The organism is Acinetobacter portensis (assembly GCF_023158935.1).
Classification (GTDB): domain Bacteria; phylum Pseudomonadota; class Gammaproteobacteria; order Pseudomonadales; family Moraxellaceae; genus Acinetobacter; species Acinetobacter faecalis.
Window position 1 is genome coordinate 804,916 of the sequence record NZ_CP096120.1, and the last position, 115,343, is coordinate 920,258.

Sequence of the window (115,343 nt, forward strand, 5' to 3'; positions counted from 1 at the left end):
AAAGTAAATACTAATTAAAATTGTCTTATATTTAATAATATGAAAAATCAGGCAAATAAAGAATAAATTGACAAAGCATCGGCATATATTTAGTCTTTGTCACACTTGAGGTGCTTCTAATTTAGAAGTGAAACTGGGAAGTTAGTACAGAAATGTGAGCTAACGCTGCCCCCGCAACGGTGAATAGAATATTTAAAATATTCTTAAGTCCGGAGACCGGCCTGAAGTAGACCAAAATAATGCGGTGGGCGTTTATAGGGGTTGTCTTAATTTTATTTGAACTTATTCAATTTACTTTTGCGCGCCTATTGCATCTTCTGCATAATCCATTTCAATATCACACGGGGCGTGTGTTTAGGTAAATTATGCTGACATTCCAAAAAATTAATATATTTCCTCCCATAAATTATTTTCCTTATCCGTTCCATAGTTGCAAATAGAATCGCGACCAATTTATCCGTATAAATTTAAGTATCTTTAATTTATATAAAACAGTTTTTCTCTCCCTATATATTTAAATAAATACATTTTTTTGTATTTATTTTAAAATGATGAATTAAAAAAATGATGACAAGTAATACCACTCAAGCGACAAAAAAACAGTATGCAAACAATAAAGCAGAGCATATTGGTAGTTTTTTAAGAGCGCTTAAATTAAAAAAAGCACGTTATGATTTTGCAGATCGTGTGATTTATGAAGAAACTTTACGTCAAGTTGAAAATGCAGAAATTGATAACTTAATTGATATTCAATTGGATTTAGACTGCACCGTAATGACAGATGGTGATTTTCGTCGTGCTTGGTGGCATTTAGATTTTTTAGAGCAGTTTAATGGTATTGAAGGTCATAAAATACGTGACGGTTTAAAGTATAAAGATGCAATTAGTAAGCCTTATGATGTTCGAGTAACTGGCAAAATTTCGTTTAATGAAGATCATACTTGCCTAGCGCATTATCGATATTTGCATGAAGCAATAGATGGCTTTGCAACCGCAAAATTTTGTTTGCCAAGTCCAAATATGATGCTGTACCCATATTTAAGAAATAATCGCACCTATACAGAAAAATTAGATGAATATGCACAAGATTTAGCTTTAAGTTTTAATCAAGCAATCATGGCTTTGTATGCAGAAGGTTGCCGTTATATTCAAATTAATGATCAGTTTTTGGCATATTTATGCGATGAAAATTATCGTGCCAAAGAAATTGAGCAGGGATTGAATCCTGAAGATTTAGCAAAGTTGTGCGTAGAGGTTTTGAATAAAACTTTGCAAGATAAACCTGAAGATTTATTTATTGCGTTGCATATTGACCGTGGGAATTTCAGTTCAAGCTGGCTTTATAGTGGTGGTTATGAATTTTTGGCAGATCATGTTTTTGAAAAACTAACGAATATTGATCGTTACTTATTAGAATTTGATACAGAACGATCAGGTAATTTTGAGCCTTTAGAAAAATTAAAAAACTCACAAGCAGATGTCTTTTTAGGCTTAATTTCAAGTAAAAAAGAAATGCTTGAGACGAGTGATGAAATTATTGAACGTATTAACACTGCGACAAACTTTTTACCTTTAGAGCGCCTAGGATTGTGTTTGCAAAGTGGCTTCGCTTCAATGGAAGAGGGCAATAAAATTTCCTACGATACGCAGTGGAAAAAAATTAAATTAATGAACCGTGTCGCGCAAGAAATATGGGGCTAATTTTGTTATGAGTTTTGTTTCTGATGCTGTCTATTCGGGCAGTGTCAGATGGCGTTTTAACAGAATTAATTTATAATTTGGAACTTTCATCTATTGATGATTGTAAAACTGCCTATTTATGTCACAACTATCTTCCTATTTTCAGCAAAATCAATTTTGTGTACTCGTGGAATACCTCACGTCATTAACAGAGGTTTTTCCAACTAAAACTGTATTTGCAGGATATCCGGCTGTAATGACATTAGCAGATCGAGTGCATTCAGATCATGATATTTTGCCATTAGAAGCGAGTGAAAACTATTCAAACTCAGTTGAAAAAGTGATTCATTTTTCAGGCAAAGGTCGAGATATTAAAGACTTTGAATTGTTTTTAAAGCAAGCGAAAACAGCACATATAAAAAATCTATTATTGCTTACGGGCGATAAATTAAAAGAACATGAAGATGGTAAAAATGGCGCTTTACGAAGCCGTTATTTAGAATCTGTAAATGCAGTGATGGCAGCCAAAAAGCAAGGTGATTTCAATATTGGCGTTGCATTTAATCCTTTTAAATATGCAGAAGCCGAGCGCGATGCACAATATTTGAAATTACATAAAAAAATAAAAGCAGGTGCAGATTTCATTATTACCCAATTGGGATATGACATTGCAGCATTAAAACAGGCGCAATTATTTTTAAAGAAATATGATTATTCACAAAAAATACTTGCTTGTGTAATGCCACTCAATTTGGCACGTGCGAAGTTTATGGTAAAGCATAAAGTTGCAGGTATTGTTATTAGTCCGCACATGCTGAAAGTTTTAGAGCACGAGAAGCAACAAGGATTATCGAATAATGCTCATATGCGCTGCGCTTTACAAATTTTGATTTGTAAAAAAATAGGTTTTGCTGGTGTGCATTTATCTGCATGTCATAAGCCAGAAGAGCAAATATTGCTTGAACAATATATTGATGAATATCGTGATTTAGAGTTGTCTGAACTTGAATTACTTTGGAATGAACTTTGGCAAATAAAAACAGGTGATGAATTTAAACCTGAATTAGCTTACTTTTCACGTGCTGTGACATCTTCCGAAAGAATCAAATATCAACAATTACATTTAATGCATGCTGCTTTGTTCGAATCTAAAGTTGCCAAAGGATTTGGACGTTTTGTGTTTGATGCACCACTTTGGAAAAGTAGAACTGCAACCAAGGCTTTAATGAAAACAGAGTTTTTAACAAAGCATGGTGTAGTGGGCTGTGAAAGTTGTGGGCAGTGCAGACTAGGCGATACTTTATATATTTGCCCTGAAACTTGTCCTAAAGGTTTGGCGAATGGACCTTGTGGTGGAACGAGTTTAGATAGATGTGAATTTGGTGATAGAGAGTGCATTCATTCTGTAAAGGCTCGATTAGCACAAGCAGTTGGGCAAACTAATATTTTAAAAGAGAAACTGATTCCAACAGTTGCTATTGAAGTTCGTGGAACCAGTTCTTGGAAAAATTGGTATGTAAATGGAAGCTAAATTTATTGCTCATCATCCATAGCATTTGAATAAAATTTAACGCCAAGTTTTATTCGGTCACGACCTTGGCTTTTACGCCAACGGTTGGTATCTCGAAGTGAATATACGCAACCACAATATTCTTGTTGATAGAATTCTTCTTTCTTACTAATTTCTAGCATACGTACAGCGCCACCGTGTTTACGCCAGTTATAATCCCAGTAGCGAATGCCTTCATAATGTGAAGCGGAACGATGTCCACAATCATTAATTTGCTGCATATTTTTCCAGCGTGAAATACCTAATGAGCTGCTAATTAAGCTAAAGCCATTTTCAGCTGCATATAATGCGGTACGTTCAAAGCGCATATCAAAACACATGGTGCACCGAATACCTTTTTCAGGTTCATTTTCCATGCCTTTAGCACGTTCAAACCAATTGTCTGTGTCGTAGTCACAATCAATAAATGGAATGTTATGTTTTTGCGCAAAGCGAATATTTTCTTCTTTACGAATTTCATATTCTTTAACAGGATGAATATTGGGATTGTAGAAAAATATTGAAAAATCTATACCAGATTCTATTAATGTTTCCATTACTTCACCCGAGCACGGAGCACAACATGAATGAAGTAAAAGTTTGTCATGACCTGTAGGAAGGCTTAGTTTTTGTCGTTCAAGCTTGTTAGACATAATCATAAAATTTATAAAAACAACGTATATTTTAGGACTATGAACGAGTGTAAAACCTGTGAATATGCTGATATTTTCTAAGTTTAAAATGAAGCAAATTCATGATTGTTGATAATGATTGTTTCTTTTGAATAAATGACAATTAGTTTTCTACTTTATTTGAATGTTTGCTGAAAATATTGTTAGATTGAAATTTTTCTCATGCTTAAAAATAGCGAACATGAATATCTCTCATGTTTTGTTGAATTTATATCGTTTTACTCATGTTTTGAATCAAGCTTAAATACACCCATACAGAAATTTAGCTTTTTATAAAAATTTAGGGTGTATCTCCATGAGTAATAAGTTTGAATGTTCAATTAAGCGTATTCGTTTTGATGAGAACTACGAGCCAGCAAACAATACGCGTTTAACCACGAACTTTGCCAATTTGGCGCGTGGTGAAAGCCGTGAGGAAAACCTTCGTCGCACAATTGCAATGATCAACAACCGCTTTAATTCTTTAGCAAGTGTAGATAATCCTAAAGCAGACCGTTATTCACTTGAAATTGATATTATTTCTGCGGAAATTGACATTGAAGGTAATGGCAAAACTTTCCCATTTATTGAAATGCTCAAAAGCACAATTACAGATCATAAAACCAATGAACGCATTGAAGGCATGATTGGTAATAGCTTTTCATCTTACGTACGTGATTATGACTTTAGCGTTGTATTGCCTCAATTAGGCTGTGGCGTAGGTGAAAAACCTGAAGACTTTGGTGATTTACATGGCAAGCTTTATCAGCATTTAGTGAATTCTGAAGTATTTAAAGCTGAATTTAGCAAACAACCTGTAATTTGTTTAAGTGTTTCAACATCTAAAACGTATTTCCGTACTGCAAATGTGCATCCTGTGTTAGGTGTTGAATACACAAATGATGAATATTCACGAACAGATGAATACTTTGCAAAAATGGGCTTACGTGTACGTTACTTCAAGCCAGAAAATGGTAATGCACCTTTAGCATTCTACTTTGCTGGTGATTTATTACGTGATTACACAGATTTCGAATTAATTAGTGCAATTAGCACAATGGAAAGTTTCCAAAAAATTTATCGTCCAGAAATTTATAACACTAACTCTGCTGCAGGATTGGTTTATCAGCCAAGCTTAAACTACCAAGATTATTCATTAACACGAATTGTTTATGACCGTGTTGAACGTGGTCAATTGGCAGTAAAACAAGGGAAGTGGACAGAAGAAAACTTCATTAAGCCTTATCAAGAAATTCTTGAAAAATGGGCTGCGAATTTTACTGTAAATAACACGAATCAAAGCGAAGCCGCTTAATTTACCAAATATTGACTGAACACGAATATAGAAGATTTTTAAATGGCAATTTTATTACCAACATCAACAGCGGGCAGCTTACCAAAACCATCTTGGCTTGCAGAACCAGAGAAACTTTGGTCGCCTTGGAAATTAGAAGGCGAGCAATTGCTCGAAGCGAAACAAGATGCTTTGCGCTTGTCATTACAAGAACAAGTGCATGCAGGCATTAATATTGTGAGCGATGGTGAGCAGACTCGTCAGCATTTCGTGACCACATTTATTGAGCATTTAGATGGTGTGGATTTTCAAAAGCGCGAAACAGTTCGAATTCGTAATCGTTATGATGCAAGTGTGCCGTCTGTTGTGGGTGCTGTATCTCGTCAAAAGCCTGTATTTGTTGAAGATGCTAAGTTTTTACGTAGCCAAACAGATCAACCGATTAAATGGGCGCTCCCTGGTCCAATGACTATGATTGATACTTTGTACGATGGTCATTATAAAAGTCGTGAGAAGCTGGCTTGGGAGTTTGCAAAAATTTTAAACCAAGAAGCGCGTGAACTTGAAGCGGCAGGTGTAGATATCATTCAGTTCGATGAGCCAGCATTTAACGTATTCTTTGATGAAGTAAATGATTGGGGTGTTGCTACTTTAGAGCGTGCGCTAGAAGGTCTTAAATGTGAAACTGCGGTTCATATTTGCTATGGCTACGGTATTAAAGCAAATACAGATTGGAAAAAGACTTTAGGTTCAGAGTGGCGTCAATATGAAGAGGCTTTTCCTAAGCTTCAACAGTCTAAAATTGATATCATCTCACTCGAATGTCAAAACTCACGTGTACCGATGGATTTAATTGAATTAATTCGCGGTAAAAAAGTGATGGTGGGTGCAATTGATGTTGCAACAAACCAAGTTGAAACACCTGAAGAGGTTGCAAATACACTTCGTAAAGCACTTCAATTTGTAGATGCAGATAAACTGTACCCATCAACAAACTGTGGTATGGCACCATTAGCGCGTGAAGTTGCACGTGGCAAATTAAATGCTTTAAGTGCAGGCGCAGAAATTATTCGCAAAGAATTAACAGCTTAATTCTGGCGGATCTCAAGAGGCATAAAGGTGGTTTGTTCTTTAACTAAAAACACCTTTATGTCATCTAGAGATAAGTGATCGTAAATTTAGGATAGTAGAGATGATTGAAGCAACAGACTTTAGAAATGCAATGTCTTTGTTAACAACTGCGGTGAATGTGGTGACAACAGAAGGTGCATCGGGTCTTCATGGTTTTACTGCTTCTGCGGTATGTAGCGTTACAGATACACCACCGACATTATTGGTTTGTATGAATCAAGCATCTCGTTCGCATGCACATTTTATTGAAAATAAAACGTTGTGTGTCAATGTTCTAGGTACACAGCACGAACAAATTTCTAATGCATTTGCATCAAGTAAATTAAGTTCGGAAGATCGCTTTAAGTTAGGTGCATGGACAACATTGGAAACAAGTTCACCTGTTTTAGAAGATGCTTTGGTTAGCTTCGATTGTGAGATTGAACAAATTCAAGAAGTTGGAACACATAGCGTTTTTATGTGTCGTGTTGTTGCAATTAAACAAAGTCAGCAAGATGAAAGTTTGGTTTATTTTAATCGGGCTTATCATCAAGTTGGTCAACTCGAAACCGCTTAAATTTGTAGATGCATAATCATCTACAAAATCATTAAAACTCATCTTAAATCGTGAAGTTATTATTTCGTGGAACTTATTATTTTCTTAGCCATTGGTGCGCTTGCAGGATTTGCAGCAGGACTTTTTGGTGTTGGTGGTGGAACGATTATCGTACCGTTGTTATTTATTGTTTTTACCCAAATGGACTATAGCCCTGATGTTATTATGCATTTGGCTTTAGGAACATCGTTAGCGACTATTGTGGTCACATCTATTAGTTCGTTAATGGCGCATCATAAAAATGGTGCAGTGATTTGGCCTGTATTTAAAAATCTTGCTCTTCCAATGGCAATAGGCTGTTTTTTTGGAGCAGGACTTGCAGGTTGGCTTTCAGGAATTCATCTTCAACTAATTGTAGGCGTGTTTCTAATTTGGGTTGCATATACCATGTTTGTAGGTGCTAAAAAGGTAGTGGATTCCACAAATACATTACCTTCATCGGCTAAGCAAGTTATGGCGGGTTCGGTGATTGGTGGTGCTTCTGCAATATTTGGTATTGGTGGTGGTAGTTTAACTGTGCCTTATTTAACTCGTTATGGTGTGGTTATGCAAAAAGCAGTAGGCACATCTGCTGCATGTGGTTTACCCATTGCGATTGCAGGCGCATTAGGCTTTATGATTTTTGGTATGAATCAGCAAGTAAATATTCCTAACACCATTGGCTTTGTACATATCTATGCCTTTTTCGGCATTAGTGTTATGAGCTTCTTTACTGCCAAATTAGGTGCGAAAGTAGCACATGCATTATCGCCACAAATACTCAAAAAATGCTTTGCTGTATTATTGGTGATTGTTGGAACTTTCTTTTTGGTTAAAGGTTTAATTTAAAGTAGATAGTCATTATTTTAAAAAATTAAAGCTCACGAAATGTGGGCTTTTTTATATTTAATAAAAAATAGACGTATAACAATAATTTAAATTTGGAATGAATTTAGGAATTTTAAAATGAAGGGAAATTAATTGATATGGAAATTTAGAATAATTATAAAAATAAGGCTCCGAAAATGCCGCTGCATGTCGTTACCCTGAACCCGATGAGTTCAAGGTGGACAAGGCCATATACTTGCTGGGTTTCCTACACAAGGCAGGCATACACTCTAAATATATAGACCGTATCCGGAGATATAAGTATCGGCAGGGATATAGACTCACTGGCGAACATCTCAGAGTAAATCCATTATAACGAATAAAGCCCGCTGATTAAACTAAACGGGCTTTATTCATGTAAACATACGTTTCAATTGCATAGTCTTTATGCAATAAATCTATTTATTAAGAAAATTCTTTAACATCTTCTAAAATAGTCGAAAGTAAACGTTCGCAATGTTCATATTCTTGAATAGATTTATTCATTGCTAAAACTTCTTGCATGAGTTCCAAAGCAACCATAATGGTGAGTTTACTTGGTTCCATACGTGGAGCTTTACGACGAAAATCATTATATTTTTCATTCAATAAATCAGCAGCACGTTCTAAATCAGCTTGTTGATCACTTGTCGTTGCTAAACGAAAACTATGACCTAAAACTTTAAGATCGATAGGAATTTGCTCGCTCATTTATGCTTCCTCGCTTGCATCGGACGGGTGGGCAAGTTGCTGAATTTCTTGTGCGTGTTGATCTTGCGCTGTACCTAAAATAGAAAGACGTTGAATAATGGCTTCTACTTTCGCTTTTGCATGTTCATTTTTTTGTAATAAACGATCACGTTCATTTTTCAAAGCTTGAATTTCTTGATTTGAATGACGTTGCTCATTTTGCAATTTCTCTTTCACAACACGTAATTCATTACGCTCAGCAAGAATTTCTTGAAAACGATTTTTTAAATCTGTGCAGCTTTTTTCCAAACGGCTATAACGATCTGCAAGCGTTATTGCATCATCATTCAACTGTTTTAATTGCGTTTGAGAAGAGCTTAATTGATCTGTAAGACTTTTTATCTCTTCTTCTTTGCTGTTTATAGTTTCATTTTTTTGCTCAATTTGAGCCTGATGCTGTTGATTCGAAGTTAACTGAGCTTCAGATAAAGTCTGATTTTCAGATTCAAATTCAGCAAGTCGTGTTTTAAGAACACGAACATGCGCTTGTAGACGCTGTAATTCTTCTAACATATCGTAGTCGCACAGTGTTGCAAACAAAGGTAATATATAAGAAGTATAGAGATTGGATAAACGAATGCAAGACGATATTTCAGGTTGGTCAGATTGGGACCTCAATTTTAAGGGTATTGAAGAGATTTCTAGCCCAACTGAGTTACACGGTTTATTGACAGGAATTGTGTGTATTACACAAGCACCTACACGTGAAGAGTGGATTAAAATTCTTGAAACTTTAGAAGTTCCAGAGCTTAGTCCTGAAGCTTTAGAGTTACTTGAAACTGAAGGTGAAGATGTTTCGCATGCTTTATCTGAAGATGAACTCGACTATTTACCAATGCTACCAGATGATGAACATGCATTATCTGAGCGTGTGCAAGCTTTAGCAGACTGGTGTGCGGGCGTTGTACTCGGTTTTGGCTTGGCATCTGGGCATATTCGTACAGATGAACAAGAACTTATTGAAAACCTTCAAGACGTTGCTGCTGTTGAGTTTGAAGATTCAGACGACGATGATGAAGGTGAAGAAAGCTACCAAGAGTTATACGAATTTGTGCGTTTAATTCCTGTAAGTTTAGCAATGGGTCGTAAAAAAGTTGCAATTGATGAAACACCATTATTGCAAAACTTTCCTGCTAAAAAATCACAAGCGAAAGCAGCAGATATTACAAATGCAGTTGAAATGTTTACGCCAAATCGTCCTAGTTAATTTAGTAAGTTTTTAATGTATTTTGTTGCATGATTATTCATATTTTTAGCACTATTTAAAGTGTGAATTTAATTGCAACAAAATATATCAACAATTCAAAAAAAGAAGTGACTGTAAATGAAGAAATTGACTCAAGAACACTTTCAAGAGCGTCGTGACATTCTTGCAGGTGAAATGGGGTTGCGAAGTATTGCGATTATTGCAACAAGTCCCGTTGCTATGCGTAATAACGATGCCGATTATAAATACCGAGCAGACAGCAGTTTCTTTTATTTAACAGGTTTTGCTGAACCTGAAGCTGTTGCAGTTATTGAAACTTTTGATACAGAAGAAGAGGGTTATTGTTATAGCCTTTTTTGTCGCGAACGAAACCGTGAAATGGAAATTTGGAACGGTTACCGCGCAGGTATAGATGGCGCAATAGAAAATTATGAAGCAGATGAAGCTTTTGCTATTGAAAGCTTAGATGAAGAAATTATTGGAAAACTAACAGATAAAGATAAAGTTTTTTACCGTATAGGACACGATGCAGACTTTGATATTCGTGTTGCAAAATGGGTTAAAAAAGCTGAAGAACAACAGCGCGGTGGTTTTAATACACCTGCACGTTTAATTCAGTTAAACCGAATTGTTGATGAAATGCGCTTGCATAAATCTGCCGATGAAATTGAGCTAATGCAAATTGCATCAGACATTAGCGCAGAAGCACATACACGTGCTATGAAAGCCGTTAAACCCGGCATGATGGAATATGCTTTAGAAGCAGAATTAAATTATGTATTTGGTAAAAATGGTTGCGTACCTGCATATAACAGCATAGTTGGTGGCGGTGAAAATGCATGTATTTTGCATTATGTAGAAAATGATCAAGAACTCAAAGATGGTGATTTAGTGTTGATTGATGCGGCATGTGAATATCAACTTTATGCATCTGACATTACACGTACTTTTCCTGTAAATGGTAAATTTAGTCCAGAACAAAAAGCTTTATATAATATTATTTTAGATTCGCAAATTGCTGCAATTGATGCAGTCAGAATTGGTAATTCATATAAAGAGCCACACAATGTTGCGGTAAAAATATTGGTTCAAGGTTTACTTGATTTGGGCATTATGCAAGGCGATTTAGAACAAATTATTGCAAGTGAAAGTTATCGTCAGTTTTATATGCATGGAACAGGGCATTGGTTAGGCATGGATGTGCATGATGTTGGTTCATATAAAATGAATAGTCACTGGCGTAATTATGCCGAAGGTATGGTGGTTACGATTGAACCTGGTCTTTATATTGCCCCTGATGATTCAACTGTAGATGAAAAATGGCGTGGCATTGGTATTCGTATTGAAGATGATGTTGTGGTAACCAAAAATGGTCCACTCGTTTTAACAAAGAATGTGGTGAAGACTGTAGAAGAAATAGAAGCTTTGATGGCGTGATATTTGTTATTCCCAAGTAGAAATGTCCTACCTAATAACCAAATAGAAATGTCCTATACAGGACTTTCCAAGTCAAGCACAGGATTCAGATTTCGTTCTTTGATTGCTGTTTTCTGTGCACGTCTACGTGGCATCTTTTGAGAACGATTACGTTTGTTTTGCTGTTCCAATTCTTCATGCTGTTGCTGGATATGAGCCAAGACTGAACCCAAACGTTTATTCTCAACGATCTCTCGCTGGTTGAGCTGACTTAACTTATCGAAGATGCTGTAATTGATCTTCCGACCTTGATGCTCAATCGCTACCGTACCATCAGGGTATTCCAGAAATTCAAGATATTTACCGATTAGCCTCTGATTTTCCTCTGTATTCTCCAGGAGATATACGCATTTATCATAAGTAATGGTCAAGCTATTCGTGACTCTACGGGGTTCACGCCAGGTAAAAACATCATCTAATTCCTCAGCTGTTTCAGTGACAGTCCGGTGTAGATCCTTGGGATTAAAAGCCATCTTGGCAAATTTACGATTAAACTGCTCGATAAAGTAGGGTAACCACTTATTCGCATCTGCAATCGAATTGATACCCTCCAGGCGCATTTCCTTGATCAGACGGTCCTGAAGGGTTCTGTTGGCACGTTCTACGCGACCTTTGGCCTGGGGTGAGTTAGCGAAGATGATATCGATATTGAGGGTACTGAGTACGCGTCCAAACTGGGTAATCTTGCTGTCTTTCTTGCTGCTTTGATTCACCCTAAAGACTGAATGTTTGTCGCTGTAAAACGCTAAAGGCTTACCATGCTGTTCAACATACAAGCGTGTCGAAATCATATAGTCAAAGGCTGATTCTGATTCACAGAAGCGTAAATGCTGCAATTTGCCTGTGGCATCATCGATAAAGACTAGCAGACAGCATTTAGCGGCTCTTCCTTCAAACCAGTCATGGTGTGAGCCATCGATTTGTACCAGTTCACCATAACAATCTCGGTTATATCGAGGCTGATATGGGCGTTTCAGGCGCTTGGAGCGAGGAATCCATAAATCGGCTGCAATCATCCAGCAACGCAGGGTTTCCACTGAAAGATCGAATCCATGAACGGTAGTGAGCTTTTCATGCGCTAAAGTGGGTCCGAAACCATGGAGTTGATCCGAAACAATATTGAGGCACTTGAGTCTGAGTTCTTCAGGAAGTTTGCAGTTGCTGGTTTGGCCACGACCAGCATGGGCTAATGCAGCTGGGCCTTGAGCTTTGTATTTCTGCAGTAAGCGTCTGATCTGACGTTCTGAAATATGAAGTAGCTGAGCAGCCTGGGATTGAGTTATGCGTTGATCGCAGATTTCCTGCAAGACCGACAATCGTTTAAGTTCTTTATCCGACATAGACACCAACATATCAAACCGTCCGCTTCAATAATCGCAAAAGTGCATATTCTAAAAGCGGACATTTTTACTTTGGAGAAACCGGACATTTCTATTTTGGGCTTACAATATTATTTTGTATAAGAAATTTTATGTTAAATGAAGCGGATTTATTAAATCCGCTTGCCATCTTTATTAATGATGATCTCACCATCTTCTTTGATAAAAGCACCAAGTTGAGGTGCAGACAAAATATCTAAAACGAGTTCAGATGGTCGACATAGTCTTACGCCTAACTCAGTCACCACAAATGGACGATTAATCAAAATTGGATACTCAAGCATAAAATTAATGAGCTGTTCATCTGTCCAGTGTGGCTGATCCAATTTATGAGTTTCAAAAGGTTCTACATTTTTACGAATAGCTTCATGTACAGAAAGACCTGATTTTTCAATTAAATTAATCAGTTCTCTCTTGCTCGGAGGGTTGAGAAGATACTCAATAATTTCAGGTTCCTCTCCGGTATTTCGAATTAAAGCCAGTGTATTTCTTGATGTTCCGCAAGCAGGGTTGTGATAGATCTTAACTTTTGATGACATTGGATTAACTCAGAACTTAATAATATTGCATTTATATATGGATATGCGTATATTCGCAATAGCATATATTAGAGTGTAGATTATGAATCAAGCAGATTTCTTTAAATGCCTATCTGACCCGACACGTCTAGATATTTTAAAAATTATTTTAGCAAGACAAAATGTATGTGTTTGTGAAATCACAGAGATCTTACAACTGAGCCAACCCAAAATTTCTCGTCACTTGGCTTTACTCCGTAACCTCTCAATTTTGCTAGATGAGCGTAAGGGACAATGGGTGTATTACCGTTTAAATCCAGATTTACCAGTATGGGCAACTTCTATCCTTAATGTTTTAAAGGATGAGGTATTGAATATACCTTCGAGCAATTTATCTATTTCTATGCAATGTGAGTAATTGAATGTCCGCATCCAAACTCTCATTTTTAGATCGTAACCTTACGTTATGGATCTTTATTGCCATGGCATTAGGCGTAGGTGTTGGGGTGTTTTTCCCTCAAATATCTGTGGTGCTCGATCAATTAAGCATTAATTCAGTAAATATCCCTATCGCTATAGGGCTTATTTTGATGATGTATCCACCACTTGCCAAAGTAGACTATGCGACCTTGCCTAAAGTCTTTGAGGACAAGCGAACCCTTACATTGTCTCTTATTCAAAACTGGCTAATTGCACCTTGCTTAATGTTTGGTTTGGCAATTATTTTTTTGCACGCCTATCCCGAATACATGACTGGTCTCATTCTGATTGGTTTAGCCCGATGTATTGCGATGGTCTTGGTTTGGAATAACTTGGCAGGTGGGGATAATCAGTATGTGGCAGCCTTAGTGGCATTTAACAGTATCTTCCAAATTTTATTCTTTAGTACCTATGCTTGGTTGTTCTTGACCTTCTTACCACCATTTTTTGGGGTAGAAGCACAAATTATTGATGTGGGTTTTTGGACAATCACCCAAGCTGTACTGATTTATCTCGGCATCCCGTTCTTACTCGGCTTTTTAACTCGATTAATTTTAGTTAAAAACAAAGGTTTGAATTGGTATCAAGATAAATTTATTCCAAAAATCAGCCCAATGAGTCTTATCGCCCTTTTATTCACCATTGTGGCGATGTTTAGCCTGAAAGGTAGCGAAGTCGTCAGCCTTCCTCTAGACGTGCTTAGAATTGCTATTCCTTTGACGATCTATTTTGTTGCAATGTTCTTCATCAGCTTCTTTATGAGTAAGTGGATGGGCAATGATTACCCTAAAACGACTGCTATTTCCTTTACTGCGGCAGGCAACAATTTTGAATTAGCACTTGCTGTAGCCATTGCCACTTTTGGATTAGCTTCACCTGTCGCTTTCACTACCGTGATTGGCCCACTTGTAGAAGTACCTGTATTGATTGCTTTAGTGATCGTATCACTATGGCTGAGAAAAAAAGTATTTAAATAGGCATGAGTTGAATGAACTTACCCAATATTGATCTTAGTCTTTTAGAAAAACCGAGTTTAGAAAAAGTTCAGGCAAAGAAGCTTGAACATCCACCAAGAATACTGCTTCTGTATGGCTCAAATCGTGAGAGATCATATAGCCGTTTAGCTGTTCAGGAAGCTGGTCGAATCCTTGAGTATTTTGGTGCGGAAGTGAAAATTTTCCATCCTAAAGGGCTACCTCTCCCTGAAGATGGTGATATGCAACATCCAAGGGTGAAAGAACTACATGAACTCTTAGCATGGTCAGAGGGCATGGTTTGGTGTTCTCCTGAGCGTCATGGCTCAATGAGTTCAATATTGAAAGCTCAAATTGATTGGATTCCATTAGCAGCAGGTGCAATACGTGCAACGCAAGGTAAAACTTTAGCTGTGATGCAAGTATGTGGCGGTTCACAGTCGTTTAATGCTGTAAATCAATTGCGTATTTTAGGACGTTGGATGCGTATGATTACGATACCCAATCAGTCCTCAGTTCCTAAAGCATTTCTTGAGTTTGAAGAAGATGGTCGTATGAAACCTTCTTCTTATTACCAAAGAATTGTAGATGTAATGGAAGAACTTTATAAATTTACGCTTTTAACCAGAGGGCAGTCAGCATATCTCACTGATCGTTACTCTGAACGTGTAGAAAGTGCGGAAGAGCTTTTAAAACGTGTGAATCAGAAGAGTATTTAGATTTCCTAAAATTAACATAATACACCTTATACTAAATGCTATTGTAAGCCCAAAATAGAAATGTCCGGTTTCTCCAAAGTAAAAATGTCCGCTTTTAGAATATGCACTTTTGCGATTATTGAAGCGGACGGTTTGATATGTTGGTGTCTATGTCGGATAAAGAACTTAAACGATTGTCGGTCTTGCAGGAAATCTGCGATCAACGCATAACTCAATCCCAGGCTGCTCAGCTACTTCATATTTCAGAACGTCAGATCAGACGCTTACTGCAGAAATACAAAGCTCAAGGCCCAGCTGCATTAGCCCATGCTGGTCGTGGCCAAACCAGCAACTGCAAACTTCCTGAAGAACTCAGACTCAAGTGCCTCAATATTGTTTCGGATCAACTCCATGGTTTCGGACCCACTTTAGCGCATGAAAAGCTCACTACCGTTCATGGATTCGATCTTTCAGTGGAAACCCTGCGTTGCTGGATGATTGCAGCCGATTTATGGATTCCTCGCTCCAAGCGCCTGAAACGCCCATATCAGCCTCGATATAACCGAGATTGTTATGGTGAACTGGTACAAATCGATGGCTCACACCATGACTGGTTTGAAGGAAGAGCCGCTAAATGCTGTCTGCTAGTCTTTATCGATGATGCCACAGGCAAATTGCAGCATTTACGCTTCTGTGAATCAGAATCAGCCTTTGACTATATGATTTCGACACGCTTGTATGTTGAACAGCATGGTAAGCCTTTAGCGTTTTACAGCGACAAACATTCAGTCTTTAGGGTGAATCAAAGCAGCAAGAAAGACAGCAAGATTACCCAGTTTGGACGCGTACTCAGTACCCTCAATATCGATATCATCTTCGCTAACTCACCCCAGGCCAAAGGTCGCGTAGAACGTGCCAACAGAACCCTTCAGGACCGTCTGATCAAGGAAATGCGCCTGGAGGGTATCAATTCGATTGCAGATGCGAATAAGTGGTTACCCTACTTTATCGAGCAGTTTAATCGTAAATTTGCCAAGATGGCTTTTAATCCCAAGGATCTACACCGGACTGTCACTGAAACAGCTGAGGAATTAGATGATGTTTTTACCTGGCGTGAACCCCGTAGAGTCACGAATAGCTTGACCATTACTTATGATAAATGCGTATATCTCCTGGAGAATACAGAGGAAAATCAGAGGCTAATCGGTAAATATCTTGAATTTCTGGAATACCCTGATGGTACGGTAGCGATTGAGCATCAAGGTCGGAAGATCAATTACAGCATCTTCGATAAGTTAAGTCAGCTCAACCAGCGAGAGATCGTTGAGAATAAACGTTTGGGTTCAGTCTTGGCTCATATCCAGCAACAGCATGAAGAATTGGAACAGCAAAACAAACGTAATCGTTCTCAAAAGATGCCACGTAGACGTGCACAGAAAACAGCAATCAAAGAACGAAATCTGAATCCTGTGCTTGACTTGGAAAGTCCTGTATAGGACATTTCTATTTGGTTATTAGGTAGGACATTTCTACTTGGGAATAACAGCTATTTTTTATTTTATATAAATCATATTGTTATGTTTGTATAAGAAGTCCAGACCTATCGATCTGGGCTTTTTATGGATTCATCATGTTTAACGATCAATTGTTAAAGACGGTTCCACAATTTTTATAAAATATTTTAGAGAATCAAAAAATCTTCTTTGCAGGAACCATTATTAAAAACCTCATCTTTAAGGTAATATAAAATCCATTAAAGATTTTAGGTATTTCGAGCCAAAACCTCGAAAACAGCATAAGAAGGATACAGGCATGCAACAAGAAGTAATCATTGTTGGTGGTGGTATGGTGGGGCTAAGTTTATCCCTAATGTTAGCTAAACAAAACATTGCAGTGAAGCTACTCGAAGCCATTAAATATCCAAATTATGACGATGCAAATCTTGCACCATATCATTCGAGTTTTGATGCACGAAACAGCGCACTTTCACGCCGTAGCGTACAAATTTATCAAGAACTTGGTTTATGGGATTCACTACAAGAACATGCAACACCAATTTTACAAGTTCATATTACAGAACAAGGTAGCTTTGGTAAGGCACGTTTAAAAGCAGAACAAGAAAAAGTAGAAAGCTTTGGACAAGTCATTGAAAATGCATGGTTAGGTCGCGTGTTACTTACTCAAGTTCAAAAAGAAAAAAATATTGAACTGATTGATGGCGTAAAAGTGACATCCCTTACGCAAACTGAAAATGAAGCAAACATTGAAGCAGAGCGAGATGGCGAAAAACTATCGCTTACTGCAAAACTTGTTATAGCAGCAGATGGTCGAGATTCTTTCTGCCGTAAAGCACTAGGTGTTGGTGCATCTGTACATGATTATGATCAAGTTGCCATAGTGACAACTGTTCAAACATCAAAACCTCACGATCATGTTGGTTTTGAGCGTTTTAGCCATTTAGGACCTTTAGCATTACTTCCTTTACCAGGTGAATACCGTCGCTCAGTAGTTTGGCCTGTAAAAAAAGGTACAGAAGATGAATGGTTGGGCGATGAAAATGATCAACACTTTTTAGATGCCTTACAAGAAACCTATGGCGACCGCGCGGGTAAATTTGAAAAAACAGGCAAACGTTTCTGCTTCCCACTTTCACAAGTACTTGCAGAAAAACAAGCGGTAGGGCGTGTTGTGCTAATGGGTAATGCTGCTCATACCATTCATCCTGTTGCAGGGCAAGGTTTTAACTTATGCATGCGTGATGCTTATGTATTGGTGCGTTATTTAACAGAGCAACTGGCTAAATCGGAAGATATTGGTGAACCATCAATGCTTTTAGATTATGAGAAATCACGTTTAACAGATCAACAACGTGTGATTAAATTCTGTGATTCTGTTGTGCGTGGTTTTAGTAATCAAAATCCAATCTTAAAACTTATTCGCAATACCGGTTTGCTCGCTTTTGACCTTATTCCAGGTATTAAGCCATTAGTTGCAAACTACGCAATGGGGCTAAAAGCATGAGTAAAACCGAAAAAATACTAGATGTTGTCATTATTGGCGGTGGTTTAGTTGGTGGTTTAACCGCTTTATTACTTGCCAAAGGTGGCGTACAAGCCACGGTTTTAGATGCAGCCCCAATTTTAGATACTGAAAAAACTTTGGCTGTAGCAAATCCACGTGTTTTGGCATTAAGCCAAGCAACCATTCATTTACTTAAAACAGCCGATGTTTGGGATAATCTTGCACGCCAAATGCCTTATAGCGGTATGCAAGTTTGGAATAAAAATGGCTACGGCGAAATTAATTTTGGTGAACAATCTGAACAAGCGCCAAATGTAGAGCAAGCTTTAGGTTCAATGGTTGAACCAAGTATTTTGAATTTAGCCATTCAGAAAAAAATGTTAGAGCAAGTTCAAGATTATAGAACACAAGTGAAAGTTGCTCGTATTGAACAAGGTGTGGGTGTTTGGAATGTTCAACTTGCCGATGGTACAGAACTTCAAACCAAACTATTAATTGGCGCAGATGGTGCAAACTCATTTGTACGTGATCAGGCATTTATTGGTTTAGATATTTTAGATTACAAACAGGCGGGCGTAACTTGTGCAATTCGAACAACACAGCCACATCAGCATGTTGCGCGACAAATTTTCTTAGAAACTGGTCCTTTGGCATTTTTACCAATGGCAAGTTTAAAAGCAGAGCAAGACGGTTATTGGCAGTCAATTGTTTGGACATTACCAGACGATTATGCAGATGAATATGCAGCCTTAAGTGATGATGATTTTAAAGCTTTATTAACACGTGAAAGCCATCATATGTTGGGTGAAATTTTAGAAGCAACACCACGCGCTAAATTCCCGCTTAAAGCACGTGCTGCTCAGCAATATGTGAAAGAAGGTTTAGCAATTATTGGTGATGCTGCACACGTGATTCATCCGCTTGCAGGGCAAGGTGTAAATATTGGTTGTTTAGATGCAGCTATATTATGTGATGTTTTATTACATGATTATAAGCGTGGCGTTTGGGCACACGAGCAAACCCTAAAGCGTTATGAACATTTACGTAAAGGTCAAAATGACGCCATGATGCATGGAATGTCGGCAATTGGATGGTTGGAAACAACAACACTTTCCCCAATTGTTTGGGCGCGTAATTTCGGCTTAAAACAGGTAGAAAACCAAGCTGTCTTAAAAGATGTATTTATGGCACAAGCCAATGGTTTACAGCTTCTTAAAAACACACGTTATGCTGCATAAAAGCATTTAGCTATTTTTTAATCGGTTGTTAATAAAAAATTACCAATTTGATTATAAATTAGACTAATTTCCGACATTTGACACTATGCGAAATGCGAAGAGATTGCTAAATTTCTTCGTAAATCATCACCAATAAAACTGGTTGTGAAATGCACGCAATGTGGGGATACGAAAATGACTGATATGAATGATTATGATGATGTAGAAGATTCTACTGTCGATGATGATGAAGCTGCCGCTGCCGAAAAAGGTGCAGTGAGTGGTGATGAAAAAGCGACAGATGTTGATGTAACTGAAGCTGAAACATTAACCATTACAGCGAAGTTAAAACAACGTCAGTCTTTGGAAGAAGAACTTGCGGCATTTTTTGCAAAAGGTGGAAAAATTACAGAAGTTCCGCCAGATGAATCTGCAAAAGACTAAATAAAATAAACCCCATGAAATTGAAATTTTATGGGGTTTTGTTTTGTGACTAAGCAAAAATATTTAAGCTTTATCACTAAGTTCTAAAGCACGTTGATATGCAATTTTCTTTTTAATACCTGTTAAATCTGCTGCAAGTTGAGATGCTGCTTTCACAGATAAATCTTGTAGTAGGCGAGTCAAAAGTTGATCGAGCTTTTCTTGCTCCATATCTTTTTCAACGCTTGCACCACCAATAACTAAAACAATTTCACCTTTTTGTTGGTTTGAGTCATTTGAAATAAATTCAACCAATTCGCCCAAAGTCATTTTCTTGATGGTTTCAAATGTTTTAGTAATTTCACGTGCAAAACCAACAGGTCGATCTGCACCAAAAACATCCGCCATATCTTTCACACATTCTAAAATACGGTGAGGCGCTTCATAAATAATTAAAGTTTGAGTTTCATCTTTTAAACGATTCAAATGCAGTAAACGCTGAGATTGTTTAGAAGGTAAGAAACCTTCAAAACTGAAACGATCGCTTGGTAAACCTACAGCACTTAAAGCAGCAATTGCAGCACATGCACCAGGTACAGGAATCACTTGAACACCTTTGGCTTGAGCCGCACGTACAAATTTGAAACCAGGGTCGCTAATCAGTGGCGTGCCAGCATCACTAATGAGCGCCATGTTTTCGCCTGCTAATATGCGTTCAACAAGATGATTTACTTTGTCGCTTTCGTTATGGTCATGGCAGGCAGTTAAAGGCGTATTGATACTAAAATGTTTAAGTAGTTTTGCAGATGTACGTGTGTCTTCGGCTGCAATAAGCTTTACCGATTTTAAAACTTCAATAGCACGGTAGGTAATGTCATCTAAATGCCCAATTGGTGTGGCTACAACGTATAACTGAGCACTCATTTTCAATCTCCAAAGGGTGTGCTGATGTCACGATAATTTTTTATCATCGTAACGAATAATCCGCTATTCTACCCGAAATTAGCCTTTCAATGGCGATGTGAAGCTTATCTTTGGCTTTATTGCTTGAATCATAAACATATAAAAACAGCATAAATAAAATGAAAAATATAAATAAAGATAAAACAAAATTAGGCGATTGGGCAGAACAACAAGCTGCTGTGTTTTTACAATCACATGGTTTTCAAATTTTGCATCAGAACTATCACTCTAAATTTGGTGAAATAGATTTAATTGCAAAAAATGTACAAGACTTAGTTTTTGTTGAAGTTAAAGCGCGCTCTAAAACTCAATATGGTCAATCTTCAGAGGTTGTATCTATAACTAAGCAACAGAAAATTATAAAAACTGCGCTAACATATTTATCGAAATATCCTGAAATGAATGATTTATATTGTAGATTTGATGTAATTTGTTTTGATTTTCAACAACAATTTGCAAAAACTGTACAGCATGACTTTTCACAATTCCTTTATGATCTGAATTGGATAGAAAATGCTTTTACTTTTGATCCAGAGTTTATTAATCTCTGAGCAATAAGTTAAACATGCTTAAATGTTTGAATACTAAATAAAGATAGAAAATTGAATAAGGAGTCTTGCCGAGTGTTGAACCGTATTGCAATTACCATGCTATGTGTCGCAAGCTTATCGGGCTGTGCAAGTTTTATTTCTGGTGGTACAGGTACTGCGCCTGTAGGTACTGAAAGTGGTGCAAGATCACTAGGGCAAGTTTTTATTGATAATTCAATTGAGCGCACAGCAAAAATTAATTTATATAAGCTCGATTCTAGATTTAAACAATCTCGTGTGAATATTGAAAGTTTCCACAGTAATGTTTTATTGACAGGTCAAGTGCCTGATCAGAACTTAAAACAACTTGCAGAAGATAATGTTCGTGCAATGAGCGATGTGAAAACCGTACATAACTACATCACTGTAGGAAATCAAATTGGTTATTCAACCATTATGCAAGATACAACTGTAACAGCAAACACACGTGGGCTGATTATGAAAGCCCCTGTGGTTTCTGATAGCAAACTACGCATTCATACAGAAGATGGTGTTCTTTACGTAATGGGACGTTTGAATACAGCAGAATCGACAGATTTAAACCAAGTGCTACAACAAGTAGGTAATGTGACTAAAATCATTACGCTTATTGATAACACAGATACTGCAAATACAAATAACGTGAATCCTATGATTCAGCCTGCGGTACAAACTCCTGTTGCAATTGATCCAAATGCAGAGCCTGTAAATGCTCAATAATGCTAAACCTTTGCTTAAAAAGTTAAGTTTAAAGACGCAAAACCTAAAATATATTTACGAAGAATTTCGAATTTATGATTTTGGTAGTTATGCGCTAAATCGTTTAACGCCTAAAAAAGGTTATTCGATTCTTGAAAATATTGCTTATGGTTTAGCAGCGCGTCATCGTTTTGATTTATATCGAACAGCATCACCAAGAGCAAACAGACCACTTATGGTGTTTGTTCATGGTGGTGCTTGGTCACATGGTGATAAAAAAGATTATCGCTTTGTGGGTGAGGCATTTGCTAAAGAAGGTTTTGATGTTGTCATTATTAACTATAATTTAGCGCCACAACATATTTTCCCTAAGTATATTGATGATTTAAGTCTCGCTTTAAACTATTTAGATTTACATCAAAATAAGATCAATATTTCAACAGAAAATGTTGTGCTGATGGGGCATTCGGCAGGGGCATTTAATGTCATGTCTGCTGTTTATCATCCACAAACTTATGATATTCGTTGCAAAATGAATATTAAGGCGTTGGTTGGATTGGCAGGGCCATATCATTTCGATTACAAAGGTGATCCTTTATGTGCAGATGCATTTAATCAGGAAGAGCCTTATCAAAATGTAATGCCATACTATTTTGTGGAACCCAACGAGATTCAGCATTATTTATTTATTGCTGAAAATGACAAAATTGTGCATTTAAATAACGCGATAGACTTTGACCAAAAACTAAAAGAACTGGGTAATCATAGTGAAATGGTGATTATTCCTAAAACAGGTCATGTCACTTTAATGGGTTCTGTTTCTAGTATTTTTAGTCGCTTTTACCGTACTAAATCTGAAATTATGAAAGTATTAGATCAAGTTGTTTAAGCAATTTTAGCCTTAATGTTAGCCTGCTTAAAGCCACGATTTAGTATCATCAGCAACTTTTGAACCTTCAGTCACATGCATAATCATTGCATGTGCAATACTGCCTTTAAATGGAATTTCAGGCAGTGCATCAAATTTGAAAAATTGAGCATCACTAATTTCTTCTTCTTGTAATTTTAGATCGCCATCTGCATATTCTGCTTTAAATGCAATCATCAAATTACTTGGAAAAGGCCATGGTTGGCTTGCTAAATATTGAATGTTTTTAACTTTTAAGCCAACTTCTTCTTCAGTTTCACGACGTACAGCTTCTTCAAGCGTTTCACCAACTTCAACAAATCCTGCAATTAAGCCGTACATATTTCGGGTGTTTTTTGCATTCTTAGCAAGTAATATTTCATCATTTCCACGTGTAATAACTGTAATTACACAGGGCTGAACACGAGGATATTGATGATAGTGACAAGCAGGACAAATCATGGCGAATTCAGTTGGATGAGATTCTGTTTTTCCACCACAATGACTGCAAAATTTATGATTGCGACGCCACTCTAAGAGCTGAATTGCTCGACTGGCTTGCTCAAATTGTTGAGTATTCCAATATTGAAGTAATTGGCGAATAGGGACGAGTTGTAAGCCATCTGGAATAGCTTCACTGTTTTGAAGATCACGGGCAACCACTTGATCACCCGTGTTAAAACTTAAATCACTTGCTAGCTTTTCTACCTTGGGTAGTTGAAAGTTTTCATCTACAAGAAGTTGTTGTTGATGGAAAATATAAGCAAGTGATAATTCAGTCATTAGGCTACAGATTTAAGTTTTTCGCTACTTACTAATGCTACATCAAACATTGACTGTAATACAGGTTGTTTGTTCTTTAAATTTTCAATCAGCATGTCTGCACTTGCTAATGTATCGAAAACACCATGCACTTGAGCTGTAGAAAGTGGTTTTTCAGCTTTAATTTGTTTTGCAACAAAATCCGCAGAATTTTTTAAAGCATTTTGACCAGTAACAACGTTCAAGAATAATAAAGCGCCAGCAACTTCTTCTAATTTTGCTGGAATATTTGCAAGAGGTTCTAATTCTTGATCTTTTAGATGTTGTTCTAGCGTGAAGGTAATTAAATCAATCGTTAACTTCGCTTCATTTAATAAAGTTGCATGTGCATCATCTAAACGATCAAGCGCAATATTACGGTTATTCACACGAAGCTGTAAACGATTAGACGTATGATGACGCTCTAAAATACCAATTGCATTCATCGCTGCAAGTAGTTCATTCATGAGTTTTTGAGCGAAGTTCTCATCTTTTAATACGTCAACATTATTGAGTTCTTGCGCTTGTGCAATTAAAGACGTGTGCGCTTCTGTTAGATTCAACACATGGAATATATTGGCAATATCCTTAATTTTCGCTTGTAACTCTTGCGTTTTTTCAGGACTCATTGTTTGGTAGTTGTATTCAATATCAACACGCAATTGTGCCATTTCAGTAGATAATAATTCACTGATTGTATGAATAGTATCGTGATCTGGGCCATACAAATGGCGGCTAAATACTTGAAGCTGTAAGTCTGTTAATAGCGTATCGCCAATATTAAGTTGCTCACGAATATGTTGAGAAGTGTTGTCTTCTTGGCGAATTGCTAAACTTAAAATATTCGATAAATTATTTAAGTTTGCTTTGAAGCATTCTGGATTTTCAAAATATTGACGAATATTACTTTCAATTTCAATGAATGTACGCAAACGCGGTTCATTAATAATAAGTTGTTCAATATTTTCAAAAACGTAGTAAACCAAATTCCAATATTGTTTACTTGGATTATCTTGTGAAAGACCTGCCAAATAAGCCCCAATAATTTTAAATGCTTGTAAATCTAAAGGGGTTTCTTCTTGCTTGAGAAGTTTGCTTAAAGCAAGTTTATATAAACGATGAATATATTGAGATTTCTCTAAAGAAGGCGCTTGAGGTAAATCAAAATTTGGGATGATATCACCAAGTAAACCATTAATTTGGTAACCTTCTTGAGTGATAGGTTTGCCCAAAGCAATTTCTAAACGATTTAATGTATCAAGTAAAAATTCTGGAACTTCAACTTCACGTAAGCAAATAAATTCAATGTAGCGTTTCAACATATTTGTGCCTTCACTTAAGGCAATAATATCTTGTGTATTGATTTCGCTTGGGTTCCCCATGATTTTTCGCATTAACTGAGCAGAATATTCTGCTGTTTTTGCAAGATTACTCATTCCAATTAAATTCAATACTTGAGCGCATTGTTCTAACTGCAATAAAGAATCATCAATCCCAAAAGGTAAAGCTTGATCTTCTGCTAAGGTACTCACTGCAGTTTCAACTTGTGAAATTGAGTTATCAACCTCATTTTTAATTATAAGTAATGCAGTTGGATCAAAGTGTATTGAGGTTTGGTAAGACATCTATCTGCACCTATCCTAAGTTATAGCTGTATTTCGGATGCTCAAAATGAGCAAAATCTTTATTACTTACTATAACTTAACTATTCACAGTTTAAATATAAAAAACAGAAGTCTAGTCAAATATTATTTGGCAAAAAGGCAAGGCTCGCCATGTTTTTCTTCAAATTCTTTGACCCAATTCTCATGTGCGGATAATTCTTCTTCTGAAGGTAATATCGCAGCCAATTGAATATCAACATCACGACGTGTCGATTCGCCTTCTAAAACTTCAGTGTTAGAGAGGGCATCAATATCAAAAGATACTTGCCCACCTGTCATTGCTAAATAAACATCAGACAGAATTTCAGCATCGAGTAATGCACCGTGGAAGGTACGATCACGTGCAGGAATCTCATACCGACGAACTAAAGCATCAAGCGAATTTTTCTGCCCAGGATGCTTATTTTTCGCCATGGCTAAAGTATCGGTAACTTCGCACACGGCAGAAAGCTTACCTAGACCAACACGCTCAAACTCCATATTTAAGAAGTTCATATCGAACGTTGCGTTATGGGCAATAATTTCTGCACCCTTTAGGTAATCAAATAAAACATCTGCAATTTCTGCATATTTGGGTTTATCTTTTAAAAACTCATCTGAAATACCGTGAATATTTTCAGATTCGCCAACTTCTTTTTCAGGATTAATATAAATGTGAATTGAACTGCCCGTAAGTTTACGGTTAATCATTTCAATTGCACCAACTTCAATAATACGGTCTGTATCTTGGAAGTAAAAACCTGTGGTTTCTGTATCTAGAATAAGTTGGCGAGGGCCATGTGCTTCTATTGTTGCAGGTGTAATCACAATATGTGGATGGCTTTGTGTATTCGGTTTATTTTCTACAATTGATTCTTCAGCTTCATCGGCTATTTCAGCTTCAAGCTCAAGCGGAGCATCTTCAATTATTTCTTCAGTCTCTTCTGAATCATCTTCGGCTAAATCGAACCCAAAGGGATCATCTAGAAGCCAGTCATTTTCAGCTTTTTTTTTATCTTGCATAGGATTATTCAGCTTCTTTTCAGTTTCATCTGCGCCTTGGTTTGCAAGTTGATCTGCCATTTCATTTCCTGCATGACCTGCGTGACCTTTAATCCAATTCCACTCAATTTCACGCCCTTGGCATGTTGCATCAAGTTCTTTCCATAAATCTGGGTTTTTAACATCTTTCCAGTTTTTCTTTTTCCAACCATGAATCCACTCTGTAATACCTTGTTTTACATAGTTAGAATCTGTCCAAATAATTAATTTGGCACTGCTTGGGCAAGCTTTAATACCTTCAATTGCCGCAGTAAGTTCCATGCGGTTGTTTGTTGTATGTTCTTCGCCACCACAAATTTTACGCTCTTCATTGCCTTCAATAATATATGCTCCCCAACCACCTAAGCCAGGATTGCCACGACACGCGCCATCTACGTAAAGTGTGATTGATTGAGACATAAGTCATTTCCAAAATTTGAGTGAAACAAAAACAGTGCTATTGTATATCGCAAATTGACCGATTAAGTCTTTTAAATCTTAATTTTTTAATTTCTTGTAACATTTATGCATAAATAGCATTAAATTATAGCCTTGTGTCGCAGAGATGCTTCACTACAATGTCTATATTAAAAATAATTTATACGATGTTTGGATTCCTTATGTATAAACCAACCACGCAAATGTGGCAACCGACAGTACCATCAATATTTAAAATTACAGCAGTAGGGGCTGCACTTGTTGCTTTAGGACTAATGACGGGGTGTGCTTCAACTCAAAGTACAACTGGTTCGTCTAAGTCAAAACAACTTGGTGGCGGTTATTTAGATGCAAATAGTTTAGATTCTTTAGAAGACTTATTATCTGCTACAGATATGCGTGCAGTAGAAGGGGATCGTTTACTCATTTTAAAACACGGTGATGTGTGGAAGCGCATGAGCGTTGGTTTTAAAATGGATACAGATCAATGGAATCCACGAATTGATGCACAGCGTAGTTGGTTTATGTCGCGTCAACCGTATATCAACCGTTTAAGTGCGCGTGCTTCACGTTATTTATATCATACAGTAAAAGAAGCTGAACGCCGTGGAATGCCTACGGAATTAGCATTATTACCTATTATCGAAAGCTCGTATGACCCAGCTGCAACAAGTAGTGCAGCCGCAGCAGGTTTATGGCAGTTTATTCCAAGTACAGGTCGTATTTACGGATTAAAGCAAACAAGTTTGTATGATGGTCGCCGTGATGTAGTTGAATCAACACGTGCTGCTTATGAGTTTTTAGGTGCGCTTTATAATCAATTTGGTTCTTGGGAATTGGCATTGGCTGCATATAATGCAGGTCCTGGTCGTATTCAGCAGGCAATTAACCGTAATAAAGCAGCAGGATTACCAACAGATTATTGGTCATTAAAATTACCGCAAGAAACAATGTACTATGTGCCACGCTTTATGGCTGTTGCACAAATTATTAAAAATCCGAGTAAATATGGCGTGCATTTACCGCCAATTGCAAACCGTCCTCACTTTAGAGAAATTACTGTTGGTACTGCAAATTTAAGTGATATTGCATCGTTAACAGGTTTAAGCCGTGCGGAGTTGTATGCATTAAATCCTGCACATCGTGGTGAAAAAATTGATAGCGCAAGTCCAATGCGTGTGTTAATTCCTGCCGATGTGAGCCCATCTATTGATGCAAAATTGAAAAAATTGGGTGGTGTGAGCGCATCGTCTGATACCTTGTTGGCAGCGTCAAATACTAAAACTTCAACAACGACTAAAACAACTTCTGCTGCTAAAACTACCGTAGCGCCAAAAACTGTAACAACACCTGTAGCAACGACTCCCGTCTTAACTGCAAGTAGTAAAAAACCTACACATTTAGCTGTTACACCTAGAGGCTCAAATGCTTTGGCATCATTTGCAAATAATGCAGATATTCCAAGTGCGCCACGTATTCCTGTTGCTGTAACACCTGCGGTAAATGTGAAGCAGGTAAGTGCAGAGCCACCAATTTCGGCTGCTGAACGTGAAAAAATTGCTGCTGCATTAAAAGCTGAAGATGCATCGAAAAATGTAGAAGATATTCTTCAGCCTGTCGCATCACAAGCAGAGCAAGACCAAGTCATTGCAGAGCTTAAGCGTCTTGCACCACAAGGTACTGAAATTGTCGATCCTTATGATGGCAAAATTAAGTTAACGGCAATTCAAACAAGTTTGTCGGTTGCTGAACAAGAAGGTAAAGAATTAACCAAAGGTTTCGCTTATCCTAAAGCTGTTGCAGATAATACAAAGCCAGATTCTGACGAAGCAAAGCGTAATGAAGGTAAAAACTTTATTAAGACAGAATCTGATGTAGTTGTTGTTGCACCAAAAGGTAAACGCAGTACTTACAATGTTGTTTCGGGTGATACCTTAGCAACAATTGCTTTAAAAAATGGTGTGAACTGGCGTGATGTTGCGAAATGGAACCAAATTGATCCAAATGCAACGTTATATGCAGGAACAACCATCTATTTATATGATGCAAAACCTATTGTAGCGGCTAAACCGAAAACTCAACCAGAAACTTACACAGTTCAACCGAATGATTCTTTAACCACAGTTGCTGCTGAGTTTGGCTTATCTGTGAAGCAACTTGCTGACTTTAATGATTTATCGACTACAAGTAATTTGCGTGTGGGTCAGAAGCTATCACTTAAAGATAATTCAAGTAATAAGCGAGATACATCGACATCAAATAAAACAGCAAAAGTTCAAACAAAACCCTATGTTGTTAAACGTGGTGAATTTTTAAAACTCATTGCAGACCGTTATGCATTGTCTAATCAGGAGTTGGCAGATTTAACTCCTGGTTTAAATGCGGGTAGTAGCTTAATGGTAGGGCAAAAAATTAATGTGCCTGTAAATGAAGTTTCTGCACTAAATGTAAAAGCAGATGCTAAAGAAGATAAAGCGTCTTCTTCACCAAGTTATAAAGTTGAGAATTACACTGTTCAACGTGGCGATACGCTATATAGCATTGCATCGCAATCTAAAATTAGCCTTTCTGAATTAGCAATTTTAAATAACATTGCAGTTAGCCGTGGTTTGCAAGTAGGGCAAACTCTAAAAGTGCCTGAGGGTTTGAATGTTCCAGATACTTATACAGTTCAATCTGGCGATTCTTTATCTGCAATCTCGAATAAGTACAACTTGGGTATGGACTACATTGCCAATATTAATGGCATGAGTCGTAATACAAATTTACGTGTAGGTCAAAAGCTTAAGCTAACAGGTGATGAGCCAAAATCGACTTCTAGAAGTGAAGCTGTTGCAGATAAAACACTAGATACTCACGTAGTAAAATCGGGTGAAACTTTAAGTAGTATTGCGCGTAAATACGATTTACAAACTCGCCAATTGGCAGAATTTAATGATATTTCGTCTAATGCGAGCTTACGTGTAGGTCAGCGCTTAAAACTTCAAGAGTCTGGTTCATCTTCAAATACAGCAACGAAAAAGCAAGATGCTGAAACTTCTAGAAAAAGTACAGTTAAATCGAGTAAAAATACCGAGAAATATAGCGTAAAATCGGGTGAGTCACTAAATGTAATTGCGAGCCGTTTTGACATAAGTGTTGCCGAACTTGCTGCAATGAATGATTTAACACCACGTTCAGGTTTACAAGTTGGTCAGTCGATTAACGTGCCAAAATTGGTTGTGTCGTATAAAGTGAAGCGAGGTGATACCTTAATTGGTTTGGCTAAGCGTTATGATACAGACACTAAAACACTTGCAGATATGAATGATATGCAACCAAGTGCTGCGCTTCGTATTGGTCAGGTGATTAAGGTGCCAAATTTGTAAAGATGAGACTGAAAAAGGAATGACTTTTTGATGATGGATCGATTGGCAAAACTATTTTGTTTTGCCGCAAGTCTTTTACTTTCAACACAATATGGGTGGTCTGCATTGCAGACCACTTCTTATATTGCCATTCATAATACGCCTAAATATGCAAATTTATCTGCCATGCCTTATGCAAATCCGCATGCGCCAAAAGGTGGATATATTAGTCTTTCAGGTAAAGATACATTTGATAATTTAAATGCAATGAATGGCAAGGGAAGTGCTGTTGAAGGTATAGATTATATTTTCGATTCACTGATGAAAAATTCACTCGATGAACCGGGGGTGATGTATCCCTTAATTGCGGAAAAAGTCACATTCGATCCTGTCAAAACCAAGTTTGTAATTTATCATTTAAATAAAAAAGCACGTTTTAGTGATGGCAGTGCTTTAACTGCTGAAGATGTAAAATTCACATTGGATACTTACCAAACCAAGTCAAATCCTGGTTTGCAAATGTATATTGCAGATTTGGAAAAGACGGAAGTTTTGTCTAAGCATCAAGTGAAAATGACTTTTAAATCTGACAGTAATTCAGAAATGCCATTAATTTTGGCAACCTTGCCTATTTATTCTAAAAAAGATTGGGAAAAACGTGATTTTACTAAAGTTACGATGCAGCCCATTTTAGGTTCTGGCCCTTATACCATTGAACGTATAGATGCAGGACGAAGTATTACGTATAAGCGCAATCCAAATTATTGGGCAAAAGATATTCCTTTAAATAAAGGAAAATACAATTTTGACCGTATAAAATATGTGTACTACCGCAATTTAGATGTGGCATTTGAAGGATTTAAGTCTGGGCAATATACCTATCATGAAGAATATATGGCGCGTAAATGGGTAACGGGTTATAAATTTCCTGCAGTAAATTCAGGTTTGGTGATACAACAAAAATTTAAACATCAAAACCCAGCAACCACACAAAGTTTTGTATTCAACACGCGTAAAAAACCATTTAATGATATTCATTTTCGTCAGGCTTTAAGTTATGCCTATGACTTTGAATGGCAAAATAAAGCTCTGTTTTATAATCAATATCAACGTTTAAAAAGTTATTTTTCAAATAGTGAATTAGAAGCCAAAGGTGTGCCAAGTGCAGCCGAACTGCAAATCTTAAAGCCGCTATTATCCAAATTACATCCTATACAAAAGCAGGGTGTTTTAAGTTCTTGGAAATCCCCTGTCTCTGATGCAAGCGGTTTTAATCGGGAAAATTTATTGATTGCAAGACAGCTTTTATTAAAAGCAGGTTATCAATATAAAAATGGAAAATTATTGGGTTTAGATGGTCAACCCATCGAGTTTGAGTTTTTAATTTTTCAAGAAAGTTTGCAACGTACGCTGATGCCGTTTGTACGCAATTTAAAACGCTTAGGAATACAGGTGAATGTACGTCAAATTGATGTGCCTCAATATATTGAGCGTATGCGTCGTGCAGACTTTGAAATGACTACAAATGCCTTGCCACAATCATTAAATCCGGGTAATGAACAAGCCCAATTTTGGGGAAGTGCTGCGGCAGATCAAGCAGGGAATTATAATTATGCAGGAATTAAAAATCCTGCCATTGATGAGGCAATTAAGCTCGTGATTAATGCGCCAAATCGAGAGCAACTTGTGATTAGAACCAAAGTTTTAGATCGTTTATTGCGTTCGGGTTATTATCAAATTTTAACCTATGGCAAAGGTGAAAATTGGTTGGCATATTGGAATATGTATGAGCAACCTAAAGTAAAACCAAAGCTTTCAGTAGGCGTCGATTATTGGTGGAGTAATCCTGTAAAAGCCAATAAAGTGACGCAATATTTGCGTAAGCAATAGCATGTCATCATTTGGGGATTGAACATGGGCGCCTATATTTTTAAACGATTATTGCTGATTATTCCGACATTATTTTTTATTTTGCTGATTAATTTCGTGGTCGTACAAATTGCACCAGGTGGTCCTGTAGAACAAGCAATTCAAAAGGCAGAGGCTTTTCAAGGTGTTGGACAATCTGCTTCTGTAGGCGAAACGGTAGATCAATCGAGTCAATATCAGGGTGCAAAAGGTTTAAGTGATGAAATGGTGAAAAAAATTGAAGCGCAATATGGCTTCGATAAACCTGCACATGAACGCTTTTGGTTAATGTTAAAAAGTTATGCTCAGTTCGATTTTGGCACCAGTTTTTTTAAGGATAAACCCGTAACACAATTGCTTTGGGAAAAATTGCCTGTTTCATTGTCTTTAGGGCTTTGGAGTACGTTATTAATATATTTAATTTCAATTCCTTTAGGCATAAAAAAAGCAAAAAAGCATGGTTTAGCTTTCGATAAAGCAAGTTCAATGTTATTGGCAATTGGTTATGCAATTCCGGCCTTTGTTTTTGCACTTTTGCTCATTGTATTTTTTGCAGGTGGAAGTTATTTGCAATGGTTTCCGCTACAAGGCTTAGTGTCTGAAAATTTCCAAAGTTTAAGCTTTTGGGGACAAATTAAAGACTACTTTTGGCACATGACTTTGCCTTTGCTTGCCATGGTGATTGGTGGATTTGCAGGACTTACATATTTAACGAAATATTCCTTTATGGAAGAACTCAGTAAGCAATATGTACTGGCTGCGCGTGCAAAGGGTTTAACAGAAACTCGTGTTTTATATGGACATGTATTTCGTAATGCGATGCTCATTGTTATAGCAGGCTTACCCGAAGCGCTGATTGGTATTTTCTTTGTAGGAAATCTATTTATTGAAATTATTTTCAATTTAGATGGTTTGGGATTGTTAGGTTTTGAAGCGATTGTTCAGCGAGATTATCCTGTTATTTTTGGTACATTATTTTTATTTACCTTGTTAGGATTATTACTTCGCTTACTCAGTGATGTGCTTTATCAAATAATTGATCCTAGAATTAATTTCGATTCGAGAGGTGCAAAATAATGTCACCACTTATGCGAGCTCGAATTGATAAATTTAAAGCCAATAAATTGGGTTTTTCGTGTTTAATTATTTTTCTAGCAATTTTTATTTGCTCATTGTGTGCAGAATTTATTGCTAATGATAAGCCGTTGTTAGTGAAATACGATCAGTCTTATTATGTTCCTGTCTTAAAAGAATATCCTGAAACGACATTTGGTGGCGTATTTGAAACAGAAGCAGAATACAAAGACCCCGCAGTAATTCAGCTAATTGAAGAAAAAGGTTGGGCAATTTGGCCTTTTATTGAGTTTTCATACCAATCTCCAAATTTAGATTTAGCCGTACCTGTACCATCTGCACCAACATCTCAAAATTGGCTAGGAACAGATGACCAAGGACGAGATGTACTTGCACGCATTTTATATGGTCTTCGCTTGTCACTTTTATTTGGCTTTGCTTTAACGTTTGCTTCGGCTTTTTTTGGAATTATAGTAGGTGCAATTCAGGGCTATTATGGTGGTTGGATTGATTTACTTGGTCAGCGCATATTAGAAGTGTGGGGCGGTTTGCCTATGCTTTTTATGGTGATGATTCTGGTCAGTATGTTTAGTCCAAGTATCTATTGGCTATTTCTCATTATGCTTATTTTTGGTTGGCCTACATTGGTTGGATTAGTTCGCGCAGAATTTCTAAGAGCGAGAAATTTTGACTATGTTCGGGCTGCAAGAAGCTTAGGTGTGAATGACAGAACCATTATATTTCGTCATATTTTACCGAATGCAATGAGTTCAAGTTTGTCGCAACTTCCACTAATGCTGACAGCGAATATTACAGCATTAACTGCGTTAGACTTTTTAGGTTATGGATTGCCACCCGGTACAGCATCTTTAGGTGAATTGTTATTACAAGCAAAGAATAATTTAAATGCGCCTTGGCTTGCACTTTCAGGCTTTTTTACTTTAGCGATTGTTCTATCTTTACTTATTTATATTGGGGAGGCGACGCGTGATGCATTTGATCCAAGACGTCAATAATCTTCCAGTTTTATTAAGTGTTGAACATTTAAAAATTAAACATGATGAACAATATTTAGTTGAAGATTTAAGCTTTAAATTACATGAAGGTGAAACTGTTGCCATTGTAGGTGAAAGTGGTTCAGGCAAATCTATTAGCAGTTTGGCGATATTGGGTTTGTTGCCTCAAAACTTAAAAACAGATGGACAAGTTTTTTTAAACGAACAAGAATTACTAAGTCTTTCTGAGGTAGAAAAACGACAAATTCGTGGACATAAAATTGCCATGATTTTTCAAGAACCAATGACAGCATTGAATCCATTGCATTGTGTTGAAAAGATTGTTGGTGAAACTTTGTGGTTGGCAGGCTATTCGAAACAACAAACACGTGAGCGCGTTATAGCACTGTTAAATGATGTAGGTATACCTAAGCCAGAAGATAAGTTAAAACGCTATCCATACGAGCTCTCAGGCGGTCAGAGACAGCGTGTGATGATTGCAATGGCACTTGCCTTAGAACCAGATATTTTAATTGCAGATGAGCCAACTACGGCTTTAGATGTTACGTTACAAGCTCAAATTTTAAAACTGTTAAAGTCTTTGCAGAAAACCCGCAATATGGCGATGATTTTAATTAGCCATGATTTGAATTTGGTGCGCCAATATTCAGACCAAGTGATTGTGATGAATAAAGGGAAAGTTGAAGAACAAAACACGGTAGCAAATATTTTTAAAAATCCACAAACGGATTATACGAAAAATTTGCTGAATCATAATTTTGGTAAAGCACTTAAGTTAAATGAATCCGACACATTATTAAAACTAGAAGATGTTGTGGTACGTTTTCCTATTAAGAAGGGGTTGTTCAATAGAGTTAAAGATTATGTAATTGCAGTTGAACCACTTCAATTACGGCTTGAGCAAGGACATTCGATAGGTATAGTAGGAGAAAGTGGCTCGGGTAAAAGCTCTTTGGCTTTAGCAATTGCGCGTTTAATACAATGTGACGGTAAAATTGAATTACTTGGGAAAGATTTAAATCAGCTATCAGAAAAAATACTTCGACCATTACGTCATGATTTTCAAATTGTATTCCAAGATCCTTTTAGTAGTTTGAATCCGCGCTTAACTGTAGAGCAAACAATTGCTGAAGGTTTGTATATTCAAAAAATATCTCAAGCTAAAATCATAAGCTTAGTAGAGGAAGCTTTGGAAAAAGTAGATTTGCCAATTACTTTTAAAAACCGATATCCGCATGAGCTTTCAGGTGGGCAACGTCAACGTATTGCATTGGCACGTGCTTTGGTTTTAAAGCCTAAATTATTAATTTTAGATGAACCTACGTCTGCTTTAGATAGAACAACACAACGATCTATTGTGAATTTATTGCGACGTTTACAGCAAGAAGATGGCATGAGTTATTTGTTTATTAGCCATGATTTACAAGTGGTGAAAGCATTGTGCCAAAAAGTATTGGTTTTACATCATGGGCGAGTTGTAGAAATACAAGAAACAGAACAATTATTCGAACATCCACAAAATGAATATACACGAGAATTAATTGCTGCAAGTCAGTATTAGATAATCATTAAATTTAAGATAAAAAAAAGCCCAAGTCGAAATGCTTGGGCTTTTTTGTGAGAATATTAAATAAATTTAGCATCTCGAATATGGCGTCCCTACGGGGATTCGAACCCCGGTTACCGCCGTGAAAGGGCGATGTCCTAGGCCTCTAGACGATAGGGACAGTATGAAGTAATTATTTGTAAAACCATTCTCTTTCAAGTGAAAGTTTGTGGCGTCCCTACGGGGATTCGAACCCCGGTTACCGCCGTGAAAGGGCGATGTCCTAGGCCTCTAGACGATAGGGACTAAATACAAACATTACTTCTGAAATTGGCGTCCCTACGGGGATTCGAACCCCGGTTACCGCCGTGAAAGGGCGATGTCCTAGGCCTCTAGACGATAGGGACGTTTCAGAGGTGGGCGTATATTAGGTCGAAATGATGGGGGTGTCAAACGCTTTTCAGCAAAAAAATAATGATATTGATTTGAATGGATAATTTATCAACATAATTTATAGAAATATTGAAAAAGTGCTGTGAATTGCATCAATAATGAAAAATTATCTTTAAATAAGTTGAAAACTACCAAAATAAAATTTTAAAAATAATGATGCAAAAAAAAGAGTAACCGAAGTTACTCTTTTTAGAGTTTATTCAGATTTATTGTGATACAGCCCGTAATAGCTTGCATAACAAATACCAATAAATGCTAAACAGCCAAAGAAGCTAATGCGTAATGATGGGTCGAAAACCATACTTACACAGGTAATAAAACAGAATAAGAAACCTAGAATTGGCACAATAGGGAAAAGTGGAGCAGCAAAGCCTAACTCTTCTTTTGTACGTCCTGCTTTATACCATTGGCGTCGGAAATTGAATTGGCTTAAGCAAATACTCATCCAAACAACAACCATGGTAAATGCAGCAATACCAAGTAAGTTACTGAAAATTGTTTCTGGTGCAAATTGCTCAGAAAGTAAACCTGGTAAACCACCAATCATTGTTACAGAAACTGCAACGTACGGAATACCGCGTTTGTTCAATTTAGAGAATACAGCAGGTAATTGTTTCGTATATGAAAGTGACCACATCATACGAGATGCAGCAAATAAACCAGAGTTTGCCGCAGATAATAATGCCGTGATAATTACAAAACGAATAATATCTTCAGCATAAGGAATACCAATGTGCTGAAATACCGTTACGAATGGACTGCTACTTACACCTTCAGCATTTAGACCTGCTTCTTGATGTGGTAGAAGTGAAGTCACAACGATAATGGTACCTACAAAGAAAATTAATAAGCGGAAAATTGCAGTATTAATTGCTTTGGGAACATTTTTAGCTGGATCTTTAGTTTCACCCGCAGCAACACCAATTAACTCTGTGCCTGAGAAGGCAAAGTTAACAATTAACATGGTTGCAAAAATAGGGAATAAACCCTCTGGGAACCAACCTTGAGCAGTTAAATTAGTGAAAAGTGGTGCAGATTCGAAGCCGCGATAACCAAGTACACCAAATATTGCAAGTAAACCTAAAAGAATAAAAGCAACAACGGTAATAACTTTAATTAATGCAAGCCAAAATTCAGATTCAGCAAACCATTTGGTTGAAATCATGTTTAAGGTAAACACGAAAGCACCAAAGATGAGCGTCCACATCCACATAGAGCTGTCTGGGAACCATTCCTGCATTAAAAGTGCGGCTGCAGTAAATTCTGTTCCAAGCGTAACTGACCATGTAAGCCAATATAACCATGTAATGGTATAACCAGTTCCTGGACCAATATAGCGTTTGGCATAAGCGCCAAATGAGCCAGATTCAGGCATGTGTACAGCAAGTTCTCCTAGGCATAGCATTACCATGTATGCGATAACACCACCTAAGAAGTAAGAGATTATGGCACCTACTGGCCCCGTTTGTGCAATGACTTCACCCGATCCTAAAAATAGGCCAGTTCCGATTGCGCCACCAAGCGAAATCATAACTAGATGTCGAGTACTCATAGCGCGTTTTAAAGGCGCAGAATTGCCCTGATGCGAAGCATCATTCGGAGATGAGTGCATAGGATTGTTAAAAATAAATAATAAATGAAGCCGACCATTGTAGTGAAAAACTACAAATCTGCAATTAAATTATAATGATTTTGTTTAACGAGTGATCGCATGGTGCGATAAATGGCGTCCCTACGGGGATTCGAACCCCGGTTACCGCCGTGAAAGGGCGATGTCCTAGGCCTCTAGACGATAGGGACGTTTTGAGGTGATGCGTATGTTATTGGGTTTTTATAAAGCTGTCAAACTGCAAACTTAGTTATTTTTGTATAAATGAACTGATTGTTTATTTTTTGGTAAATATATTAAACATAAATGAATTTATATATTTATTAAGACTGTAGCGAAGTAGATTGTGATGAGTAAAGGTGGGTGTGAGTTAAGCTATATTGATTAATTTTACTAATTTAAAAACTAACTAAAGAGTGCAGCCTTTTATACCTTGGTGATATTTGACGTTATTTAGATAAAAAAGAGTCCGGTAGGACTCTTCTGTAGAACTTAAAATTTAAAAGTAATATCGGCAATAAATTGGCGACCTATTTCAGATTTTAAATAGTAGTCGGTATCTAAGTATTTATTGTGTCGATTCGTGACATTATTAATAGTTAGTCCCCAGATAGCATGAATATTTTGAGATATTTGGTGAGTATAGCTTGCTCGCATATCCCAACGAACGACACTAGGAATACTTGTGTCGTTATAACTATAAATTACGGGTAGATTGTTTATATGAGTGTATGGTTTAGCTATGCTGCTAGATTTAGTTAATCCTTGGAAGGTTGGTTTGTAAACCAAGAAATTACTAATATTTAATCCAGCTAAAAAATTTGGTGTAAAGTCCCAACTTATACGAGCAGTTAAAGGGACATTAAAATCACTGGCAGGTAGGTTATTCGGAGTGATGAGTTTTCCATTATATAAAACGTGGCTATATTCTTTAGTTTCAGAATCATTGGCATTATTATAGTCGCGCTTAGTATCTGAATAGCTCACAGCTAAACTCATGCGATGCTTAGTATTTAGAATGTCAAATGGTAAAATATTACCGACATCTAAAGTTATGTTTTCCGAGCTATAGCTTTTATTATTGCTATATTCACGAGTCCAAATATTATTTGGATCTGGATAAATTAAATGATATTGATCTTTATATTCACGGTTAACATATTTGATTTGCGTGCGAATGTTTTTGAATTCACTGCTCAGTGCGAGCATCCATTCATCTGCATAAGGTAAATCTAAATCACTTCTTTTAATATTGTTTTTGTTTGGCGATACTTTGGGTGTCCAATCGCTATTTAAGTCTGTTCGAGTATATTGATTTTGAAAATTTAAAATTCCATCTTGTAAGTCGAAATTATATAAATAACGGGTGGTGTTTCCAAAAGTATGCTGAAATTAAATGAAGCCATTATTGATATAAAAGAAGGTTAAGTCGAAGGCTTTAAAATGGTTTTCAAGCTTTTTCGAAAAATTACAACTTTTCCTAAAACTACGTCTAATTCGATGCCTTATTTTACAATTATTTCCTTCAATACCTACAGTAAAAAACTTACCAATACTTTGCTTACAGTTTTTAAAGGCAGTCACAAAACTATCCCAGTGATCACTTGAAATTCGGGTGTAGTGAACACCTAATTGCTTTAACTTTGCCTTCAATCGTTGGACTGTCGCCAGATCTCGTTTACCCCAAACATAAGCAACAATTTCACCTGTTTCTCTATGGTATGCGTAAATAAGCCATTGTTTATTCTTTTTATTTCCTACAAAAGTCCAAAACTCATCAACCTCAATAGATTCATAATAATTTTGCTTAGGGCGAATTTTATAAGTGGATTTACTTAATGTTCGTAAAACCTTACCTATGCTGACACGCTCGGTTTCTGCAATATCTCTTATACCACCCCCTCTAACCATCAGGTGGAGTATTTTATTTGTTATACCAGAATGACAACCTCGGTAACTAAGAGCATGATCCCCAATAAACTGACGCTTGCAGTTTTTACATTGATAGTTTTGCTTACCATTTAGTTTGAAGCCATTTTTCTTTATACTGTCACTTCGACAGGTTGGACATTTGATTTCTAGTGTTATTTGCATCTCACTATTTTATCAAAAGCCAACCTGTTTTTTTTCAGCATACTTTTGGAAACACCACCAAATAACGATCATAATAACGATTCCAGCCTGTGCTAAATTTTAAACTTTGATCACCGAAAGGCTTGTAGTGAAAAGCTGTTCTAGGTGCAATATTTTTATTTTTACTTAAACTGTCGTAATCGTAGCGTAGACCAAGAACAGCTTCAAATCTTTTATCCCATTGTAAGCGATCTTCTATAAATGCAAACCAACTGTCTTGTTGGACATCAATAGAGCCCATTCCATGAACAGTTTTTGTTTTGCTGTATTGTCCAGTTGCTTTTTTACTTGGAATATAATCGGGGTCGCAAGCAATATCTATCGATCCGTCATTTTTAATACAGTCTGTGTTAAATCCAGTTGGAAGAAAGTATTGGGTATAATCATTTGGACGATGCCAAGCAGCTTCATTATTAGTAAATCCAGCTCCAATATGAAAGTTATGCGTTGTTTTGAAAAATTCAAAAGGAATGAATTTTGCAGAAGTACTATATTCTAAGGTTTGTTGTTCATTGAATATGGTGCCAGTTGCTCCCTCTGATACAGAGGTTTTATCACTCCAGTTTTTATTTTCTGTTTTCCACCAAGTAAAGTTATCTCCATCAGTGCTTAGACGTTCGTTCTTTTTTTTCTGATAATTAATAGACTTCCGTCATAAATCAAAAAACGTACAATTTATTTGATCTTAAATTAATCAGCAAAATTATTTAATCCAAGGGATAATCCTTGGATGAAATTCAAAGATATTCAAAAATTATCAGACGTTAAGTTTCGTAGGCTTACCGGTGTTAGTTGGGCTACATTTAACCTCATGTTGGCCGAGCTAAATAAGGAGTTACCTTGTCATATTGGTAAAGGACGACCACATAAATTACCGTTGGAAGATCGTTTACTCTTATGTATAGAATATTGGAGAGAATATCGAACATTTTTCCATCTTGGTATGAGTTACGGTGTATCTGAAACGAGTGCAATTCGTATCACACGCGTTATTGAAGATACCTTAATCCGTTCTGGAAAATTTAACTTGCCAAAACAACTTCCTAATCGAGATGAAGTGGATTGGGAAGTTGTTGTGATTGATGCAACTGAAATATTAGTTCAACGTCCAAAAAAAACAGAAGAAATGGTATAGCGGTAAAAAAAAGCGACATACCTTTAAATTTCAGCTATCTATGCACTATACAACAGGTGAAATACTGAGTGTATGTGGAAGTCATGGAAGCATGCATGATTTTAAAATATTTAAAAAAAGCATGAGGAAATTAAAATTTAAGCCCTTTTTTATCGTTGATAAGGGGTATTTAGGGATAAAGAAATTGGGTTTTGGATGCCTCATGCCATCTAAAGCAAAGAAAACTGAAAAACTAGATTCTGAATTAAAAAAGTTAAATAAAGAGATTGGTCGTAGACGAATTCAAGTAGAGCATGTATTTGGAAGGATGAAATGTTTTAAGATTTTATCTTGTGTATATAGAAATCGTCGTAAACGATTAAACCTGCGGTTTAATTTACTTGCTGGCATATACAATTTAGATTGGGTGAAAGATAAACAATTAAATTGGTTGAAAAATGATTTATGAAGGAAGTCTAATGTTGTTAGTTAATGAAAATAAAGGGAAGTCATTTCTAATGCTTAATTGTAATGATTGGTTGTCTGATTTTTGATTGTAACCGTTCGTTAAAATACTTTGATTGAAGCGGGTAGATTCATCACTGTAATTTTGTGCGGAAAATTTAATTTCCAAGTCATTGCTAGGATTATAAAATAGCTCAGCATTAATATTTGTAGACGTCCGATCCTCATTATAAGGGCGAGCATCTGATAGTTTTGATGTGGATCGTATGTCTGATTTACGTTGGCTTAGTCCTAAATTAAAGCCTAAACTTTCAGTTAATCGTCCATATGTATTCAGGCTTATACCTTTTTGATTAAAGTCTTTTTGTGCATTTGTTTGAGTTGTATCCTCAAAATCACTTTCTTCCGATGAGTCAATATAGTTGAATCGGTACCAATCTGAAGAGGTATAGTCATAGTTTATATTGCCGTGAATTTTTCCTACTACTGTTTTGGGGGCGCAAGTTGTTGCACTAATTACACCACCAGTGAATTTTCCGTACTGTGCACTGACATTGCTGTCTAATACTTCTAAGTTGCAGAGAAGGTCAATATTCAGGGTTACTGCTTGTGAATTACCTTTTAGGGATGTTGGGTCACTAATACCAGAATTACTTTCATATGGATTAATGTCATTATTAATACTCATTCCATTGAAAAGAAAGGCATTGTTATAAGGAAGTGCTCCATGGATTGAAATATCACTTGCATGAATTTCAGCTTGACTACCTGCTGCTTTTTCTGAGTTTGTAAATTGAACATTCGAATTAACTTTCAGTAGTTCAGAAATTGTTTTTTTATTATTCGGCGTTTTTTCTAAATCTTCTTTTGTATATACAGTTATTCCGACATCTTTATCTTCAATTGCTTTGACAACAAGTGGGGATAATTGAATAGATGATTTCTCGCTTTTAATTTCTAGAGTATCAGTTTGATCATTTGCATACAGCGATGCACTAATAATAGAAAGAATGGCACAACTGATATAAGTACGAGTAAGAGTCATGAAGTGAAAGTTATAAAAATGAAAATAAAAGCGGTTATCATTTGAGTTGGCGTATTTTTCAATATAAATGATAATTATTTACATTTATTTGGTTGGTAAAAATACAAGTTGTGTAGGTTGGGGAGTGTTTAGATGTAAAAAAGCACCCTCATTATTGAAATTAAATGACCATTTAAATGTGAAACACAAAAATGAGGGATTTAATTTCTAGGGTGCTTTTGTATCAAAAGAACTTATTGTTCTACTGATAAAAGTGTTTCTACAAGATGCGGTGCAAGCTTATTCAAAATAAAGCAGAAAAGTTCTGCAGTTTTTTGAGTGTCATACAAAGCAGAATGTGCTTCTTTACCATCAAATTCGATACCAGCTTGAATACAAGATTTAGCTAGAACTGTTTGACCAAACATTACAGCACTTAAAGTTACAGTATCGAATACTGAAAAGCTGTGGAATGGGTTTTGATTTTTAGTGCCTGTACGCGCAATTGCTGCTTGTACAAAACCTAAATCGAAATGCGCATTATGTCCAACAAGAACCGCATGTGTGCAATTTTGTTGACGACGTACTTCATTTACTGCTTTGAAAATACGTTTTAAGGCAGATTTTTCATCTTCAGCCATTGCAACACGCATAGGGTTCGATGGATCAATACCAATAAAATCTAAAGATCTACGGTCTAAATTTGCACCTTCAAATGGGTTGATATGCGCATGATACGCTTGCCCCGGAACAAATTGACCTTCCTCATTATAAATAATAGGAATAGCTGCGATTTCTAATAATGCATCGGTCTGTGAATTAAAACCTGCTGTTTCAACATCAACAACAACAGGTAGGAAGCCACGGAAACGCTGACCAATGATTGGTAGAGTTTCGTCTGTCACAATTTTCTCCATTGGATCGTTTTGCCCGCATAAAGAGGGACAATTTTTTCACCATCCAAATAGTCTAAGCTTTCAGGAATAATTTGATCTTCTTTTACCAAAGTAATGGTACTGGTATTACGTGGAAGACCATAGAAGTCTGCACCGAAGTGGCTTGCAAAACCTTCAAGGCGGTCAATTTTACCAACTTGATCGAAGGCTTGAGCATATAGTTCAATAGCAGTAGGCGCACTATAGCATCCAGCACAACCACATGCATTTTCTTTAGCATTTTTAGAGTGCGGAGCGCTGTCTGTTCCTAAGAAAAACTTAGGATTACCGCTTGTTGCTACTTCTAGTAGCGTTTGCTGATGTGTTTGGCGCTTTAAAATTGGTAAGCAATAGAAATGCGGTTTAACACCACCAACTAACATATCATTACGGTTAAATAATAAATGCTGCGGTGTAATTGTTGCTGCAACATTGCGATCATGTTCTAAAACAAAATTCGCCGCTTCACTTGTTGTAATGTGTTCTAAAACAAGTTTTAAGCCTGGGAATTGTTTCATCAGCGGTGAAAGTACTTCATCTAAGAAACGTTTTTCACGGTCAAAAATATCGACATGATTATGTGTAACTTCGCCATGCAATAACAATGGAACTTGATGTTTTTCAAGTTGCTCAATAACAGCATAAACTTTGCTAATGTCGCTAACACCATTGTCTGAATTGGTTGTTGCGCCAGCAGGGTAAAGTTTAATTGCATTTACATGTTCAGATTTCTTAATTTTTAAGATTTCTTTAGGAGATGTTTGGTCTGTGAAGTAAAGAACCATTCGAGGGTCGAATTCGATGCCTTCAGGCACATGCGCCATAATACGGCTACGATATGCTTCTGCTTCTTCCACAGTTTTCACAGGTGGAACTAAGTTCGGCATACAGATTGCGCGAGAAAATTGTTTTGCAAGATCGGGTACTGTACGTTCTAGAGCGAGTCCATCACGTAAATGAGCGTGCCAATCATCAGGCTGAAGCAAGGTTATCGTATTCAAAATAATTCTTACTAGAAAATAAAATAAATGATAATCGAATTGTGGTGAAATTGGTAACCGCAAAAATGAATAAAGAGATAGATTTACGTAAATATTTGCTAATTTCTTGAGTGTAATTTAAACGGTTAAAATTTCTCTCATTTTATGTGTGTAATTTTCACTTTAAAAAGTAAAATTAAGTGCTTTATAACTTAATGATCATCTTTTTATTTTGATGGTTTTAATCATATTTAAAGGCAATAAAAAACCGCTCATAAGAGCGGTTTTTTGACATTCAACAAACTTATTTGTTTTTGTCTTTTAATTGAGGAACAGCAGAACCTGTACCTACTGCCAATAAACCAGTATTTGTATAAATACCAAGTTTAGCGCGAGTATCTGTAATATCTAGGTTACGCATAGTCAATTGACCAATACGATCCATAGGAGAGAACATTGAATCGCCTTTTTCCATCGTTAAGCGTTCAGCTTCGTATGTAAGGTTTTCAGATTCAGTGTTCATGATTGTGTAATCATTACCACGACGAAGTTCTAAAGTTACTGTACCTGTTACAGCTTTAGCAACCCAACGTTGAGCAGTTTCACGAAGCATAAGCGCTTGAGAATCGAACCAACGACCTTGGTATAATAAACGACCTAAACGTAAACCGTTAATACGGTATTGTTCGATTGTATCTTCGTTATGAATACCAGTTACTAGGCGTTCGTAAGCAATATGAAGAAGAGCCATACCCGGAGCTTCGTAAATACCACGAGATTTCGCTTCAATAATACGGTTTTCGATTTGGTCAGACATACCTAGACCATGACGACCACCAATACGGTTCGCTTCTAAGATGAACTCAACTGGATCTTCGATACGACGACCATTGATCGCAACAGGGAAGCCTTCTTCAAAAGTAATTGAAACTTCTTCAGCTTTAACTTCTACGTCATCTTTCCAGAACGCAACGCCCATGATTGGATCAACAATTTTGATGCCAGCATCAAGGTATTCAAGATCTTTCGCTTCGTGAGTTGCACCCAACATGTTTGAATCTGTTGAATATGCTTTTTCTTTTGACATTTTATAGTCAAAACCGTTGTCGATAAGGAATTGAGACATTTCCGCACGACCACCAAGCTCATCAATGAAAGTTTGGTCTAACCATGGTTTGTAAATTTTAAGCGCAGGGTTAGTTAAAAGACCATAACGGTAGAAACGTTCAATGTCGTTACCTTTATAAGTCGAACCGTCACCCCAAATGTTAACGTCATCTTCTTTCATTGCTGTAACAAGCATAGTACCTGTTACTGCACGACCTAATGGAGTTGTGTTGAAGTAAGGAACGCCACCAGTGCTGATGTGGAAAGCGCCACATTGAATTGCTGCAATACCTTCGAGTGCAAGTTGTAAGCGGCAATCAACTAAGCGAGCTTTAACTGCGCCATAAGCTTCTGCTTTCTTAGGAATAGCATCGTAGTCATCTTCATCTGGCTGACCTAAGTTTGCTGTATAAGCATAAGGTTCAGCACCTTTTTGTTTCATCCACAATAAAGCAGCTGAAGTATCTAGACCACCAGAGAAGGCGATACCTACTTTTTTGCCTACTGGTACATTCTGCAAGATAGTTGCATTATCAGTCATTGTAAGTCCTAACTTTCTAAAACAGGCACCATATTTGGTGGCCAAGGAGAATCTGTAAACCACATATTATAGCACTTTAACTTGAGCTTGTTTTCTGAAAAAAATGCAAATATTAAAAATATTCAATGTTTTTGGAGGTGAATAGGCTGAGTGTGAAACGGTGTTTACTTTGTGGATGTTTTAGGTTGATAGCATGTAGTAAAAACTTAGTTTGCTGTTAAAGATATTTAATCTTTACAATCAACTACGCCATATAGGTCAAAACTTTTGTGTAGACTAAAGTATGAGAATTGATATACCTACAAACACTAAATTAAAATAATTATAAAAATTAATCATTTATGTTAAGTGCTTATTTTGATTATTCCTTAAATTTTTATTGTTAATAATTAAAATTGGTATGACCAATAATTATATTTAAATTAAATATTGCGCTTAAAAGAAACAGAAACTATTATCTTGTGGTTATTTTGTGTATTTTTTTTTGCTTAATGCTTAATTGGTAAGACCAATAATATTTAAATAAGCCTAGAGTGAAAACAAGCATTTCAAGGAGTAGAAGATGCTTCAAAATTGGCAACAGATTTATGACCCTATGGGCAATATTTGGCTTTCAAGTATTGTCGCATTAATTCCAATTGTATTTTTCTTTTTAGCTTTAGCTGTATTTCGTATGAAAGGCAGTGTCGCTGGAACAATCACGGTTGTTTTGGCATTACTTGTTTCTTTATTTGCTTATGGTATGCCAACTCAAATGGCTTTTGCTTCTTTGGGTTATGGTTTTCTATACGGTTTATGGCCAATCGCTTGGATTATTATTGGCGCATTGTTCCTTTATAAAATCTCTGTAAAAACAGGTCAGTTCGATGTTATTCGTTCTTCGATTTTGTCTATTACAGAAGATCAGCGTTTACAAATGCTTCTTGTAGGTTTCGCATTTGGTACTTTCTTAGAAGGTGCGGCAGGTTTTGGTGCACCTGTTGCTATTACAGCTGCTTTACTTGTTGGTTTAGGCTTTAAGCCTTTATATGCAGCTGGTTTATGCTTAATTGTAAATACAGCTCCAGTTGCCTTTGGTGCAATGGGTATTCCAATTATTGTTGCGGGTCAGGTTTCTGGCGTAGATACAATGGAAATTAGCCAGATGGTAGGTCGTCAGTTGCCATTTATGGTGCCAATTGTATTGATCTGGATTATGGCCATTATGGATGGTTGGCGCGGTGTTAAAGAAACTTGGCCAGCAATTTTTGTGGCGAGCTTTTCGTTCTCAATGGCGCAGTACTTAACATCTAACTTTGTTGGTCCTGAATTACCAGATATTACTGCTGCAATTGCATCTTTAGTAAGTTTGACTATTTTATTGAAATATTGGAAACCAAAACATATTTTCCGTTTCCAAGATGAAGATGTAAAAGTAGATGAAACGATTGTTGCAGAAGCACGTAAAAAATACACATTAGGTCAAATTGCGAAAGCATGGTCACCATTTGCTGTATTAACTGCAATGGTAACAATTTGGAGCATTAAGCCGTTTAAAGACTTATTTGCAAAAGATGGTCCTTTGAGCGATTTAGTATTTTCAATTAAGGTGCCGTATTTGCATCAAATGATTGAAAAAATGCCACCTGTTGTGCCTGAAATTACAGATTACGATGCGATCTATAAATTTGATTGGTTATCTGCAACAGGTACAGCAATTATGATTGCTGCAATTATCACCATCATTTACTTAAAAATGAAACCCAAAGAAGCTGTAAATGCATTTACAGAAACAGTTGGTGAGTTAAAAACACCAATTTATTCAATTGGTATGGTGTTGTCATTTGCCTTTATTGCGAACTACTCAGGTATGTCTGCAACGCTTGCATTAGCACTTGCACATACAGGTCATGCATTCACATTCTTCTCTCCGTTTTTAGGATGGATTGGCGTGTTCTTAACAGGTTCAGACACATCTGCAAATGCATTGTTTGCTGCTCTTCAAGCAACAACAGCACAACAAATTGGTGTACCTGAGGTGTTATTGGTAGCTGCAAATACTAGTGGTGGTGTGACAGGTAAAATGATTTCACCACAATCTATTGCAATTGCGTGTGCGGCTGTAGGTCTTGTAGGTAAAGAGTCCGACTTGTTCCGTTTTACTGTTAAACACAGTATAACGTTTACAGTAATGATCGGTATTATTATTACTCTACAAGCTTATGTGTTCCCTTGGATGATTCCATAACACGCAATAAAGGATAGGTTAAATGAAAGTCTCCGACAAAGTTGTACAAAGTCTACGCATATTAATTGAACAGACGAATATGCAAGTCGGAGACCGTTTGCCTGCTGAAAGAAAACTGTGTGAACAACTTGGTGTTTCACGTTCATCCTTAAGAGAAGCAATTCAACAGTTGGTTAGCCAAGGATTGCTTTTGAGTAAAGTTGGCGCAGGTAATTACTTGCAGCAGCTACCTATACATTGGTCTGAGCACAAAATTGTACAGCCTTTAAGTAACTTAATAGATGTAGATCCTGAATATCGGTTCGATGTTCAAGAGTCTCGTTTAATACTTGAAGGTGGTACAGCTTGGTATGCAGCGCAACGTGCAACAGTAGAAGATATTATAAAAATTCGAGCTTGTTACGATGAAATTGCACACTGCCAAGCGCTTGGGAAAGATGATGAAGCTGCTCGTGCAGATGCCAAATTTCATTTAGCAATAGCTGAAGCATCACACAATGTTGTTCTTATTCAGTTAATGCGAAGCCTATTCGATTTATTGCAATTTAACGTGGTTTTAGGGCGACGCAAGGTCTACTCAGAATCACACCGTTTTGATCAATTGCAAGATCAGCATTTTAATGTCATGACTGCAATTGAACGTCAAGATCCAGAAGCTGCACGAAATGCAGTTTGTGGACACATTGAGTTTGTCATTCAACAAGTACGCTCGATTGATGAAGAAGAAGCTCGTCAACAGCGTGCGAGTCGATTAAATAGGATATAAATTATGATTATCTCTTCTGCGAACGATTACCGTGAAGCCGCAAAGCGACGTCTTCCACCATTCCTTTTTCATTATATTGATGGTGGTGCTTATGCGGAATATACACTCAAGCGCAATGTAGAAGATTTATCAAAAATTGCACTTAGACAGCGTGTTCTCAATGACATGTCAGAACTAAGTCTTGAAACTAAATTGTTTGATGAAACTTTATCAATGCCAGTTGCATTATCACCTGTAGGTTTAACAGGAATGTACGCTCGCCGTGGTGAAGTTCAAGCAGCGGTTGCAGCAGATAAAAAAGGTATTCCATTTACTTTATCTACAGTTTCTGTTTGTCCAATTGAAGAAGTTGCACCTGCAATTCAACGTCCAATGTGGTTTCAACTTTATGTACTGCGTGACCGTGGTTTCATGAAAAATGCATTGGAACGTGCAAAAGCAGCAGGCTGTTCAACGCTTGTATTTACAGTAGATATGCCAGTTCCAGGCGCACGTTATCGTGATGCTCATTCAGGTATGAGTGGGCCAAATGCTGCAATGCGTCGTTATATGCAATCTTGTTTCCACCCACATTGGGCGTGGGATGTGGGCATGATGGGGCGTCCGCATGATTTAGGTAATATTTCGAAATACTTAGGTAAACCAACAGGTTTAGAAGATTATATTGGTTGGTTAGGCAATAACTTTGATCCTTCTATTTCATGGAAAGACCTAGAGTGGATTCGTGAGTTTTGGGATGGCCCAATGGTCATCAAAGGTATTTTAGACCCTGAAGATGCCAAAGATGCTGTACGCTTTGGTGCCGATGGTATTGTGGTTTCAAACCACGGTGGTCGTCAGTTAGATGGTGTTTTATCTTCAGCTCGTGCATTACCTCCAATTGCAGATGCTGTAAAAGGCGATATTAAAATTCTTGCAGATTCAGGTATTCGTAACGGTTTAGACGTTGTGCGTATGATCGCGATGGGCGCAGACACTTGTATGTTAGGTCGTGCATTTGTATATGCATTGGGCGCAGCAGGCGGTCAAGGCGTAAGTAATTTGCTTGATTTAATTGAGAAAGAAATGCGTGTTGCAATGACACTCACAGGTGCAAAAACGATTGCTGATATAACATCTGACTGTTTAGTGAAGTTAGAACGTGAATTAGCAGGTTAACACCGTACCTTATTCAATTTACATAAAAGTTGCTTTTATTTAGGTAAAAGCAACGCTGTATTTTCCTTTCACTTTCAATATTGTTCATCTTAAATGTTATTGAATGATTTAAAACATATCCCGTAAAAGCTTATTGCACTGTAAATAAGTTTAGTAGGAATCTAAAAATGTCTGATATTAAAAATCAACAACAGTCACTGCAAAAACTTATAAATATTGTGGGTAAACAACACGTCTTAACTGATGATGGCGACACTAGATTATATCGTCAGGGGCGACGTTATGGTTCGGGCGAGGTTTTTGCAGTTGTAGCACCGGGCTCATTGGTAGAACAATGGAAAGTGCTTCAAATTGCAGTAGAAGCAGATTTTATTGTGATTATGCAGGCGGCAAATACAGGTTTAACAGGTGGTTCAACTCCATTTGGGGAATATGATCGCCCTGTATTGCTTTTAAGTACACGTCGTTTAGCAGGTATTCAAGTCATTCAAGAGGGTAAGCAAGTGGTTTGTTTGCCGGGTGCAACGCTAGATGCTTTAGAAAAAGAGCTTGCAACTTATAACCGTGAACCACATTCAGTGATTGGTTCATCATGTATTGGTGCTTCGGTACTTGGTGGTGTGTGTAATAACTCGGGTGGTGCTTTAGTGCGTCGAGGTCCTGCTTATACAGAACTTGCCTTATATGCACGTGTTAATGATGATGGAAAATTAGAACTCATTAACCATTTAGGCATTCATTTAGGGGATACGCCTGAGGAAATTCTAGAAAACTTACAGCATCAAAAATACGCACCAACAGATGTAAAACAAGAAGAACATCGTTGTGCATCAGATCAACATTATTCACATGACGTGCGTCAGGTAGATGAAGACACGCCTGCACGTTTTAATGCAGACCCAACTCGTTTATTTGAAGCTTCGGGTTCGGCAGGTAAAGTATGTGTATTCGCCGTTCGTTTAGATACCTTTGAGAAAATTCCGAGCCAAGTCTTTTATGTAGGTACAAATTCACATGATGATTTGACTGAAATACGTCGTTTCTTATTGAAAGATTTACCGAATGTACCTATTGCAGGTGAGTATATTCATCGAGTTGCATACGATATTGGTGCTGAATACGGTAAAGATACTTTTATGTTCATTGAGAAATTTGGTACGGCAAAAGTGCCTGCTGCATTTGCAATGAAAGATAAAGTAGATGGTCATTTACAGAAATTTGGTTTACGTGGTTTAAGCGATAAAATTTTGCAATTGGTGACGAAATTTTTACCATCTCATTTACCAAAACGTATGAATGAATTCCGTGATTTGTATGAGCACCATTTGGTACTTCGTATTGAAAATCAGGATGTTGAACAAGTTGAGCAATTTTTTGAAGATTACTTCAAACAACATACAACAGGCAGTTTTTTCCTTTGTGATGCAGATGAAGGACGTAAAGCATTTTTACATCGTTTTGCGGTGGCAGGTGCAGCAATTCGTTACCGTGATACGCATTTAAGCGAAGTTGAAGATATTGTTGCGCTAGATATTGCGTTACGTCGAAATGATCGCCAATGGGTTGAAACCTTACCGAAAGAGATGGATGAAAAAATACTTCATAAACTTTATTACGGTCATTTTTTATGTCACGTATTCCATCAAGATTATATTGTGAAAAAAGGTGTTGATCCTTTAGCAATGGAACATGAAATGTGGAAGTTGTTGGATGATCGTAGAGCGGAATACCCTGCTGAACATAATGTGGGACATTTATATGTGGCGAAGCCTGCGCTGAAAACGCATTACCAAAAGCTTGACCCTACAAACAGTTTTAATGTGGGGATTGGTCATACTTCAAAATTGAAAAATTGGAAATAATGTAAAAGTTATAATAACGATAAAGCGGTAAAGCCCTATCTCTAGCGTAGCGAAAGCTACGCTTTTTTTATCTCTGCAATTCATAATGGTGAATCCCTTTCCTTTTAGAAGAGAGCTAAGGAGAGGTTGGTATACAAACTCCATCATTTCCTTTAGGAGTTTGTGTTTATCTATAGAAGAAATGCAGGTTTTTGAGATTTTATTCTAATTGACCGAACATTCACAGATTTGCATAAAAATGTCATAAACAAAAAGATAAAATCAGCTAAAGTATTATGCAACAAGTTGCAAAGCCAAAATTAAAAAGGAACGCCACATGACAACTCGCTATGCAAACATTTTAAAACCACTAGATTTAGGTTTTACCACCATCAAAAACCGAGTTGTCATGGGTTCAATGCACTCGGGCTTAGAAGACCGATTTTATAACTATCCAAAACTAGCAGCATACTTTGGCGAACGAGCAAAAGGTGGCGTAGGCTTAATTATTACAGGCGGAATTTCACCAAATAGACAAGGCTGGTTACTTCCTGCGGGCGGTACTATGAATACCTTGGGTGATGTTGTACCACATAGACTGGTCACACGTGCTGTACATAAACATGGCGCGAAAATTTTATTACAAATACTGCATGCAGGACGATATGGCTACCAACCATTTGTAGTGTCATCAAGTGCAATAAAATCACCAATTTCACCATTTAAGCCACGCCAAATGAGTGAAAGAACCATTTTAAATACCATCAAAGATTATGCCTATTCTGCAAGCCTTGCAAAAAAAGCAGGCTACGATGGTGTAGAAATAATGGGTTCAGAAGGTTATTTACTAAATCAATTCCTTAGTCGACACGTTAACCAACGTGAAGACCAATGGGGCGGTGCAATAGAAAACCGTATGCGTTTTGCTGTAGAAATTGTAAAAGCCATTCGTAAGGAAGTTGGCGAGAAATTTATTATTTGCTTCCGTTTGTCATTGCTCGATTTGGTTCACGATGGCAATACTATGGATGAAGTCATCACTGTAGCAAAGGCATTGGAAGATGCAGGCATTACTTTGCTGAATACAGGTATTGGTTGGCATGAAGCACGTATTCCGACCATTGTCACCTCTGTACCGCGTGCAGCATTTGTCGATTACACAGCAGAAGTGAAAAAGCATGTGACTATTCCTGTCATTGCATCGAATCGAATTAATATGCCGGATACCGGAGAAGACATTATTGCTTCGGGTAAAGCAGATATGATTCAAATGGCGCGACCATTATTGGCAGATCCATTTTGGGTTAATAAAACTGCAACTAACCGTGTAGATGAAATTAATACTTGTATTGCCTGTAACCAAGCATGTTTAGATCATACATTTAAAAATCAGCGTGTCAGTTGTTTAGTGAACCCACAAGCTGCATACGAAACAGAATTGGTATATGTAAAAACGAAAAAACCAAAACGAATTGCTGTAGTCGGTGGTGGCGTTGCAGGTATGTCTGCTGCAACTATTGCTGCAAGTAGAGGTCATCAAGTGACTTTGTTTGAAGCAAGTGCAGATGTAGGTGGACAATTTAATTTAGCGAAAGTTGTACCGGGTAAAGAAGAGTTTCACGAAACCATTCGTTATTTTAAAGTTCAAATTGAAAAAATGGGTGTAGATTTACGCTTAAATACCAAAGTGAACCGTGAACAATTAGAGCGTGAAGGTTTTGATGAAGTAGTTGTGGCAACAGGTGTTATTCCACGTGCTTTAAAAATTGAAGGTAGTGATTTACCACAAGTATTGTCTTATGCAGAAGTTTTACGTGGTGCAGAAGTTGGACATAAAGTTGCAGTCATTGGTGCTGGTGGTATTGGTTTTGATATTTCAGAATTCTTGTTAAAACCGCCACATCAAAAACAACCACAACCTTTAGATGAATGGCAACGTGAGTGGGGTGTAGATTCTAATCCGAATTATGTGACTGAAGGTGGTATGGTTAAAGCCGAAATTGAACCACCAATTCGTGAAATTTATTTACTACAGCGGAAAACTACTCCTTTAGGTGCAGGCTTAGGTAAAACTTCGGGTTGGGTACATAGAGCACAATTAAAGAAACATAATGTGCGCATGCTCCGTGGGGTTCAATATAAAGCCATTACAGATGAAGGTTTATGGATTGAAACAGCAGGGCAAGATCAACTTTTACGTGTAGATACAGTTGTGGTTTGTGCAGGGCAGGAGTCTGTAAAAGAAATAATGCCTGCAGATGGTGAAAATACTTTTGCGAAGTACCATATTATTGGTGGTGCAAAGCTAGCAGGAGAGCTAGATGCTAAGCGTGCAATACGTGAAGGTGCTGAATTAGCAGCCAAATTATAGTTTTTTTAGCATTTTTGGTGAAACAATATTCATTTGAATGCTTTAGATGTTTTTTTCTCTTGTCATAATACGAAAAGCTCCGTATTATGGCGCACATGGAAGCGTGGCAGAGCGGTTTAATGCACCGGTCTTGAAAACCGACGAGGGTTTACCCCCTCCGTGAGTTCGAATCTCACCGCTTCCGCCAAATTCGAAAAGACCCTTGATAAATCAAGGGTCTTTTTTTATGTCTAGAATTTTATTAATTGTATAGATGTATTTTAGGTAGATATCATCAAGATTTATGAAAGCTATTTGATTCAAACAACAAGTAAATAAAAAGGCTCCTTAATCGGAGCCTTTTTATACATTAAGTTTATTGTTTTGGTAAATCGAACCAAATAAACTGACTTTCTTCATTTGCTACAATTTTTGCATCTTCTGAAAAAAGTAGAGCATCTCCAGCTTTTACCACATGCTCACCAATTAAAATTTCACCACGAATCACGTGAATGTAATTCAAAACTTGAGTGGCTTTTATATCCAAAGATAAACCTTGCTCCAATACCGCAGTTTTTACTTCTGCTTGTTGACGAATATGCATAGGGGCATTGTCATTTGGACCCGCAATTAAATGCCATTGGTTAGGTTGATCTTTAGGGTCTAGCTTAATTTGTTGATACGTAGGTTCAGCATTACGAATATCTGGATGAATCCAAATCTGTAGTAAATGAACAGGGGTGTCACCGTCATTTACTTCGCTGTGTTGAACGCCAGTACCTGCACTCATTAATTGCCATTCACCTGCAGAAATTCCACCTGCATTTCCCATGCTGTCTTTGTGGGAAATTGTGCCATCAAGCACACAAGTTAAAATTTCCATGTTGTCATGCGGGTGTGTACCAAAACCTTTATGAGCATCGATCTTATCATCATTGATAACACGTAATGCACTAACACCCATGTATTTAGGGTTGTGCCAGCTACCAAATGAAAAGCTATGTTTGGTGTCAAGCCAAGCCATTTTTACGTGCCCACGATCTTCGCTACGATGTAGATAAGCATTCATGTGAATACTCCATTATTATTTGAACTTGAGCTAATTTTAATGTTTTAAATTATCTTTTAATATTCATAAAAAGCGACATATTGTTCCATGTTTGAAACGATGAATTTTAAACATAAAAAAAAGCCCACATAAATGTGAGCCTTTTTACAGCACAAGTACTTAAGTGATTATTCTAAGAACTTAACTGTTACGCCAGAACGCACTTTTTTACCTAAATCATTCGCATCCCAATTCGTTAAACGAATACAACCATGAGAAGCTGTTTTAGAAATTGCTGAAGGATTTGGTGTGCCGTGAATACCAAATGATTTTTTGCTTAAACCAATCCAAATATTGCCTACAGGGCCATTAGGGCCAGGTGGTAAAGAAAGTGGTTTTAAGTTTTTACCTTGTACGAAGTTGCTTGGAGAGTAGCTGTACCAAGGGTTTGGTGCTACACCAGTCACTTTATATGTACCCGTTGGCGAAGGGGTATCTGAGCTACCAATTGTCGCAGGGAAAGAAGCAATCATTTTATTGTTGCTGTTGAATAAATAAAGTTGTTTTGCACCCTTATGCGCAACAATTAAATGAATATCTTCAGGTAATTGGTTGCGAACGCTAGTCACAATAATTTTTTCGCCAACTTTATTAAAAGTCGCTTTTGGATTGATCTTCTTTAAGAAGTTCTCATCCATATGGAACTTTTCACCAAGCATTTCTGATACACGTGTGTAATACAAACCAGGCATTTTTGCTTGAAGCGCATAGTCGCCAGGAATAGATTTCGCATATGGGCCTTTTAAATCGGCTGCTGTAATTGTGTATTCAACATAAGCTGGTTTAGAGCCTTGCTTTGCAATTAACGCATCCCAAGTTTCTTTGGTTAAAGTACCTGTTGGTTTTAAACCATTCATTTGTTGGAATGATGCGATTGCTTTTAGCGTATTTTTACCACTTGAACCATCAATTGCACCTGGTGATGCATGTGCATTATTTAGCATAACGTGCGCACGCGCATAAACAGGGAATTGACCACGGCCAATATTCTCAGACCACTGAGCGTTATTTAAGCTAGCTAATGACCAAGAGCCTTTAGAAGCAGTGCTAGGAGATTCAGTTGTTGTGGTTGAAGATGGTGCAGTGCCAATAGCTGCAGTTTCATCTTCTGTGTTTTGAAGATTATCAAGCGTTTCAGATGCTTGATTTAAATCTTGTTGTTCTTGTGGCGTTATTTTTGCTTCCGAAGATGCTTGTTCTGCTGAGTTATTAACTGCTAAAGGATCGATAGGATCTTCAATAGCAATATCTTTAATCTGTTGAGGATTTAATGATTGTTCAGCAGTTGATGCCGCAATTGCAGAACCAGCAAATATGCAGCTTAAACTCATTGCAAGTATTGAGCGAACGAACATGTAATTCAACCTTAAGAATAATTCATTAACATTGTGAAAAAACAACATAAGTATTACAGAAAAAAACAGCTCTTGCAGTAAATGTTTTGTCTAAATATTCGTTTTATCATTTAGTACAATCGAATTTAAACATACAGACAGATTATTAAATTCTAGACCTTTTTGTTATGATGTTTAGAAGATTAAAAATTTAATTAGGAAAGTAAATGACGACCTTAAAAAATGATCGTTTTCTGCGTGCTTTATTACGTGAACCCGTAGATACAACTCCAGTTTGGATGATGCGACAAGCAGGCCGTTACTTACCAGAATACCGCGAAACTCGTGCCAAAGCGGGCGATTTCCTTTCACTATGTAAAAATACAGAGTTCGCTTGTGAAGTTACGCTTCAGCCTTTACGTCGTTATGAGCTAGATGCTGCTATTTTATTTTCAGATATTTTAACTGTTCCAGATGCTTTGGGTTTAGGGCTGTATTTTGAAGCAGGCGAAGGTCCAAAATTTCATAAAACTGTTCGTACAGAGCAAGATGTCGCAAATTTGCCAAAATTCAACGCAAAATCTGACCTAGATTATGTGATGAATGCAGTATCTACCATTCGTTCTGCATTGGGCGGACAAGTTCCACTAATTGGTTTCTCAGGTAGCCCGTGGACACTTGCAACTTATATGGTTGAAGGTGGTTCAAGTAAGGACTTTCGTTTTACTAAACACATGATGTATTCACAACCTGAAGTTTTGCATGCACTATTAGACCGCTTAGCGGATGCAGTAATTGACTATTTAAATGCTCAAATTGACGCAGGTGCGCAAGCTGTTCAAATTTTTGACAGTTGGGGTGGTGCATTAGCGCATCGTGAATATTTAGAATTTTCACTGAAATATATGCAAAAAATTGTGGCAGGCTTACAACGTGAAAAAGATGGTCGTAAGATTCCTGTTATTTTGTTCACTAAAGGTGGCGGTCAATGGTTAGAACCAATGGTTGCAACAGGTGCAGATGCATTTGGCTTAGATTGGACAACGCCATTGAATGTTGCGCGTCAAACGGTAAATGGTCGTGCTGCATTGCAAGGTAACTTAGACCCTGCAACTTTATATGGCACACCTGAAAACATTGCCAAAGCAACAAAAGCAATGCTTGATGATGCTTATGCAAATGGTGAAAAAACGGGTTATGTTGCTAATTTAGGACATGGTATTACGCAATGGGTAGATCCATCTCGTCCGAAAGCCTTTATTGATACAGTGCATGAATATAGCGCTAAATATTTATAAGGATATTCCGTGATTCAAAATTTGGGTTTAATGATCCAATTTTCCTTTAAGGCAGCTTCGGCTGCCTTATTTGGTATCTTGTTACTCATTGCTTTTGCTGTAACAGCAAGCATGGGAAGCCAAGAGTATTTTGGATATTTTCGATACGACTATTTATTGTTTTATGCTTTAGCCATTCAAGCTTGTTTACTGTATTTAAAGCTAGAGTCTTGGGCGGAAGCCAAAGTGATAGCCTTATTTCATATTTTGGCAATGGGCATGGAAATCTTTCTTACCAGTCCATATATTGCATCTTGGCAATATCCACAACCTGCGGTCTATAAAATTTTAACTGTGCCGTTATTTGCAGGTTTTATGTATTCGGCTGTAGGCAGTTTTTTTGCTCGTTCATTGCGTTTATATCAAGTGCATTTTCAGTACTTACCAAGCTTTGGCAATATGATGGCTTTGGCGGTGTTGTCTTATGCAAATTTCATGACCAAATTTTTTATTCCAGATATTCGCTATGCCTTATTTGCATGGAGCGCATTCATTTTTTGGAATACGAAAATTGGCTTTGAAATACAAGACCGAAAATTTAAAGTACCGATGTTACCAGTATTGCTACTTTTAGCTTTTATTATTTGGATTGCTGAAAATATTAGTACTTTTTATAAAATTTGGTTGTACCCAAGTCAGGTTGATGCATGGCATATGGTGGGTTGGGGGAAACTCGGTTCTTGGTATTTATTGCTGTTATTAAGTTTGGTTATTGTTCTTGGTATTTTAGGACAACGTAAGCCAAATGGTTTATGGAAGTTAAATTAAAAATGAGTAAATTTTTAGATGATTTTTTCATCATTCCATATTTAAAAGTTTAATTTGAATAAGTCAAAGCAAATGAATAAACCCCGAATATTCGGGGTTTTGTTTTTTTAGTTTTCAGTAAGTACATAATATTTTTTAACTTTTTCTAGCACTTCAAATGTACCTTTGAAAGATGGTGGAATAATGCCTGCATTACCCGCATGAATTTCAACAAATTCATCTGTTTTAGCATCATGTAAACGTACAGAACCCTCAATCACTTGAAAGAATTCTTGTTTATTTGCTGCAAACTCAATATTCCAAGCACCAACTTCACATTCCCAAATACCACAATTCATATTTGGATGATCATATAATTCTGTCGTTAAACGTTTTGGATTGCCTTGAACAAGACGATCGGGGCGAGGGTAGTCAACAGTGGTTTCATTTTGAGTTAAACCATATCCTGCTAAAAATATTGATGGCATTGTGTTTAATCCTTACAAGAAAGATGCTTTGGAATTTAAAGTTAAAATGTCAGCAAAAAAAAATGCCCCAACAGCAGTTGAGGCAGTTTTAAAAATTAGTAGCTTTCTGGAACAGCACTTAAGAATTCACGACGATCTTCTCTATTGGTTTTGAAATCACCAACAAAAGATACTGTACGAGTCGTTGATTCTTGTTTGCCAACACCACGCATCATCATACACATATGTGCAGAATCAATAACAACAGCAACGCCACGTGCGCCTGTGACTTCTTGAACTGCTTCTGCAATTTGCTGTGTTAAGTTTTCTTGAATTTGTAAGCGACGTGCAAACATTTCTGTAATACGTGCAAATTTAGATAAACCTAAAACATTGCCTTCTGGTAAATAAGCAATATGAACACGACCATGAAAAGGAAGTAAGTGATGTTCACACAGAGAATAAAACTCGATGTTTTTCACTAAAACCATGTCACGGTTGTCTGAAGGGAAGACTGCATTATTAGTCACTTCTTCAAGTGTTTTGCTATAACCAGACGTTAAATACGAAAAAGCTTTAGCAGCACGCGCAGGCGTATCTTTTAGACCCGGACGATCTAAGTCTTCGCCAATGGCGGTTAGGATATTTGCGTAGTTTTGCTGCATAGACATAAGACGTGTTCACTTACACTGATATTGAACAAGGTCGGCATTGTAGCAGAAAACTTTTGCAATGCCTCTGTTTCAAGGAGAAATAGGATTAATCTTTAAATTTAGGGTTCTTTTCTGTACGTTTAAGTAAAACTAGAACCGCGCCTGTACCACCTTGCTTTTCGGGGGCACTAACAAAAGCTAAAACATCTCGATGTTGACGAAGCCAACTATTTACATAAGTTTTTAGAATTGCTTCTGGACCTTTGCCATGCACAATTTTAAGTACGTTTTGGTTTTCATCTTTGGCAATTTGAATAATTTGCAAAACTGCAGAGCGAGCTTCTTCTACAGTACAACCATGTAAATCGACTGCTTCAAACCAACGTAAATTACCTGCTTTTAAATCTTCAAATACTTTGTGCTGTAATGTTGCAATGCGATAGCTTAAAGATGCTTGGCTAGCAACAGGATTAAGCATGGCTTGGGTATCAGAAAGTTCTGCACCATCTGTTTCCATTGCACCTTCTGCGGCAGCTCGTTTAGCAAGAATTTGAGCATTTGGCTTTTTGGTTTTCGATTTCTCAATTTTCGCAATATTGCTTGTATCCATTTTTCGGACACCTTGCATTTGTTTGCGAAATAACTCGAGATCATCTTCAGGCTCGGGTTTGGCTTGCACTTTTTCCTCAGCAGCTTTTTTAATTGCTGTTGAATGAGGATTGGTGATTTGCTTTTTAAAGGCTTTCAGTAAATTGAATTGGTCTTTAGAAAGGGAGGAATCATTTTTACTCATAGTATTAGGAAATAAGCAGATTAGCCAAGAGATAAGTGATTATAGTCGTTATTTGAGGGGATTTGAACAGAATTGAACTCTTAGCTTTCTTACTCTATATGAATACTTATTACTAAAGTAATGAGATTAAGGAACTTAGGTTTGAATGTGTAAAGGTGCTATTTTAAGTAAAGAATCATCTAATAAGTGAATTTATAAGCAATAAATTGATTTTTGTTTTTATTTTGAACATATGAATTAAAAAACATAGAAAAGTATTTGCCAATTCGTCAAATTATTTATATGATAGCCGCCATTGGAAGCGTGGCAGAGCGGTTTAATGCACCGGTCTTGAAAACCGACGAGGGTTTACCCCCTCCGTGAGTTCGAATCTCACCGCTTCCGCCAAATACTTTAAAAAGCCCTTGTTTTTACAAGGGCTTTTTTATTACCTATGCTTTTGTCCCACATACCAGCCCACATAAAAATAAAGATAGTGTGAAACACAATGAGTTGTCTTAATACATGTTCAGCAATTCTATTTTTCTTTCTCAGTATTTTAAACTGTTATTCAGTTTTACGATTTTTCATATTATTAAGATAGTCGTGAATATTTACCGTAAAAAAAACTGCATGATTTATGGTCATGCTGTTTTCATTAATATATGAGCCTATCTGTAATACTGAGATCGTCCTCATTCAACGGTGAGCTTACAGACATCGTCACCTATTCTAAATAAATAGTTTGGAATTAAAAGCTGAGCTTTTAAGGTCTTGAGACGATTACCGACGAGTAGAAGGACTTTAATTTTTAAATGTAAGTTAAAACTTCTAAAGTTGACATAACACACGCTATACGAGATTTGTTATTTTTCAATAATATAGCCTGCTTTTAAAAGCCCTAATTTACTGTTGGTGCTTTTTCTTTGGTTTTAATGTATCGACTACAAATAGGAAAAACTACACAAGAAAAAGAGGGTCAGAAATCTAAATATCCAAATGGTTCAACGACGATTGGTGTTAATAGTAGTGGGTAAGAAACAGAACAATTGACTAAGGCAACAATAGGTCAGGGTACTGTTACGAATCCGAATATGACGAACCAACAAGCTGCTAATAGTCTAAAGAAATTTACAAATGAGCTGAAAACTACACTCAGAAAAATGGATCAACCTAACACACGTTTAGATGGAGTAAAATAATGGCTTTAAGAGAGTTAAATATACTTAATGATTGTATTGAGGCTATTTCAAATCAATCTTTAATATTGGATATTAGGGTCTGTTGACATTTTCTGTTCAAAAAAATAGCGAGAAAGTAAAATTTAATCGCCAAACCAAATTTACTTCTCGCTATGCCTCGTACAATGCTGAATGATCAACACTGGTCTAAGTTACTTTCTATTTTCCGAAATTTTGATATCTATTTCAAATCTAATTTGAGAAATTTTGTCGAAGCAATACTTTATAGAATAAGAACAGGCTGCCCATGGCGTGATTTGCCTAAAGAATTTGGTTCGTATAACTCAATCTTTAAAAAATATAATCGTTGGTGTAAAAATGATAAGTTAATGAAAATATTTAAATTAATTTCTTCAAATGCTGATATGGAATGGGTTTTTATTGATGGTAGTCATGTTCGGGCACACCAACATTCTGCTGGAATAAAAGATCAGGATATTTCTAAAAGCATTGGTGGAAATAGTTCTAAAATACACTTAGCTGTTGATGCGGATGGCAATCCAATCGAAATTATTATCTCCGATGGAACGATACATGATGTCAAGATTGCTCCCAAAATGATTGAAAAACTTGATTTGAGCGAAACGGAAGTATGTTGTGCAGACAAAGGATATGACTCTGAATCATTAAGAGAACAAATATCTGCGAAAAAAACTAAAGCGAATATTCCAAGAAAAGCAAATACTCAGTCAAATAATGATCATATGGATTGGCATTTCTATAAAATCAGACACTTAGTTGAGAATGCATTTTGTAGGTTAAAGCAGTTCAGAGGAATAGCAACACGATATGATAAGCTAAAGTGTAGCTATGAGGGGGCAGTTGCATTAGCTTGTATATTTATTTGGCTACCTTTATCGGGTAAATTCTATACTTGAAATGTCAACAGACCCTAATAATAAAGCGTTTTTAGATGATATACAGACCCTTTTAGCGCAATATTTTGAAACGTTTAATAAAGTTTTAAATGAAATGGAATATGATAATTTTTCTGTGGATTTTTTTGTCGATTATGGAAAGTTGATCATTTATCCTGAAAAAAAAATGCCAGAAGATTTAATTTATATGTTTGATGCAGAAAGATTAGATCCATATTTTTATCTAGTTTTTGAAGAATACCTAAAATATTTCGAAAATCTAAATGTGAGTGAAGAAGTATTTGATAGAGAATTTGAATCTAAAACCAATGCAAAAGCACTGAATAATTTTTTTAATCTTATAGTGACTTAATTTACTGTTTTCTATCATGATTCTAGACTAACATATCTATTCTGCTAGTCTAGAGCCAAAATATAAATGAAAAAGATAAAATTCTAGAGATGCTCGGTAAACCTAACGTAGAAATAAGATACTTTGGTGTAGCGAAGGAAGAACTGTTAAAAAGTGAAATACTTTAAAAAAAAGTATTTTAAATAGCAAGATGAAGTAAAACGAGCTTATAGTGAATACTATTCAGTTTTAGATGCATTGAACTTTTGAAGCTTATTTGCCATTTTTACACATGAAAGTTATATCCATACTGTATAAGAAAAGTAATGTAATTTTAATAATTCTAAATTGTCATATTAAGGTCAAATGAAGTCCTTATTTTGCATGTGCTGAATTTATATATTTCAAGATTAATCACATGCAAAAAACATTTAAAGCTTCAATAATCGTCTCGCTAATTATTGGTTCAATTGCTATAACAGGGCTTAGCATAACTGCTAATGCAGCCGATGGCTATTTAACAGAAAGCCAAGTACCTAATAGTTTAAAAAATTTACCTTTGCCACCACAAGAAAATAGTGCGGGGCAGGTTCGAGATAATGCAATTTTCCAAGATATGCAAGCTCAAAAGGGAACGGCACGTTGGGCACAAGCAGCAATAGATGCTGATTTAACAGATGAACATTTAGGGCGACCATTTTCAGAAGCATTTGGCTTAGAAATTAATGAAAAAAATACGCCTACACTTTTTTCAATGATGCAAAAGATTCGTTCAGATAGCAATGTCACAACAAAAAGTGCAAAACAACATTACAATCGTACACGCCCATTTATAAGTATGAAAGTTTCAACATGTACGCCGCAAGATGAATCTACCCTGAAATCGAATGGTTCATATCCTTCAGGTCATACAACTATTGGTTGGACATATGCTTTACTACTTGCAGAATTACGTCCAGATCGCCAAGATGAGATTATTCAACGTGGTTATGAATATGGTCAAAGCCGTGTTGTATGTAACATGCACTGGCAAAGTGATGTAGATGCGGGACGAGTGATTGCAGCGGCTCAATTTGCTCGTTTACAAGCAGATTCTCAATTTCAAAAAGATCTGAAAAGAGCGAAGCAGGAATTAGAGCGTTTAATAAAAGTGAAATAGTAAAAATAATTTGTAGTCGCTAATGCTAGTTGTATGGAGTGACTAGTATTAGCTTTACAGTAAACTTGACAAGTTTTATGTAATTAAAAAAACTTTATTTAAAATAAATTTATAAATATTAATGGTTAGTAGTGATTTATAAAACCAACTTAAATACAGAGTGAAATAATAAGTTACCTAATAACATGTAGATTAACAAAATCATGCATTTATTAATATAATGAAATAAAACTTAATATTAATTTTAGAAAAGCTTATACAATTATATTGTTTTTTAGTGATATAGCAGTCGAATAAAATAGCCAAGTTTAGATTTCTAAACATATTTTTTATTTATTTTGGGACGTTCCCTTTGGACTGGCTTTATATACAAAGCGTTTGGCCGCAGTTTTATGCTGCAACCCTGACCACGCTAGAAATTTCTGTCATTAGTATTTTCCTCTCAATTATTGTAGGTCTTATTTCAAGCATTATTTTGACCTATAAATTTTTTATTCTAGATAAGTTAGTTGCTTGTTATATAGAAGTATCGAGAAATACGCCTTTACTTATTCAGCTTTTTTTCCTGTATTACGGTTTACCTAAAATTGGAATAAAAATTGATGGATTTACGTGCGGCATTATTGGCTTAACCTTTTTGGGTGGAAGCTATATGGCGGAGGTTTTCCGTGCGGGTTTACAGTCTGTTTCTAAAGGTCAAATTGATTCAGCAAAAAGCATTGGCTTAAATCCAGTTCAAATTTTCAGACATGTGAGTTTTCCTCAAGCCATGGTAGTTTCTATACCTGCAATTGGCGCGAACTGCTTATTTCTTATTAAAGAAAGTTCTGTGTTAAGTGCAATTGCTATTGTTGAATTATTGTTTGTAACCAAAGACTTAATCGGTATGGATTACAAAACAACAGAAGCATTATTTTTATTGATTTGTGCATATCTCATTATTCTTTTGCCTGTATCTGCACTCACAAGCTATTTGGAATATAGAAGCAGAAAGGTGAGCCATGGGAATTGAGTATTTGTTTCAGCCAAGTCATTTAGAACGCTTATTTCTAGGACTTTGGCAAACCATCCAAATTGCCATAATTTCTGTTTTTTTATCGGCTATTTTAGGTGCAATTTTTGGCGTAATTATGACGTCAAAAAATCCGTTTATTAAAGTTTTATGCCGAATTTATTTAGAAGCAATACGTGTTATTCCAATTTTAGTTTTGCTGTTTGTTTTTTATTTTGGTTTTGCAACATGGTTTAACTGGCAGTTCTCATCTTTTTGGGTATGTATTTTTGTTTTTGTGCTTTGGGGCACGGCAGAAATGGGTGACCTTGTTCGAGCAGGAATTAGCTCTATTGATAAACATCAAAGAGATTCTGCGGCTGCTTTAGGGTTAAGTGAAGCTCAAATTTTAACTCAGGTGGTATTTCCGCAAAGTTTGAAGCGAATTACGCCAGGTGTCATTAATTTGTTTACGCGAATGGTGAAAACCAGTTCTTTAGCGGTGCTTATTGGTGTTGTCGAAGTACTCAAAGTAGGACAGCAGATCATTGAAAACTCCTTGCTAACCGTACCCAATGCATCACTTTGGATTTATGGGCTCATCTTTGTATTGTATTTCATTATTTGTTATCCGCTTTCGCTGGCGTCACGTTATTTAGAAAAAGTTTGGGAATAAGCTATGTCGTTATTAGAAATTAAAGATTTAAAAAAATCATTTGCTGATACCCAAATTTTAAAAGGCATCAATTTAAATGTTGCACAGGGTGAAGTTGTTGTCATTCTTGGTCCTTCGGGTTGCGGTAAAAGTACGCTGTTACGTTGTATCAATGGTTTAGAAGAAATTCAAGCAGGTGAAATACGTTTAGAGGGCAGTGGCGTATTAGGTCAAGATATTGAGTGGACAAAAGTTCGACAAGACGTGGGAATGGTCTTTCAGAACTATGAATTATTTGGTCATATGAACGTGATTGATAACATTTTGTTAGGACCACTTAAAGCACAAAAGCGTGATAGAGCAGAAGCAGAAAAAGTTGCAGATGCATTATTGAAACGTGTGGGCTTGTTTGATCGAAAGCTAGATTATCCACGTAATTTATCGGGTGGGCAAAAACAGCGAATTGCGATTGTTCGTTCATTGGTGATGCAACCTAAAGTCATGCTGATGGATGAAATTACCGCAGCACTTGACCCTGAAATGGTACGTGAAGTTCTAGATGTTGTTTTAGGACTAGCTCAAGAAGGTATGACTATGTTGATTGTTACGCATGAAATGGGTTTTGCGCAGAAAGTTGCAGACAGAATTATCTTTATGGATAAAGGCAACATTATTGAAGAAGCAACGCCTGATGTCTTTTTTAAACAGCCTCAAACTGAACGTGCTAAGGCATTTTTAAATATTTTAAGTTATTAATAGAATAGGAAATTAAAATGATATCTAAAAAATCCCTCATATTTGCTACAGGTTTAACGCTTTCTGCAATTGGTTTAACCGCGTGTGGGAATAATGAACAAGCGCAAAATTCACATGCATCATCACTTGAGCAAATTAAACAGAATGATGTGATTCGTGTAGCTGTTTTTGCAGATAATCCGCCATTTGGCTATATCGATAGCGAAGGTAAAAATCAAGGTTTTGATATTGCAGTTGCCAAGCATGTTGCTAAAGATTTACTAGGTGATGAAAACAAAATTGAATATGTGGTTACTGAAGCTGCAAACCGTGTTGAATTTTTAAAGTCGAATAAAGTAGATGTTGTATTTGCAAGCTTTTCTGTAACGCCTGAGCGTATTGAAGTTGTGGATTTTGCAGAACCGTATTTGAAAGCATCTTTAGGAATTGCATCTCCTAAAAAGAGTCCTATTAATTCTGTTAAAGATTTAGAAAACAAAACTTTAATTGTGAATAAAGGTTCAAGCTCGGACAGTTATTTCTCAAAGAATTATCCAAAAATCAAACTATTGAAGTTTGAACAAAATACAGATGCATTTAATGCCTTAAAAGATGGTCGTGGCGATGCAATCTCACAAGACAGTACGTATGCACTTGCATGGGCTGCTCAAAATCCAGATTACGTTGTGGGTATTCCGCAAATTGGTAATGAAGACTTTATTGCACCTGCGGTTAAAAAGGGCAATGTGGAATTACTGAATTGTTAAATACGGAAATTAAACATTTACGTGAAACGGGTGAAATTCAGAAGATTTACGATGAAACTTTAAAGCCGCTTTATGGTGAAAAAGTCGACTCACAAATTTTCTTAGATGTTGATGGTAAGTAAATTTACTTCATTTATTTAGCGCTGTAAGGAAACATCCAGAGAGGATAACAATGAAAAAATTAGCGAATGTAAAAAAATTATTTGCAGTATCTTTATTAGGTTTTGGTTTGGTTGCTTGTGGTCAAAATGCAGAAACGAAAAATGAATCTGCTCAAGATCAAACTACAACGTCAAGTATTGAACAAATTAAGAAAAACGGTGTGGTACGCATAGGCGTGTTTAGCGACAAGCCACCCTTTGGTTATTTAGATGAAAAAGGTCAGAACCAAGGTTTTGATGTTGAAATTGCAAAACATGTTGCTAAAGATTTATTGGGTGATGAAAACAAGATTGAGTTTGTTTTAACCGAAGCTGCAAACCGTGTTGAATATCTTAAAGCAAATAAAGTGGATATTATTTTTGCAAATTTTACGGTAACACCAGAACGTAAAGAAGTTGTAGATTATGCAAAACCTTATTTGAAAGTTGCTTTGGGCGTTGTATCACCTAAAGATGCGCCTATTACCGATATTGCGCAGTTGAAAGATAAAGTTTTATTGGTCAATAAAGGTACAACGGCAGATTCATTCTTTAGCAAACAGCATAAAGAAATTAAGCTGCAAAAATACGAGCAAAACACAGAAACTTTCGATGCTTTAAAAGATAAGCGTGGTATTGCACTTGCACACGATAACTTACTGGTATTGGCTTGGGCGAAAGAAAACCCAGACTATACTGTAGGTATTACAAGCCTTGGCGAGCAAGACCTTATTGCACCTGCGGTTAAAAAGGGCAATAAAGAATTGTTAGATTGGTTGAATAAAGATTTAGAGAAACTTTCAAAAGAAGGTGTAATCCACCAAGCTTATGAAAAAACTTTAAAGCCAGTTTATGGCGATATGGTAAATCCTAAAGATTTATTGGTAGAGTAATTTCCCTTTAATGCTTGGGTATGCATGGTCAATGTAATATCCAAGCGTTATTATAATGCCATGACACAATTGGAATGCATTATGAAAATCATTGCAGATGAAAATCTAGCATTCACCGACTATTTCTTTTCAGAGTTTGGTGATATTCAACACAAAGCTGGACGTACTTTGACACATGCAGATGTGAAAGATGCTGAAGCTTTATTGGTGCGTTCAGTCACTCAAGTTAATGAATATCTTATTTATAATACAGCACTCAAATTTGTTGGAAGTGCGACCATTGGTACAGACCATTTAGATATTCCACTTATAGAACAACAAGGAATTACATGGTCAAATGCAGCAGGGTGCAATGCTCAAGCTGTTTCTGAATACGTCATTACAGCATTATTAAAGTTACAACCAGAACTTATCCATGCAAATGGAAACTTTACTTTAGGTATTATTGGTTTAGGTAATGTAGGTTCACGTTTGGCAGTTATGGCGAAACTATTGGGTTGGAATGTTATTGCATTTGATCCATTTGAAACACGTGAACATATCAATCAAGTTGATTTAAATACCTTATTAAAACAAGCCGATGCAATTTCAATTCATGTGCCTTTAACTAAATATGGAGAGCATCCAACTTATCATTTAATTAATGCTCAAGCGTTGGCGAAAATGAAGCCAAACTGTATTTTAATTAACTCTGCACGTGGTCCTGTGGTTGAAGAAGCTGCTTTAATTGCAGATATTCAAAAGACACAACGAAAAGTTGTTTTAGATGTTTTTGAACACGAGCCAGAAATTTCTGAAGAGTTACTCAATTTAATTACGTTGGTTACACCACATATTGCAGGTTATAGCTTAGAAGGCAAAGCACGTGGTACGCAGATGATTTACGATGCGTTTTGCCAAGAGTTTAATTACATTCCAAACAAACAGTTTGAAACACAGCTTCCTGCGTGTGAACAACTTTTTAAAGATCAAAATTTAAAAGAAGTTTTAGTAAAACATTTGTCTGAAATTTACGATATTTCACGTGATGATCAAAACTTACGAGCTTGTTTGAAAGATGGAAAAGTCGATCAAAAAGCCTTTGATCATTTAAGAAAAACGTATCCGCTACGCCGTGAATGGGCAGCACATGGAGGACCAAAAGCATGAGTCAGTTAGACATTCAATATCAACCGACTTGTGATATTTCGGCTATTCGTGGGCGTGCAAAAATGTATGCCCAAATTCGTCAGTTCTTTGCTGAACGTGATGTATTAGAAGTAGAAACACCGATATTGTCACAAGCAGGCGTAACCGATGTGCATTTGGCTTCTGTGCAAGCACAACGTCATATACAAGGTAAAAAGCAAACACATTATTTGCAGACTTCACCTGAATTTGCCATGAAGCGTTTATTGGCAAGTGGAGTGGGTTCTATCTACCAAATTTGCAAAGTCTTTCGTGATGATGAACATGGTCGTAAACACAATAGTGAATTTACCATGTTGGAATGGTATAGACCGAATATGAGCTTAAAAGAGCTGATGTTTGAAGTGACCGATCTTCTCAATGTGACTTTAAAACAGCGTTTTGGTGAAGTTCGTCCAACCATTTTAAGTTATAAGCATGCATTTATGGATCGTTTAGATTTGAATCCTTTGCAAGCAAGTTTAAAAGAACTTAAAGATTGCTGTAATCGTGTGGGTTTAAATCTTGATTTGGGCGATGACCGTTTAGGATATATCGATTTACTTTTCTCGCATTTTGTAGAGCCAAGTTTAGGTTTTGACACGCCCGTTTTTTTAACAGATTTTCCGCCTGAATTAGCATCTTTAGCCAAAACTAAAGTGGATGAAGATGGTGAGTTGGTGGCTGCACGTTTTGAACTTTATATTGAAGGTTTAGAGCTTGCCAATGCGTACGATGAACTGATAGATGCAGATGTATTACGTTCACGCTTTGAAGCTGATAATGCAGAGCGTGAGAAGCTAGGTTTGCATGTGATGCCAATTGATGAATATTTGCTTGCTGCATTGCCGAATATGTCTGAATGTTCAGGTATTGCTTTAGGTGTAGACCGTTTATTGATGGTTGCAACTGAGCAAATGAAGCTTGAAAAAGTGATTACATTCCCAGCGGATATTTCATGAGTTTAATTTTACATACTTGTCGAATATGTGGTTTTTATGATGAAGAATATTATCCGTGGGGGGAAGATGGAGAATCTCCTACGTATGATATCTGTGATTATTGTGGAGTTGAATTTGGTTATGAGGATTGTAACTTAAACTCTATTCGTAGTTATCGAAAAACATGGATGCATTCTGTTAAGTATTTGTCAGAACCTAGATTTAAGACGTGATTGATAAATATAGATGATAAGTATAAATAATTATTTTTATATTCTATTTTAATAAATAAAAAAGCCCCAATTGGGGCTTTTTTATTTATGCATTTTCAGCATATTGATGTTTAAGTTCGGCAATCGCTTGAATACGACGTTCAATTAACATTTCACCAATTTCTTGTCCTTTAACATCGGCAGGCAAGTCTTGCGCTTTAATGTTACGAACCACCTGAATGGCATCTAAAATATATCGTGATTGAGGATATTCACGGTTTTCTAAACCCAAACGACCACGAGAATCACATTCACAGGCTTGAACAAAAGCTTCCACACGTTCAGGACGACGGAGCACATCTAAACGCTGTAACAAACGCCATAAAGTACCTGGTTTTAAAGTTAAAGCTTGATGGCACTTCAAATGTTCTTTACACACAGCAAGTGCAAGTTGCTTGGTATTTGTTGGTACTTTTAAGCGATCACACACTTCTGTAACGGGTTTTACACCACGTTCTTCATGCATGATATGACGCGGTAATTCATCTTTTGGAGTCAGCGCTTTACCTAAGTCATGCACTAAAACGGCAAAGCGTACATCCAAACTATAATTTGCTTTACATGCTTGCTGTAAAGACATCATGGTATGAATACCACAATCAATTTCAGGATGATATTCAGGACGTTGAGGAATGCCGTAAAGTGCATCTATTTCAGGGAATAAAATTTTTAAAGCACCACACGAACGGAGAACTTCAAAGTATTCATCTGCATGATCTTCCATAAGTGCACGAGAAGTTTCTTTCCATACACGTTCAGGCGTTAAAGCTTCTAATTCGCCAGATTCAGAAAGCTGATGCATCAGTGCTAAGGTTTCAGGAGCAACTTTAAATCCTAAAGCTTTATAGCGTGCTGCAAAACGTGCGATACGCAATACACGCAAGGGATCTTCAACGAAAGCATTTGAAACATGGCGCAAAATTTTATTGTTTAAATCTTGTTGACCGTTGTAAGGATCGTAGATTTTACCATCATCATCCATTGCAATTGCATTGATGGTTAAGTCACGACGAATTAAATCTTCCTCAAGTGTCACACTTGGGTCTGTATAAAATGAAAAGCCGTGATAACCGTGTCCAGACTTACGTTCTGTACGGGCTAGGGCATATTCATCTTTAGTATCTGGATGTAGAAAAACAGGAAAATCTTTACCCACAGGTTGATAGCCCGAGGCGATAAGTTGTTCAGGCGTTGCGCCAACAACGACGTAATCTTTTTCGTGATAGGGGAAACCGAGTAAATGATCTCGAACAGCACCGCCTACTAAATAAACTTGCATGAAAAAACCTCTATTCTTGAAGCCATCATGCAACAGAATAGAGGTTTTCTCAAGTCTAAAAAGCGGTCTTTACAGCCCGATTATAGCGCTTCTTTTTCGTTTTCTTGAATTTCAGCAACAGTTAACGCTGTCATATTCACAACACGACGAGTTGTCGCTGTTGGTGTTAAAATATGAGCTGGTTTTGCAGCACCTAAAAGAATAGGACCAATTGTTACGTTGTTGCCAGAAGTCGATTTCAACAAGTTGAATGAAATGTTCGCAGCATCAAGGTTTGGCATAATCAGTAAGTTTGCAGAACCTTTGAAGCTTGAGTTCGGGAATGCAAATTGACGAATATTTTCATCAAGTGCTGCATCACCGTGCATTTCACCTTCAACTTTAAGTTCTGGTGCAATTTCACTTAAAATTTCAAACACTTTACGCATTTTTTGTGCGCTAGGGTCAGTTTGATCTGAACCAAAGCTAGAATGCGAAAGAAGTGCAATACGTGGTGTAATACCAAAACGACGTACTTCTTCAGCCGCTAAAATTGTCATTTCAGCAAGTTGTTCAGCAGTTGGATTAGTATTTACGTAAGTATCTGCAATAAATAAGTTGCGATCTTCAAGCATTAATGCATTTAGCGTAAAGAAGTTATTACGACCTTCTTTTAAGCCAATGATATTACGAACGAAGTCTAAATGAATGTCGTAACTAGAATACGTCCCACATAACATACCGTCAGCTAAGCCGTGTTTCACAAGCATTGCAGCAATAAGTGTAGAACGACGACGAGCTTCACGCTGTGCATACTCAGGTGTTACACCTTTGCGTTGCATGATTGTGTAGTAATCATCGGCAAATTTTTCGTAATTTTCATTCTTTTCTTGATCAACAATTGTGATGTTCACACCGTGTTCAAGACGTAAGCCTAATTTCTTAATATTTGCTTCAATTACCGCAGTACGACCAACCAAGATAGGTTTAGCTAAGCCTTCATCTACCGCAATTTGAACTGCACGAAGAACGCGTAAATCTTCACCTTCAGCATAAGCAATACGCTTAGGATCTGTTTTTGCTTGAGCAAAAATAGGTTTCATCATGAATGCAGAGTTATAAACAAACTCAGACAAACGTTGACGATAGTGCGCAAAATCTTCGATAGGACGAGTTGCTACACCAGAATCCATTGCTGCTTGTGCAATTGCAGGCGCAATTTCAAGAATTAAGCGTTGATCAAGTGGGCGTGGAATTAAGTATTCACGACCAAATGATGCAGATTTTTCACCATAAGATGCAGCATCTGCTTCAACATGTGCCATACGTGCAATTGCATGTACACATGCAATTTTCATTTCTTCATTAATTGTCGTTGCGCCAACATCTAAAGCACCACGGAAAATATATGGGAAACAAAGTGCATTGTTTACTTGGTTTGGATAGTCCGAACGACCTGTTGCCATAATTACGTCATCACGTACTTCATGTGCATGTTCAGGTAAAATTTCAGGATCTGGGTTTGCTAAAGCGAAGATGATTGGATCTTTTGCCATTTGCTTAACCATATCTTGCGTTAAGATACCGGCAGCAGAAAGACCTAAGAACATATCTGCACCAGCCATTACATCAGCAAGTTCAGTCGCTTGAATATCTTGTACATATGCTTTTTTAGATTCATCAAGACCTTGACGTTGAGTCGTTAATAGACCACGAGAATCGGCAACAATGATGTTTTCTTTTTTCGCGCCAAGTGCACAAAGTAAGTTTAAGCAAGAAAGGGCAGCAGCACCTGCACCTGAAGCAACAATTTTGATTTCATCAATTTTTTTGCCGTTCAGTTGAAGCGCATTTAATAATGCTGAACCTACAATAATAGATGTACCGTGTTGGTCATCATGGAACACAGGAATATTCATGCGTTCACGTAGTTTTTGCTCGATGTAGAAACATTCTGGTGCCTTGATATCTTCAAGGTTAATACCACCAAAAGTTGGTTCTAATGCAGCAACAATATCTACAATTTTATCTGGATCATTTTCAGCAATTTCGATGTCAAAAACATCTACACCTGCGAATTTTTTGAAAAGAACACCTTTACCTTCCATTACAGGTTTAGATGCTAAGGGCCCTATATTCCCTAGACCTAAAACTGCTGTACCGTTCGTTACAACGGCTACAAGGTTTCCGCGAGCTGTATACAAAGCTGCTTTTGATGGATCTTTCTCAATTTCTAAGCAAGGTGCAGCAACACCAGGCGAATAAGCGAGTGCTAAATCATGCTGGTTAATGAGTTGTTTACTTGGTGTAACACTGATTTTTCCTGGTGTAGGAAATTCGTGGTAATACAAAGCTTGCTGCTTTAATGATTGATCGTCCATCTTTATCTCTTTTGTTACATTATTGCTAGTACATCTAGCGGATATATTATGTCCCTTAGGAATATACCACTAGTTGATCTTTTCGGACAGCCAAAGAAGCTCAAATTTCGTGCATTCTTAAGTCCTTGATTGTGTGTGTTTGTATAGGGTTGGTTACTCAATTTATGCGCTATTCATTTTTAAAAATTTTGTTGCATCAGTTTCTGTTAAAGGCTTAGAAAATAAGTAGCCTTGAGCAAGGTGACAATTTAAATTGTTTAAGAAATTAAGTTGTTCAGCTGTTTCGATTCCTTCCGCAACAATTGTCATACCCATTGCTTGTCCCATCGTGACAATTGCACTAATAATTGCTTCTTGTTTAGGTTGTCCAATTTTAGACACAAAGCTTTTGTCAATTTTTAGAATATCAATTGGGAAATCGGTTAAATAAGATAATGATGAATATCCTGTGCCAAAGTCATCAAGTGAAATCTGAATATCACGTTTGCTAATTTCTTCGAGGGTTTTTTTCATAGCATGAGAGTTTTCGAGCAAGGTTGACTCTGTTAATTCGAGTTCTAAGTTTTGCCCAGAAATATGATATTTATTGATCGCTGTATCAATCGTGTTTAATAAGTTTCCACGATGTAATTGTTGTGCAGCAACATTAAACGATACACGAATATCTTCATAACCCATACTTTTCCAAATTTGAATTTGTTGGGCCGTTTTATCAATTACAATTTGCCCAATTTCAGAAATTAAGCTTGTTTGTTCTGCAATTGGAATAAAGATATTTGGTGGAATAAGACCTTTGGTAGGATGTTGCCATCTTACAAGTACTTCAAAGCCCTGAATTTTGTGGTTTTCGAAATATACCTTTGGCTGATAATGAACAATTAATTCATCATTATGAATAGCATGTCTAAGTTCACGTTCGAGTTGATTACTTTCATCTACGACTCTACTCATTTCATTTGAGTAAATCTTAACAGTATTTCCGCCTAATCTTTTTGCTTCGAATAGAGCTAATTCCGCGCAGTTATTTAAATAATCAATTTGGCGACCGTGTTCTGGATAAAATGAAACTCCCATAGAAACAGTAATAAACTGTTCTTGATCATCTAAATTAAAAGGTGTGTGAAGTGCTTTGGTAATGCGTTCGCAGTGTTCATTTATAGAAGGGCGTATATGTGAAACTTCATAAACAATCGCAAAGTTATCGCTATTTAAATGTGCAACAATAAATGCTTCTGATGTAACAAGTCTTAGACGCTGTGAAAACTGACGTAATAACTCATCACCGCCACGATTGCTTAAATATTCATTAATTGGACGGAATCTGTCGATGTTTAAACGAATAATAGCAAGTTGTTGAATAGAGTCTTTTTGACTCATTAAATACTGATGGAGTTGATCGTGATAATAAAGGCGATTTGGTAAATCGGTTAATTTATCGTAATTTTCTAAATAAGATAATCGTTGTTCTTGTAATTTTTGTTCTGTTAAATCTGAAATAATACCAATGTAGTTAATGGTTCTGTTTTGTTCATCTTTAACCGCATTAATATGAAAGCGAATTGCTGTTTTTTTTCCAGAGAGGAATTTCTCGGTTACATCACCATCATAAATGCCATTTTGCATAATTTGTGTAATGATTTGATTGTGATTGCTTCGCTGTCGAGCTTTATAATTTTCAGTAATATCAAAAATATGTTTGCCAATAATTTGTTCTCGTTTAAACCCTGTTATTTGTTCAAAGAAGGGATTAATTTCAATATATTTAAAATCTTCATCTAAAATTATAATTCCTTCAGCAGCTTGTTGAAGCACACTTGCTGTAAGTTTAAGACGCTCTTGATCTTGGCGTTCTTGGTGAATGTCACGGCGAATTCCAACCATATGTAAAGGACGTTTGGAACGAGGGTCACGTAAAATTACGCTACCAATATCATGTACCCAATACCATTTATCATCATATTGTTTTACACGATAAGTTGCTTCAAAGCGTTCTGTAAGTCCACGCAGGTGAAGTCGCATTTCTGTTTTAAAATGTTCTGAATCATCTGGGTGAATTAGACTGAGTAACTTTGCACGATGTAAATCTGAGTTTTTAAGATGTGTTCTGTTTAATTTATCGGTAAGTGTTATTTTTCTATCTTTAATATTCCAATCCCAAGGAATTAAACCCGCTATTTCATGTGCAAGTACAAGATTTGTTTGTTTATTTTTAAGATCAAGATGGATATTTTCTAAGTCGACAGTTCGTTCTTTGATTTTTTCTTCAAGTGTTTGAGAGTAATTGTGAAGTTCTTGACTGGTATCTTGTGATTTTTTCATTTCAATATTAAGTTGCTCATTGAGTTGTTTGGTCATTTCAACTTGTGATTCTGCATCATTTACAAGTTGTGTATTTTTGAAATTGAACTTCGATAAATGTCGTTGCCAGTGTGTAGAAACATAAGCGCAAATGACTAATAAAATCAGCGTGAAATTTGTGGTAAAGAAAAATAGCAGGTAATTATTTAATATAAATGAAGATTCAAAAATGGTGAAAGGTGTTATAACTGGGAAAAAGAAAAGCAAAAAATATCGAAAACGCTGTGTTAAAAAGGTAATAGCAATTAATAAGCAGGCGATAATAAGAAGTGTAACTAAAGCAATAGCTTCAAAAGTATTAAATTCGGGTGTGATATGGGGGAGATGCGAATACAGAAGGGAAATACCTAAAGCTATTGCAACTCCTAAAGTTAAACAAACAAAATGAATCCAATAATTTGCAATTTTGAGACTGTATTGTCCAGGTCTAAAATATTGGAATAATAAAAGAAGGTTAAGGCCAATAAATGTTTCGGTAAAAATTAGCCAAATATTTAAGTAAAATGAAGTGTTATAAAAAAATGTGTAAATAAAATGAATAAATAAACAAATTGCAAAAACACTGATTAAAAAATATCTAAATACATGAATGGTATCGGATATTTGAGCCGTATAAAGGTATTGATCAAATGATTGATCTTGTATTTCCGCCATGAAATAAACCTAAAAGCTACTAATTTCAGTAGCATAAATCCCTATGTTGTATTGATAAATATTATTTTAATCAACAGCAAGAGATTAGTTTGAAAAACATGAAAAATCAATCATTAAGTAAAGTTTTTAGTCGGAATTCTAGATTAAATTAAAGTTTAAAATTGATAAAGCCACAATAGGTGCTGTCTCTGTACGTAAAACACGTTCACCAATACACCAATTAATAAAACCTTTATTATTACATAGTGAAATTTCAGCTTCACTTAAGCCCCCTTCAGGGCCAATAAGTAAAGCGATATCTCGAGTTGCATCTTTTAAGACATTCACTTCATCTTTGTTTGGTGCTAAAACAAGTTTAGTCGTAGGAAGATCCGAATCTAACCATTTTTCCAAACTTAAAGGGGCAAGAATTTTGGGCACAATATTTAAACCACATTGTTCACATGCCGCAATTGCAACACCTTGCCAATGATCCAATTTTTTCTGGTCACGATCGTACTTTAAACGCATTTCACAACGTTCAGATGTGAGTAATTGAATTTCTGATACCCCTAATTCAACCGCTTTTTGAATGGCATAATCCATGCGGTCACCTTTACTCATCACTTGACCAAGCAATGTTGTAAATTTGGGTGTTCTATTATCTGCATTAAAGCTTTTTATAAATACTGAAGCAGATTTTTTTGCAACTTCGGTAAGTTCGACTTCATATTCACCACCTTGCCCATTGAATAAAGTGGCGGTTTCACCCACTTGAGCACGTAAGACTTTTACCCAATGATGAAAAACTGTTTCAGTAAGTTCAACAGTTGTTTCTACATTTAGTTCTGCTTCAATAAAAAAACGAGGCATTTAATCTCTCTCAAATGGGTGATAGCTTTATGCTAAACCTAAGTCTAGAACAAGCTGACGGTTTGGTTCTGTTTGGTTCATTGTATAGAAGTGTAGGCTAGGTGCACCACCTTCAATCAGGCGTTCACAAAGCTTTAAGTTTACTTCGTGACCAAATGCTTTAATACTTTCTGCATCATCGCCATAAGCAGCGAGTTGCTTACGAATCCAACGTGGAATTTCTGCGCCTGTACCATCTGCAAAGCGAATTAAATTGCTTGCATTGGTAATTGGCATAATGCCAGGAGCAACAGGAATATTTACGCCTTCTTTTTGAATGCGTTCTACAAAGTAGAAATACGCATCTGGATTAAAGAAGAATTGTGTAATTGCTGCATTTGCGCCCGCATTTGCTTTTTCACAGAAACGTTTAATGTCTGCATCGAAGCTTTCTGCTTGAGGGTGCATTTCAGGATATGCTGCAACTTCAATGTTGAAGTAATCCCCAGAATGTTCACGAATAAAGCGAACAAGATCTTGTGCGTAAGGTAATTCACCTAAACCCACTTGACCAGATGGCAAATCCCCACGAAGTGCCACAATACGATCGATACCTTGTGATTTATAGATATCTAATAATTCTGTAATTCGAGCTTTGTCATCACCAATACAAGAAAGGTGAGGTGCAACAGGTGTACCTTTACCATTAAAATCATTCAATGTAGATAAAGTACGTTCGCGTGTAGAACCGCCTGCACCATATGTTACAGAGAAAAATTCAGGATTAAGTAACTGAAGCTCTTTATGAACTGTACGTAACTTTTCCGCACCTGCATCTGTTTTAGATGGGAAAAATTCAAATGAAATAGGAACGCGCTTAGTCATTTTTCAAATCCTTTTATAAATACTTGTATTAATTTTAGCCCTCTCCTTAACCCTCTCCTAAGAGGAGAGGAAACTTCATTTTTAATTAAAACTTAGTCCCTTCTCCCTATGGGAGAAGGTTAGGATGAGGGTAAAACAAAAAATTAGTATTTATAAGCTTCAGCTTTGAATGGACCTTCAACAGCTACACCTAAGTAGTCTGCTTGTTCTTGAGTCAATTGAGTCAGAACACCACCAAAACCAACAACCATTGCAGCAGCAACTTCTTCGTCTAATTTCTTAGGAATAAGTTCTACACGAATTTTTGCAGCTTTTTCAGATTCAGGAAGATCAGCAAATTTCTCAGCGAATAAATGCATTTGACCCAATACTTGGTTAGCAAAAGAACCATCCATAATACGTGATGGGTGACCAGTTGCATTACCAAGGTTAACTAAACGACCTTCAGAAAGAAGGATTAGGTAGTTGTTTTCATCTTCTGAACGGTAAACTTGGTGAACTTGTGGCTTAACTTCAACCCACTTGTAACCACGTAAGTAATTTGTGTCGATTTCAGTGTCGAAGTGACCGATGTTACAAACAACAGCGCCCGCTTTTAATGAATCAAGCATTGCTGAATCGCAAACGTGGTAGTTACCCGTAGTTGTTACGATTAGGTCAGTATTTTGAAGAAGATCAAGATTTACATCTTCTTTCTTACCAGTTTGAACGCCATTTTTGTATGGAGAAACAACTTCGTAACCATCCATGCATGCTTGCATAGCACAGATTGGGTCAACTTCAGTTACACGTACAATCATGCCTTCTTGACGAAGAGATTGTGCAGAACCTTTACCAACGTCACCGTAACCAATTACAAGCGCACGACGACCAGATAACAACATATCTGTACCACGTTTGATTGCATCGTTTAGAGAGTGACGGCAACCATATTTGTTGTCGTTTTTAGATTTAGTCACAGAATCGTTTACGTTGATTGCAGGAACTTTTAAAGTGCCATCACGTAACATTTCATACAGACGTTGAACACCTGTAGTTGTTTCTTCAGTTACACCGTGAATTTTTGCAATCACTTCTGGGTATTTTTCATGAACAAGCAGTGTTAAATCACCACCGTCATCAAGAATCATGTTGGCATCCCAAGGCGTGCCATTTACATTAATTTGTTGTTCTAAACACCACATGTATTCTTCTTCAGTTTCGCCTTTCCAAGCAAAAACTGGAATACCCGCAGCAGCAATAGCAGCAGCAGCGTGGTCTTGAGTAGAGAAGATGTTACAAGATGTCCAACGAACTTCTGCGCCTAATTCAACTAATGTTTCAATTAAAACAGCAGTTTGAATAGTCATGTGGATACAGCCGAGAATTTTCGCGCCTGCAAGTGGTTTAGCCGCAGCATAACGCTTACGTAAACCCATTAACGCTGGCATTTCTGCTTCAGCAAGTTTGATTTCTTTACGACCGTAGTCAGCTAAAGTAATGTCGGCAACTTTGTAATCCGTAAATGATGCATTAACCGCGCTCATTACGATCTCCTTATAGAAAAAAATAAATGATCATTATGTTCGCGGATGCCGTTGTTGATGAGTCAGAAAGAGTCACCGAATCGTCGAGCCTAGCGATTTTACAGGACTATTTAAAAAAACAGCTTGTAAAAAAGTCGCAGCACCCCTCGACTAGGGCACTATTGTACTTGGAAAGTGATCGAGTTCCAATCTTAGATTCACAAATAGCAGATCAAAAAGTAACAATAAAGTCTGCTTTTTAGTGGAACAGTGAATAAATGTGGCTAAAAATTTAGTGAAGGTTTGTAAGGCTACATTGTGATTGATTACACATTTGTAGATTTAAGTGAGTTTATTCAAATCTTGCTATGAAGCTGTGATATTTTTGCGCGTTTTTATTAAATGCAGGCATGATCACATGCAAAAAATATTGATTTTAGTTGGAAGTATTTTTGTTATGCATAGTGCTTATGCAGGCGTTTTAGAACCCAAAAGAACAGATCCTGGTGCAATTAAAGTAGACAAAAATTTTCGATTGGAAACAGATTTAGGCTACTTAGTAAATAATAGTAGCTCTAAAAATGGCAGTTCAAAGCAAGACAATTTAACCGCTCATATCTTATTTCAAAAAAAATCAGGAGATTGGGGGTAAGAGTTTATTGCAGATGTTGTAAGTACACCTGGAAATAGTTCTGATCAAAATATAGAACGTTATTATGTTTCAGGGAAAATTTTGCATAGAGGGGAAAATATTGTTTATCGTTTTGGAAAGATTACGGCAGAAAAAGATTTAACCAGTATTTTTGATCATCAAATTACAACATCAATGGGATGGGGAATTGATGTTTTAAAAAGTGATGATGTGAGTTTGTCTTTAGAAATGGGTGGTGGCTACAGATATAGCCGTATGAAAGATTCAGAAGATGAAAAAGCAACGCATGAGGGAACAGGAATGTTGGCAGGATTTTATACCTATAAAATTTCTCCAGATATAAAATTTAATCAGGACATTTCATTTGAATTAGGGAAAGATTCACAAATACTACGTTCACGTAGTGCATTAAGTGCAGATTTAACAAAAAAAATTTCTGCTGTGGCAAGTTACAGTCTTAAAAATGTTCAAGCAGATAAAGGCGACAATAGAGATTCATTGCTTTCATTGGGTTTGCGTTATAGATATTAAGTGCGGTACATCGAACTTAGCTGTATGATTTCTGGTTTTTGAGGGGAAGATATGTCATTAGAAATACCTGAAGATTTGGCAAATCTTGAAGCGAATGGCGGAATTTACGCAGTCTGGATGTTACTACAACATTTAGGTATAGATGCTGAAATTCAACAACTTATAGGTGTTTGTGGGCATGATGCTGAATATGGATCTACAACAATAGGTTTAGCTGTTGGCTTAAAGAAATTTGGCTTTAATGTTCAGTTTTATACTGAAGAAGATCCTGACATGCAGGAACAAGAAAAATTGAGTTATGTTCAAGCAAAAGAACTTAATTTACCTGTTTTAGCTGCAATTGAATATTCGGACATTCAAAAAGCATTTGAACAAAATAAATTTGTCATTGTGTATTACGACACTTTGGAAGGTTTGGGAAATCATTCACTTGTGTACGATATCAATGAATCTGAAATATGTTTCTTTGATAGTTTTGATGTAATGTCTAAAGAAGTATTTGAAGAGCAACGTAAAGTAGATGGCATTTGTAGACAAGTTATTATTGTGGATGCAAATCATATTTAAAGTAAATTACTAAAATAAGATAGTAAAAAGCCCAAGATTAATTGGGCTTTTTTAATCGAAAATTATTCTTCGGCTGCTTGTGCTTTTTCGTGCCAATATTCTGCTTTTTCTTCATCTGCATCTACACCTAGAGCATTTTCATAAATAAATGCTAAATCTCGCATAGCTTGAACTTCACCAAGTTCAGCCGCTTGTGTAACAAGTTTTACAGATTTTTCGACATCTTTTTCAATAACATCGCCACGACGGAAATATCCTGCTAATTCTAATGTTGCAGCAGGGTGTTTTTGCATATTCGCTTTGCTTAACCAATAGTAGCCAAGTTCAAAATGTGCTTTTGATTCTTCGGCATCTTCTTCTGCCATATCTTTAGCATAAACAGTATAGCCTTCACCAAGCCAATACATTGCTTCTACATGACCATTTTCTGCAGCTTTAAGCGCCCATTCTTCTGCAAGAATGATGTCATCTTCATGCTCGCTTTGCATATACAATTCGGCAAGTTCAAATTGTGCTTTTGCATTATTTGCCAAAGCGAGATTTGTAAGAGCAGCAGGGACAACAATACGTTTAGGCATAAAAATTCCACAACAAAACTAAAATATACAAAGTAAGACATCTAAAATATCAATAAAAAAGCCAATCCGAAGATTAGCTTAAATAGTATAGCTGAAATTTTAAAAAAGCTTTAACCGATGTTTAAAACACAATAAGCAAAGCTGTAATAATAAAGATTGAAGTCAAAGCTAAAACAATTTTCTTAAAATATTGTGCGTAATAGCTTGTACATAAACCCACAAATAAAGCTGATAGTGTTATAGCACCAAACCAATAACTCACATTGTTACTTGGTTTGCCTAAAGATAAACAAATACCAAGGCTGATGATTAATCCACACCAACCTAAAAGAGTTGCTAATCGGCTTTGATTAACGTTGAGTTCTTTATTGAAATATTGCTTTTGATGTTTTGCTATTGAGCTTGCTAAACCAAAAAATCCAAGTGCAGATATTGCCCAAACACAGAAGAAAAAGGTCATGCTGAAATCTCCTGTTTCTTCGCTTTTTTAGCAGGAAGAGTTGGATGTTTTTTCACTTTGTAATATGAAAATGCAAAAACAATCGTAAGTACCCACATGGCTAAGTCAAAGCTTGCAATAACCCATTGTCCATAAGCAATGCTATTCCAAAGTGCTTGTCCGCCTGTCATGAAGTTTAGAATAGGAAGTAAAGCGAAAAGTACAGTTGCTAACGCTAAAAGTTCTAACCATGCTTGACGTGAACTACGGAAAATTGGATAAATTAAAGTGAGTAACCAAACCACAAAAAATGTACGGATTTCCCAGTTTAAACGCATGTCCATATCTGCAGGAATAAAGCGATTAGCATAGAAATAAGCAGCACATGCAATAGGTAAACCAATAATGGCTGCAATATTTGTCACTTCAACTAAGCGATAACCAAAAGATTTATAACCTTGTTTTTGCTGTTGAGGCGCACGTTTAACACACCACAGAATTAAACCTGTAGCGACCATAACTGTGCCTACAATGCCAGATAAAAACAGCAACCAACGAAGCGCAATATCTACACCACGAGCTTCATGTAAAGTTGTGAAAACATTGTAAATACCCATTGGGATATTAGGATTTTTTAAGCTACTAGAATCATCGGTTATATTTTTACCTGTAACACCATCAAACTGTAAGCTTGCATAAACATTACGGTATGTAACGCTTTCTCCATGTAAGGTACGCAGTTCAATTTTTGCTTGATTAGTATTTGGCGCAATAATGCTGAGTGTTCCGATAGGATTGACTTTCCACTCTTGTTGAGCATAAGCTAAAATTGGGGCAACATTTGTTAGCTCTGCAGGTTGAGCTTCTTTTTTCTCTCGTCCACGACGTTTTTCGCCACGCTCAGTATCTTGAGTCCGTTCTGCATTTACTTGTTTGTTTCTGTTTGACGCAGCATCAGAAGGCTTAGACTCTTTATTTTCTTGAACTAAAGCTCTGTTTTGATCTTGTAGAAACTCTCCCCGACCTTCATAAACGCGCTCTACACCCCAAGGCATAATGGTAAAAAGTAGCAATAACAATCCACTAAAAGTAATCATAATGTGGAAGGGAAGTGCGAGTACAGCAGTTGCGTTATGTGCATCTAGCCAAGAACGTTGACCTTTGCCTGAACGAAAAGTGAAGAAATCTTTAAAGATTTTTTTATGTGTAATCACACCGCTAATAATGGCAACAAACATTAGTAACGTTGCAATGCCAACAATCCAACGTGACCACGTACGTGGCATACCGTAAAGTTCAAAGTGAAAACGATATAAGAAATTACCGCCACGTGTTTCACGCGCTTCTAAAATTTGTCCCGTTGCACTATCAATGGTAATGCGTGTACCGCCACGTCTTGCGCGTGGATCTTCACCTTGTTTTCGAACAGTTATAAGTGTTGTATTTTGACGTGAATTTGGAAGCTGAATATTCCAAGCTGCAGCATCAGGGTGGTTCTTTTGTAAATAGTTTAACGCAACTTGGGTTTGTTGTACTTGTGTCGCTTGAGGCACAGATTGATGAAGTTCAGGTTTCATCCATACTGTAATTTCATTTTGGAAAAAACTAAGCGTGCCTGTCACAAATATTGCGTAAAGTAACCAACCTAAAATAAGACTTGCCCACGTGTGGAGCCAAGACATCGATTGGCGAGGTCCTTCTTGTTTGCCATCTACACGCATTTTAATTCCCTAATAATTTGTAAATAACAAACAAAATAAGACTGGGTAAAATAATCCCTAAACTAGCCTTTAATGTTTTATTGACCATGAATACCCAAATAAATGCAGCAGTCCAAATAAGAAAAGCAACAATAGTTGCACTCATAGCAGCACTACCACGGTCTTCAGAAAAAGCTTCTGCAATTAGTATTGCAGAGAGGGAAGAGAGAACGTAACCCCCTAATAATGCGACAATAAAACGATATAAAATCATTAAGCGATATAAAAGAGTAGATTGATTTTCTTTAGTTTTGACTAACGATTTCCTTGCAACAGGTGTTGCAGATATGGCATCTATTTGAGAGCTGGTCATAATTTAAATGTCAGATAGTGAATGTTATGGTTTGTAATGCTAATGATAACAATTATTATTTAAACTTGGAATCGGGTTGATCATTTTTTTAATTAAAAGAATGAATTAGTTGGTAAATAGCTGAAGTTCTTATTTTATTTTGTACAAAATATGAGGGGATGTAAGTGTTAGGCATATCTGTATAAGAGTTATGTATATTAGTGTTTCTGGTGATTGGTGAAAAATATTTTTAATTTAAATTGTTTTTTAATAAGTAATATTTAAAATATTTTCTGTATTTCAATCTTTTAAAGTACTTGTATCTAATGTTTTAAGTGAATGTTCTAACAAGCTATAAATTTTAAAATTACATTATTAAAAAAAGCATAACACCGTATTACAGAGTTAAACTTGTTTGAAATATATACAAAAAATAAAATTCAAAGTATAAATTTAAGATGATGAAAACAGATGATAAGTTTTATAAATGCTGAAAAAGCGAAATTATTTGCACAAAGTGTTAGCTATGATATGTCTATTTATAAAAAACGCTTAGCACAGTTAATTGAAGAAAATGCAAAGCAAGGTAATACAGCAGTTTTCACGGTGCTACCTAAGCACTTGGCGTTGAGTGAAATTCATCGCTTATCTTCAGATTTGAATCAGTTAGGCTATTCAATTCGATTTGAAGTTAAAGAGTTTTATTATAGTTTTAACATACATTGGAATTAATTTTTTTTAATGTATATGCCTATATTCTGACAATTCAAAAGACATAAATCTGTAAGAAATATTCATTATTTTATAGGAATATTAGATACAGATTTAACTTTAGATTTTTGTATCCATATTACTCTTCAATACCTCGTGAATATCTCCCTTTAGTTCAGTGAGGTTTTTTTTATTCAAAAAAAAGCCCTCAAGGTGAGTAATGCCAGTCAGTTAAGAAATTGACTGGCATTTTCTTGGATATTTTTGTGCTTTAATTTTCACTACTCGCGGACATTGCCTTTGCCTTTTTTCAGGTAATACAAATATTTTAGATTGTTCAAATAATTGCGCTAAATGTTTGGGTAGGTTTCCTGCTGATTCTAAAGGTGTGTGCCTTAAGATATTGATAATACTCATGGATGCAATATGGAAACTGATCCTTAAAGGACTCACCTTTGCATGTTCAGCGATAAACCTCATCTGTCTTCTTAAGATATTATATGCAATAAATACCCCCCACAATTCTTGATAGACCAAATCAGGTTGTTTGCTTCTTAAAATCCTTGCATCCTGTAAATCACTTTTAATTTCCCGATAACACATTTCTATTTCCCAACGCTGGATATAAAGCATTGCAAGGTCTTTGAATGGATAAACTTTAGAATCTGTTAATGATGTAATGTAACATCTTATTTTCCCTGCATATTCAACTTCAATTAAACGTGCTTCCCAATAGTCACCCAATGACGGATTTATCTTTTTTGCTCTTGCTGAAACAGGCATTTTGATCTGAAAGTCATGGGCCGCATTATGATGAATCACTTCATAACGCAGGTTGTCCTTTGCTCGCATCAACCAATGACTCTCTTCTGCCTGAGATTGCCAACTCACTAAAAAATCAGCAGAGAAGTAAGCACGATCAAATAGGGTAATACTGCGAACTGGTGCTTTTAATTGACTGGCTAAGGTTAATTCACCTTGATCCATACTGCCAATTTGGGCATCAATCATTTCATGTGTATTGGTATTCACTAGGCAAGTCGCTCTGACTTGTGGGTAAGGGGCAGCTGCTGTTTTGCCTTTGGATGAACCAAAGTGCTTAAAGTTTTCTTCTGTATGAGGCATAGACCAAACCACACCATCTACAGCACAAACGCATAGACCGTGAAAGTTGCTATATTGTTGTTGTGAGTCTTTAAACCATGCCTGACTTAATGTCGAAAATAAAGCACTCATGGGTTCTAATCCTAAGCGCTGTCTTGCTTGTACGGATGCACTCGGTACACAGTATTCTGCCGTACCGAAAACAAGTTGCAATTGTTGAACCACATACCAAATCGGCTGATTTCGAAATAGAGCAAGTCCGATCACCAGCCAAACAACATGTTCAGCAGGCAGTTTTCTTTTTCGAATTGATGCTTTACCTGTTTGGTTTAAGCAATCTTCAATCCAGTTTAAATCAATCAATTCACTGAATTGTGAAAGTGAAGGTAGGGTTTGTTTTAATGTTAAATCTAGATTCTGAGATAAATTCATAAAAAAAGAGCGTATTTACATACGCTCTTTTTACAGCATTTTAACTTTTTTTGCTTAACTGACTGGCATTACTCAAGGTGAGGGCTTTTTAGTTATGATTTTTTAAGCTTCAATAGTTTGAATTGCAATTTTTTTAGCAGGATCTGCTTTACGACGTACATTTGGTACAGGTTCGCCATAATATTGACGGTCTGCAAAGTAACTAGAGCGAACCATTGGTGCTGCCCAAATGTTACGGAAACCAAGTTTTTGCCCGTGTGCTGTATAACGCTCAAATTCCTCTGGTGTTACAAAGCGATCAATTGGTGCATGTTCTTTAGATGGTTGTAAGTATTGACCAATTGTTACGTAGTCAACGCCGTGTGCATGTAAATCATCTAAAAGAGAAAGTACTTCTTCTTCAGTTTCACCAATACCCACCATTAAGCCGCATTTTGTTGGAACATCTGGGCAATATTCTTTAAACATTTTTAATAAATTTAAAGAGTGTTGGTAGTCTGAACCTGGACGCATTGCTTTATAAAGGCGAGGCACAGTTTCGATATTATGGTTGAAAACATCAGGTGGGCATTCCGTCATAATGCGTAGAGCAATATCCATACGACCACGGAAGTCAGGTACTAAAATTTCTAATAATGTTTTAGGGCTTAATGCACGCGCTTCTTTAATACAATCTACAAAGTGCTGAGCACCGCCATCGAGTAAATCGTCACGGTCTACAGATGTAATTACAGCGTATTTTAAACCAAGGTTTGCAATTGTTTCTGCCATATGACGTGGTTCATCTGCATCTAATGCATTTGGACGACCATGTGCAACATCACAGAATGGGCAACGACGGGTACAGATGTCACCCATAATCATAAAGGTTGCAGTACCGCCACCAAAACATTCTGGTAAGTTTGGACAAGCAGCTTCTTCACAAACGGTATGAAGTTTTTGTGCGCGTAAAGTTGTTTTAATACGTTGGACTTCTTCAGGCGCAGCCATTTTTACACGAATCCAATCTGGCTTTCGTGGTGTTTCAACCGTAGGAATAACTTTTACAGGTATACGAGCGACTTTTTCTGCGCCACGAAGTTTTACGCCCTGTTCTGGTTTACGGTTTTCAGACATATGCAACTTTTCCACTGTTTTAATAGGGGGGAAATATTCAAAAATTTATCTTTCCCATTATAGCGAAGTTGATCTTAAATAGGGGGAAAACAATATTCATTTAATAAATGTTGTTATCACATAATATATGCGTGCTAAATACACCAAATTGAAATAATATCAGTCATAATATAGATATGATTTAAAGATAAATTTGATTAAGGAGCGTTGAATGCCACGTAAGAAAGAGGTCGTTAGTGGGAATTTCGTTAAATACGATGCAGTAGTTCTCGGTTCGGGCCCTGCGGGTGAAGGCGCTGCAATGAAGCTTGCTAAATCTGGCAAGCGTGTTGCAATTATTGATATGCGCGAGCAACTTGGCGGTAACTGTACTCACGTAGGTACAATTCCAAGTAAAGCTTTACGTCAGACGGTTTCTAGTGTCATTCGTTATCAACGTGATCCAATGTTTCAAAAAGTAGGTGATTGGAAACAATTCACCATGAAACAAGTTTTACGTAATGCACATAAAGTGATTCAACAACAAGTTGATACGCACTCACGTTTTTATGATCGTAATAAAATTGATATTTATCATGGTCGTGCGTATGTGCAAGATAAAAATACAGTGCTCGTATTTAGCCCAGAAGGCATTACAGAAACAATCGTTTTCCAACAGCTTGTGATTGCAACAGGTTCGCGTCCATATCGTCCTGCAGTTTTAGATTTTAACCATCCTCGTGTTTTTGATTCGGACAAGATTCTTGATCTTGATTTCTCAATTCAAAAAATCATTATTTATGGCGCAGGTGTAATTGGTTGTGAATATGCATCTATTTTCATTGGTTTAGATCATAAAGTAGATTTGATTAATACTCAGCCTAAACTTCTTAGCTATTTAGATGATGAAATTTCTGATGCGTTGTCTTATCACTTACGTGAACAAGGCGTGTTGATTCGTCATAACGAACAAATTGATCATTTAGAAACACATGATGATCATGTTGTGATGTATTTACAAAGTGGTAAGAAAATTAAAGCGGATGCTATTTTATGGTGTAACGGTCGTTCTGGTAATACAGATGGCTTAGGTTTAGAAAATGTAGGCTTAACACCAAATAGCCGTGGTCAACTTGCTGTTAATGATAAATATCAAACAGAAGTTGAAAACATTTATGCTGCGGGTGACGTGATTGGTTGGCCATCTCTTGCTTCTGCTGCGTATGACCAAGGTCGTAACGCGGGCGGTAACATGAGCGGTGAAGAAGGTCTTAAACCTGTAACTTCAATTCCTACAGGTATTTATACTATTCCTGAAATTTCTTCTATTGGTAAAACTGAACAACAGCTTACCGAAGAAAAAATTCCGTATGAAGTGGGTCAAGCATCTTTCCGTTATTTAGCGCGTGCGCAAATTACGGGTGATACAGTGGGTGAGTTGAAAATCTTATTCCATCGCGACACTTTAGAAATTTTAGGTGTTCACTGCTTTGGTAATAATGCTGCGGAAATTATTCACATTGGTCAGGCTGTGATGAATAGCCCAAACAATACGATTAAATATTTCGTGGAAACAACATTTAACTATCCAACGATGGCGGAAGCATATCGTGTAGCAACATTAAATGGTATGAATCGTTTATTCTAAAATAAATAAGTGATGAATAAAAAAAACCGCATATTATATGCGGTTTTTTTTATTTCGTTTAAAAATCACCATTTCGAAAATCAGCAAAGGCTTGACGAATTTCTTCCTCGGTATTCATCACAAATGGTCCATGTGCAAATACAGGTTCATTCAATAGCTCGCCGCTTAAAATTAGTAATTTAGCATTGGATAAAGTGTTAATTTTTACAGATGATACATCTGTACTTACATATAGCGTTTGCATGGCACCGTAAGTTTTTTCATCTATAGAAATATCACCACTTAATACAAAAAATTTAGTGCTCCAATTAGGATTTAAATTAAAGCTTTGTTCTCTATTTGCATTCAAGCGAACATCCCAAACATTCATTGGACTGAATGTTAATGCAGGGCCTGCATGACTTTGGTCGTCTTGAATATATTCACCTGCAATAACACGCACCACGCCACTATTATTTGCAAGTTGTACTTCAGAAATATTTCCTTCAGTTAACTCTTGATAACGTGGCTCGGTCATTTTTTGCGGAACTTGGTAGGTTTACCCAAAGTTGAACCATGTCGAGTGTGCCACCAGTTTTAGCAAATGCTTTTGAATGATGTTCTGCATGTAAAATACCTTTACCCGCAGTCATCCATTGCACTTCATTTTTACCAATTTGACCTTTATTTCCTTTGGAGTCGAAATGTTCGACTTCACCGTCATACACAATAGTTACGGTTTCAAAACCGCGGTGAGGGTGCATACCAATACCACGTTGATGATTTGTAGGTGAAAACTCATAGGCGCCTGTGTATCCCATAACTAAAAATGGGCTTTTTTCATTGTCTATTTCATGCATAGGGAGCATAGAGTTTGTAGGGAAGCCATCGCCAACCCATGTACTTCTGTTACTGCTATATACGCGTTCAATTGTATTCATGTTAATACCTCAATTTTTATATCGTTATGCTTCTATTATTGCGGTATAGTTCAAGAATGACAGAGCGATTAACTCAACAGATAATTCTAAATATGCAACAATTATGCAAAATCTAAACGACTATTATTATTTTGTTCAGGTAGTGAAATACCAAGGCTTTAGTAAAGCAAGTGAAGCTTTATCTATTACAAAATCAAAGCTTTCTAGGCACATAAGTGGGTTAGAGGAGCGTTTGTCTGTACGTTTAATTCAGCGTAATACACGTAAGTTTGCTGTAACTGAAATAGGACAGCAGTTTTATGAACATTGCTTGAAAATTCTAGAAAATGTAAATGATGCTGAAAATTTTATTCATAGCACTTTGCAAGATGAACTTTGTGGAACAGTAAATATTTCATGTCCTGTTGCATTGGTGGAATTTCCAATTGGCAAGTTAGTTGTGGAGTTTATGCAACAACACTTAGATGTTCATGTGAAATTGATAGCGACTAATGAGCGAATTGATATTATTGAACAAGGAATTGATTTGGCGATTCGTGTTCGCCATTTACCTTTAGAAGATAGTGATTTAGTGGTTCGTGGTTTAGATGCATGGGAGCATGTGCTTGTCGCATCTGCTGAACTATTCAAACAAAATGATATTCCACAAAATTTAGAAGACTTAGCTAAACTTCCAAGTATTGGTTTTAACAGACCAAAACATTATTGGGATTTTAGGCATGTCTCAGAAGATAAAATAGAGCAAATTGCATTTCAACCGCGTTTAAAAACCGATAGTTTTTCTGCAATGAAAACTGCTGTTTTGGCAAGTATGGGTGTCGCCTCTTTACCTAAAATATTTGTAAAAGAAGAGCTTAAATCGGGTCAGTTAATTGAGTTGTGCTCTGAATGGAAACTTCCTGAAGGTGTAATTCATGTAGCATATGCATCTCGGCAAGGTATGTTGCCAGCGGTTCGAGAATTGCTGAACTTCTTAATTGAAAGGTTTAAAAATTTAGATAATATTAAATAAAAATAGAAACTAAAAAGGGAGTCGAAAACTCCCTTTTCTTATGCTAAATATTTGTTTAATAAGGACGCCCACCCGCTAAGCTAATACGTTTAAGTAAGCGTTTTTGCTCAGATGGAAATGCTTTTCTAGAATGTAAAGTGACTTGGTTGTCCCAAAACACAATATCTCCAACTTGCCAATTATGTTCATATTGAAACTCTGGTTTCAAAATATGTTCACGTAATTGAGCAATGAACTGACTTCCATTTTGGTCATCATAATTGACCAGTTCAACCTCTGTACGTGTATTTAACCATAGAGCTTTAAGACCAGTTTCAGGATGGGTGCGTACAAGTGGATGTGCGTAAGCATGACCAATAATAGGCTGATCTTTAAAACGGTATAACGGCATTTCTGTTTTATTGCTATTCCAACCCTTGTTAGTTTGCGCTCGAACAAAAGGATTATAGGTAATGAGCTGTAGTTTATCGATCTGCCGTTTGGTTTCATCATCTAAAGCATCATAAGCTTTAATGGTGTTGTACCACGTAGTTTGACCACCATCGTGTGGAAGTTGAATGGCATATAGTAATGAACTAAAAGAAGGCTGTGGCGTCCATTGGTGGTCTGCATGTGGTGAAAGTTCAGAATGACCTGTGTAATCACCTTGATCGACGCCATTTGAAACTAGAACAACATCAGGCGGTGTACCTGTTTCTGCTTGATAACCTAGTACAGGGTTATCTGCGGTGGGGCGGAAAATAGGACCAAAATAACTAGCAAATGCTAAGTATTGAGCATCATCTAAAATTTGGTTCTTAAAAATTAAAATCAAGTTTTCTGCCAAAGCTTGTTTTAATTTATAAATGGTTTCACCAGATTGAGCTTTACGTGCATCTAAGCCCCAAACTTCAGCTCCAAGTGCTTCATTTTTAAGGGGGATAATTTTAATTTCGCTTGGATTTTGAAATTGATCTTCTTGATGCCAACGAGGCGCATCTTTAATTGCTTGAGATAATTGTGTTAGTGCTGTCATTTTATTTTTCACAAGATTAAGTCTTGCTTAAAATGTATGAAAATTCATTAAAGATATGAAATTAAAAGAAATGCTAAGTTATTAAATTATCAAGATATAGTAAAAAAGTATTAGATTTTCACAAGATAAGAATTAATGCGGGCAAAAGGCTTGGTTAAAGTATTCGAATAATTGAGGTGTTTTAAGCCACAATAAAATAGCAATGGCAAAGAGAAAAATAATGCCACAGCAAATAAATGATTTAATCCAAAATAGTGAGTCAGTCATGAACCACATTCTCCTCATTCACCCAAAAATGTACAAGTACGCCTAATAAGCTTAAAGCGATACAGAACATCCAAATAATATTGTAATTACCAGTCATATCATGGTTTACGCCACCTAGCCACCCACCAAAGAATGAACCAATTTGATGGGTGAAGAATACAATCCCGCTGAGCATGGATAGGTATTTTACGCCAAACATATTTGCCACAATACCATTGGTTAGCGGTACGGTAGATAGCCACAATAAGCCCATAATGATACCAAATGCGTAAACTGTCCATACGCTTAGAGGGAGTAATAAGAAGGCGATAATTGCGACACCACGTAGCCCGTAAAGCCACATTAAAAGCATAGGTTTTGAGTATTTACCACCAAGCCAGCCTGCGCTAAATGTTCCAACCACATTAAATAGCCCAACCAGTGCTAAAAAGACAGTACCTGTGGTTGCACTAAAACCGTGATCAATTAAATATCCCGGTAAGTGAATACCAATAAATACCACTTGGAAACCACAGACTAAAAAGCCCAAAGCTAAGAACCCAAAGGGTTTATGATTTTTAGCAATCACTAGAATTTGTTTAAAACTTAGAGATGGTTTTGTAGATGCTTGAGCATTAGGATTTTGATATGTAGGCGCTTTAAGCATAAATGCCAAAGGAACAATAAATGCAATTAAAATTGCACTTACAACCAATGCAGCAGACCACCCGACACTTTGTAAAAGTAATAGGGTCGATGGCAACATAATAAACTGCCCAAATGAGCCTGCGGCACTTGCAATTCCCATGGCTAAGCTACGTTTTTCGGGTGGTGCAGCACGACCTACAGCAGAAAGTAAAACAGAAAATGATGTTGCAGAAAGCGCTAAACCTAAAATTAAACCTGCGCTTAAATTCAGTAATAAGCCTGTTGAACTTACAGCCATAAGCAATAAGCCTACAGCATAAAGAAAACCACCTATAGCTACGACAATTTTACTGCCGTATTTATCTGCTAAGGCGCCAGTAAAGGGTTGAGCCGCACCCCAAATTAGATTTTGCATAGCAATTGCTAGGCTAAAAACATTATGTCCCCAACTAAATTCTTGACTCATAGGAACTAAATACAAACCAAAAGCATGCCTTACACCCAACGACAACGCTAGAATAATCGCGCTACCAATAAGCATGTAAATAAGCGGTTTAGAAAATTGAGTACCTGACATGAGTCATCCGAAAATTTTTATACGTTGTTATAGTATTCGATTAAAGCATAACTAACGATCAAATATATTTTAATAATCAATAAAATTTAGTTATAAAAAATGGCTGCCGAAGCAACCACTTAATTATTTATAAAGATTTAAAATAAAATTAAACATTAAAACGAGATAAATCTTCTTCAGGACGAGCTGTTAAAACTTCAACGCCTGTTTTTGTTACAAGTAGAGTATGTTCATATTGAGCAGAAAGTTTATGGTCTTTCGTTACAACTGTCCATTTATCACCAAGAAGTTTAGTTTGCCAAACGCCTGCATTTACCATAGGTTCAATGGTAAAAGTCATGCCTTCTTCTAAGATCATTCCTGTGTTTGGTTGACCGTAGTGAAGCACTTGAGGTTCATCATGGAAGGTTGTGCCAATACCATGACCACAGTATTCACGAACAACGCTAAAACGTTCAGATTCAACATATTTTTGAATAGCATGACCAATATCGCCCATTGTAGCGCCAGGTTTTACCACAGCCATACCGCGGTACATTGCTTCTTGTGCAACATTACATAAACGATTTGCCAAAATTGAAGTTTCACCACCAACCAAATACATCATATTGGTATCGCCGTGGAAACCATCTTTAATTACGGTTACATCAATATTTAATATGTCGCCTTTTTTCAAAACTTTATTTTCCGACGGAACGCCATGACAAACAACATGGTTTACAGAAGTACAAATAACGTGTTGAAAAGCAGGGCGACCAGGTGCTGCGCCATAGCCTAAACATGCAGGAATGGCATCTTGTTTATTGACAATGTAGTCATGACAAATCGTATCAAGTTCAAGTGTAGTAACACCTGGAACAATATGCGGTTTGATCATATCCAAGACTTCTGCAGCAAGTCGACCTGCAACACGCATCTTTTCGATATCTTCCGCAGACTTAATTAAACGACGTGGTGCTTCGTAAGTATTGCTCATGATCTTTAAAAACTTTTGGAAATTTATATGTGACTATGGTATAAATAGCCGCCCATTTTATCAAATGCTTTTTCGTGAATTAATTTCACGGGCTTTGTGCGATGGGGCAATAAAATCCGCACATATATCGACACATATCTCTGGGTGCCTTTTATAAAGGTGGAGAATGCGGGTATATGGAGGCCTAACCCAAACATTTAAGGTAAAGAAAATGGCAGATTACAACGTAGGAATGCGCGACCTTCTTCAAGCTGGTGCGCACTTTGGTCACCAAACTCGTTTTTGGAATCCAAAAATGAGCCAATATATCTTTGGTGCACGTAACAAAATTCACATCATCAACCTTGAGCACACTGTTCCTGCGTTAAACGATGCTTTGAACTTTGTTAACAACTTAGCTAGCAAAAAGAACAAAGTATTGTTCGTTGGTACTAAGCGTGCAGCTTCTGCGATCATTCGTGAACAAGCTCAACGCGCTGGTCAACCATATGTAGATCACCGTTGGTTAGGTGGTATGTTGACTAACTGGAAAACTCTTCGTCAGTCAATCAACCGTCTAAAAGACCTTCAAGCTCAATCTGAAGATGGTACTTTCCTTAAGCTTACTAAACGTGAAGCTTTAGAACGTACTCGTGAAATGGAAAAACTTGAACGTGGTCTTGGCGGTGTTAAGAACATGGGTGGTTTACCTGATGCATTATTCGTAATCGACGTTGATCACGAAGCAATTGCAATCAAAGAAGCTAAAAACCTTGGTATTCCTGTAATCGGTATCGTTGATACAAACTCTAACCCAGACAACGTAGACTACGTTATTCCTGGTAACGATGATGCGATCCGTGCAGTAACACTTTATGCTTCTGCTATGGCTGATGCTATTCTTGCTGGTAAAGAATATGCTCAATCACAAGCAAATGCACAAGCTAAAACTCAAGAAGCTCCTGCTTCTGAGGCTTAATGCGTTTGACGCAGGCTTGTCATTTTTGCGACATGTGATCGTGGCAAACTAAGCGTTATGTATGCAGACGGCCCATTGGATACCTTTGGGCCGTTTCTGTTCTAAAAAGAATTCATTTTCTACCGAATTTAGGAGATTCTCATGACTGCTATTACTGCAAGCATGGTTAAAGAATTGCGTGATCGTACTGGTCTTGCAATGATGGAATGTAAAAAAGCTTTGACAGAAGCTGGTGGTGACATCGAATTAGCGATTGACAACCTACGTAAATCTGGTCAAGCAAAAGCAGCTAAAAAAGCTGGTAACATTGCTGCTGACGGTGCAATCACAATTGCTCAAGAAGGTAACAAAGCACTTCTTTTAGAAGTTAACTGTCAAACTGACTTCGTTGCTAAAGACGAAAACTTTGCAGGTTTCTCTGCTAAAGTTGCTGCTGCTGCTCTTGCTGCAAACACAACTGATGCTGCTCAAATTGCAGAATTGAAACTTGAAGATGGTTCAACTGTTGAAGAAGCGCGTATTGCTCTTGTTCAAAAAATCGGTGAAAACATCCAAGTTCGTCGTGCAACTATCGTTGAAGGCGACAACCTTGCAGTTTACAAACACGGTTTAAAAATCGGTGTTGTTGTATCATTTGCTGGCGATGCTGCTACAGGTAAAGGTTTGGCTATGCATATTGCTGCATTCAACCCTGTTGCTGTTAATGCTGAAGGTGTTTCTGCTGAGCTTATTGCGAAAGAGAAAGAAATTGCTGAAGCTAAAGCGATTGAATCAGGCAAGCCTGCTAACATCGTAGAAAAAATGGTAACTGGTTCAGTTGAGAAATACTTGAACGAAGTTGTTCTTGAGCGTCAACAGTACGTAATCGACAACGATAAGAAAGTTGCTGATGTTCTTAAAGCAACTGGTACTACAGTTGCTCAATTCGTTCGCTTCGAAGTAGGTGAAGGTATTGAGAAGAAAGCAGAAATGAGCTTCGCTGACGAAGTTGCTGCTGCTCAAGCTGCGGCTGCTGCACAATAATTTTGACCGTTTAGGTGAAAATTAAAAAAAGTCCCTTTAGGGGCTTTTTTTATGCGTAAAATAAAGAAAATTAAAGGAATGAATATGAAAAATAAGACGAATTTAACGATAGGTGGTGTCATTGCTCTTCTAGTAGCTGCATATTTTGGTCTAGATACTCAGCAAGAAAATGCAGCTGTTCAACCATCTACCACGCAGAGCAAATTCAATTCTAAAACATCGCAAGAGATTTCTTCTGCACAGCAGAACGGAACGCGTGTTATAGAACACGCCTTTAAAAACAAGTTAAGTGATATACAGGTTGAAGGTGCGGGGAAGGTTGTTGCAATACTACCTGATGATAATGAAGGCTCGAGACATCAAAAGTTTATTTTAGAATTAGAAAATGGTCAGACAATTTTAGTTGCGCATAATATTGATTTGGCTTCTCGCTTACACAATTTAAATAAAGGTGATCGAGTTGAGTTTTTTGGCGAATATGAATATTCAGCGAAGGGTGGAGTTATCCATTGGACGCATCATGATCCTCGTAAAAAGCATCCTGATGGTTGGCTAAAACATAATGGAAAAACTGTAAAATAAGTTTGAATATGTATTTAAAGTAAAAAAGCGCTCATTTGCTAAATTTTAGCTATATTTTTAATTTAAGCTAGTTAGGTAGCAAAAATAAAAAAATATTCGAATTTCGAGCATCTATGATTATTTTTGAGGGGGAAATGGTGCAAGGGAAATACTTAAATATTGTATGAATAAAAAAAGCCACGTTTTTCGTGGCTTTTTAATCAAATGTAGTAAGAGGTAAAAATTAAGAGTTAGGACCTGCAACACGCTCAATGCTTACTTTAGTTTGACCAGCATTTGTAAAGCCAAGTTGCTTCGCAGCACCGTAAGATAAATCTAGAACACGGTTACCATGGAAAGGACCACGATCATTTACTTTTACAACAACACTTTTACCTGTTGCGTTATTTGTTACACGAATGTAGCAGTTTAACGGCAGTGTACGATGAGCCGCTGTCATAGCATTCATGTCAAAAGTTTCGCCACTTGCTGTTTTACGACCGTGGAATTGACGACCATACCAAGAAGCAACACCAGTTTGACTGAATTTACGAACTGTATTTGATGCTACAGTGTTTAACTTTTCAATCACAGAAGGCTCTTCTGCTGGAATTTCAATTTTCGCAGCAATTGTTTGACGACGAATTTTGTCGGCAGAACGCTCAGTGATTGAAAGGCTATTAAGATTTGAAAGGTGAGTATTAAAGTTTTGAGCGTCTTTATTTAGAACGCGCGCAGCTAAACCCGAATTTTCAGAATCATTGATAAATGATGATGACTGCACCATTTCTGCTTGAGACTGACTTAATGTAAATAAGACTGTCGTGGCAGTAAGTATATATTTCAGCGAAGAATGCATTATTGATTAAACTCCTAGGCATTTTCTAAGTTATTTCAACAATTTAATTCGCTGAAAATGCAGAAATGATGCCAATTTTTTCACTTTTGCAACTACATTTGATGAGTAGGATAATATTCATCCATGTACAAATGTGTCTAGTCTGAATACATAAAAATTGTAAAAAGTCTCAAAAAGTGTGTTTGTTTGATTAAAAAACATACAAATATGTAACATAGTATATAATATGGTTAAAAATTAATCAATGAGTATAATAAATTACTAGACATTCTAAATATGTTGGAAATTTTTAGTTTAACGACTAGCTACTTCTGTCCCTAATAACCACAGTGCAGTCGCATACATACGGCTTCTATTATATGTAGTGATGACTTGGAAATTTGGATATGTAATGTAATAAATTGGTCCATAACTTTCTTGAAGTTGAATGACATTTACCAAATCTAGATCATCAATTTTAACTAAAGGGTTTAGTGGTGTAATACCTTGAGTTTTTAATACACCATAAGGAATGGGTTGTGTTAAGTCTTTAGTAATAATGGAATCTGGCTTATTACCTGTATAACGAGCTTGAAATGCAATAGGCTGATCACGTTGCCATCCATTTTGTGCAAGATAATTTGCAATTGAACCAATTGCATCTACAGCAGAATTTCTTAGGTCGACATGACCGTTATTGTCATAATCTACGCCAAATCTTGGAATGTTACTTGGCATAAATTGAGGATAGCCAACAGCTCCGGCATAAGATCCAACAATTGAATTTGCTGCCACACCATCTTTATATGACCATGCAATAAGTGCTGCTAATTCATCTTTGAAATATTGCGCACGACGCTCATACCCAAAACCTAAAGTGGCTAAAGCATCACGGGTAACAAAAGAACCTTTGTTAGAGCCGTAACCTGTTTCAACACCTAAAATACCTAAAATGACAGATTGAGGTACACCAAATTGTTGTTCAGCTCTATTTAAGGTATCTGCATATTGGTTTTTAAATGTTACACCACGTTTAATAGTGCCTTCAGACAAAAAGTTAGTTTTGTATGCATACCAAGGTTTGCTTTCACCTGGGCGGTTCATAATATTAATAATATTAGGTAGGTTTTTTGCACCATCCATTGCCCAATCTACTTGAACTTCAGTTAGCCCATAAGTCTGCATGGTCTTTTGTTTGAAGTTTTGGTAGTCGATAGAAGATTTAAAGTCATTGGCATGGCTAAAACTGGCTGAAGAAAGTACGCCAAGTATTAATGGTAAATGTTTTATTTTTTTATAGAATTTTAAAGTAAACATAAATACTAAGTTCCAAACGTATTATCTGTGTGTATAAATTGACATGACGATGCCAAAAGATGCCATTAGCGTAATAATTGCCGTACCACCGTAACTCATAAATGGTAAGGGAATACCTGTAACAGGTAATATACCGCTAACCATGCCTGCATTGACAAAAACATAGACAAAAAAGGCGAGTCCTAAGCCACCTGAGAGCAGTTTTCCGTAATTATCTAAAGAATACATACTAATTTGCATGGTTCTAATGATAATTGCAAAATAAAGTAGCATTAAAATAATTATACCAATAAAACCAAACTCTTCTGAGAATGCAGCAATAATAAAGTCGGTATGTCCTTCGGGTAAGTAATGTAGATGAGATTGTGTGCCCGATAAAAACCCTTTACCTGAAAATCCACCAGAACCAATTGCAATTTTTGATTGAATAATATTCCAACCAGAACCTAATGCATCCGCTTCAGGGTTAAATAAAGTCATGACACGTTTTTTTTGATAATCGTGTAATAAGAATTCCCACAAAAAAGGCACAACCACAGCAACAGCCGTTCCTGCAAATACAATTAAGCGCCAAGATAACCCACTGAGAAACAATACAAACATACCGCTTGCTAAAACTAAGGCTGATGTACCTAAGTCAGGTTGTTTGGCAATCATGAGAAAAGGTAAAACAATAAGTATTAATGTAAAAATAATACGTAAAAAAGAAGGAGGTAATCCTCGTCTTGAAATGAACCATGCAGCCATCATAGGCATTGCAATTTTCATAAATTCGCTAGGTTGAACACTTCCAAAGCCTGGAATGTCTATCCAGCGCTGTGCGCCCATGCGAACCTCACCAATAACAAAAACTAAAGATAAGGCAACTAAGCCTAATACATAAAAGAAAGGGGTGAATGTTTCATAAACTTTAGGTTGAATTTGAGCAAGGGAAAACATGACGATGCAGCCTATTCCAAAGCTCATCATTTGCTTATACAGCATTAAGATATTTTGACCAGAGGCGCTGTATAAAGTAATAAATCCTAATAATGCGGTCAGCAAAATATACAAGCATAACCATGGATCTAAATGGAAACGCTGAAAAGTAGATATCTTATTTGACTTGCCTAATCCATTACGTGGCGAATAGCGCAAAAATTTATATTGAATGTCTGAAGACATAAACTAAATATAGGATTAATTATAATTCTTTGGATGCTATCACATGAAAAGTCTGATTAATAATGAATCTACAGATATTGATACAAAAAAAGCCTAAGTGATATTAGGCTTTTTAAATATTTTGAAAAAATTTAGATTAAGGATGAAATAAAGTGTCGTGATATTCGGCAAGAATACGCAATTCGTCTTTATTTAAGTTTAAGAAGATTTTATCCGTTGCAATATGCACAGCTTTGGTTACGGCAGAAGCCCCAATATCAGCAGCTTTACGTTTAATCATGCCCAAATCTAAGGTCTTATTAAAATCAGTCATAAAATGGCGAACAGTCGCTTCAGTAAATTGCTTGTACAATTCTGCTAAAGCGGCTTTGTTCACATCATTTCCTGCTTTAATTTCAGCAAATGTAGTTTTTAAGTTTGTAATTAAACTTGCATCTAAGTGTTCACCAACACGTAAATTTCCATCGGCATCTTTAAATAAGCTACTGTTTGAAAATTCAATAGATTGCTTAACCACGTCATTAGAAGCTTTGCTCATGAGCTGTTTCAATAAAACTGCAACTGTAGATTTTACATAACCAGCCAATTTTTCAGCAGTATCACGTTTATCGCTTTGTGGAAAACGACGAACAAGCTCAGTCAAAATCGCATCAATAATTTCATCATTAATGAGTAAAGCCGTTTTATCACGCAGTGGATAAAGTGGCTCACTTGAGTTTTTCTTTTGCTGAGCGGTTTGAATGCTGTCTAAAAGTTCCTTAGATGGAATAAATCCAAAAAATGGCATAGTTGTTCAACCTCAATGTTGTTTATTTTATTGTCGCGCCAACCGAATTGGGCGAGGCATCCATGTTAAGTCAGATACACGGCATGGATTAATATCTAAACCACCACGGCGTGTATATGTTGCATAAACCATTAACTTTTCAGGGCTAAGATTTTGCCAAATATCGGCAAACATTTGTTCCACACATTGCTCGTGGAAACCATTATGTTGGCGATATGAAATGATATAAGCCAAGAGACTTCTATAACACGGCTTTTTACCCTTGAAACGTATAAATACAGTACCCCAATCGGGTTGTCCAGTGACTGGGCAGTTACTTCTTAATAAATGTGAGTAGAGTTGAACTTCGACATCTTCATTTGAATCATCAAGTTTTAATAAAGATGAATCTGGATGATTTTCCAAGCGCTCAGGTAGAAGGTTATCAATACAAATACCTTCAGGCTGTGCAATGTCTAAATCATTGGCATCAAATAGGTCGATTGTGACTTCAGCTTCTGCAGCAGCAGATAAGTCTTTTTCTACCGTAGCAATAAATGCTTCTTTCGAATCGAATTTAGTAAAGTTCATACTATTAAAGTAAAGCTTTAAAGATTTCGATTCGATTAAATTAGGTGAAGAAGCGGGAAGTGTTAAACGACCAATTGCCACTTGTGGAATTCCATGTGCATTGAGCCATGAAATTTCAAACACATGCCACCAATCTTTACCCTGACGAATATGATTGATATGGCTATAAGACTCGCGTGCTTGTTCACGAGAGATAGGGAATAAAATATCGGGTTGATATTCTGTTGGGTAATTGGTGTCTTTACCCAATAAAGATTTTTCTACGCTCATTATTCACGCATTCCTGAACCACGAGAAAGTAAATAGTATGCAATGCCATATAGCACTGCACAGAATAAAGTAATTACCGCTAAAGATAGTCCAACATTAACATCGCTATGACCTAAAATGCCGTAGCGGAATGCATTGACCATATAAACAATAGGGTTAATTAAAGATAAATTTTGCCAAAATGGGCTAAGTGCCGAAATCGCGTAAAATACACCGCCTAAGTAGGTGAGTGGTGTAAGTACGAAGGTTGGAATAATTGAAATATCATCAAAAGATTTAGCATAAACAGCGTTAATAAAGCCGCCCAATGAAAATAAAAATGATGTGATAAGTACAGTATAAATTGTCACAAACCAATTGGTAATATAAAGGTCTGTGAAAAATAGGCTCATTGCCGTCACAATAATACCAACAAGCACACCACGGCATACACCGCCTAATACATAGCCCCATAAAATGGCATGTAATGGCACAGGACTCATAATGAGTTCTTCAATACTTTTTTGAAATTTAGCACTAAAGAAACTTGAAGATACGTTGGAATAACTATTGGTGATGACTGCCATCATAATTAAACCAGGCACAATAAATTGCATGTAGCTAAAGCCACCCATTTGCCCAATTCGTGAACCGACTAAGTTCCCAAAAATAACGAAATAAAGGCTCATGGTAATTGCAGGTGGTAGCAAAGTTTGCGGCCAAATACGCATAAAGCGTCGAATTTCTTTATGAACAAGTGTGTAGAGCGCAACGCGAAGTTGAGAAAAATTCATTATTGCGCTGCTCCATCAAGATTTTTTTCAACCATTTTGACAAATAACTCTTCAAGACGGTTCGATTTATTACGCATACTACGGACTTGGATGCCTTGAGCTTCTAATAATTGGAAGAGTTCATTTAGGCTATGAGCTTTATCCATAGTGACTTCAAGTGTTAAAGGATCAATTAAATTAAACTGAACGCCAATAATTTCTAAAGACGGTGCTTGAATAGGTTGTGCTAAATCGAAAATGAATGACTCTTCATTAAGTTGATTCAAGAAGTTTTTCATAGAGGTATCTTCTTTAATCACACCGCGGTCAATAATTGCAATTTGACGACACAACATTTCAGCTTCTTCTAAATAGTGTGTCGTTAAAATAATAGATGTGCCTTTTTCATTCATTTCTGTGAGGAAATCCCACATGGAACGTCTTAACTCAATATCTACACCAGCAGTAGGTTCATCTAAAATAAGGAGTTTAGGGTTATGCATCATGGCGCGAGCAATCATTAAACGACGTTTCATACCGCCTGAAAGCATACGTGCTTGAACTGCACGTTTATCCCATAGACCTAATTTTTCTAAATATTCTTCAGCACGCTGTTCTGCAAGCTTTTTAGGAATACCGTAATAGCCTGCTTGAGTTACTAAAATATCAAAGGTTTTTTCAAAATGACCAAAGTTAAATTCTTGAGGCACAATTCCTAAGCATTGTTTTGCTTGAGATGGATGTGTGTCTAAGTTATTGCCAAAGATTTCTACTGTGCCCGAAGTTTTCTTGGTCAAAGAACTAATAATGCTAATAGTGGTTGATTTACCTGCACCATTTGGACCTAAAAGTGCATAAAACTCACCTTCGGGTACAGTTAAATTTACGCCTTTTAATGCCTGAAACCCATTTTTATAGGTTTTAGACAAATCTTTGAGCACTAATGCATCGGACATGTATTTCTCACTTGTTCAATATTAAGCATATTGTGAGTGATCTTGACTCAGAAACCAAGACGATGAATGAAATACTGCGTTGTATTATGTGAACATTGTATAAACAGTAAGCACTAAAATAGAGGCTATCTATATAGTTGCTTTATCTTTTAGTTTTTTTTGTTATGATGTGCGTCGCGCGCTCATAGCTCAACTGGATAGAGTACAGGTCTCCGAAGCCTGTGGCGTGGGTTCGAGTCCCGCTGAGCGCACCATTTTTATTAAAATAAAAAATTAATGATTATTTTTAATAAGCTTAAAACCCTTGGCAGAGTAAAACTTGAAGTGCGACATAAACCACCTAATTAATTTAAAGGGTTTATGGAGTATATAAAATTGTCATACCATCATCTTAACTTTGAAGATCGTACTGCATTAATGCTTGAGTCAAGAAAAGAAGGCTTTTCACCCAGAAAATTTGCTGAACTCATTAAAAGACATCCTAGTACGATCTATCGTGAGCTTAAAAGAAATAGCATCAATGACGTTTATCAAGCTCAATATGCTTCTGATAACACCTTCGCTAGACGTAGACGTGGTCACAGAAAACTCAAAATCGATTCAATCCTCTGGAAATTTATTGTTGAAGCGATCCGTTGTTTATGGTCTCCTCAGCAAATAGCAAAGCGTTTAAAGAGATTTCCTGATTTGGATCAAACAATGAATGTAAGCCATACAACGATTTATTCAACGATACGAGCATTACCAAAGGGTGAGCTGAAAAAAGACTTACTATCCTGTCTGCGTCATGAAAATAAAAAGCGAAAAGCTAACGGTGAACCTAAAAAAGATTCTATATTACAGGATATTAAAACTATTCATGAGCGCCCAACCGAAGTTCAAGAAAGAAAAATACCGGGTCATTGGGAAGCCGATTTAATTAAAGGTAAAGACAATAAAAGTTCGATAGCAACACTTATTGAACGAAATACACGGCTCTGTATCTTGGCAACATTACCTGATGCAAAGGCAGAATCAGTGCGCAAGGCTTTAACTGAAGCTCTGAAATATTTACCCGCAGAACTGCGTAAAACATTGACCTATGACCGTGGACGTGAGATGTCAGAACATAAAATCCTCGAAGAAGATTTAGGCATAGATGTATATTTCTGTGACCCACATTCGCCATGGCAGAAAGGCACATGCGAAAATATGAATGGTTTAATTAGGCAATATTTACCTAAAGGGATTGATTTAAACCAGGCAGATCAGCATTATTTAAATCAAGTTGCCATGTCACTGAATACTCGCCCTAGAAAAGCGTTAGATTGGCTTACACCATTAGAGAAATTTGCTCAGCTTGTTGATTATCATAAGGCTTTTGAAACTGTCGCACCTCATGTTTGAATTCGCCCTTTCTTCTAAAGTAGCCTCTAATACTTAATTTATATCTACTCATTATTTAGATTATAGGTGGTATTTTCCTATTATCTAGCGCCGAAATGTGTAGAAATTCCTCTTTATTATTTAACAATCCTTTAGTTAAATTTTATTTTTAAATCATTGATACATAACATATAAAAAATTTTAATTTAACTTAAAATAGCAAATCATATTATTAAAAATAGAAGACTTATTTAAAGGGATTGTTGTAAATAATAGAATAAATGATTATGATTATCATTTATGGGTTGTATTAATCTTAAATATGGCTTTAAGTAATTAAAAGTAATCAATTAATGATGAAGAACATCATTTATAAAATGGATTCATTCAAATGAATACACAAAAATTTCTATTAAAACAAAGATATTTAACAATTTGCTTATCAGTCATTATGGGAGGTGGGTTTGCTACGCAAATTCATGCAAAAGGTAAGGAGAGTAAAGTATCTTTACCTGCTATTACTGTTTATGCAGAACATGAAAAGCAAGCGAGTTCCTTAACATCCATAAATAAAGAAAGTTTAGAGCAAACAGGCGTACAAAATATGGCAGATGTTGTTAAATATCTTCCATTAGTAAAAGCACCATTTTCAGTTTATGGAGGTGGTAGTTACATGGATAGCCCTGGTACAAGTAGTATTAATATTCGTGGTTTAGATGCAAATAGAATTGGTTTAGATATTGATGGTATAGATGTAGCTGAAGCTGCCATAAGTCCATATATTCCTGCTGCAAGCATGAGTAAGCGTGGTGCGGGGCGAGATTATATAGAACCAGAAATGTTGCAGTCAGTTGATATTGCATCGGGTACAGTTGATGCATCTAGTGATGGTATTGGCGGGCGTGTTTCATTTAAAAATAAATCTCCCAATGATTATTTACAGAATGGAGAAAATTTTTATGGTGCAGCGAAAGCTGGTTATAGCTCAGCAGATGATGCATGGCTAACTTCTGTTACAGGCGCTGTTGGTAATGAAAAAGTTAAAGCTTTAGTGGCTTATGCTCATAGAGAAGGTCATGAAATAGATGGAAACTCAAAGACAAAAGCGTTCGATGCAAATTGGAACTTAGATGCGGCTTTAGCAAGTTTAAGTTGGAATTTAAATGATCAACATCAATTAAATACAAGTCTTGATATTTATAGAAAAACTGTCAAAACATTTGGCATAGATGCAAGTGCATCAAGCATGTTTAAAACAGATGATGCTGTACAAAATCAAAAAATAGAACGCACAACATTTTCTGTAGAAGATATTTATTCACCATCTGAATTTGTCATGTTTGATGAATTAAAAACCAAAGCATGGTATCAAAAGTCAGAAAATAGAGCACAAACAATTTACAACACTGCAACCTATATTCGAGATTTTTGGAATAGTTATGATCAGACAAGTTTTGGATTAAAGTTCGATGCTAAAAAAGCCGTAGCAAATCAAAAATTAAGATATGGATTAAACTTTGAACGTAAAGAATATGACAGTGATCGTTATGAAATTCGTAGTAATGGAATGAAACCACCTTTTTCAGGCACATATTTAACAGCATCTACATTAGATCGTTATGCTTTGTATTTATCTGATCAATTTGATTTCGAACCAAAAGGAAAAGCTTTATCGGTTACACCATCTTTACGTGTTGAACATCAACAGTATCGCCCTGAAAAATCTGGTTCAAATATTCATGATCGTGATTTTACTTATGTTGCACCTGGTTTGACTGCAAGCTACCAAATGACACCAGGGAATTTTACATATTTAAAATATGCGCATGGTGCTCGAATTCCATCACCCATGGAGATGGGGGGATCTTATGAAACATCCAATGGCGCTACATATTTAGTGATGGGTAATTCTGACCTTAAAAAAGAAACCAGTGATACTTTTGAGCTTGGTCTTAAAAATGACGCGATTGATGGTTTGAAGTTTGGTCTGACAACGTTCTACACAAAATATAGTGATTTTATTGATTACTACAATCATGAAGATAAAATTCCAGGCTATTTTTTAGTGTACCGTGCTGAAAATATTGCTGATGCCGCAATTTGGGGAGCTGAGTTTAATGCTCATGTAGATTTAGGTCATTTTATTGATCAAGCGCATGGATATAGTTTGGCATTAGTTGCTGGAAAAACGAAGGGGCATGCTAAAGACAATAATGGCAATAAAACTGGAATGAATTCGGTTCAGCCTGAAAAAGGTAGCTTTACTTTTGCATATGATGATCCGAATAAAATTTATGGTTTTGGTTTAACAACAACAGCAGTTGGTTCAAAAACAGCAGGTAGAGATGTAAGTTCACTTCAAGCCAACTCAGAAGAAACTAAATATAAAAAGGTTAATGGCTATACCGTTTGGGATTTATCCGCATATTGGAATATTAATAAAGCGACAAAATTGAATGTTGCTTTGAATAACATTTTTGATAAAACCTACTGGGACTACTCGGCTGTTGGTACTTTGAAGGCAACAGATCAGCAAACATTAATTGATCGTGCTGCTGCGCCTGGGCGTAATGTTGTTGCGAGCGTTGAATTTAAATTTTAATAAAGAAGCATAGTAATAAAAGCATCTATTTAGACATCTATTTGTAGAGAAATATTTATGAAAAAACTCACTAAAATTGCGTTAAGCCTTTCATTAATTTGTGCATCTGTATCGGTTTTCTCAGCTGAAAAATTGAATAAAGACAGTACATATCAGCAGGCTTATGCTTTGTATTTACTTTATCATCCAGAGAAAAATACAAAGAGCATTGTTCAACAATATGAACAAGATTATGCAAATTTGTTTAAGGAAAATAAGAAAGCGAATATTGATCAATTTGTTCAATATGAGCAATCACGCTTAGAACCAGTATTAAAACAACGTCGTGAAATGTCTTTAAAGCAAGCTTATGTGCGTTATGGCATTTTGGATAAAAATAGAGATCAAAAATTAACCTTAAAAGAGTTTCAAGAAACAGGTGTAAAAACATTTGATGAATTTGATGAAAATAAAGACGGAATTGTGAATGCTGAGGATGCAAAACTTAATTCAGCAAATAAAGGTACGCATGATGGATTCCGTATAAAGCTTCCTATTTCACTGCCTATGGCAAGTAACGGAAATGAGTTTATTCAGCAATATGGAAAAGACAAAAACTATGTAACATTGGGTGATTATTTAACAGCTCGGGATCAACAATTTTTTGCAACAGATACATCTGGTGATTATGTTGTGACAGAACATGAATATGTAAATGAATTTATGCAACGTTTTGATAAAAATATAGAAACTGGAAAAACACAAATGCAAGAACTTGCTGCACAACAATTCAAAGTCATTGCAAAAGGTAAAGTGGCGCTTGAGGCGAGCGATATTACAAAATTTGCAAAGCAAGTTAATCAATCAATTAGCAAATAAATATTTAGATAAAAACATCTTAGTTTTTAAATTCTGAGATGTTTTTATTTTATTGTAGAAAAGGATTTAAAAATGAAAAAAGCATTATTAGCATTGGTCGTGAGCTTGGTATCTGTAAATAGTTTTTCTCATGCTCCATTTGTGGCACCAAGTAATTTTATTGTTGCAGGTGGTCATACTGCTGTATTCGCAGGCTTTGCAGAATTACCATTTGATTCTGAAGTGGCAATTCGAGGTTTTGAATTCAGCTTATTTAATCCAAATGGAGAGAAAAAGGCATTACCTTTAACCAATACAAAAGCAGTTAGTGTTGCAGATGTGGAAACCTCACAAGAGGGTACATATCAAGTGATTGGTCAGCGTAAAGCAGATATTAAATATGCAAATTTAGATCAAAGATGGTTGCGTGTTTTAGACACGAAAGATACAAAGTTGAAGCCGTTGTCTGAACGTGATTTTATTTCAGAATTAGAAGTTAATGAAAAAACTCCACAAGTATCAGTTAAGCGTTTTGATGATGTAATTACTTATTTTTCAAAAGGGAAAAGCTCAAAATTAGTTAAAAATTCTGAAGCAAATTTAACCTTAGAATATTCAGTTCATCCAAATGAATTAAAGAAAAATCAGCCTTTAATGATTGATCTTGCTGTTAAGGGAAGAGTAGCTAAGAACTTTAATGTAGAAGTGGAAAAGCAACATATAGGTTTGGGCGAAAAAGATGTAGTGATGAAAACTATTTCAAATAATAAGGGTAAAGTTATTTTAAATTTCTCTGAAACTGGCGCTTATGTTGTGACAGTTAGTTCACCGGATACAGAAGAAAAAGTTAAACCAATAGCAGATGTTTATAGAACAATTATTAGCTTAAATGTAAGTGAATAATTGAATTAATTTTTATCTTATATTCATACTAAAAAACTTCCTGTTAAGGGAGTTTTTTATATAAGGAACATCTAAAAAATTAAAAGTAAATGTGGAATGTGGTTTTTGTCAATTAGTAAAAATAAGTATTTATTATAATTAGATAAAAATATATTATTCGCATTCATTTTAATATTTACAAAGAGTTTAATAATATGAAAAAGCTAGTTTTAGCAGGGGTGGTAAGTTTAGTTTCAGCAGCTACATTGGCAGATCAACCTTTAACTATTCAAAATAGTACACCTGCAACGCTAGGTACATCGCCAAACTATGTATCTGATGCATCTAACCAAGACCAAAATAAATTTTCAGTAAAATTAGGTTATGCAGGCAATAAAATTGATTCGAACGCTTATGCACGTTTAAATGGTTTTGAAATTGGTGCTGCATACGATTTTAGTAATTTTGGTATTTGGGCAGAATACGAAAACCAAGAAGATGGTGATGCAGATTTTGATCAATTTGCGGCGGGTGTTCAGTATAAATTCTATAATCAAAACAATGTTTATGTACAAGGTGCAACAGGTTTAGGTTATGCAAATTTAAAGGTAACAGAAGTTGATGGAACAGATACTTATAAATTAGATGGTGATTATCTTTATATTCCTGTAACTGTTGAAACAGGTTATATGTTTACGCCTAACTTTGGTGCTTATGCGACATTAGGTTACAAATGGTCATTTAATCAAAACTTAAAAGCGTATGAAAACGGTGTGAAAGTTGCTGATGATAAATCAAGCACATCAGATTTACATGGCGTTTCTTACGGCTTTGGTGTTCGTTTCGCATTCTAATTTAGTACTTTGAAAAACCGCCTAAGTGGCGGTTTTTTAATTGAAAATATTATTGAATAATCCAACGTCTATTTACCGATTGACCTGCATTATTGTAATTAATGACTTTGGCATAATTACCAACAGCAGTTGCATTTTCAGGAATATCTTTCGTTACAACGCTTCCTGCACCAATTGTTGCATTATCACCAATTTTTACATGATCAATAATGCAGACATTTGGACCAATATAAACATTATCGCCAATAATAGCGGCTTGTTTTCCACCATTAGCACCAATGGTTGTAAATTGAGATAAATTTACATTGTTGCCAATAATTGTAGTTGGATTAACAACTAAAGGTCCGCCGTGCCCAATATATAAACCAAAACCAATTTTGGTATTACAGTGAATATCGATACTATATTTTTTCTTTTTATAATAAAAAATTGGATAAGCTAGTTTACCAATGATTGATTTTGAACTTGCAATACGCAACCAAAAACTAAAATTAAAGCCTCTATTAAAGAAGTAATTTTTAATAAAAGATTTAAGTGATGTATTACCACAATATCGATAAAGGTCACTGAGAATATATTGCACAATCATTATGTTTTCCAAACAAGGGTAGGTAGTTTTAAATACCTAAGGAAAGTTTGCAGATTTTAGAACAAATATGGACAGAATTAAAAACAAAGTATTTAAAAGATAAGAAAAATTATTTTTGTTTAAATAATAAGCATAATATTCTGAACCTATTTTAGAAAAACTCAATAGATATTTAGATGGGCTTTGTTGCATAAAGGTTTGAAAGACTGAGTTCCCTTAAGCTACTCAAATTTAAGAGACAACTTGGGTATGAGGGCGACCTAATTCTGTGAATTTATTCAAGACTGCCATGCGTGCATGGATCTCATTCACCTGACTTGGAAAACTCCGCGCTGTTAATTTATCGCCTAATAATTTGATGCAATGCATCTTGGTTTCAACCAAACTTCGACGGTGATAACCAGACCACTTTTTCCAAAGCGATCTGCCTAGCCGTTTGACTGTCTTTAATAATTCGTTCCGCTCTATAGACCTCGCTTGCTGATCCTTCCAAGGCTTTGCATTCTTTCTAGGTGGAATGATCGCATGTGCATCTCGATCTAAAATGACTTGTCGGCAGTGCTTTGTGTCATAAGCACCATCTGTATAAACAGAATCAATTGGTTCATCCAAGGGAATTTGAGCAAGTAAATCTTCGAGTACTTGAGAATCACTGACATTATTTGTGGTGAGTTGTACTGCACGTATTTGCAGGGTTTTAGCATCTATAGCAATGTGAAGCTTACGCCATTGGCGACGATATTCAGCCCCATGTTTCTTGCGTTTCCATTCACCTTCACCAAGAAACTTCAAACCAGTAGAGTCTACGAGTAGATGCAGTCCATCACTACTTTTTTGATAGCTAATCGCAATATCAATATGCTTTTGTCTACGACAAAGGGTGGAATAATCCGGAGCTGTCCAATCTAATCCAGAGAGTTTAATCAGACTTTGAACAAAACCTGTGACCATACGTAAAGAGAGTCGGAATAGTAATTTGATCATTAAGCAGCATTGAATCGCTGTATCGGAGTAGGTTTGATTTCGACCTTGCTTGCCTTGTGATTGTGCATACCACTGAGTCTTTGGATCAAACCAAATGGAAATATTACCTCGGTTAATTAAGGCTCGGTTATAGGATGACCAATTGGTTGTACGGTAGATTTTAGAGGCAGGCTTATTCATTTTGAAATTATATTGCTGAATAAGCTTTTGATGCTAGGTTTGTGCAACAAAGCCATTTAGATGCGTTATCGTTTAGAAATGTTTTTCTATCTTGTTGTTTCTATTCGCTAGTTTTATATTTAAATGACAGTAGGTCGTGTAGACACTACAAAGAAGTTGGACGGATCACTGACAGCTCATTGAGTTTAATCATTTAAACAAGAAATCAGCACTAGCCTTCCAACCAAGAGCTCGCAGAAATGCGAGCTTTTTTTATGATGGAGAATGTAATTTAATTTCTACGTCATATTTTGAAAATTCACGCATGATCTCTTGGAAAATATGATTTGCTTTTAAATCATTTAATGCTAATAAAATTTCCTGTTGAGCTGCACCATCAAAACATTCAAGTTGCACAATATTCCACATATTTTGATTTTCTAATTGTTCTATGACCAATCTACGTGCTTGAAGCTCAGACACTGCTTGTCTTGGAATAACATTCGTCATTGCTAATTGAATATGATCCAGTTGGTTTTGTGGGCTTAAAAAAGTAAATACCCAATTTCCAACTTTGCTTAAATGCATTGGATTATCAAATTCATCAAATTCAAATGAATACAGCATAATACTTAAATCTAGACAAAGGATATGCTGAGTTATCTCTTAAACTACATAAAAGTGATATACAAATAAGGTCGTATTAAAAATAGAAATAAAACTTAATATGGATTGGTGATTTAATTATTTTTATAAAAATTAGTAAGATAGAAGTAAAGTGGAGGAGGCTTTACTTCTATGTTAATCATAATTATGAATGAGCTTACAGCTAAAAGCTCTAAATTATTTGTTAGTAATTTTTACAAGTGAATAATTAATTTGGCGTAAGTACAAATTAAGTTGATTTGGTTGGATTCTTGACTCTTGTAAATGTGTAATCCACTGAATACGGCATTGTTGCAACATATCGACATTTAAAGCATGTTCAACTTTTGTGATTAATGGTTTCGCAAGCAAGCCACAATATTGTTGTAAGCTTGTTTTCATGAGCTCTTTTACTTCTTCTAAACTTAATGCTACTTCGGCTTCAGTATTAAAAAAGATTTCATCAATTTCATTTGCTGTATTTTTAATTTCTATTGAATCGGTATGAGGTTCATTTATTATCGTGCTTTCATTCGAATGATTGATTTCTGTTTTTAAAACTTGTTCATTTTTATTATAAATTAAACCTTTTTCATATAAAAAATCTAAAATTTCAGGTTGAACTATACGTGTTTTTGTCTCGCTGTTTACCGCGGCTAAATCGAGTGTATCAATAAGTAATAAAAGTTGTCTTTGTCTTGCATTTAATGGAATTGAGCGGTCTTTTAGAACTTGTTGACCTAATTCTGTTTTTGAAAAATGTTGCATGCTTTAATTTATCCCCACATAAATTAAAGCATATGCTAATGAATGAAAATTACACTAATATGAAGGATTTGTTAAACATTATAATGTTGTTATTGCATTATTTTCTAAAGCCTTACGAAGATATGGATCTAAATCATCTTGGCGCATCAACCATTGAATATAGTCGGCTGGCAATTCAGAAATTTGAGTACCACGATGTTTACCAAAATTAATTGTTCTTGGAATTCGAGCATCT

Annotated in this window: 106 protein-coding genes, 7 tRNA genes, 1 other RNA gene, 2 pseudogenes and 1 riboswitch (1 of these 117 running past the window's edge); of the genes and pseudogenes, 59 read left to right on the forward strand and 57 right to left on the reverse strand. The window is 36.4% G+C overall.

Annotated features, from left to right (window positions below; translation table 11 throughout):
• Window positions 1-91: 91 nt before the first annotated feature.
• Window positions 92-239, forward strand: a riboswitch (cobalamin riboswitch).
• A gap of 325 nt (window positions 240-564) precedes the next feature.
• Both MZO21_RS04090 and MZO21_RS04095 read left to right on the forward strand, forming a co-directional pair.
• Window positions 565-1,701: a 5-methyltetrahydropteroyltriglutamate--homocysteine S-methyltransferase gene (locus MZO21_RS04090; protein ID WP_228273464.1), complete on the forward strand. Its 1,137-nt coding sequence runs from the start codon at window positions 565-567 to the stop codon at window positions 1,699-1,701.
• A 118-nt stretch (window positions 1,702-1,819) separates the two neighbouring features.
• Window positions 1,820-3,211, forward strand: a complete 1,392-nt coding sequence (locus MZO21_RS04095; RefSeq protein WP_154773419.1) for a methylenetetrahydrofolate reductase C-terminal domain-containing protein — start codon at window positions 1,820-1,822, stop codon at window positions 3,209-3,211.
• A 2-nt stretch (window positions 3,212-3,213) separates the two neighbouring features.
• Here MZO21_RS04095 and MZO21_RS04100 read toward each other — a convergent pair whose 3' ends face one another.
• Window positions 3,214-3,882 carry an epoxyqueuosine reductase QueH gene (locus tag MZO21_RS04100; protein ID WP_154773420.1) on the reverse strand — a complete coding sequence of 223 codons (669 nt, stop codon included), beginning with the start codon at window positions 3,880-3,882 and terminating at the stop codon, window positions 3,214-3,216.
• A 334-nt stretch (window positions 3,883-4,216) separates the two neighbouring features.
• Between MZO21_RS04100 and MZO21_RS04105 the strand changes: the two genes are divergently transcribed.
• From MZO21_RS04105 to MZO21_RS04120, 4 genes are all read left to right on the forward strand, one after another.
• Window positions 4,217-5,215 carry a putative oxygenase MesX gene (locus MZO21_RS04105; protein WP_154773421.1) on the forward strand — a complete coding sequence of 333 codons (999 nt, stop codon included), beginning with the start codon at window positions 4,217-4,219 and terminating at the stop codon, window positions 5,213-5,215.
• Window positions 5,216-5,257: 42 nt separating this feature from the next.
• A complete protein-coding gene (locus MZO21_RS04110) occupies window positions 5,258-6,286 on the forward strand; it encodes a methionine synthase (RefSeq protein WP_154773422.1) in 1,029 nt (342 codons plus the stop codon).
• A gap of 100 nt (window positions 6,287-6,386) precedes the next feature.
• Window positions 6,387-6,881, forward strand: coding sequence for a flavin reductase (locus MZO21_RS04115; protein ID WP_154773423.1), 495 nt, complete (start codon window positions 6,387-6,389; stop codon window positions 6,879-6,881).
• A gap of 66 nt (window positions 6,882-6,947) precedes the next feature.
• Window positions 6,948-7,748, forward strand: coding sequence for a sulfite exporter TauE/SafE family protein (locus tag MZO21_RS04120; protein WP_171501344.1), 801 nt, complete (start codon window positions 6,948-6,950; stop codon window positions 7,746-7,748).
• Between the two features lie 163 nt (window positions 7,749-7,911).
• On the opposite strand, the gene ssrS is transcribed toward MZO21_RS04120, so the two are convergent.
• From ssrS to MZO21_RS04135, 3 genes are all read right to left on the reverse strand, one after another.
• Window positions 7,912-8,093: non-coding RNA, 6S RNA (ssrS, locus tag MZO21_RS04125), on the reverse strand.
• A 99-nt stretch (window positions 8,094-8,192) separates the two neighbouring features.
• A complete protein-coding gene (locus MZO21_RS04130) occupies window positions 8,193-8,477 on the reverse strand; it encodes a cell division protein ZapA (RefSeq protein ID WP_154772556.1) in 285 nt (94 codons plus the stop codon).
• Entirely contained in the window at window positions 8,478-9,029 is a 552-nt protein-coding gene (locus MZO21_RS04135) for a hypothetical protein (protein ID WP_154772557.1), read from the reverse strand. It abuts the gene before it with no gap.
• Window positions 9,030-9,093: 64 nt separating this feature from the next.
• Between MZO21_RS04135 and MZO21_RS04140 the strand changes: the two genes are divergently transcribed.
• Window positions 9,094-9,723 carry a UPF0149 family protein gene (locus tag MZO21_RS04140; RefSeq protein ID WP_248103921.1) on the forward strand — a complete coding sequence of 210 codons (630 nt, stop codon included), beginning with the start codon at window positions 9,094-9,096 and terminating at the stop codon, window positions 9,721-9,723.
• A 117-nt stretch (window positions 9,724-9,840) separates the two neighbouring features.
• Window positions 9,841-11,160 (forward strand): Xaa-Pro aminopeptidase, encoded by a 1,320-nt coding sequence (gene pepP, locus MZO21_RS04145; protein ID WP_154772559.1) that lies wholly within the window; start codon window positions 9,841-9,843, stop codon window positions 11,158-11,160.
• Window positions 11,161-11,213: 53 nt separating this feature from the next.
• Here the strand turns inward: pepP and MZO21_RS04150 are convergent, their stop codons facing one another.
• Window positions 11,214-12,539, reverse strand: coding sequence for an ISNCY family transposase (locus MZO21_RS04150; protein WP_248129642.1), 1,326 nt, complete (start codon window positions 12,537-12,539; stop codon window positions 11,214-11,216).
• A 152-nt stretch (window positions 12,540-12,691) separates the two neighbouring features.
• On the reverse strand, window positions 12,692-13,117 hold the full coding sequence (arsC, locus tag MZO21_RS04155; protein ID WP_248104221.1) for an arsenate reductase (glutaredoxin): 426 nt from the start codon (window positions 13,115-13,117) through the stop codon (window positions 12,692-12,694).
• Window positions 13,118-13,199: 82 nt separating this feature from the next.
• Here arsC and MZO21_RS04160 point away from each other — a divergent pair, with 82 nt between their 5' ends.
• The 7 genes from MZO21_RS04160 to MZO21_RS04190 all read left to right on the forward strand — a co-directional run bounded on the left by MZO21_RS04160 (window position 13,200) and on the right by MZO21_RS04190 (window position 19,930).
• Window positions 13,200-13,514, forward strand: a complete 315-nt coding sequence (locus MZO21_RS04160; protein WP_154772561.1) for an ArsR/SmtB family transcription factor — start codon at window positions 13,200-13,202, stop codon at window positions 13,512-13,514.
• 4 nt (window positions 13,515-13,518) lie between these two features.
• Window positions 13,519-14,553 carry an ACR3 family arsenite efflux transporter gene (gene arsB, locus MZO21_RS04165; protein ID WP_154772562.1) on the forward strand — a complete coding sequence of 345 codons (1,035 nt, stop codon included), beginning with the start codon at window positions 13,519-13,521 and terminating at the stop codon, window positions 14,551-14,553.
• 11 nt (window positions 14,554-14,564) lie between these two features.
• Window positions 14,565-15,269: an arsenical resistance protein ArsH gene (arsH, locus tag MZO21_RS04170; RefSeq protein ID WP_154772563.1), complete on the forward strand. Its 705-nt coding sequence runs from the start codon at window positions 14,565-14,567 to the stop codon at window positions 15,267-15,269.
• 149 nt (window positions 15,270-15,418) lie between these two features.
• Window positions 15,419-16,744 (forward strand): ISNCY family transposase, encoded by a 1,326-nt coding sequence (locus MZO21_RS04175; protein ID WP_248129642.1) that lies wholly within the window; start codon window positions 15,419-15,421, stop codon window positions 16,742-16,744.
• A gap of 316 nt (window positions 16,745-17,060) precedes the next feature.
• The gene (gene ubiH, locus MZO21_RS04180) at window positions 17,061-18,269 is read left to right on the forward strand and encodes a 2-octaprenyl-6-methoxyphenyl hydroxylase (RefSeq protein WP_154772564.1); all 1,209 of its coding nucleotides are present in this window, start codon (window positions 17,061-17,063) and stop codon (window positions 18,267-18,269) included.
• Window positions 18,266-19,507: an FAD-dependent monooxygenase gene (locus tag MZO21_RS04185; RefSeq protein ID WP_248103485.1), complete on the forward strand. Its 1,242-nt coding sequence runs from the start codon at window positions 18,266-18,268 to the stop codon at window positions 19,505-19,507. Before ubiH ends, MZO21_RS04185 begins: the two co-directional genes overlap by 4 nt.
• A 174-nt stretch (window positions 19,508-19,681) precedes the next feature.
• Window positions 19,682-19,930, forward strand: coding sequence for a hypothetical protein (locus MZO21_RS04190; protein ID WP_154772566.1), 249 nt, complete (start codon window positions 19,682-19,684; stop codon window positions 19,928-19,930).
• 63 nt (window positions 19,931-19,993) lie between these two features.
• Here the strand turns inward: MZO21_RS04190 and rsmI are convergent, their stop codons facing one another.
• Window positions 19,994-20,833, reverse strand: coding sequence for a 16S rRNA (cytidine(1402)-2'-O)-methyltransferase (rsmI, locus tag MZO21_RS04195; protein ID WP_248103482.1), 840 nt, complete (start codon window positions 20,831-20,833; stop codon window positions 19,994-19,996).
• Window positions 20,834-20,991: 158 nt separating this feature from the next.
• On the opposite strand from rsmI, the gene MZO21_RS04200 reads away from it, so the two are divergent.
• From MZO21_RS04200 to MZO21_RS04210, 3 genes are all read left to right on the forward strand, one after another.
• Window positions 20,992-21,423: a YraN family protein gene (locus MZO21_RS04200; protein WP_248103479.1), complete on the forward strand. Its 432-nt coding sequence runs from the start codon at window positions 20,992-20,994 to the stop codon at window positions 21,421-21,423.
• A 72-nt stretch (window positions 21,424-21,495) separates the two neighbouring features.
• A complete protein-coding gene (locus MZO21_RS04205) occupies window positions 21,496-22,161 on the forward strand; it encodes a BON domain-containing protein (protein ID WP_248103476.1) in 666 nt (221 codons plus the stop codon).
• A complete protein-coding gene (locus tag MZO21_RS04210) occupies window positions 22,151-23,029 on the forward strand; it encodes an alpha/beta hydrolase (protein ID WP_248103473.1) in 879 nt (292 codons plus the stop codon). Before MZO21_RS04205 ends, MZO21_RS04210 begins: the two co-directional genes overlap by 11 nt.
• A 27-nt stretch (window positions 23,030-23,056) precedes the next feature.
• On the opposite strand, the gene nudC is transcribed toward MZO21_RS04210, so the two are convergent.
• From nudC to dnaQ, 3 genes are all read right to left on the reverse strand, one after another.
• Window positions 23,057-23,830, reverse strand: a complete 774-nt coding sequence (gene nudC, locus MZO21_RS04215; protein WP_248103470.1) for an NAD(+) diphosphatase — start codon at window positions 23,828-23,830, stop codon at window positions 23,057-23,059.
• Window positions 23,830-25,473 (reverse strand): chemotaxis protein, encoded by a 1,644-nt coding sequence (locus MZO21_RS04220; RefSeq protein WP_154772571.1) that lies wholly within the window; start codon window positions 25,471-25,473, stop codon window positions 23,830-23,832. The genes nudC and MZO21_RS04220 overlap by 1 nt, the downstream gene beginning before the upstream one ends.
• 123 nt (window positions 25,474-25,596) lie before the next feature.
• Entirely contained in the window at window positions 25,597-26,952 is a 1,356-nt protein-coding gene (gene dnaQ / locus MZO21_RS04225) for a DNA polymerase III subunit epsilon (RefSeq protein WP_248103467.1), read from the reverse strand.
• 200 nt (window positions 26,953-27,152) lie between these two features.
• Between dnaQ and MZO21_RS04230 the strand changes: the two genes are divergently transcribed.
• From MZO21_RS04230 to MZO21_RS04250, 5 genes are read left to right on the forward strand one after another with little or no spacing between them, the layout of a single operon-like run.
• Window positions 27,153-30,338: a LysM peptidoglycan-binding domain-containing protein gene (locus MZO21_RS04230; protein WP_248103464.1), complete on the forward strand. Its 3,186-nt coding sequence runs from the start codon at window positions 27,153-27,155 to the stop codon at window positions 30,336-30,338.
• Window positions 30,339-30,371: 33 nt separating this feature from the next.
• A complete protein-coding gene (locus tag MZO21_RS04235; RefSeq protein WP_248103491.1) occupies window positions 30,372-32,207 on the forward strand; it encodes an extracellular solute-binding protein in 1,836 nt (611 codons plus the stop codon).
• Window positions 32,208-32,231: 24 nt separating this feature from the next.
• A complete protein-coding gene (locus tag MZO21_RS04240) occupies window positions 32,232-33,302 on the forward strand; it encodes a microcin C ABC transporter permease YejB (protein WP_154772575.1) in 1,071 nt (356 codons plus the stop codon).
• Complete coding sequence (locus tag MZO21_RS04245; protein ID WP_154772576.1) at window positions 33,302-34,315, forward strand: ABC transporter permease; 1,014 nt, start codon at window positions 33,302-33,304, stop codon at window positions 34,313-34,315. Before MZO21_RS04240 ends, MZO21_RS04245 begins: the two co-directional genes overlap by 1 nt.
• Window positions 34,290-35,876, forward strand: coding sequence for an ABC transporter ATP-binding protein (locus MZO21_RS04250; protein WP_248103488.1), 1,587 nt, complete (start codon window positions 34,290-34,292; stop codon window positions 35,874-35,876). The genes MZO21_RS04245 and MZO21_RS04250 overlap by 26 nt, the downstream gene beginning before the upstream one ends.
• A 90-nt stretch (window positions 35,877-35,966) precedes the next feature.
• Here the strand turns inward: MZO21_RS04250 and MZO21_RS04255 are convergent.
• The 8 genes from MZO21_RS04255 to MZO21_RS04290 all read right to left on the reverse strand — a co-directional run bounded on the left by MZO21_RS04255 (window position 35,967) and on the right by MZO21_RS04290 (window position 40,699).
• Window positions 35,967-36,042, reverse strand: a tRNA-Glu gene (locus tag MZO21_RS04255).
• Between the two features lie 49 nt (window positions 36,043-36,091).
• Window positions 36,092-36,167: transfer RNA gene (locus MZO21_RS04260), tRNA-Glu, on the reverse strand.
• Window positions 36,168-36,192: 25 nt separating this feature from the next.
• Window positions 36,193-36,268, reverse strand: a tRNA-Glu gene (locus MZO21_RS04265).
• Between the two features lie 242 nt (window positions 36,269-36,510).
• A complete protein-coding gene (locus MZO21_RS04270; protein WP_154772577.1) occupies window positions 36,511-37,926 on the reverse strand; it encodes an amino acid permease in 1,416 nt (471 codons plus the stop codon).
• Between the two features lie 112 nt (window positions 37,927-38,038).
• Window positions 38,039-38,114 (reverse strand) — tRNA-Glu (locus MZO21_RS04275).
• Between the two features lie 301 nt (window positions 38,115-38,415).
• The gene (locus MZO21_RS04280) at window positions 38,416-39,132 is read right to left on the reverse strand and encodes a hypothetical protein (protein WP_248103460.1); all 717 of its coding nucleotides are present in this window, start codon (window positions 39,130-39,132) and stop codon (window positions 38,416-38,418) included.
• Between the two features lie 183 nt (window positions 39,133-39,315).
• A complete protein-coding gene (locus tag MZO21_RS04285; protein ID WP_152874006.1) occupies window positions 39,316-40,017 on the reverse strand; it encodes an IS1 family transposase in 702 nt (233 codons plus the stop codon).
• Window positions 40,018-40,051: 34 nt separating this feature from the next.
• Complete coding sequence (locus tag MZO21_RS04290; RefSeq protein WP_248104275.1) at window positions 40,052-40,699, reverse strand: TonB-dependent receptor domain-containing protein; 648 nt, start codon at window positions 40,697-40,699, stop codon at window positions 40,052-40,054.
• An 87-nt stretch (window positions 40,700-40,786) separates the two neighbouring features.
• Here MZO21_RS04290 and MZO21_RS04295 point away from each other — a divergent pair, with 87 nt between their 5' ends.
• Window positions 40,787-41,191 carry a transposase family protein gene (locus tag MZO21_RS04295; protein WP_152872730.1) on the forward strand — a complete coding sequence of 135 codons (405 nt, stop codon included), beginning with the start codon at window positions 40,787-40,789 and terminating at the stop codon, window positions 41,189-41,191.
• A 37-nt stretch (window positions 41,192-41,228) separates the two neighbouring features.
• Window positions 41,229-41,639 (forward strand): annotated as a pseudogene (locus tag MZO21_RS04300) (transposase family protein); the annotation flags it as partial.
• Here the strand turns inward: MZO21_RS04300 and MZO21_RS04305 are convergent.
• The 4 genes from MZO21_RS04305 to argG all read right to left on the reverse strand — a co-directional run bounded on the left by MZO21_RS04305 (window position 41,634) and on the right by argG (window position 46,222).
• Window positions 41,634-42,680 (reverse strand): TonB-dependent receptor plug domain-containing protein, encoded by a 1,047-nt coding sequence (locus tag MZO21_RS04305; protein ID WP_248103670.1) that lies wholly within the window; start codon window positions 42,678-42,680, stop codon window positions 41,634-41,636. The pseudogene MZO21_RS04300 and the gene MZO21_RS04305 overlap by 6 nt on opposite strands.
• Window positions 42,681-42,913: 233 nt before the next feature.
• Window positions 42,914-43,576: a ribonuclease T gene (rnt, locus tag MZO21_RS04310; RefSeq protein WP_154772579.1), complete on the reverse strand. Its 663-nt coding sequence runs from the start codon at window positions 43,574-43,576 to the stop codon at window positions 42,914-42,916.
• A complete protein-coding gene (pyrC, locus tag MZO21_RS04315; RefSeq protein ID WP_154772580.1) occupies window positions 43,561-44,595 on the reverse strand; it encodes a dihydroorotase in 1,035 nt (344 codons plus the stop codon). Before pyrC ends, rnt begins: the two co-directional genes overlap by 16 nt.
• A 283-nt stretch (window positions 44,596-44,878) precedes the next feature.
• A complete protein-coding gene (gene argG / locus MZO21_RS04320; protein WP_154772581.1) occupies window positions 44,879-46,222 on the reverse strand; it encodes an argininosuccinate synthase in 1,344 nt (447 codons plus the stop codon).
• A 562-nt stretch (window positions 46,223-46,784) separates the two neighbouring features.
• Here argG and lldP point away from each other — a divergent pair.
• From lldP to MZO21_RS04350, 6 genes are all read left to right on the forward strand, one after another.
• Window positions 46,785-48,449 carry an L-lactate permease gene (gene lldP, locus MZO21_RS04325; protein ID WP_154772582.1) on the forward strand — a complete coding sequence of 555 codons (1,665 nt, stop codon included), beginning with the start codon at window positions 46,785-46,787 and terminating at the stop codon, window positions 48,447-48,449.
• A gap of 22 nt (window positions 48,450-48,471) precedes the next feature.
• Window positions 48,472-49,215, forward strand: a complete 744-nt coding sequence (gene lldR, locus MZO21_RS04330; RefSeq protein WP_154772583.1) for a transcriptional regulator LldR — start codon at window positions 48,472-48,474, stop codon at window positions 49,213-49,215.
• 3 nt (window positions 49,216-49,218) lie between these two features.
• Window positions 49,219-50,373: an FMN-dependent L-lactate dehydrogenase LldD gene (gene lldD / locus MZO21_RS04335; RefSeq protein WP_154772584.1), complete on the forward strand. Its 1,155-nt coding sequence runs from the start codon at window positions 49,219-49,221 to the stop codon at window positions 50,371-50,373.
• Window positions 50,374-50,540: 167 nt separating this feature from the next.
• Window positions 50,541-52,235, forward strand: coding sequence for a D-lactate dehydrogenase (gene dld, locus MZO21_RS04340; protein WP_154772585.1), 1,695 nt, complete (start codon window positions 50,541-50,543; stop codon window positions 52,233-52,235).
• Between the two features lie 316 nt (window positions 52,236-52,551).
• Window positions 52,552-54,585 carry an NADPH-dependent 2,4-dienoyl-CoA reductase gene (locus MZO21_RS04345; protein WP_154772586.1) on the forward strand — a complete coding sequence of 678 codons (2,034 nt, stop codon included), beginning with the start codon at window positions 52,552-52,554 and terminating at the stop codon, window positions 54,583-54,585.
• A 97-nt stretch (window positions 54,586-54,682) separates the two neighbouring features.
• Window positions 54,683-54,772, forward strand: a tRNA-Ser gene (locus MZO21_RS04350).
• Window positions 54,773-54,940: 168 nt separating this feature from the next.
• Here the strand turns inward: MZO21_RS04350 and MZO21_RS04355 are convergent.
• Entirely contained in the window at window positions 54,941-55,633 is a 693-nt protein-coding gene (locus tag MZO21_RS04355) for a pirin family protein (protein ID WP_248103668.1), read from the reverse strand.
• Window positions 55,634-55,800: 167 nt separating this feature from the next.
• Window positions 55,801-57,027, reverse strand: coding sequence for a L,D-transpeptidase family protein (locus MZO21_RS04360; protein ID WP_154772588.1), 1,227 nt, complete (start codon window positions 57,025-57,027; stop codon window positions 55,801-55,803).
• 206 nt (window positions 57,028-57,233) lie between these two features.
• Here MZO21_RS04360 and hemE point away from each other — a divergent pair, with 206 nt between their 5' ends.
• Together hemE and MZO21_RS04370 are read left to right on the forward strand one after the other, a co-directional pair.
• Window positions 57,234-58,304: a uroporphyrinogen decarboxylase gene (hemE, locus tag MZO21_RS04365; RefSeq protein ID WP_248103666.1), complete on the forward strand. Its 1,071-nt coding sequence runs from the start codon at window positions 57,234-57,236 to the stop codon at window positions 58,302-58,304.
• A 12-nt stretch (window positions 58,305-58,316) separates the two neighbouring features.
• Entirely contained in the window at window positions 58,317-59,111 is a 795-nt protein-coding gene (locus tag MZO21_RS04370) for a DUF817 family protein (RefSeq protein ID WP_248103672.1), read from the forward strand.
• Between the two features lie 107 nt (window positions 59,112-59,218).
• On the opposite strand, the gene MZO21_RS04375 is transcribed toward MZO21_RS04370, so the two are convergent.
• The 3 genes from MZO21_RS04375 to MZO21_RS04385 all read right to left on the reverse strand — a co-directional run bounded on the left by MZO21_RS04375 (window position 59,219) and on the right by MZO21_RS04385 (window position 61,003).
• Window positions 59,219-59,578 (reverse strand): cupin domain-containing protein, encoded by a 360-nt coding sequence (locus tag MZO21_RS04375; RefSeq protein ID WP_248103664.1) that lies wholly within the window; start codon window positions 59,576-59,578, stop codon window positions 59,219-59,221.
• A 95-nt stretch (window positions 59,579-59,673) separates the two neighbouring features.
• Window positions 59,674-60,222, reverse strand: coding sequence for a GTP cyclohydrolase I FolE (gene folE / locus MZO21_RS04380; RefSeq protein WP_171501261.1), 549 nt, complete (start codon window positions 60,220-60,222; stop codon window positions 59,674-59,676).
• Window positions 60,223-60,316: 94 nt separating this feature from the next.
• Complete coding sequence (locus MZO21_RS04385) at window positions 60,317-61,003, reverse strand: Smr/MutS family protein (protein WP_154772592.1); 687 nt, start codon at window positions 61,001-61,003, stop codon at window positions 60,317-60,319.
• Between the two features lie 297 nt (window positions 61,004-61,300).
• Here MZO21_RS04385 and MZO21_RS04390 point away from each other — a divergent pair.
• The 11 genes and pseudogenes from MZO21_RS04390 to epmA all read left to right on the forward strand — a co-directional run bounded on the left by MZO21_RS04390 (window position 61,301) and on the right by epmA (window position 70,901).
• Window positions 61,301-61,390: transfer RNA gene (locus tag MZO21_RS04390), tRNA-Ser, on the forward strand.
• A 946-nt stretch (window positions 61,391-62,336) separates the two neighbouring features.
• A complete protein-coding gene (locus MZO21_RS04395) occupies window positions 62,337-63,101 on the forward strand; it encodes an IS5 family transposase (protein ID WP_152874452.1) in 765 nt (254 codons plus the stop codon).
• Between the two features lies 1 nt (window position 63,102).
• Window positions 63,103-63,453: a hypothetical protein gene (locus MZO21_RS04400; RefSeq protein WP_248104304.1), complete on the forward strand. Its 351-nt coding sequence runs from the start codon at window positions 63,103-63,105 to the stop codon at window positions 63,451-63,453.
• Between the two features lie 397 nt (window positions 63,454-63,850).
• Window positions 63,851-64,591, forward strand: coding sequence for an acid phosphatase (locus MZO21_RS04405; RefSeq protein ID WP_248103455.1), 741 nt, complete (start codon window positions 63,851-63,853; stop codon window positions 64,589-64,591).
• Window positions 64,592-64,943: 352 nt separating this feature from the next.
• Window positions 64,944-65,603, forward strand: a complete 660-nt coding sequence (locus tag MZO21_RS04410) for an amino acid ABC transporter permease (protein ID WP_154773499.1) — start codon at window positions 64,944-64,946, stop codon at window positions 65,601-65,603.
• A complete protein-coding gene (locus MZO21_RS04415; protein WP_154773498.1) occupies window positions 65,593-66,258 on the forward strand; it encodes an amino acid ABC transporter permease in 666 nt (221 codons plus the stop codon). Before MZO21_RS04410 ends, MZO21_RS04415 begins: the two co-directional genes overlap by 11 nt.
• 3 nt (window positions 66,259-66,261) lie before the next feature.
• Window positions 66,262-66,993, forward strand: coding sequence for an amino acid ABC transporter ATP-binding protein (locus MZO21_RS04420; RefSeq protein WP_154773497.1), 732 nt, complete (start codon window positions 66,262-66,264; stop codon window positions 66,991-66,993).
• Window positions 66,994-67,010: 17 nt separating this feature from the next.
• Window positions 67,011-67,861 (forward strand): annotated as a pseudogene (locus MZO21_RS04425) (transporter substrate-binding domain-containing protein).
• Window positions 67,862-67,911: 50 nt separating this feature from the next.
• Window positions 67,912-68,772 (forward strand): cysteine ABC transporter substrate-binding protein, encoded by an 861-nt coding sequence (locus MZO21_RS04430; protein WP_154773495.1) that lies wholly within the window; start codon window positions 67,912-67,914, stop codon window positions 68,770-68,772.
• A gap of 81 nt (window positions 68,773-68,853) precedes the next feature.
• Complete coding sequence (locus MZO21_RS04435; protein ID WP_154773494.1) at window positions 68,854-69,921, forward strand: 4-phosphoerythronate dehydrogenase; 1,068 nt, start codon at window positions 68,854-68,856, stop codon at window positions 69,919-69,921.
• Window positions 69,918-70,901, forward strand: a complete 984-nt coding sequence (gene epmA / locus MZO21_RS04440) for an EF-P lysine aminoacylase EpmA (protein WP_154773493.1) — start codon at window positions 69,918-69,920, stop codon at window positions 70,899-70,901. The genes MZO21_RS04435 and epmA overlap by 4 nt, the downstream gene beginning before the upstream one ends.
• Window positions 70,902-71,198: 297 nt before the next feature.
• On the opposite strand, the gene MZO21_RS04445 is transcribed toward epmA, so the two are convergent.
• The 6 genes from MZO21_RS04445 to ahcY all read right to left on the reverse strand — a co-directional run bounded on the left by MZO21_RS04445 (window position 71,199) and on the right by ahcY (window position 81,045).
• The gene (locus MZO21_RS04445; protein WP_154773492.1) at window positions 71,199-72,431 is read right to left on the reverse strand and encodes a multifunctional CCA addition/repair protein; all 1,233 of its coding nucleotides are present in this window, start codon (window positions 72,429-72,431) and stop codon (window positions 71,199-71,201) included.
• Window positions 72,432-72,511: 80 nt separating this feature from the next.
• Window positions 72,512-74,791, reverse strand: coding sequence for an NADP-dependent malic enzyme (locus MZO21_RS04450; protein WP_154773491.1), 2,280 nt, complete (start codon window positions 74,789-74,791; stop codon window positions 72,512-72,514).
• Window positions 74,792-74,953: 162 nt separating this feature from the next.
• Window positions 74,954-77,803, reverse strand: a complete 2,850-nt coding sequence (locus MZO21_RS04455; protein ID WP_432612607.1) for an EAL domain-containing protein — start codon at window positions 77,801-77,803, stop codon at window positions 74,954-74,956.
• Window positions 77,804-77,941: 138 nt separating this feature from the next.
• Entirely contained in the window at window positions 77,942-78,655 is a 714-nt protein-coding gene (locus MZO21_RS04465) for a 16S rRNA (uracil(1498)-N(3))-methyltransferase (RefSeq protein ID WP_154773489.1), read from the reverse strand.
• A 27-nt stretch (window positions 78,656-78,682) separates the two neighbouring features.
• The gene (gene metF, locus MZO21_RS04470; protein WP_154773488.1) at window positions 78,683-79,519 is read right to left on the reverse strand and encodes a methylenetetrahydrofolate reductase [NAD(P)H]; all 837 of its coding nucleotides are present in this window, start codon (window positions 79,517-79,519) and stop codon (window positions 78,683-78,685) included.
• A 143-nt stretch (window positions 79,520-79,662) separates the two neighbouring features.
• Entirely contained in the window at window positions 79,663-81,045 is a 1,383-nt protein-coding gene (ahcY, locus tag MZO21_RS04475; protein ID WP_154773487.1) for an adenosylhomocysteinase, read from the reverse strand.
• A 397-nt stretch (window positions 81,046-81,442) separates the two neighbouring features.
• Here ahcY and MZO21_RS04480 point away from each other — a divergent pair, with 397 nt between their 5' ends.
• The 3 genes from MZO21_RS04480 to MZO21_RS04490 are packed head-to-tail and all read left to right on the forward strand — an operon-like array spanning window position 81,443 to window position 82,774.
• Window positions 81,443-81,676, forward strand: a complete 234-nt coding sequence (locus tag MZO21_RS04480) for a hypothetical protein (RefSeq protein WP_248103451.1) — start codon at window positions 81,443-81,445, stop codon at window positions 81,674-81,676.
• A 51-nt stretch (window positions 81,677-81,727) separates the two neighbouring features.
• A complete protein-coding gene (locus MZO21_RS04485) occupies window positions 81,728-82,207 on the forward strand; it encodes a DUF481 domain-containing protein (RefSeq protein ID WP_321100074.1) in 480 nt (159 codons plus the stop codon).
• A gap of 51 nt (window positions 82,208-82,258) precedes the next feature.
• Window positions 82,259-82,774, forward strand: coding sequence for a cysteine peptidase family C39 domain-containing protein (locus MZO21_RS04490; protein WP_154773484.1), 516 nt, complete (start codon window positions 82,259-82,261; stop codon window positions 82,772-82,774).
• Window positions 82,775-82,836: 62 nt separating this feature from the next.
• On the opposite strand, the gene MZO21_RS04495 is transcribed toward MZO21_RS04490, so the two are convergent.
• The 4 genes from MZO21_RS04495 to MZO21_RS04510 form a co-directional block, all read right to left on the reverse strand.
• Window positions 82,837-83,352 carry a tetratricopeptide repeat protein gene (locus tag MZO21_RS04495; RefSeq protein WP_154773483.1) on the reverse strand — a complete coding sequence of 172 codons (516 nt, stop codon included), beginning with the start codon at window positions 83,350-83,352 and terminating at the stop codon, window positions 82,837-82,839.
• Between the two features lie 121 nt (window positions 83,353-83,473).
• Window positions 83,474-83,812 carry a DUF3325 domain-containing protein gene (locus MZO21_RS04500; RefSeq protein ID WP_248103448.1) on the reverse strand — a complete coding sequence of 113 codons (339 nt, stop codon included), beginning with the start codon at window positions 83,810-83,812 and terminating at the stop codon, window positions 83,474-83,476.
• A complete protein-coding gene (locus MZO21_RS04505; protein WP_248103446.1) occupies window positions 83,809-85,512 on the reverse strand; it encodes a PepSY-associated TM helix domain-containing protein in 1,704 nt (567 codons plus the stop codon). The genes MZO21_RS04500 and MZO21_RS04505 overlap by 4 nt, the downstream gene beginning before the upstream one ends.
• 1 nt (window position 85,513) lies before the next feature.
• Entirely contained in the window at window positions 85,514-85,864 is a 351-nt protein-coding gene (locus MZO21_RS04510) for a hypothetical protein (protein WP_282441561.1), read from the reverse strand.
• Between the two features lie 450 nt (window positions 85,865-86,314).
• Between MZO21_RS04510 and MZO21_RS04515 the strand changes: the two genes are divergently transcribed.
• The gene (locus MZO21_RS04515) at window positions 86,315-86,575 is read left to right on the forward strand and encodes a hypothetical protein (protein ID WP_248103445.1); all 261 of its coding nucleotides are present in this window, start codon (window positions 86,315-86,317) and stop codon (window positions 86,573-86,575) included.
• Between the two features lie 210 nt (window positions 86,576-86,785).
• Here MZO21_RS04515 and MZO21_RS04520 read toward each other — a convergent pair whose 3' ends face one another.
• Window positions 86,786-88,090, reverse strand: coding sequence for an IS4 family transposase (locus MZO21_RS04520; RefSeq protein ID WP_248104251.1), 1,305 nt, complete (start codon window positions 88,088-88,090; stop codon window positions 86,786-86,788).
• 102 nt (window positions 88,091-88,192) lie between these two features.
• The gene (gene lipA, locus MZO21_RS04525) at window positions 88,193-89,206 is read right to left on the reverse strand and encodes a lipoyl synthase (protein ID WP_248103747.1); all 1,014 of its coding nucleotides are present in this window, start codon (window positions 89,204-89,206) and stop codon (window positions 88,193-88,195) included.
• A gap of 211 nt (window positions 89,207-89,417) precedes the next feature.
• Between lipA and sthA the strand changes: the two genes are divergently transcribed.
• Window positions 89,418-90,833, forward strand: coding sequence for a Si-specific NAD(P)(+) transhydrogenase (sthA, locus tag MZO21_RS04530; protein WP_154772472.1), 1,416 nt, complete (start codon window positions 89,418-89,420; stop codon window positions 90,831-90,833).
• A gap of 58 nt (window positions 90,834-90,891) precedes the next feature.
• Here sthA and MZO21_RS04535 read toward each other — a convergent pair whose 3' ends face one another.
• Window positions 90,892-91,350, reverse strand: coding sequence for a pirin family protein (locus MZO21_RS04535; RefSeq protein ID WP_248103750.1), 459 nt, complete (start codon window positions 91,348-91,350; stop codon window positions 90,892-90,894).
• On the reverse strand, window positions 91,319-91,753 hold the full coding sequence (locus tag MZO21_RS04540) for a pirin family protein (RefSeq protein WP_248103753.1): 435 nt from the start codon (window positions 91,751-91,753) through the stop codon (window positions 91,319-91,321). The genes MZO21_RS04535 and MZO21_RS04540 overlap by 32 nt, the downstream gene beginning before the upstream one ends.
• Window positions 91,754-91,856: 103 nt before the next feature.
• On the opposite strand from MZO21_RS04540, the gene MZO21_RS04545 reads away from it, so the two are divergent.
• Complete coding sequence (locus MZO21_RS04545; RefSeq protein WP_154772469.1) at window positions 91,857-92,765, forward strand: LysR substrate-binding domain-containing protein; 909 nt, start codon at window positions 91,857-91,859, stop codon at window positions 92,763-92,765.
• 55 nt (window positions 92,766-92,820) lie between these two features.
• Here the strand turns inward: MZO21_RS04545 and MZO21_RS04550 are convergent, their stop codons facing one another.
• From MZO21_RS04550 to map, 4 genes are all read right to left on the reverse strand, one after another.
• Window positions 92,821-93,780, reverse strand: a complete 960-nt coding sequence (locus tag MZO21_RS04550; RefSeq protein ID WP_248103756.1) for a TauD/TfdA dioxygenase family protein — start codon at window positions 93,778-93,780, stop codon at window positions 92,821-92,823.
• Window positions 93,781-93,912: 132 nt separating this feature from the next.
• Window positions 93,913-94,047 (reverse strand): hypothetical protein, encoded by a 135-nt coding sequence (locus tag MZO21_RS15085; RefSeq protein ID WP_282441569.1) that lies wholly within the window; start codon window positions 94,045-94,047, stop codon window positions 93,913-93,915.
• Entirely contained in the window at window positions 94,040-95,251 is a 1,212-nt protein-coding gene (locus MZO21_RS04555) for an MFS transporter (protein WP_248103759.1), read from the reverse strand. Before MZO21_RS04555 ends, MZO21_RS15085 begins: the two co-directional genes overlap by 8 nt.
• A 148-nt stretch (window positions 95,252-95,399) precedes the next feature.
• Window positions 95,400-96,227, reverse strand: a complete 828-nt coding sequence (gene map / locus MZO21_RS04560) for a type I methionyl aminopeptidase (RefSeq protein ID WP_154772466.1) — start codon at window positions 96,225-96,227, stop codon at window positions 95,400-95,402.
• Between the two features lie 211 nt (window positions 96,228-96,438).
• Between map and rpsB the strand changes: the two genes are divergently transcribed.
• The 3 genes from rpsB (at window position 96,439) to MZO21_RS04575 (ending at window position 98,790) form a co-directional block, all read left to right on the forward strand.
• Complete coding sequence (rpsB, locus tag MZO21_RS04565) at window positions 96,439-97,185, forward strand: 30S ribosomal protein S2 (protein ID WP_154772465.1); 747 nt, start codon at window positions 96,439-96,441, stop codon at window positions 97,183-97,185.
• A gap of 141 nt (window positions 97,186-97,326) precedes the next feature.
• Complete coding sequence (gene tsf / locus MZO21_RS04570) at window positions 97,327-98,208, forward strand: translation elongation factor Ts (protein ID WP_154772464.1); 882 nt, start codon at window positions 97,327-97,329, stop codon at window positions 98,206-98,208.
• Window positions 98,209-98,292: 84 nt separating this feature from the next.
• The gene (locus MZO21_RS04575) at window positions 98,293-98,790 is read left to right on the forward strand and encodes a DUF3465 domain-containing protein (RefSeq protein ID WP_154772463.1); all 498 of its coding nucleotides are present in this window, start codon (window positions 98,293-98,295) and stop codon (window positions 98,788-98,790) included.
• Between the two features lie 223 nt (window positions 98,791-99,013).
• Here MZO21_RS04575 and MZO21_RS04580 read toward each other — a convergent pair whose 3' ends face one another.
• The 7 genes from MZO21_RS04580 to MZO21_RS04610 all read right to left on the reverse strand — a co-directional run bounded on the left by MZO21_RS04580 (window position 99,014) and on the right by MZO21_RS04610 (window position 105,423).
• Window positions 99,014-99,628 carry a septal ring lytic transglycosylase RlpA family protein gene (locus MZO21_RS04580; RefSeq protein WP_154772462.1) on the reverse strand — a complete coding sequence of 205 codons (615 nt, stop codon included), beginning with the start codon at window positions 99,626-99,628 and terminating at the stop codon, window positions 99,014-99,016.
• Window positions 99,629-99,922: 294 nt separating this feature from the next.
• On the reverse strand, window positions 99,923-100,924 hold the full coding sequence (mltB, locus tag MZO21_RS04585; protein ID WP_154772461.1) for a lytic murein transglycosylase B: 1,002 nt from the start codon (window positions 100,922-100,924) through the stop codon (window positions 99,923-99,925).
• 21 nt (window positions 100,925-100,945) lie between these two features.
• On the reverse strand, window positions 100,946-102,088 hold the full coding sequence (rodA, locus tag MZO21_RS04590) for a rod shape-determining protein RodA (protein WP_248103761.1): 1,143 nt from the start codon (window positions 102,086-102,088) through the stop codon (window positions 100,946-100,948).
• 136 nt (window positions 102,089-102,224) lie between these two features.
• Window positions 102,225-102,875 (reverse strand): hypothetical protein, encoded by a 651-nt coding sequence (locus tag MZO21_RS04595; RefSeq protein ID WP_154772459.1) that lies wholly within the window; start codon window positions 102,873-102,875, stop codon window positions 102,225-102,227.
• 27 nt (window positions 102,876-102,902) lie between these two features.
• Window positions 102,903-103,715 (reverse strand): NADPH-dependent 7-cyano-7-deazaguanine reductase QueF, encoded by an 813-nt coding sequence (queF, locus tag MZO21_RS04600; protein ID WP_154772458.1) that lies wholly within the window; start codon window positions 103,713-103,715, stop codon window positions 102,903-102,905.
• A complete protein-coding gene (locus MZO21_RS04605) occupies window positions 103,715-104,488 on the reverse strand; it encodes an ABC transporter permease (RefSeq protein ID WP_154772457.1) in 774 nt (257 codons plus the stop codon). Before MZO21_RS04605 ends, queF begins: the two co-directional genes overlap by 1 nt.
• Entirely contained in the window at window positions 104,488-105,423 is a 936-nt protein-coding gene (locus MZO21_RS04610) for an ABC transporter ATP-binding protein (RefSeq protein WP_154772456.1), read from the reverse strand. Before MZO21_RS04610 ends, MZO21_RS04605 begins: the two co-directional genes overlap by 1 nt.
• Before the next feature lie 178 nt (window positions 105,424-105,601).
• Between MZO21_RS04610 and MZO21_RS04615 the strand changes: the two genes are divergently transcribed.
• From MZO21_RS04615 to MZO21_RS04640, 6 genes are all read left to right on the forward strand, one after another.
• Window positions 105,602-105,677 (forward strand) — tRNA-Arg (locus MZO21_RS04615).
• Between the two features lie 106 nt (window positions 105,678-105,783).
• Window positions 105,784-106,809: an IS30-like element ISAba125 family transposase gene (locus MZO21_RS04620; protein WP_080591907.1), complete on the forward strand. Its 1,026-nt coding sequence runs from the start codon at window positions 105,784-105,786 to the stop codon at window positions 106,807-106,809.
• Window positions 106,810-107,179: 370 nt separating this feature from the next.
• The gene (locus MZO21_RS04625; RefSeq protein ID WP_154772455.1) at window positions 107,180-109,390 is read left to right on the forward strand and encodes a TonB-dependent hemoglobin/transferrin/lactoferrin family receptor; all 2,211 of its coding nucleotides are present in this window, start codon (window positions 107,180-107,182) and stop codon (window positions 109,388-109,390) included.
• Between the two features lie 57 nt (window positions 109,391-109,447).
• The gene (locus MZO21_RS04630; RefSeq protein WP_248104095.1) at window positions 109,448-110,248 is read left to right on the forward strand and encodes a hypothetical protein; all 801 of its coding nucleotides are present in this window, start codon (window positions 109,448-109,450) and stop codon (window positions 110,246-110,248) included.
• A gap of 72 nt (window positions 110,249-110,320) precedes the next feature.
• Window positions 110,321-111,130, forward strand: coding sequence for a DUF4198 domain-containing protein (locus tag MZO21_RS04635; protein WP_248104097.1), 810 nt, complete (start codon window positions 110,321-110,323; stop codon window positions 111,128-111,130).
• 194 nt (window positions 111,131-111,324) lie between these two features.
• On the forward strand, window positions 111,325-111,963 hold the full coding sequence (locus tag MZO21_RS04640; RefSeq protein WP_154772452.1) for a hypothetical protein: 639 nt from the start codon (window positions 111,325-111,327) through the stop codon (window positions 111,961-111,963).
• 49 nt (window positions 111,964-112,012) lie between these two features.
• On the opposite strand, the gene MZO21_RS04645 is transcribed toward MZO21_RS04640, so the two are convergent.
• From MZO21_RS04645 to MZO21_RS04665, 5 genes are all read right to left on the reverse strand, one after another.
• Window positions 112,013-112,552, reverse strand: a complete 540-nt coding sequence (locus MZO21_RS04645) for a serine O-acetyltransferase (protein WP_248104099.1) — start codon at window positions 112,550-112,552, stop codon at window positions 112,013-112,015.
• Window positions 112,553-112,783: 231 nt separating this feature from the next.
• Window positions 112,784-113,716, reverse strand: a complete 933-nt coding sequence (locus tag MZO21_RS04650; protein ID WP_005103080.1) for an IS5 family transposase — start codon at window positions 113,714-113,716, stop codon at window positions 112,784-112,786.
• 252 nt (window positions 113,717-113,968) lie between these two features.
• Window positions 113,969-114,322 (reverse strand): hypothetical protein, encoded by a 354-nt coding sequence (locus MZO21_RS04655; RefSeq protein ID WP_248104101.1) that lies wholly within the window; start codon window positions 114,320-114,322, stop codon window positions 113,969-113,971.
• A gap of 216 nt (window positions 114,323-114,538) precedes the next feature.
• Window positions 114,539-115,108, reverse strand: a complete 570-nt coding sequence (locus tag MZO21_RS04660; RefSeq protein WP_154772449.1) for a hypothetical protein — start codon at window positions 115,106-115,108, stop codon at window positions 114,539-114,541.
• Between the two features lie 78 nt (window positions 115,109-115,186).
• Window positions 115,187-115,343: the 3' portion of an exonuclease domain-containing protein gene (locus MZO21_RS04665; protein ID WP_154772448.1), read on the reverse strand. Its footprint extends 542 nt past the window's final position; only the last 157 of its 699 coding nucleotides appear in the window; the start codon falls outside the window, past its right edge — the gene reads right to left on this strand; it ends in the stop codon at window positions 115,187-115,189.

What these genes read in the sequence shown, in the direction of transcription:
- MZO21_RS04090 (WP_228273464.1), top strand. Translation starts at nt 565, where the DNA reads ATGATGACAAGTAATACCACTCAAGCGACAAAAAAACAGTATGCAAAC.
- MZO21_RS04095 (WP_154773419.1), top strand. Translation starts at nt 1,820, where the DNA reads ATGTCACAACTATCTTCCTATTTTCAGCAAAATCAATTTTGTGTACTC.
- MZO21_RS04100 (WP_154773420.1), bottom strand. Translation starts at nt 3,882, where the DNA reads ATGTCTAACAAGCTTGAACGACAAAAACTAAGCCTTCCTACAGGTCAT.
- MZO21_RS04105 (WP_154773421.1), top strand. Translation starts at nt 4,217, where the DNA reads ATGAGTAATAAGTTTGAATGTTCAATTAAGCGTATTCGTTTTGATGAG.
- MZO21_RS04110 (WP_154773422.1), top strand. Translation starts at nt 5,258, where the DNA reads ATGGCAATTTTATTACCAACATCAACAGCGGGCAGCTTACCAAAACCA.
- MZO21_RS04115 (WP_154773423.1), top strand. Translation starts at nt 6,387, where the DNA reads ATGATTGAAGCAACAGACTTTAGAAATGCAATGTCTTTGTTAACAACT.
- MZO21_RS04130 (WP_154772556.1), bottom strand. Translation starts at nt 8,477, where the DNA reads ATGAGCGAGCAAATTCCTATCGATCTTAAAGTTTTAGGTCATAGTTTT.
- MZO21_RS04135 (WP_154772557.1), bottom strand. Translation starts at nt 9,029, where the DNA reads ATGTTAGAAGAATTACAGCGTCTACAAGCGCATGTTCGTGTTCTTAAA.
- MZO21_RS04140 (WP_248103921.1), top strand. Translation starts at nt 9,094, where the DNA reads ATGCAAGACGATATTTCAGGTTGGTCAGATTGGGACCTCAATTTTAAG.
- pepP (WP_154772559.1), top strand. Translation starts at nt 9,841, where the DNA reads ATGAAGAAATTGACTCAAGAACACTTTCAAGAGCGTCGTGACATTCTT.
- MZO21_RS04150 (WP_248129642.1), bottom strand. Translation starts at nt 12,539, where the DNA reads ATGTCGGATAAAGAACTTAAACGATTGTCGGTCTTGCAGGAAATCTGC.
- arsC (WP_248104221.1), bottom strand. Translation starts at nt 13,117, where the DNA reads ATGTCATCAAAAGTTAAGATCTATCACAACCCTGCTTGCGGAACATCA.
- MZO21_RS04160 (WP_154772561.1), top strand. Translation starts at nt 13,200, where the DNA reads ATGAATCAAGCAGATTTCTTTAAATGCCTATCTGACCCGACACGTCTA.
- arsB (WP_154772562.1), top strand. Translation starts at nt 13,519, where the DNA reads ATGTCCGCATCCAAACTCTCATTTTTAGATCGTAACCTTACGTTATGG.
- arsH (WP_154772563.1), top strand. Translation starts at nt 14,565, where the DNA reads ATGAACTTACCCAATATTGATCTTAGTCTTTTAGAAAAACCGAGTTTA.
- MZO21_RS04175 (WP_248129642.1), top strand. Translation starts at nt 15,419, where the DNA reads ATGTCGGATAAAGAACTTAAACGATTGTCGGTCTTGCAGGAAATCTGC.
- ubiH (WP_154772564.1), top strand. Translation starts at nt 17,061, where the DNA reads ATGCAACAAGAAGTAATCATTGTTGGTGGTGGTATGGTGGGGCTAAGT.
- MZO21_RS04185 (WP_248103485.1), top strand. Translation starts at nt 18,266, where the DNA reads ATGAGTAAAACCGAAAAAATACTAGATGTTGTCATTATTGGCGGTGGT.
- MZO21_RS04190 (WP_154772566.1), top strand. Translation starts at nt 19,682, where the DNA reads ATGACTGATATGAATGATTATGATGATGTAGAAGATTCTACTGTCGAT.
- rsmI (WP_248103482.1), bottom strand. Translation starts at nt 20,833, where the DNA reads ATGAGTGCTCAGTTATACGTTGTAGCCACACCAATTGGGCATTTAGAT.
- MZO21_RS04200 (WP_248103479.1), top strand. Translation starts at nt 20,992, where the DNA reads ATGAAAAATATAAATAAAGATAAAACAAAATTAGGCGATTGGGCAGAA.
- MZO21_RS04210 (WP_248103473.1), top strand. Translation starts at nt 22,151, where the DNA reads ATGCTCAATAATGCTAAACCTTTGCTTAAAAAGTTAAGTTTAAAGACG.
- nudC (WP_248103470.1), bottom strand. Translation starts at nt 23,830, where the DNA reads ATGACTGAATTATCACTTGCTTATATTTTCCATCAACAACAACTTCTT.
- MZO21_RS04220 (WP_154772571.1), bottom strand. Translation starts at nt 25,473, where the DNA reads ATGTCTTACCAAACCTCAATACACTTTGATCCAACTGCATTACTTATA.
- dnaQ (WP_248103467.1), bottom strand. Translation starts at nt 26,952, where the DNA reads ATGTCTCAATCAATCACACTTTACGTAGATGGCGCGTGTCGTGGCAAT.
- MZO21_RS04230 (WP_248103464.1), top strand. Translation starts at nt 27,153, where the DNA reads ATGTATAAACCAACCACGCAAATGTGGCAACCGACAGTACCATCAATA.
- MZO21_RS04235 (WP_248103491.1), top strand. Translation starts at nt 30,372, where the DNA reads ATGGATCGATTGGCAAAACTATTTTGTTTTGCCGCAAGTCTTTTACTT.
- MZO21_RS04240 (WP_154772575.1), top strand. Translation starts at nt 32,232, where the DNA reads ATGGGCGCCTATATTTTTAAACGATTATTGCTGATTATTCCGACATTA.
- MZO21_RS04245 (WP_154772576.1), top strand. Translation starts at nt 33,302, where the DNA reads ATGTCACCACTTATGCGAGCTCGAATTGATAAATTTAAAGCCAATAAA.
- MZO21_RS04250 (WP_248103488.1), top strand. Translation starts at nt 34,290, where the DNA reads ATGCATTTGATCCAAGACGTCAATAATCTTCCAGTTTTATTAAGTGTT.
- MZO21_RS04270 (WP_154772577.1), bottom strand. Translation starts at nt 37,926, where the DNA reads ATGCACTCATCTCCGAATGATGCTTCGCATCAGGGCAATTCTGCGCCT.
- MZO21_RS04280 (WP_248103460.1), bottom strand. Translation starts at nt 39,132, where the DNA reads ATGCTCGCACTGAGCAGTGAATTCAAAAACATTCGCACGCAAATCAAA.
- MZO21_RS04285 (WP_152874006.1), bottom strand. Translation starts at nt 40,017, where the DNA reads ATGCAAATAACACTAGAAATCAAATGTCCAACCTGTCGAAGTGACAGT.
- MZO21_RS04295 (WP_152872730.1), top strand. Translation starts at nt 40,787, where the DNA reads ATGAAATTCAAAGATATTCAAAAATTATCAGACGTTAAGTTTCGTAGG.
- MZO21_RS04305 (WP_248103670.1), bottom strand. Translation starts at nt 42,680, where the DNA reads ATGACTCTTACTCGTACTTATATCAGTTGTGCCATTCTTTCTATTATT.
- rnt (WP_154772579.1), bottom strand. Translation starts at nt 43,576, where the DNA reads ATGGAGAAAATTGTGACAGACGAAACTCTACCAATCATTGGTCAGCGT.
- argG (WP_154772581.1), bottom strand. Translation starts at nt 46,222, where the DNA reads ATGACTGATAATGCAACTATCTTGCAGAATGTACCAGTAGGCAAAAAA.
- lldP (WP_154772582.1), top strand. Translation starts at nt 46,785, where the DNA reads ATGCTTCAAAATTGGCAACAGATTTATGACCCTATGGGCAATATTTGG.
- lldR (WP_154772583.1), top strand. Translation starts at nt 48,472, where the DNA reads ATGAAAGTCTCCGACAAAGTTGTACAAAGTCTACGCATATTAATTGAA.
- lldD (WP_154772584.1), top strand. Translation starts at nt 49,219, where the DNA reads ATGATTATCTCTTCTGCGAACGATTACCGTGAAGCCGCAAAGCGACGT.
- dld (WP_154772585.1), top strand. Translation starts at nt 50,541, where the DNA reads ATGTCTGATATTAAAAATCAACAACAGTCACTGCAAAAACTTATAAAT.
- MZO21_RS04345 (WP_154772586.1), top strand. Translation starts at nt 52,552, where the DNA reads ATGACAACTCGCTATGCAAACATTTTAAAACCACTAGATTTAGGTTTT.
- MZO21_RS04355 (WP_248103668.1), bottom strand. Translation starts at nt 55,633, where the DNA reads ATGAATGCTTATCTACATCGTAGCGAAGATCGTGGGCACGTAAAAATG.
- MZO21_RS04360 (WP_154772588.1), bottom strand. Translation starts at nt 57,027, where the DNA reads ATGTTCGTTCGCTCAATACTTGCAATGAGTTTAAGCTGCATATTTGCT.
- hemE (WP_248103666.1), top strand. Translation starts at nt 57,234, where the DNA reads ATGACGACCTTAAAAAATGATCGTTTTCTGCGTGCTTTATTACGTGAA.
- MZO21_RS04375 (WP_248103664.1), bottom strand. Translation starts at nt 59,578, where the DNA reads ATGCCATCAATATTTTTAGCAGGATATGGTTTAACTCAAAATGAAACC.
- folE (WP_171501261.1), bottom strand. Translation starts at nt 60,222, where the DNA reads ATGCAGCAAAACTACGCAAATATCCTAACCGCCATTGGCGAAGACTTA.
- MZO21_RS04385 (WP_154772592.1), bottom strand. Translation starts at nt 61,003, where the DNA reads ATGAGTAAAAATGATTCCTCCCTTTCTAAAGACCAATTCAATTTACTG.
- MZO21_RS04395 (WP_152874452.1), top strand. Translation starts at nt 62,337, where the DNA reads ATGCCTCGTACAATGCTGAATGATCAACACTGGTCTAAGTTACTTTCT.
- MZO21_RS04400 (WP_248104304.1), top strand. Translation starts at nt 63,103, where the DNA reads ATGTCAACAGACCCTAATAATAAAGCGTTTTTAGATGATATACAGACC.
- MZO21_RS04405 (WP_248103455.1), top strand. Translation starts at nt 63,851, where the DNA reads ATGCAAAAAACATTTAAAGCTTCAATAATCGTCTCGCTAATTATTGGT.
- MZO21_RS04415 (WP_154773498.1), top strand. Translation starts at nt 65,593, where the DNA reads ATGGGAATTGAGTATTTGTTTCAGCCAAGTCATTTAGAACGCTTATTT.
- MZO21_RS04420 (WP_154773497.1), top strand. Translation starts at nt 66,262, where the DNA reads ATGTCGTTATTAGAAATTAAAGATTTAAAAAAATCATTTGCTGATACC.
- MZO21_RS04430 (WP_154773495.1), top strand. Translation starts at nt 67,912, where the DNA reads ATGAAAAAATTAGCGAATGTAAAAAAATTATTTGCAGTATCTTTATTA.
- MZO21_RS04435 (WP_154773494.1), top strand. Translation starts at nt 68,854, where the DNA reads ATGAAAATCATTGCAGATGAAAATCTAGCATTCACCGACTATTTCTTT.
- epmA (WP_154773493.1), top strand. Translation starts at nt 69,918, where the DNA reads ATGAGTCAGTTAGACATTCAATATCAACCGACTTGTGATATTTCGGCT.
- MZO21_RS04445 (WP_154773492.1), bottom strand. Translation starts at nt 72,431, where the DNA reads ATGCAAGTTTATTTAGTAGGCGGTGCTGTTCGAGATCATTTACTCGGT.
- MZO21_RS04450 (WP_154773491.1), bottom strand. Translation starts at nt 74,791, where the DNA reads ATGGACGATCAATCATTAAAGCAGCAAGCTTTGTATTACCACGAATTT.
- MZO21_RS04455 (WP_432612607.1), bottom strand. Translation starts at nt 77,803, where the DNA reads ATGGCGGAAATACAAGATCAATCATTTGATCAATACCTTTATACGGCT.
- MZO21_RS04465 (WP_154773489.1), bottom strand. Translation starts at nt 78,655, where the DNA reads ATGCCTCGTTTTTTTATTGAAGCAGAACTAAATGTAGAAACAACTGTT.
- metF (WP_154773488.1), bottom strand. Translation starts at nt 79,519, where the DNA reads ATGACTAAGCGCGTTCCTATTTCATTTGAATTTTTCCCATCTAAAACA.
- ahcY (WP_154773487.1), bottom strand. Translation starts at nt 81,045, where the DNA reads ATGAGCGCGGTTAATGCATCATTTACGGATTACAAAGTTGCCGACATT.
- MZO21_RS04480 (WP_248103451.1), top strand. Translation starts at nt 81,443, where the DNA reads ATGCAAAAAATATTGATTTTAGTTGGAAGTATTTTTGTTATGCATAGT.
- MZO21_RS04490 (WP_154773484.1), top strand. Translation starts at nt 82,259, where the DNA reads ATGTCATTAGAAATACCTGAAGATTTGGCAAATCTTGAAGCGAATGGC.
- MZO21_RS04495 (WP_154773483.1), bottom strand. Translation starts at nt 83,352, where the DNA reads ATGCCTAAACGTATTGTTGTCCCTGCTGCTCTTACAAATCTCGCTTTG.
- MZO21_RS04500 (WP_248103448.1), bottom strand. Translation starts at nt 83,812, where the DNA reads ATGACCTTTTTCTTCTGTGTTTGGGCAATATCTGCACTTGGATTTTTT.
- MZO21_RS04505 (WP_248103446.1), bottom strand. Translation starts at nt 85,512, where the DNA reads ATGCGTGTAGATGGCAAACAAGAAGGACCTCGCCAATCGATGTCTTGG.
- MZO21_RS04510 (WP_282441561.1), bottom strand. Translation starts at nt 85,864, where the DNA reads ATGACCAGCTCTCAAATAGATGCCATATCTGCAACACCTGTTGCAAGG.
- MZO21_RS04515 (WP_248103445.1), top strand. Translation starts at nt 86,315, where the DNA reads ATGATAAGTTTTATAAATGCTGAAAAAGCGAAATTATTTGCACAAAGT.
- MZO21_RS04520 (WP_248104251.1), bottom strand. Translation starts at nt 88,090, where the DNA reads ATGAATTTATCTCAGAATCTAGATTTAACATTAAAACAAACCCTACCT.
- lipA (WP_248103747.1), bottom strand. Translation starts at nt 89,206, where the DNA reads ATGTCTGAAAACCGTAAACCAGAACAGGGCGTAAAACTTCGTGGCGCA.
- sthA (WP_154772472.1), top strand. Translation starts at nt 89,418, where the DNA reads ATGCCACGTAAGAAAGAGGTCGTTAGTGGGAATTTCGTTAAATACGAT.
- MZO21_RS04535 (WP_248103750.1), bottom strand. Translation starts at nt 91,350, where the DNA reads ATGACCGAGCCACGTTATCAAGAGTTAACTGAAGGAAATATTTCTGAA.
- MZO21_RS04540 (WP_248103753.1), bottom strand. Translation starts at nt 91,753, where the DNA reads ATGAATACAATTGAACGCGTATATAGCAGTAACAGAAGTACATGGGTT.
- MZO21_RS04545 (WP_154772469.1), top strand. Translation starts at nt 91,857, where the DNA reads ATGCAAAATCTAAACGACTATTATTATTTTGTTCAGGTAGTGAAATAC.
- MZO21_RS04550 (WP_248103756.1), bottom strand. Translation starts at nt 93,780, where the DNA reads ATGACAGCACTAACACAATTATCTCAAGCAATTAAAGATGCGCCTCGT.
- MZO21_RS15085 (WP_282441569.1), bottom strand. Translation starts at nt 94,047, where the DNA reads ATGACTGACTCACTATTTTGGATTAAATCATTTATTTGCTGTGGCATT.
- MZO21_RS04555 (WP_248103759.1), bottom strand. Translation starts at nt 95,251, where the DNA reads ATGTCAGGTACTCAATTTTCTAAACCGCTTATTTACATGCTTATTGGT.
- map (WP_154772466.1), bottom strand. Translation starts at nt 96,227, where the DNA reads ATGAGCAATACTTACGAAGCACCACGTCGTTTAATTAAGTCTGCGGAA.
- rpsB (WP_154772465.1), top strand. Translation starts at nt 96,439, where the DNA reads ATGGCAGATTACAACGTAGGAATGCGCGACCTTCTTCAAGCTGGTGCG.
- tsf (WP_154772464.1), top strand. Translation starts at nt 97,327, where the DNA reads ATGACTGCTATTACTGCAAGCATGGTTAAAGAATTGCGTGATCGTACT.
- MZO21_RS04575 (WP_154772463.1), top strand. Translation starts at nt 98,293, where the DNA reads ATGAAAAATAAGACGAATTTAACGATAGGTGGTGTCATTGCTCTTCTA.
- MZO21_RS04580 (WP_154772462.1), bottom strand. Translation starts at nt 99,628, where the DNA reads ATGCATTCTTCGCTGAAATATATACTTACTGCCACGACAGTCTTATTT.
- mltB (WP_154772461.1), bottom strand. Translation starts at nt 100,924, where the DNA reads ATGTTTACTTTAAAATTCTATAAAAAAATAAAACATTTACCATTAATA.
- rodA (WP_248103761.1), bottom strand. Translation starts at nt 102,088, where the DNA reads ATGTCTTCAGACATTCAATATAAATTTTTGCGCTATTCGCCACGTAAT.
- MZO21_RS04595 (WP_154772459.1), bottom strand. Translation starts at nt 102,875, where the DNA reads ATGCCATTTTTTGGATTTATTCCATCTAAGGAACTTTTAGACAGCATT.
- queF (WP_154772458.1), bottom strand. Translation starts at nt 103,715, where the DNA reads ATGAGCGTAGAAAAATCTTTATTGGGTAAAGACACCAATTACCCAACA.
- MZO21_RS04605 (WP_154772457.1), bottom strand. Translation starts at nt 104,488, where the DNA reads ATGAATTTTTCTCAACTTCGCGTTGCGCTCTACACACTTGTTCATAAA.
- MZO21_RS04610 (WP_154772456.1), bottom strand. Translation starts at nt 105,423, where the DNA reads ATGTCCGATGCATTAGTGCTCAAAGATTTGTCTAAAACCTATAAAAAT.
- MZO21_RS04620 (WP_080591907.1), top strand. Translation starts at nt 105,784, where the DNA reads ATGGAGTATATAAAATTGTCATACCATCATCTTAACTTTGAAGATCGT.
- MZO21_RS04625 (WP_154772455.1), top strand. Translation starts at nt 107,180, where the DNA reads ATGAATACACAAAAATTTCTATTAAAACAAAGATATTTAACAATTTGC.
- MZO21_RS04630 (WP_248104095.1), top strand. Translation starts at nt 109,448, where the DNA reads ATGAAAAAACTCACTAAAATTGCGTTAAGCCTTTCATTAATTTGTGCA.
- MZO21_RS04635 (WP_248104097.1), top strand. Translation starts at nt 110,321, where the DNA reads ATGAAAAAAGCATTATTAGCATTGGTCGTGAGCTTGGTATCTGTAAAT.
- MZO21_RS04640 (WP_154772452.1), top strand. Translation starts at nt 111,325, where the DNA reads ATGAAAAAGCTAGTTTTAGCAGGGGTGGTAAGTTTAGTTTCAGCAGCT.
- MZO21_RS04645 (WP_248104099.1), bottom strand. Translation starts at nt 112,552, where the DNA reads ATGATTGTGCAATATATTCTCAGTGACCTTTATCGATATTGTGGTAAT.
- MZO21_RS04650 (WP_005103080.1), bottom strand. Translation starts at nt 113,716, where the DNA reads ATGAATAAGCCTGCCTCTAAAATCTACCGTACAACCAATTGGTCATCC.
- MZO21_RS04655 (WP_248104101.1), bottom strand. Translation starts at nt 114,322, where the DNA reads ATGCTGTATTCATTTGAATTTGATGAATTTGATAATCCAATGCATTTA.
- MZO21_RS04660 (WP_154772449.1), bottom strand. Translation starts at nt 115,108, where the DNA reads ATGCAACATTTTTCAAAAACAGAATTAGGTCAACAAGTTCTAAAAGAC.